Origin of the sequence: Acuticoccus sp. I52.16.1 (assembly GCF_022865125.1) — a bacterium.
Taxonomy (GTDB): Bacteria; Pseudomonadota; Alphaproteobacteria; order Rhizobiales; family Amorphaceae; genus Acuticoccus.
Genome location: NZ_CP094828.1, coordinates 2,385,733 through 2,501,075, shown reverse-complemented (window position 1 = coordinate 2,501,075; position 115,343 = coordinate 2,385,733). Strand labels below are relative to the sequence as shown.

At 65.2% G+C, this 115,343-nt stretch carries 96 protein-coding genes and 5 pseudogenes (2 of these 101 only partly in view); 29 read left to right on the top strand and 72 right to left on the bottom strand.

The features are described from left to right. Positions 1-128: the end of a BREX system Lon protease-like protein BrxL gene (brxL, locus tag MRB58_RS11360; RefSeq protein WP_244781811.1), read on the top strand. It extends 1,972 nt beyond the left edge of the window; only the last 128 of its 2,100 coding nucleotides appear in the window; the start codon falls outside the window, past its left edge; it ends in the stop codon at positions 126-128. Between the two features lie 649 nt (positions 129-777). Here brxL and MRB58_RS11355 read toward each other — a convergent pair. The 3 genes and pseudogenes from MRB58_RS11355 to MRB58_RS11345 form a co-directional block, all read right to left on the bottom strand. Next, positions 778-1,806 (bottom strand): annotated as a pseudogene (locus MRB58_RS11355) (IS110 family transposase). Between the two features lie 163 nt (positions 1,807-1,969). Further along, positions 1,970-2,932 (bottom strand): TAXI family TRAP transporter solute-binding subunit, encoded by a 963-nt coding sequence (locus MRB58_RS11350; protein ID WP_244781962.1) that lies wholly within the window; start codon positions 2,930-2,932, stop codon positions 1,970-1,972. Between the two features lie 48 nt (positions 2,933-2,980). Next, entirely contained in the window at positions 2,981-6,676 is a 3,696-nt protein-coding gene (locus tag MRB58_RS11345) for an ATP-binding protein (RefSeq protein ID WP_244781810.1), read from the bottom strand. A 132-nt stretch (positions 6,677-6,808) separates the two neighbouring features. Here MRB58_RS11345 and MRB58_RS11340 point away from each other — a divergent pair. Beyond that, positions 6,809-7,288 (top strand): annotated as a pseudogene (locus tag MRB58_RS11340) (IS110 family transposase); the annotation flags it as partial. Between the two features lie 181 nt (positions 7,289-7,469). On the opposite strand, the gene MRB58_RS11335 reads toward MRB58_RS11340, so the two are convergent. Then, positions 7,470-7,946, bottom strand: a complete 477-nt coding sequence (locus MRB58_RS11335) for a hypothetical protein (protein WP_244781809.1) — start codon at positions 7,944-7,946, stop codon at positions 7,470-7,472. Between the two features lie 349 nt (positions 7,947-8,295). On the opposite strand from MRB58_RS11335, the pseudogene MRB58_RS11330 reads away from it, so the two are divergent. Further along, a pseudogene (locus MRB58_RS11330) lies at positions 8,296-9,362 on the top strand (IS5 family transposase). A 184-nt stretch (positions 9,363-9,546) separates the two neighbouring features. Here the strand turns inward: MRB58_RS11330 and MRB58_RS11325 are convergent. From MRB58_RS11325 to MRB58_RS11310, 4 genes are all read right to left on the bottom strand, one after another. Beyond that, positions 9,547-10,992, bottom strand: coding sequence for a TRAFs-binding domain-containing protein (locus tag MRB58_RS11325; RefSeq protein ID WP_244781808.1), 1,446 nt, complete (start codon positions 10,990-10,992; stop codon positions 9,547-9,549). A 179-nt stretch (positions 10,993-11,171) separates the two neighbouring features. Continuing rightward, positions 11,172-11,399: a hypothetical protein gene (locus MRB58_RS11320; RefSeq protein ID WP_244781807.1), complete on the bottom strand. Its 228-nt coding sequence runs from the start codon at positions 11,397-11,399 to the stop codon at positions 11,172-11,174. Continuing rightward, positions 11,396-13,693: a toll/interleukin-1 receptor domain-containing protein gene (locus MRB58_RS11315; RefSeq protein ID WP_244781806.1), complete on the bottom strand. Its 2,298-nt coding sequence runs from the start codon at positions 13,691-13,693 to the stop codon at positions 11,396-11,398. Before MRB58_RS11315 ends, MRB58_RS11320 begins: the two co-directional genes overlap by 4 nt. Before the next feature lie 81 nt (positions 13,694-13,774). After that, positions 13,775-15,847 (bottom strand): hypothetical protein, encoded by a 2,073-nt coding sequence (locus tag MRB58_RS11310; RefSeq protein ID WP_244781805.1) that lies wholly within the window; start codon positions 15,845-15,847, stop codon positions 13,775-13,777. Between the two features lie 407 nt (positions 15,848-16,254). On the opposite strand from MRB58_RS11310, the gene MRB58_RS11305 reads away from it, so the two are divergent. Continuing rightward, on the top strand, positions 16,255-16,656 hold the full coding sequence (locus tag MRB58_RS11305; protein WP_244781804.1) for a toll/interleukin-1 receptor domain-containing protein: 402 nt from the start codon (positions 16,255-16,257) through the stop codon (positions 16,654-16,656). A 307-nt stretch (positions 16,657-16,963) separates the two neighbouring features. Here the strand turns inward: MRB58_RS11305 and MRB58_RS11300 are convergent, their stop codons facing one another. The 10 genes from MRB58_RS11300 to MRB58_RS24960 all read right to left on the bottom strand — a co-directional run bounded on the left by MRB58_RS11300 (position 16,964) and on the right by MRB58_RS24960 (position 28,399). After that, entirely contained in the window at positions 16,964-17,515 is a 552-nt protein-coding gene (locus MRB58_RS11300) for a transposase (protein WP_244781803.1), read from the bottom strand. 96 nt (positions 17,516-17,611) lie between these two features. Continuing rightward, complete coding sequence (locus tag MRB58_RS11295) at positions 17,612-21,187, bottom strand: TIR domain-containing protein (protein WP_244781802.1); 3,576 nt, start codon at positions 21,185-21,187, stop codon at positions 17,612-17,614. Positions 21,188-21,269: 82 nt separating this feature from the next. Next, complete coding sequence (locus tag MRB58_RS11290; RefSeq protein WP_244781801.1) at positions 21,270-22,190, bottom strand: tetratricopeptide repeat protein; 921 nt, start codon at positions 22,188-22,190, stop codon at positions 21,270-21,272. A gap of 432 nt (positions 22,191-22,622) precedes the next feature. Then, on the bottom strand, positions 22,623-22,838 hold the full coding sequence (locus MRB58_RS11285; RefSeq protein ID WP_244781800.1) for a hypothetical protein: 216 nt from the start codon (positions 22,836-22,838) through the stop codon (positions 22,623-22,625). Then, positions 22,804-25,272 (bottom strand): glycoside hydrolase TIM-barrel-like domain-containing protein, encoded by a 2,469-nt coding sequence (locus MRB58_RS11280; RefSeq protein ID WP_244781799.1) that lies wholly within the window; start codon positions 25,270-25,272, stop codon positions 22,804-22,806. Before MRB58_RS11280 ends, MRB58_RS11285 begins: the two co-directional genes overlap by 35 nt. Positions 25,273-25,511: 239 nt before the next feature. Further along, on the bottom strand, positions 25,512-25,958 hold the full coding sequence (locus MRB58_RS11275) for a peptidase (protein ID WP_244781798.1): 447 nt from the start codon (positions 25,956-25,958) through the stop codon (positions 25,512-25,514). After that, complete coding sequence (locus MRB58_RS11270) at positions 25,955-26,359, bottom strand: chromosomal replication initiator DnaA (protein WP_244781797.1); 405 nt, start codon at positions 26,357-26,359, stop codon at positions 25,955-25,957. The genes MRB58_RS11275 and MRB58_RS11270 overlap by 4 nt, the downstream gene beginning before the upstream one ends. Then, positions 26,356-27,240: a DUF2163 domain-containing protein gene (locus MRB58_RS11265; protein WP_244781796.1), complete on the bottom strand. Its 885-nt coding sequence runs from the start codon at positions 27,238-27,240 to the stop codon at positions 26,356-26,358. Before MRB58_RS11265 ends, MRB58_RS11270 begins: the two co-directional genes overlap by 4 nt. Continuing rightward, positions 27,237-27,848, bottom strand: coding sequence for a TIGR02217 family protein (locus MRB58_RS11260; RefSeq protein WP_371747266.1), 612 nt, complete (start codon positions 27,846-27,848; stop codon positions 27,237-27,239). Before MRB58_RS11260 ends, MRB58_RS11265 begins: the two co-directional genes overlap by 4 nt. 17 nt (positions 27,849-27,865) lie before the next feature. After that, entirely contained in the window at positions 27,866-28,399 is a 534-nt protein-coding gene (locus tag MRB58_RS24960; RefSeq protein WP_371747291.1) for a phage tail tape measure C-terminal domain-containing protein, read from the bottom strand. 604 nt (positions 28,400-29,003) lie between these two features. Here MRB58_RS24960 and MRB58_RS24955 point away from each other — a divergent pair. After that, positions 29,004-29,636, top strand: a complete 633-nt coding sequence (locus tag MRB58_RS24955; protein ID WP_371747265.1) for a hypothetical protein — start codon at positions 29,004-29,006, stop codon at positions 29,634-29,636. Here MRB58_RS24955 and MRB58_RS11250 read toward each other — a convergent pair. The 4 genes from MRB58_RS11250 to MRB58_RS11235 all read right to left on the bottom strand — a co-directional run bounded on the left by MRB58_RS11250 (position 29,545) and on the right by MRB58_RS11235 (position 31,817). Further along, complete coding sequence (locus tag MRB58_RS11250) at positions 29,545-29,742, bottom strand: hypothetical protein (RefSeq protein ID WP_244781793.1); 198 nt, start codon at positions 29,740-29,742, stop codon at positions 29,545-29,547. The two genes, MRB58_RS24955 and MRB58_RS11250, sit on opposite strands and share 92 nt — an antisense overlap. A 29-nt stretch (positions 29,743-29,771) precedes the next feature. Next, a complete protein-coding gene (locus MRB58_RS11245; protein WP_244781792.1) occupies positions 29,772-30,209 on the bottom strand; it encodes a hypothetical protein in 438 nt (145 codons plus the stop codon). Then, on the bottom strand, positions 30,209-30,901 hold the full coding sequence (locus MRB58_RS11240; protein ID WP_244781791.1) for a phage tail tube protein: 693 nt from the start codon (positions 30,899-30,901) through the stop codon (positions 30,209-30,211). Before MRB58_RS11240 ends, MRB58_RS11245 begins: the two co-directional genes overlap by 1 nt. A 175-nt stretch (positions 30,902-31,076) precedes the next feature. Further along, a complete protein-coding gene (locus MRB58_RS11235) occupies positions 31,077-31,817 on the bottom strand; it encodes a hypothetical protein (protein WP_244781790.1) in 741 nt (246 codons plus the stop codon). A 393-nt stretch (positions 31,818-32,210) separates the two neighbouring features. Here MRB58_RS11235 and MRB58_RS11230 point away from each other — a divergent pair, with 393 nt between their 5' ends. The 6 genes from MRB58_RS11230 to MRB58_RS11205 all read left to right on the top strand — a co-directional run bounded on the left by MRB58_RS11230 (position 32,211) and on the right by MRB58_RS11205 (position 39,639). Next, positions 32,211-32,483 carry a hypothetical protein gene (locus MRB58_RS11230; protein WP_244781789.1) on the top strand — a complete coding sequence of 91 codons (273 nt, stop codon included), beginning with the start codon at positions 32,211-32,213 and terminating at the stop codon, positions 32,481-32,483. Beyond that, on the top strand, positions 32,480-32,872 hold the full coding sequence (locus tag MRB58_RS11225; protein ID WP_244781788.1) for a hypothetical protein: 393 nt from the start codon (positions 32,480-32,482) through the stop codon (positions 32,870-32,872). The genes MRB58_RS11230 and MRB58_RS11225 overlap by 4 nt, the downstream gene beginning before the upstream one ends. 390 nt (positions 32,873-33,262) lie before the next feature. Beyond that, positions 33,263-34,423 (top strand): cysteine desulfurase family protein, encoded by a 1,161-nt coding sequence (locus MRB58_RS11220; protein WP_244781787.1) that lies wholly within the window; start codon positions 33,263-33,265, stop codon positions 34,421-34,423. Positions 34,424-34,502: 79 nt separating this feature from the next. After that, a complete protein-coding gene (locus MRB58_RS11215; protein WP_244781786.1) occupies positions 34,503-35,465 on the top strand; it encodes a DUF4007 family protein in 963 nt (320 codons plus the stop codon). Next, positions 35,462-38,803 (top strand): hypothetical protein, encoded by a 3,342-nt coding sequence (locus MRB58_RS11210; protein WP_244781785.1) that lies wholly within the window; start codon positions 35,462-35,464, stop codon positions 38,801-38,803. The genes MRB58_RS11215 and MRB58_RS11210 overlap by 4 nt, the downstream gene beginning before the upstream one ends. After that, positions 38,800-39,639, top strand: coding sequence for a phosphoadenosine phosphosulfate reductase family protein (locus MRB58_RS11205; protein ID WP_244781784.1), 840 nt, complete (start codon positions 38,800-38,802; stop codon positions 39,637-39,639). The genes MRB58_RS11210 and MRB58_RS11205 overlap by 4 nt, the downstream gene beginning before the upstream one ends. 370 nt (positions 39,640-40,009) lie before the next feature. Here MRB58_RS11205 and MRB58_RS11200 read toward each other — a convergent pair whose 3' ends face one another. Both MRB58_RS11200 and MRB58_RS11195 read right to left on the bottom strand, forming a co-directional pair. Then, entirely contained in the window at positions 40,010-42,304 is a 2,295-nt protein-coding gene (locus tag MRB58_RS11200; protein ID WP_244781783.1) for a DNA sulfur modification protein DndB, read from the bottom strand. 1 nt (position 42,305) lies between these two features. After that, a complete protein-coding gene (locus tag MRB58_RS11195; protein ID WP_244781782.1) occupies positions 42,306-42,950 on the bottom strand; it encodes a hypothetical protein in 645 nt (214 codons plus the stop codon). Positions 42,951-43,691: 741 nt separating this feature from the next. Here MRB58_RS11195 and MRB58_RS24950 point away from each other — a divergent pair. The 3 genes and pseudogenes from MRB58_RS24950 to MRB58_RS11175 all read left to right on the top strand — a co-directional run. Continuing rightward, a pseudogene (locus MRB58_RS24950) lies at positions 43,692-44,756 on the top strand (IS5 family transposase); the annotation flags it as partial. 309 nt (positions 44,757-45,065) lie between these two features. Next, a pseudogene (locus tag MRB58_RS11180) lies at positions 45,066-46,147 on the top strand (IS3 family transposase); the annotation flags it as partial. A gap of 137 nt (positions 46,148-46,284) precedes the next feature. After that, a protein-coding gene (locus tag MRB58_RS11175) for an IS5 family transposase (protein WP_244781961.1) occupies positions 46,285-47,057 on the top strand; the annotation gives its coding sequence in 2 pieces (ribosomal slippage) (positions 46,285-46,600 and positions 46,600-47,057; 774 coding nt in all). Between the two features lie 78 nt (positions 47,058-47,135). Here the strand turns inward: MRB58_RS11175 and MRB58_RS11170 are convergent. After that, a complete protein-coding gene (locus MRB58_RS11170) occupies positions 47,136-51,506 on the bottom strand; it encodes an AAA family ATPase (protein WP_244781780.1) in 4,371 nt (1,456 codons plus the stop codon). A gap of 330 nt (positions 51,507-51,836) precedes the next feature. On the opposite strand from MRB58_RS11170, the gene MRB58_RS11165 reads away from it, so the two are divergent. Beyond that, complete coding sequence (locus MRB58_RS11165; protein ID WP_244781779.1) at positions 51,837-53,255, top strand: TRAFs-binding domain-containing protein; 1,419 nt, start codon at positions 51,837-51,839, stop codon at positions 53,253-53,255. Positions 53,256-53,346: 91 nt separating this feature from the next. Here MRB58_RS11165 and MRB58_RS11160 read toward each other — a convergent pair whose 3' ends face one another. Beyond that, entirely contained in the window at positions 53,347-54,486 is a 1,140-nt protein-coding gene (locus tag MRB58_RS11160; protein WP_244781778.1) for a patatin-like phospholipase family protein, read from the bottom strand. A gap of 91 nt (positions 54,487-54,577) precedes the next feature. On the opposite strand from MRB58_RS11160, the gene MRB58_RS11155 reads away from it, so the two are divergent. Next, positions 54,578-56,518, top strand: coding sequence for a hypothetical protein (locus MRB58_RS11155; RefSeq protein ID WP_244781777.1), 1,941 nt, complete (start codon positions 54,578-54,580; stop codon positions 56,516-56,518). A 718-nt stretch (positions 56,519-57,236) separates the two neighbouring features. On the opposite strand, the gene MRB58_RS11150 is transcribed toward MRB58_RS11155, so the two are convergent. The 3 genes from MRB58_RS11150 to MRB58_RS11140 all read right to left on the bottom strand — a co-directional run bounded on the left by MRB58_RS11150 (position 57,237) and on the right by MRB58_RS11140 (position 61,579). Continuing rightward, positions 57,237-60,830 (bottom strand): toll/interleukin-1 receptor domain-containing protein, encoded by a 3,594-nt coding sequence (locus tag MRB58_RS11150; RefSeq protein WP_244781776.1) that lies wholly within the window; start codon positions 60,828-60,830, stop codon positions 57,237-57,239. 294 nt (positions 60,831-61,124) lie between these two features. Beyond that, complete coding sequence (locus tag MRB58_RS11145; protein ID WP_244781775.1) at positions 61,125-61,367, bottom strand: hypothetical protein; 243 nt, start codon at positions 61,365-61,367, stop codon at positions 61,125-61,127. Then, positions 61,367-61,579: a hypothetical protein gene (locus tag MRB58_RS11140; protein WP_244781774.1), complete on the bottom strand. Its 213-nt coding sequence runs from the start codon at positions 61,577-61,579 to the stop codon at positions 61,367-61,369. Before MRB58_RS11140 ends, MRB58_RS11145 begins: the two co-directional genes overlap by 1 nt. A gap of 498 nt (positions 61,580-62,077) precedes the next feature. Between MRB58_RS11140 and MRB58_RS11135 the strand changes: the two genes are divergently transcribed. The 4 genes from MRB58_RS11135 to MRB58_RS11120 all read left to right on the top strand — a co-directional run bounded on the left by MRB58_RS11135 (position 62,078) and on the right by MRB58_RS11120 (position 66,783). Further along, positions 62,078-62,878: a C1 family peptidase gene (locus tag MRB58_RS11135; protein WP_244781773.1), complete on the top strand. Its 801-nt coding sequence runs from the start codon at positions 62,078-62,080 to the stop codon at positions 62,876-62,878. Positions 62,879-62,890: 12 nt separating this feature from the next. Next, a complete protein-coding gene (locus MRB58_RS11130; protein ID WP_244781772.1) occupies positions 62,891-63,184 on the top strand; it encodes a protease inhibitor I42 family protein in 294 nt (97 codons plus the stop codon). A 139-nt stretch (positions 63,185-63,323) separates the two neighbouring features. Next, on the top strand, positions 63,324-64,307 hold the full coding sequence (locus MRB58_RS11125; RefSeq protein WP_244781771.1) for an AAA family ATPase: 984 nt from the start codon (positions 63,324-63,326) through the stop codon (positions 64,305-64,307). Between the two features lie 19 nt (positions 64,308-64,326). Continuing rightward, positions 64,327-66,783: a S8 family peptidase gene (locus MRB58_RS11120; RefSeq protein ID WP_244781770.1), complete on the top strand. Its 2,457-nt coding sequence runs from the start codon at positions 64,327-64,329 to the stop codon at positions 66,781-66,783. 509 nt (positions 66,784-67,292) lie between these two features. On the opposite strand, the gene MRB58_RS11115 is transcribed toward MRB58_RS11120, so the two are convergent. From MRB58_RS11115 to MRB58_RS11040, 16 genes are all read right to left on the bottom strand, one after another. Continuing rightward, entirely contained in the window at positions 67,293-68,333 is a 1,041-nt protein-coding gene (locus tag MRB58_RS11115) for an SDR family oxidoreductase (RefSeq protein ID WP_244781769.1), read from the bottom strand. A 58-nt stretch (positions 68,334-68,391) separates the two neighbouring features. Further along, positions 68,392-69,066, bottom strand: coding sequence for an energy-coupling factor ABC transporter permease (locus MRB58_RS11110; protein WP_244781768.1), 675 nt, complete (start codon positions 69,064-69,066; stop codon positions 68,392-68,394). Between the two features lie 51 nt (positions 69,067-69,117). After that, entirely contained in the window at positions 69,118-70,716 is a 1,599-nt protein-coding gene (gene mdlC, locus MRB58_RS11105; protein ID WP_244781767.1) for a benzoylformate decarboxylase, read from the bottom strand. Between the two features lie 10 nt (positions 70,717-70,726). Beyond that, on the bottom strand, positions 70,727-72,133 hold the full coding sequence (locus MRB58_RS11100) for an NAD-dependent succinate-semialdehyde dehydrogenase (RefSeq protein ID WP_244781766.1): 1,407 nt from the start codon (positions 72,131-72,133) through the stop codon (positions 70,727-70,729). Between the two features lie 22 nt (positions 72,134-72,155). Continuing rightward, complete coding sequence (locus tag MRB58_RS11095) at positions 72,156-73,274, bottom strand: enolase C-terminal domain-like protein (RefSeq protein WP_244781765.1); 1,119 nt, start codon at positions 73,272-73,274, stop codon at positions 72,156-72,158. A gap of 55 nt (positions 73,275-73,329) precedes the next feature. Further along, the gene (locus MRB58_RS11090) at positions 73,330-73,755 is read right to left on the bottom strand and encodes a DUF302 domain-containing protein (RefSeq protein ID WP_244781764.1); all 426 of its coding nucleotides are present in this window, start codon (positions 73,753-73,755) and stop codon (positions 73,330-73,332) included. Then, positions 73,752-74,450 (bottom strand): aquaporin, encoded by a 699-nt coding sequence (locus tag MRB58_RS11085; RefSeq protein ID WP_244781763.1) that lies wholly within the window; start codon positions 74,448-74,450, stop codon positions 73,752-73,754. Before MRB58_RS11085 ends, MRB58_RS11090 begins: the two co-directional genes overlap by 4 nt. Beyond that, positions 74,447-74,785, bottom strand: a complete 339-nt coding sequence (locus MRB58_RS11080) for an SH3-like domain-containing protein (RefSeq protein WP_244781762.1) — start codon at positions 74,783-74,785, stop codon at positions 74,447-74,449. Before MRB58_RS11080 ends, MRB58_RS11085 begins: the two co-directional genes overlap by 4 nt. After that, positions 74,782-75,426, bottom strand: a complete 645-nt coding sequence (nthA, locus tag MRB58_RS11075) for a nitrile hydratase subunit alpha (protein WP_244781761.1) — start codon at positions 75,424-75,426, stop codon at positions 74,782-74,784. The genes MRB58_RS11080 and nthA overlap by 4 nt, the downstream gene beginning before the upstream one ends. 2 nt (positions 75,427-75,428) lie before the next feature. Further along, a complete protein-coding gene (locus MRB58_RS11070) occupies positions 75,429-75,770 on the bottom strand; it encodes an SH3-like domain-containing protein (protein WP_244781760.1) in 342 nt (113 codons plus the stop codon). Between the two features lie 18 nt (positions 75,771-75,788). Further along, positions 75,789-76,742, bottom strand: coding sequence for an MBL fold metallo-hydrolase (locus MRB58_RS11065; RefSeq protein WP_244781674.1), 954 nt, complete (start codon positions 76,740-76,742; stop codon positions 75,789-75,791). Between the two features lie 14 nt (positions 76,743-76,756). Then, positions 76,757-77,140 (bottom strand): cytochrome c family protein, encoded by a 384-nt coding sequence (locus MRB58_RS11060; RefSeq protein ID WP_244781673.1) that lies wholly within the window; start codon positions 77,138-77,140, stop codon positions 76,757-76,759. Positions 77,141-77,209: 69 nt separating this feature from the next. Beyond that, positions 77,210-79,432, bottom strand: a complete 2,223-nt coding sequence (locus MRB58_RS11055) for a molybdopterin cofactor-binding domain-containing protein (RefSeq protein WP_244781759.1) — start codon at positions 79,430-79,432, stop codon at positions 77,210-77,212. Positions 79,433-79,440: 8 nt separating this feature from the next. After that, a complete protein-coding gene (locus MRB58_RS11050) occupies positions 79,441-79,890 on the bottom strand; it encodes a (2Fe-2S)-binding protein (RefSeq protein ID WP_244781758.1) in 450 nt (149 codons plus the stop codon). Between the two features lie 105 nt (positions 79,891-79,995). Next, a complete protein-coding gene (locus MRB58_RS11045; RefSeq protein WP_244781757.1) occupies positions 79,996-80,937 on the bottom strand; it encodes a GlxA family transcriptional regulator in 942 nt (313 codons plus the stop codon). A gap of 237 nt (positions 80,938-81,174) precedes the next feature. Continuing rightward, positions 81,175-81,555, bottom strand: coding sequence for a helix-turn-helix domain-containing protein (locus MRB58_RS11040; RefSeq protein WP_244781756.1), 381 nt, complete (start codon positions 81,553-81,555; stop codon positions 81,175-81,177). Positions 81,556-81,656: 101 nt separating this feature from the next. Here MRB58_RS11040 and MRB58_RS11035 point away from each other — a divergent pair, with 101 nt between their 5' ends. The 4 genes from MRB58_RS11035 (at position 81,657) to MRB58_RS11020 (ending at position 85,916) form a co-directional block, all read left to right on the top strand. Further along, entirely contained in the window at positions 81,657-82,673 is a 1,017-nt protein-coding gene (locus tag MRB58_RS11035; protein ID WP_244781755.1) for a zinc-binding alcohol dehydrogenase family protein, read from the top strand. A 59-nt stretch (positions 82,674-82,732) separates the two neighbouring features. Continuing rightward, positions 82,733-83,776: a major royal jelly family protein gene (locus tag MRB58_RS11030; protein WP_244781754.1), complete on the top strand. Its 1,044-nt coding sequence runs from the start codon at positions 82,733-82,735 to the stop codon at positions 83,774-83,776. A 104-nt stretch (positions 83,777-83,880) separates the two neighbouring features. After that, complete coding sequence (locus MRB58_RS11025) at positions 83,881-85,044, top strand: MFS transporter (protein ID WP_244781753.1); 1,164 nt, start codon at positions 83,881-83,883, stop codon at positions 85,042-85,044. A gap of 20 nt (positions 85,045-85,064) precedes the next feature. Continuing rightward, on the top strand, positions 85,065-85,916 hold the full coding sequence (locus MRB58_RS11020; RefSeq protein WP_244781752.1) for an N-acyl homoserine lactonase family protein: 852 nt from the start codon (positions 85,065-85,067) through the stop codon (positions 85,914-85,916). Between the two features lie 108 nt (positions 85,917-86,024). On the opposite strand, the gene MRB58_RS11015 is transcribed toward MRB58_RS11020, so the two are convergent. The 5 genes from MRB58_RS11015 to MRB58_RS10995 form a co-directional block, all read right to left on the bottom strand. Beyond that, positions 86,025-86,324: a putative quinol monooxygenase gene (locus MRB58_RS11015; RefSeq protein WP_244781751.1), complete on the bottom strand. Its 300-nt coding sequence runs from the start codon at positions 86,322-86,324 to the stop codon at positions 86,025-86,027. An 11-nt stretch (positions 86,325-86,335) separates the two neighbouring features. Then, positions 86,336-87,457 (bottom strand): major royal jelly family protein, encoded by a 1,122-nt coding sequence (locus MRB58_RS11010; protein ID WP_244781750.1) that lies wholly within the window; start codon positions 87,455-87,457, stop codon positions 86,336-86,338. 13 nt (positions 87,458-87,470) lie between these two features. Next, positions 87,471-88,010, bottom strand: a complete 540-nt coding sequence (locus tag MRB58_RS11005; RefSeq protein WP_244781749.1) for an ester cyclase — start codon at positions 88,008-88,010, stop codon at positions 87,471-87,473. A gap of 119 nt (positions 88,011-88,129) precedes the next feature. Beyond that, positions 88,130-88,861, bottom strand: coding sequence for a glycine betaine ABC transporter substrate-binding protein (locus MRB58_RS11000; protein WP_244781748.1), 732 nt, complete (start codon positions 88,859-88,861; stop codon positions 88,130-88,132). Continuing rightward, positions 88,858-89,205 carry a carboxymuconolactone decarboxylase family protein gene (locus tag MRB58_RS10995; RefSeq protein WP_244781960.1) on the bottom strand — a complete coding sequence of 116 codons (348 nt, stop codon included), beginning with the start codon at positions 89,203-89,205 and terminating at the stop codon, positions 88,858-88,860. The genes MRB58_RS11000 and MRB58_RS10995 overlap by 4 nt, the downstream gene beginning before the upstream one ends. A 144-nt stretch (positions 89,206-89,349) precedes the next feature. Between MRB58_RS10995 and MRB58_RS10990 the strand changes: the two genes are divergently transcribed. Further along, positions 89,350-90,153 carry an SDR family oxidoreductase gene (locus MRB58_RS10990; protein WP_244781747.1) on the top strand — a complete coding sequence of 268 codons (804 nt, stop codon included), beginning with the start codon at positions 89,350-89,352 and terminating at the stop codon, positions 90,151-90,153. Here the strand turns inward: MRB58_RS10990 and MRB58_RS10985 are convergent. Then, a complete protein-coding gene (locus MRB58_RS10985; protein ID WP_244781746.1) occupies positions 90,129-91,511 on the bottom strand; it encodes an MATE family efflux transporter in 1,383 nt (460 codons plus the stop codon). The two genes, MRB58_RS10990 and MRB58_RS10985, sit on opposite strands and share 25 nt — an antisense overlap. A 503-nt stretch (positions 91,512-92,014) precedes the next feature. On the opposite strand from MRB58_RS10985, the gene MRB58_RS10980 reads away from it, so the two are divergent. After that, positions 92,015-92,836: an alpha/beta fold hydrolase gene (locus MRB58_RS10980; RefSeq protein WP_244781959.1), complete on the top strand. Its 822-nt coding sequence runs from the start codon at positions 92,015-92,017 to the stop codon at positions 92,834-92,836. 99 nt (positions 92,837-92,935) lie between these two features. On the opposite strand, the gene MRB58_RS10975 is transcribed toward MRB58_RS10980, so the two are convergent. From MRB58_RS10975 to MRB58_RS10955, 5 genes are all read right to left on the bottom strand, one after another. Further along, complete coding sequence (locus MRB58_RS10975; RefSeq protein WP_256461724.1) at positions 92,936-93,307, bottom strand: response regulator transcription factor; 372 nt, start codon at positions 93,305-93,307, stop codon at positions 92,936-92,938. An 80-nt stretch (positions 93,308-93,387) separates the two neighbouring features. Next, entirely contained in the window at positions 93,388-94,020 is a 633-nt protein-coding gene (locus MRB58_RS10970) for a response regulator transcription factor (RefSeq protein WP_244781744.1), read from the bottom strand. Next, entirely contained in the window at positions 94,017-96,023 is a 2,007-nt protein-coding gene (locus MRB58_RS10965) for an ATP-binding protein (protein ID WP_244781743.1), read from the bottom strand. The genes MRB58_RS10970 and MRB58_RS10965 overlap by 4 nt, the downstream gene beginning before the upstream one ends. A gap of 430 nt (positions 96,024-96,453) precedes the next feature. Next, positions 96,454-96,696, bottom strand: a complete 243-nt coding sequence (locus tag MRB58_RS10960; RefSeq protein ID WP_244781742.1) for a hypothetical protein — start codon at positions 96,694-96,696, stop codon at positions 96,454-96,456. Further along, on the bottom strand, positions 96,696-97,382 hold the full coding sequence (locus MRB58_RS10955; protein ID WP_244781741.1) for a TIGR02594 family protein: 687 nt from the start codon (positions 97,380-97,382) through the stop codon (positions 96,696-96,698). Before MRB58_RS10955 ends, MRB58_RS10960 begins: the two co-directional genes overlap by 1 nt. Positions 97,383-97,636: 254 nt before the next feature. Here MRB58_RS10955 and MRB58_RS10950 point away from each other — a divergent pair, with 254 nt between their 5' ends. The 3 genes from MRB58_RS10950 to MRB58_RS10940 are packed head-to-tail and all read left to right on the top strand — an operon-like array spanning position 97,637 to position 101,009. Next, entirely contained in the window at positions 97,637-99,214 is a 1,578-nt protein-coding gene (locus MRB58_RS10950) for a recombinase family protein (protein WP_256461723.1), read from the top strand. Next, positions 99,208-100,110, top strand: coding sequence for a ParB/RepB/Spo0J family partition protein (locus MRB58_RS10945; RefSeq protein WP_244781739.1), 903 nt, complete (start codon positions 99,208-99,210; stop codon positions 100,108-100,110). The genes MRB58_RS10950 and MRB58_RS10945 overlap by 7 nt, the downstream gene beginning before the upstream one ends. Further along, a complete protein-coding gene (locus tag MRB58_RS10940; RefSeq protein ID WP_244781738.1) occupies positions 100,107-101,009 on the top strand; it encodes a plasmid partitioning protein RepB C-terminal domain-containing protein in 903 nt (300 codons plus the stop codon). Before MRB58_RS10945 ends, MRB58_RS10940 begins: the two co-directional genes overlap by 4 nt. A 9-nt stretch (positions 101,010-101,018) precedes the next feature. On the opposite strand, the gene MRB58_RS10935 is transcribed toward MRB58_RS10940, so the two are convergent. From MRB58_RS10935 to MRB58_RS10860, 16 genes are all read right to left on the bottom strand, one after another. Beyond that, positions 101,019-101,306 (bottom strand): DUF6127 family protein, encoded by a 288-nt coding sequence (locus MRB58_RS10935; protein WP_244781737.1) that lies wholly within the window; start codon positions 101,304-101,306, stop codon positions 101,019-101,021. An 18-nt stretch (positions 101,307-101,324) separates the two neighbouring features. Beyond that, complete coding sequence (locus MRB58_RS10930) at positions 101,325-102,401, bottom strand: DUF2793 domain-containing protein (protein WP_244781736.1); 1,077 nt, start codon at positions 102,399-102,401, stop codon at positions 101,325-101,327. Between the two features lie 6 nt (positions 102,402-102,407). Beyond that, on the bottom strand, positions 102,408-106,367 hold the full coding sequence (locus MRB58_RS10925; RefSeq protein ID WP_244781735.1) for a glycoside hydrolase TIM-barrel-like domain-containing protein: 3,960 nt from the start codon (positions 106,365-106,367) through the stop codon (positions 102,408-102,410). Then, entirely contained in the window at positions 106,367-106,813 is a 447-nt protein-coding gene (locus MRB58_RS10920; RefSeq protein WP_244781734.1) for a peptidase P60, read from the bottom strand. The genes MRB58_RS10925 and MRB58_RS10920 overlap by 1 nt, the downstream gene beginning before the upstream one ends. A 394-nt stretch (positions 106,814-107,207) precedes the next feature. Beyond that, positions 107,208-108,092: a DUF2163 domain-containing protein gene (locus MRB58_RS10915; protein ID WP_244781733.1), complete on the bottom strand. Its 885-nt coding sequence runs from the start codon at positions 108,090-108,092 to the stop codon at positions 107,208-107,210. Further along, positions 108,089-108,715: a DUF2460 domain-containing protein gene (locus tag MRB58_RS10910; protein ID WP_244781732.1), complete on the bottom strand. Its 627-nt coding sequence runs from the start codon at positions 108,713-108,715 to the stop codon at positions 108,089-108,091. Before MRB58_RS10910 ends, MRB58_RS10915 begins: the two co-directional genes overlap by 4 nt. Continuing rightward, a complete protein-coding gene (locus tag MRB58_RS10905) occupies positions 108,715-110,892 on the bottom strand; it encodes a phage tail tape measure C-terminal domain-containing protein (RefSeq protein WP_244781731.1) in 2,178 nt (725 codons plus the stop codon). Before MRB58_RS10905 ends, MRB58_RS10910 begins: the two co-directional genes overlap by 1 nt. Further along, entirely contained in the window at positions 110,885-111,082 is a 198-nt protein-coding gene (locus MRB58_RS10900; RefSeq protein ID WP_244781730.1) for a hypothetical protein, read from the bottom strand. Before MRB58_RS10900 ends, MRB58_RS10905 begins: the two co-directional genes overlap by 8 nt. A gap of 29 nt (positions 111,083-111,111) precedes the next feature. After that, complete coding sequence (locus MRB58_RS10895; protein WP_244781729.1) at positions 111,112-111,549, bottom strand: hypothetical protein; 438 nt, start codon at positions 111,547-111,549, stop codon at positions 111,112-111,114. Continuing rightward, the gene (locus MRB58_RS10890; protein WP_256461722.1) at positions 111,549-112,487 is read right to left on the bottom strand and encodes a phage tail tube protein; all 939 of its coding nucleotides are present in this window, start codon (positions 112,485-112,487) and stop codon (positions 111,549-111,551) included. The genes MRB58_RS10895 and MRB58_RS10890 overlap by 1 nt, the downstream gene beginning before the upstream one ends. A 25-nt stretch (positions 112,488-112,512) precedes the next feature. Then, the gene (locus MRB58_RS10885) at positions 112,513-112,944 is read right to left on the bottom strand and encodes a hypothetical protein (protein ID WP_244781727.1); all 432 of its coding nucleotides are present in this window, start codon (positions 112,942-112,944) and stop codon (positions 112,513-112,515) included. Between the two features lie 17 nt (positions 112,945-112,961). After that, positions 112,962-113,303, bottom strand: a complete 342-nt coding sequence (locus tag MRB58_RS10880) for a type II toxin-antitoxin system RelE/ParE family toxin (RefSeq protein ID WP_244781726.1) — start codon at positions 113,301-113,303, stop codon at positions 112,962-112,964. Continuing rightward, positions 113,300-113,557 (bottom strand): type II toxin-antitoxin system ParD family antitoxin, encoded by a 258-nt coding sequence (locus MRB58_RS10875; RefSeq protein ID WP_244781725.1) that lies wholly within the window; start codon positions 113,555-113,557, stop codon positions 113,300-113,302. The genes MRB58_RS10880 and MRB58_RS10875 overlap by 4 nt, the downstream gene beginning before the upstream one ends. A gap of 61 nt (positions 113,558-113,618) precedes the next feature. After that, positions 113,619-114,197, bottom strand: a complete 579-nt coding sequence (locus tag MRB58_RS10870; protein ID WP_244781724.1) for a DUF6441 family protein — start codon at positions 114,195-114,197, stop codon at positions 113,619-113,621. 81 nt (positions 114,198-114,278) lie between these two features. Continuing rightward, positions 114,279-114,590, bottom strand: coding sequence for a hypothetical protein (locus MRB58_RS10865; RefSeq protein ID WP_244781723.1), 312 nt, complete (start codon positions 114,588-114,590; stop codon positions 114,279-114,281). Then, positions 114,590-115,343: the 3' portion of a major capsid protein gene (locus tag MRB58_RS10860; protein WP_244781722.1), read on the bottom strand. 260 nt of this gene lie beyond the right edge of the window; only the last 754 of its 1,014 coding nucleotides appear in the window; its start codon lies off the right edge, out of view — the gene reads right to left on this strand; its stop codon occupies positions 114,590-114,592. Before MRB58_RS10860 ends, MRB58_RS10865 begins: the two co-directional genes overlap by 1 nt.

Here is a 115,343-nt window from a genome sequence, read left to right as displayed (position 1 = left end):
GAGGGCTCGATATTTTCCAGCAATATTCCATGAATGACGCCTTCAGTCTTGCCAACCGGATGCAGGAGCAGCGGGCTGTGAAGCAGTTTGAAGTGACTTACCTGCGTACGTCGAATGTCCGCCCGTGACGACAGCAGCGCGGCAATGCCGTGCTTGCCGAGTCCAGCCATTGCGTTTTGGCTGAAGCAAGAGAACTAAACGATCGGGCCTTCCCGACGGTTTGTTTTCTGTTCCACTTTCGCGCTCGGTGCCGTGGTCGAAGTGAATAGGTCTGGTCGCTCAAAATCGTCGAAGTTTCAATGCTTTCCGCCCCCTGCACCAAACCGGCGCAGTCATGAGGTCCGGAGAATATCGGCCCTGAGAGACCGCGTCCGAGCCTCCAGGCCCCGGGGCCAGTGCTCAGCCCTTCCCGCATAACCCTCGAAAACAACGGGAACTTCCGCTCGCAGCCGGATCGGGAGAACGCTTTCGCAACGGCAAGTGGCGGAGGGAGAGGCGCTGGGATCCAACATTCTCTTGTGGATGCCGCCCCCGTTTGCAAGGAATTCCTGAGCCTTGGACGTGTGATCGAGTGCGTACTCTTGTCAGGCCTTTGGGTGCGGACTGATGAGTGCCGCTGGCCGAGATGGTGATGCGCGGACCGGGACCAAATCTCCGACAGCGAGCTCGAGGCTCGGAGAATGTTTCTGGTTGCCCCATCCGGATCATGTCGATCATTTGCCCATTCAGCTCATGCCTTCCTCACAACTTCATCGCCCCGATGACACCGGCACCAGTTCAGGTGCCGATCATCTTCGGGCCGCGATAGTCTTCGCCTCGCGTCCGCATCGCCCAGATGCCCCGCGACATCTTGTTCGCCAGCGCGACCGCCGCCACCATCGGCGGCTTTCGCTCCAGCAGCCGCGACAGTTAGGATCCGCTCGGCGAACCTCGGCGTGATGCCCATCGTATCACCGCCATCGCGCCGGTAATCAGCAAGCGCCGGATATCGCGCTGGCCCATCTTCGAGGTCTTCCCCAGCTGCTGTTTGCCGCCGGTCGAGTGCTGCCGTGGTACCAGGCCGAGCCACGCGGCGAAGTCGCGCCCGCGCCGGAACTCTTCCATCGGCGGCGCAAAGGTCTCGACCGCGAGTGCGGTGATCGGCCCGACGCCCGGCATCGTCTGGAGGCGGCGCGGTGTCTCTGCTGTGTTCGACATCTCGGCGACCTTCGCCTTCAGCGCGTTGATCTGCCCCGTCAGGTGCGCGATCTGCTCCAGGAGCATACGGCAGATCGATCGCCCCAGATCTGGGATGCGAGCGCTGGGATCTTCGATCACCTCGGCCAGCCGCGAGATGTGGCCGATCCCCTCAGGCGCAACATAGCCGAACTCGTAGAGGTGCGATCGAAGCGCGGTTACGGCCTCGGTCCGCTGCTTCACCAGCTGCTCACGGGTTCGGAACGCAATGGCCCGCGCCTGCTGCTCTGCCGTCTTCTGCGCGACGAAGCGCATCGTCGGACGCTGCGCGGCCTCGACGATCGCCTCCGCGTCGGCCGCGTCATTCTTCTGCCGCTTGATGAAGGGCTTCACGTAGTGCGGCGCGATCAGCCGGACCCGATGACCATGTCCCGCCAGTTCCCGCGCCCAATGATACGCGCCAGCGCAAGCCTCCATCGCCACGGTGCACGGCCGATGCCCCGCCATGAACCGTGCGAACTGCATGCGCGACAGCTTCTTGCGGAACACGACCGATCCGTCAGCCGCAGCGCCATGCAGCTGGAACACGTTCTTCGCCAGATCGACGCCGATAATGGCCGCTTCATTCATGGATGCCGTCTCCCCTGAGCCCGTGCTTCGACACCGCATGCTTCGCAATTGCGATGCCGACGGAGGGTGAGAGCGGCATCCACCCCATCTCCGCTACCGCAAACAAGCGCCCCGCGCAGACCTTGGGAGTTACAGGCCCGCTTCGTCATCTGCATTTACGTCCTCAGTAACCGGAAATAATTGCCCGCGCACTCTCAAGGCGCTGCCAACCGGGGACCTCCAATCGGGGATCTACCTCGCCCCATTTCCTGTGGAAAGCGCTGTCGCGCTGTAGACGAGGCAGCGCTGCGACAAGACTCTCTACGAATACTTTTACCCGATCGTGCCGACTGCTAGTCGGCTTCCAATTGTAGGCAGCCATGACTGCACCAACTGCAATGGTTTCGATCGGAGCGTCAAGCAGGCCGCGATAATCCTGTGGCGTCAGCGATGCGCTAATGTAGCCCAGTGCTTCGAGGTTCCGATCGATCTCAAGTGGAAGGAATGTCACCTTACTGCTGGGTGGAATGTCACTGAAGTAATTCGCTGGCCTGCCCACGACGAAAAGGGCGCCGGCCAACTCGCCGCTTACCACTCCGGCAACAGCCTCCGTGTTAGGCAAATTGACAGTTTGGACATCGATATCCAAGCTATTAAAAAGGTTAACTGAAGTCATGTGAGTGCCGCTGCCGCTTGGGCCGAAGGCGACTGGCCTCCCATCATTCTCCAAGTCGCGGAGCGTATTGATTCCTTCAGCTGCGAGAAGATGGACTTCCTCGTTGTATAGTTTCATAACATAGCGAATTTTGTCACCTAGATTGACGTCACCCTGCTGTTGGCTCGCTATTGCCAGCACGTCTGATTGGACAATTGCGACATCCACGCCCTTCAGGTAAAGCAAGTCCAACAGATTCTGCTGCGAACCCCGACCCAAGATGGCAACGATTCTCAGTATGCCGTCCTCGTCGAGAGCGTCGGCCATATCCTGAGCGAAGCGAGCGTATGTGCCACCTACGCTTCCGGAGATCACCCCGACCGTCGGCTTGTTCGCCTCAATCCAGAGCCTGTTCTGGGCGACGGATTCGGGTGATGTTAATGCAATCCCAAAAAGCGCGAATACGACTGCGTAGACGGACCGAAAGCTCATCTTCACAATACTCTCCCCTCCAGGTTTTATAGCCGAATTACCACAAAATTAGTTGGCGCCTAACCACTGCGGCATTTTGTATCGACCTTCACTAGCCGCACTGCCGGTAGCCCGATCCCCAACGACGCGTTCTTTAGAGGGCAATTCCGGCGCGGGTCGGGAGGGATCACGCTGCGGATTAGAAGCAGGGGACGCCGAAGTTGAGGGCTCGTGGATCGTGGTCCGCCGCAATACATTGGGATCGCCGGCTGTCGCAGCATGCGGCGCGGCTGACGGAGCGGAGGTCTCCCCCGTTTTGGTTTGGGCGGCCCGCTCTGACAGGGCATCGTTCCACCAAGCATCAGGGTCGCCAAAGGGATTATTCAAGTCCAACTGGGCAATCATAGTCATGCCGTCCAGGAACCTTTTATGGATTTCCTCGTCCTTCTCCGGTGAGTTGATGACGTAGGTGAGATAGGCCTGACGGGCATCGTCCAGCCGGCCTGCCACAAGAAGGAGGTTCCCTTTGATGAACGCTGCCATGGCAGTGAGACCCAGGCGACCTCCTACATAATCTTGAATTTCCGAAACCGTTTCAAAATGATCTCTTTTGATATGCTGAAGCGAAAGGTCGATCATTATTGAAGAGAGGAAGCGATCTACCGTCGATTCATCGTAGCCGACTACCACCAAGTCTCTTCTAGCTGTATCAGCAGCCTTTAAAAGGCCAGGCACACCACCAGTCGCGTCGTATGCCTCGATATACGCCTTCACAAAAGACGCAAAATCCTCCCGCCTCGCCTGGCTTTCTTTTACTGCAGTATTGGCAACATTATAGAAATATTCTATCTCGCGGATGAGACCCTGACCTCTCGCAACGTCAAGCGTCGCGAGTTTTGTTCTTGATGATATTAGTTCGTTAAAGTATTGGCCGACCGTGTTAAAGTGCCGGGGCTCAACACCCCCCAAGAACTCGATCTCATCTTCAATTACATCGATCGCTCGCGAAGGAGCTTCAAGCATCAGCGCTATTTCTGCAATAGCTCCGTAAGCGGTCGCAATCGCGCAGGCGCAACCAATATTTTCTGGGTCAATTTCTAGAACGTTCTTCCGTATTGTTATTGATTTCCAGTATAATCTAGTAGCTTGCTCTAGATCTCCGGCCTTCATGAGATTAAATGCAGATATTTGGAGGTTATCTGCGAGGCGTAGTTTGGTTCGGGTTGCTTCACTGCCGCTTCGTTCACCGACTGCTTCGTACAGATCTACCGCGTTCTCAGCGTTGGAGATCAAAAGGAGCTTCGCATCATCGCGGCCAATCAGCGGTTGCCATTGCGCAAATGCGCGAGCTCTCCGGTCCGCGATCTCTTCCATCAGCGTCATCCGCTCGGCTGGGGCGAGGCCAAGCCCCTCGACCCGCCCCTCTGCGCTTGACAAGACCTCCACAACTTCGGCGAACGATTCAAGCCGTGTGTCAGTTGTCGTCTTTTGGTTGAACAGCAGGCTGTCCGCGTTCGAGATCGCCTCCCAAATGCTCGCTCGGTGCTCAGCGGCACGGAGTAGCTTTTCTGCCTTCATCCGCGAAAGCTGTTCTTGTGAACGCGCGGCGCGACTGTCAAAATACATGAGGCTTGTAATGGAGAGCAGCAGCGTAACGGCCACAAAGCCGGTTGCCACCATTCGCCGTCGCACCCTCCGCTGTCGATCCCTTTGGAGATGTTCCGCATCTCGCGCTAGCCGTGACTCGTCAATCAGCCGCCTTGCGCCCGGCGACAGGGTGAAGTCGACATCGTCTTGCATATCGAGTGCGTCGTCCAGCATACTACCCCGCAGGTAGTGTGCATTTTCACCGTCCTGCTCTGACATTTTGGCTCGTACATCCGCGTGACTAGCGGCGCGCAGCTCGATTTCACCTTGCAGGCTCAACATCCGCTCGTTTTCGAGTATAACCTCCTTAAGGGTAGGCCAGGTTTCTGTGAGCTTTTCGTGGGCTAGGCGCACCTTCGCCGTGCCGGACTGCTTGTCGGAGCCGACCAGGAGCCGTTGCTCGGAGAGGGTCTCGATGAGGCGGATCTGGATGGGGTCATTGTCGAACACTGCCCGGTCGACCCAGACGGCGGATGCTACCGTGCTGTTTGGCAGCTTGATGACGAGCCTGCGCAGCAGAGGGGAGAGAGCCTGGCGCAACTCGGTTGGCAGGTTGCGGGTCACGTCCGCGGCATGGCGCGCGAGTGCCCCTTCAAGCCCTCCGAAGCCGCGATAGGCGCTGATAAGCAGGAGCCCTTCGTCGCTGCGCTCACGGTAAAGGAGGTCAAGCGCAAACTGAAGGTGTGGCAACCCGTACTTGTCTCGGCTTGCCTCTTCCTCGACCTCATCCGCCAGACTGCGCTGCGTGTCGGGATCTCGCTCAAATACAAGCCCGGCGAGCTCAGCCGGCATGCGTATCATGCGAGCAATCTCCCGACGGCTGGGTGGATCAAGCGAGAACGTTTGCTCGCGGAATAGCTCCTTCAGCTCGCCGATCTCGTCGAGTAGATGCCAAAGGTCGGAACGCATCGTTGCGATGACAAATGCCCGGTCCGAGCGCGCCAATGCGCGGATCGCGGCGATGTAGGCATCGCGCCCAGTGCAATCGTGGGTGATGATTTCCTCAAGCTGGTCGACGAGCAGCGCTACTCGCACTGACTCCGATATGTTCTCCCGCAACATCTCGACGACGTCAGCGCCCGAGCCGCCCCGCAGCACGTCCTCCAAGTGCGGCGAGGCCGGGCCTGCCAAGGTAACCTCCGGGAGTGCTCTCGCGGCATTCAATGAGGCGGCAAGCGCGCGAACTAGGTCGCCGCTGGCGTCGCTTGGTCGCATCGTTGCAATACGAACATCGTGGATCTTGGGGAACCGACCAGACTGCTGCAGGCTTGCGAGGAGCCCAGCGCGCGCAAACGAACTCTTTCCTACTCCGCTCGCGCCTACAATGAGGAGCGCAGCCGCGCCGCGTTCCGCGCCCGCCGTCAGGCGCCGCTGTGCATCCTCCAAAGCGTTCCGTCGTCCAAAGAAGAGGTCGGCGTCAGAAACGTCAAACGATTCGAGGCCCCGAAATGGGGAACCGCGCGTCCAGGGGGCACGCACTTTGACAGCGTCCGCCGTTCCCGTCAGCGCACTTACGCGCTCCAACACTGCCCGCTCAATGTGCTCGGCAAAGAGCTGCTCGAATCTTGCGGCATCCTCGAAGCGCGTCAGCGCTCCGCCTAACCGCGGCGTGTCGCCATCGAACCACCGCTGCCAGAACTCCGCGAGGCTGGTCTTTTGTTGAATGAACTGCTGCAGCGCGACTAGTTCGACCGTGTTGGGCGGCTGGTCGGCGGTCTTCCGGTAGGTCAAGATCAGTGGCCGGTCTTCTCCGTCGGAGCGGCTGCGCGCCTGGTGCGCCCGGACAAACTCGTACTCCGTACCCGTCAGCGTGCGACCGTCTCCATCGCGAAAGCGGTCGTCGTCGGGGAGCGGCGTCCCGAGTCGTTGCCACAAGACGCACACAAAAATGTCGAACTCACCGGCATCCCTAATCTGCTCCTGGTAGCCGAGTGCCCCGTCCATTGGCTCGGCTTCCCAGAAATACGGCTCGATCCTGCAGCTCAGGCGGAGGCGATCGGCCATCCGCTTGATCACTGTCCGGGCGATCTGTCGTTCAAAGGCAGCATCGCTAGGAGATGAGACAAATATCGTCAGCGTCGGCAACTTTTCCATTGGCTGAAGCGCCTCCAGTGTCATCGACAGCGATCTCTTTCACGCGCCTATGCGACGCGTCGGGCCGATATATTCGGATCCTACGCGCCTTATCGCGCTGGTCGAGGAGAATCTAAAAATCTTGGACCGCCCGGCAGCTGTGATCTCGCCCGGTTCGAACGATGGCGCTCGCTCGACCACCGCATCGACGCGTTGAACGCCGAGTTCGTCGAACAGGCGCGGGCAGACGAGGCGGCCAGCCGCCTCATGTCGATCCCCGGCATCGGTGTGCTGAACGCGACGGCGCTCGTCGCCGCGGTGGGCAACGCGGACGGCTTCCGGCGGTCACGCGACCTCGGCGCCTGGCTCGGCCTCGTGCCGAAGCAGATGACGACCGGAGGCCAACCGAAGCTGCTCGGCATCACGAAGCGCGGCAACACCTACTTGCGGATGCTCTTCATCCACGGTGCGCGGGCGGCGATGCCCGGGCTCGCGAAGCAGGCCACACCGCTCGGGGCGTGGCTGCGCGGCCTCCTTGCGCGCACGCACCGCAACGTCGCGATCGTGGCGCTCGCCAACAAGCTGGCGCGCATAGCCTGGGCGACGCTGAGGCGCGGCGTCCGGTTCGAGCCTGGAAGGGCTCTCGCCGCGGCCTGAGGCATAACGAGATCGACGCAGCCTTACGGTCGCGTCGCCAGGGGTTTGCGAAGAGGGGGAAGATGGCCGAAGGGTCAAGCCCGCGCTTCGGACGCCTGGTTCAAAAAACGGCGCATCGACGCCCGGTCTTTTATGAGGACCGGGGCGCTCGGATCACCATCTTGGCGACGGCATCACGCCGCTATGCCGGATACATTTGCGCACGACCCACTCGCGCCAGCGACCAACTCCTTGCAAACGGGGCGGGCCATACGTTTTTGAAGGTCACGCCGCGCTTGTCGAAGAAGTACCAGACCAGTGCGCGGCTCACCTGGACGCCGCGGTCGGCCCGTAGCCGCTCGGCAATCTCGGTGAGGGTGATGTCCTTCCCGGCCTCCACGAGCGCCATGATGAAGGCCTCGTGCGCGTCGAGCTTGGAGCGAACGGGATGCCCTTGCCGGCCGGGCTCGACGCTGCCGGTCCGACGCCACAGGACCGCATAGTAGTCCGACCTTGAATACGAACAGAAAACACGAGTCTCTCTCAGAAATTTATGAAACACCTCTAGCTGCTGCTCCCAAGGATCACGAAGGTTGATCGTCGCCACTCGCTTGACCGAGAGGCTGGCAACAAATTTTTTTTCCTCTTGCACCCATAGCGGTTTGTCGCGCGTGGTCACGGTCACAGACCAGAAAGAAATTGCGCGAGTCGATTTCGCGTCGCAACAAGTGCCGAAGCTCTTCGTCTTGTTCGATCGCCGTCAGAAAAACAGAAGAGGCTGAGCGCCGCGTACCTCAAGAACATCTTTTATCCTTCTAACCGGGTTTCAAATCTCACGTCGAGTGCGATACGAATATCCACGCGGCGCTCCGTTGGGTGTAGCCACGTGCGTCTGTCATTGATGCTCGTCGTTTCCTGAATCAACTAGCTGGCAATTATGCATAGCGCGAAACCACACCTCAGCTGAACGCCTCGAAAAACCCGTTCGAATCGGATTCAGTTGAGGTGGGTATTCGGGGGTAGCGGCGATGCGCGGACAGCCGGGTTTCTTTGACGTCGAGGATCGTCTGCAGCGGCTGAGCGACCTCGGCGACCAGTTGGACGCGTTCGCGAGGGTCGTCGACTTCGAGATGTTCCGCCCCGAGCTCGAGGCGGCGCTGGACTACAGCGACCGGGCGAAGGGTGGCAGACCACCGTTTGATCCCGTGCTGATGTTCAAGATCCTGGTGATCCAGGCCAGCAACACCCTCTCCGACGATCGGGCCGAGTTCTTGATCAACGACCGCCTGTCGTTCATGCGCTTTCTCGGGCTCGGCCTTGCCGACAAGGCACCGGACGCCAAGACGATCTGATTCTTCCGGGAGCGGCTGACCAAGGCCGGCGCCATCGAAGGTCTGTTCACCCGCTTCGACGCCGCGGTGCGGGAGGCCGGTTACATCCCGATGTCCGGTCAGATCGTCGACGCCAGCCTCATCGCCGCGCCGAAGCAGCGCAACACCGACGGCGAGAAGGCCGACATCAAGGCCGGCCGCGTTCCTGAGGCGTGGCAGAGCCATCCCGCGAAACTGCGCCAGAAGGACCGCGACGCCCGCTGGACGCTGGTCTTCGGCAAGGCGCGCGAGCGCGATGACGGCACCCGCCACGCCGACATTGCGATCCCGGTGTTCGGCTATGAAAACCACATCTCGATCGACCGGCGGCACGGCTTTATCCGCCGCTGGGACGTCACCGACGCGGCCGGCCACGACGGCGCCGGCTCCTCGACCGCAGCACTACCGCCTCGACCGTGTGGGCCGACAGCGCTTACCGATCGAAGGCGAACGAGGCGTTCATGAACGCCCATGGCTTCAAGAGCGAGGTTCACCGCCGCAAGCCGAAGGGGCGGCCGATGGCCCCGAACATCCGCCGCGGCAATGCCACCCGCTCGGCCGTCCGTGCGGCTGTCGAGCCGGTCTTCTCTCATCAGAAGGGAGCGATGGCGCTGACGGTCCGAACCGTCGGGATCGCCCGTGCCAAGGCCAAGATCGGCCTCGCCAACCTCACCTACAACATCAGACGCCTCGTCTTCCACGAGCGCCGCGCCGGCCTCGCCTAACCGGCGGCCCGAAGAGCGGGCGGGCACCCGCCGCAGCCGCAACACCGAGACCACGCCCGGTTGCCGAAACAAGGCGGCAGACGCCTCGTCGCTCACCAACATCGCCCTCAGAGCCTGTTCTTCGAGGTGTTCAGCTCCGATGAGCCACGTACGGTGGCTTGAGTTCGGTTCGCGGCATCTCATCTCACGCTGATCTCGCCCGCGCCACGAGGTCGTCGCGGATGGGGACGGCGAAGGCGAGCGCGTCCGGGTCGGGTGCGTTGTCGAGGATTATGGTGAGGTTGTTGGCGGTCGTGCCGGGCTGGAAATCTTCCTTAATCAGCGGGACGGCCTTGATGTGTTGGCGCTGCGCCGCCTTGGCGTCGCGCGCGAGCACGGCGAGTTCCAGCAACGTCGCGTGTCCCCAGTAGTCCGCCGACGTGCCGATGTGGCGCGTTGCGGCGTAGCGCACCACGGGCACCGTCGCGTCGAGTTCGGCCTTGCCGTCCTCTCCGGTCGCGGCAAGCAAGGTGCATAGGTTGACGCCCGGGTAGTAATCCCGCGGATCGAGTTCGAAGCCTTGGCGGTAGGCGGCGATGGCCTCCTCCAGGTGAGCGGGCTCGGTGATGTCGCCGCTCTTTCGCGCGGCCTCCCAGCGGCGCTTGTGGATCCGGCCGATGAGGCCGCAGGTCTCCGCGTCGGCGCCGAAACGTTCCTTGACGTCCTCCAGCACCTTGAGCGCCTCGGCGACCAGCGCGGCATCCTTGGTCGTCTCACCCTGGCGGTTGAGCGCGAAGGCGTGCTGCTCGCGTGTGACGCGCTGGGCGCGCAGAACCTCGGGCATGCGTTCGTGCAGCGCCAGCATTTGCGGCCATGCGCTCACCGCGCGGTAGGTGATGAAGAGCTGGCTGAGGTTGACGAGGTTGGGCCACTGCGACGCGAGGAGGCGGTCGGCGAGGGCGTCGAGTTGTTCGACCGCGTCGTCTTTGGAAAGCTGTCCGGCGATGAATCGCTCGCGGATGGCGTCCATCTCCCGCTCCACCGCACTCTGACTGTTGGCCATGGCGATGAACGCGTCGGAGCGCAGGTGCGGCAGCTCGGGGATCTTGACGTTGTAGCCTTGCATAAGGCGGAAGAGCGGGCTGTCGGTCTCGCGCCACGGCTCAGGATCGAAGCGGCTGTCTCCCAGGTGCGCGCGTTGCTTCAACGCGGTGGCGAGCGCTTCGATGAAGGCCTCCAGCGGCTCTCCGCGCACGAGGTTGCCCATGGCATCGAGGGGGTAGGCCACGGCTTGCAGATAGCTCACGTCGAACGGGATGGCCTTGTCGTTGCCGGTGATGCCCACCGTGGTGCGCGGCTTGACGGCGTGACGGACGCCGAACTCGTAAAACACGTTGGCGTTGGCCGTCGTAAGGTCCGCGACGGCAAATGGCGACATGACGATCTGCTGCAAGAACTGATCGTGGATGATCCCAATGGGGAGCTGCTCGCCGCCCCGCATGGGGTTCATCCCGGCCCGCTCCACCCCGGGCCGGATGGCATCGCGGTAGACGACGTCGAAGTCGATGCTGCGGCCGGTGGCGGGCTCGGTCTTCACCTGGAACGGCATGATGACGAAGCACGCGGGGCGGTCGTCGTGGGTTTCGCTCATCGGGTCCTCCTCATGCGCCGCGAAGCCCCACCAGCGCCTTTGCGCCGTTGGTGTTCATTTCATCCATCAGCTCTTGCGCCGGTCGCGCCTCTTCCTGGCGTTCTGACGTTCCTCTACGCACATCACATCGCCAAGCCACGGAAGCAAGGTGAAGTGGGAGGAGTATCCGCGCGGACCCCTCAGCCAAGCTGCTGCGCCACTTCTTCGAACCGTCGTATGGGATCACCCGCACACTCGCTGCGCGCGATCCGGACAACACCGGATGGCCGCGTGATGTCTCCGCGAGCCTCGAGCGGTCCGCGATGTCCGGATGCGGGCGGGCAATGCGCCCGGTGCGCTTGCCGCCTGAGTTGGTCGGTGATGATGGTGATGTCGAGGTAGACTTGGTCTATGAAGAGGGCTTTCATAGATTTTTATTCTCACCGGAATTTACGTCACGGTCGTTCGCCCGCGCGTATTGGCCAATCAGTTGACGCAGTTCCGTATAGACGCCCCAAGCGATGTCCTCATACATTCCTGAATAGCCATAGAGTGAACCTCGCAAGTGTGCAAATGTACTCAGTGGGCGAATATGTGCACTCATTGCCTCCAGGCATAGGTGCATTATGCCAGCGTCCGATTTGGCATCCCGGCGCTGCAGAACCCTTCGCGATATATTTCCAACCACAGCAATGGCTTCCGCGGCATGTGCAGCGTGAGGAGCGGAAATTCTAGCTCCCTCCATTTCTGAATCATCATTGGCGCATAAGTCTGGTTGCGCTGATGCATCTCGAATACCAAAAACACCGCTGTCTCTCCAATTCAAATGCGCGACTCGACCCAAGAATCTGAGGATCGAACGCAAAGCTGTAATGTCATTATTATCGATACAATAATTAATGTAGGGATCGAGATTTGGAAGAGTTTGCGCGGTGTCTGGCCAGTGATGCATGCGCGTCACTTCACGTATCTGCTCGAACGACCAGTCTGCCAATGCATCCGCGAGACGTAAGGACACCCCTTGACGCGCGGTCGCAGCGTGACGCCACGAGTAAAGGGTCAGGTAAAACTTGGATTCCGTCGAAAGTTGAGCGCCGTCGTCGGACCAATCGCGCACGAACTCGGCCAATAAAACGGCTCCTTCCTTGCCATCGACTGAGTATGGATGTTCATCCGCCGAAAGCCACTCATGTAAAGTGCTGTGAAAAAACGAAAGAGTATTTCCTCTTATGACATAAGGCGCTATCGGATCTAGCGTTGATCGGAGCAATGCAATATTCTCGAATTCTAAAACTTGTGATGCTAGCTCGAGGGGAAGTTCGGCCTGCGCTGCAAGCATCACGCTTAAGGTCCGTCGGATCGGGAGGAAGAACGCAGATTGGGGGAAAAGCCGCCGAAAAGTCAGGGCGTATACACGCCCAACGCTCGTGGGGCTCGCTCCTAAATCGCATACCCCCTTGCGCTCGATCTGATCCGCAATCAGACGAGCAACCATAAAATTGCCCTCTGCCATACGCGCGATGTCAGGCAGCAAATTTGGAATGTTGCTGACGTGTGATAAACGAGTATCTATATAGCTCCGAACATCTTCGCGATTTTCGACGCCGTGCGCATCGATTACCACGGTCGCCTCGCCAAGAAATAGCGCCATCACCGATGGATCCCGCCGCGTCGTGCAGACCAACCGCACGCCCGCCGGCATCAGCGCCAACGCATCCGCTAAGGTCACCGCCATGGTGCGTCCGGTGCCCCACTCACCCTCGTCCAGCGAATCGATCGCCAGAACCAGCGTCACCCCATCGGCCGCTTCCTCGACCAACGGCCACAGTCCATCCTCAATTGCGCGCTGGGGGTTTGCCTCCGCCTCGCCGCGGGCGAGGGGGCCGCGGGAGCCCGAGAGGCGGTCGAACGTGGTTCGCGCCGCTGGCGTTCGGCGGGCGAGCATCAACGCCATGGAGCGGATCGCGCGGCCGACCTCCAGCGTGTCGGGGCGAACGGCGCGGCAGATGTGGTAGGCGCCGATGAGGGGGTCCTTGGCGATGCGGTCGGCAAGGAACGTCGATTTGCCGATGCCAGGGTCACCGGTGATCAAGAGCAGCGGCGCGGGGCCGGCGAGCCAGGCGTCCACCTTCTCGTGGAGCCAGCGGCGGCCGACGACCTTGCCGCGGGGGATGAGGGTGTCGAGGTCGAACATGTCGGCCTCTTCATCCAGCATCTGCGCCGCGCCGGTGCGCACGACGCTGTCGATGACGTCGGTGAGCTCGGAGAGCCGCGCGCCAAACGTCTCGTCAGTCTGCGCGGTCAGGAAGTCGATATATTGCTGGCGGATGAGGAGCAGCGGCGGCGTAGTCTCCACCGCCATGACGGGGACGATGGGCACCGGCTTGGGCCCGAAGCGGGCGTAGGCGATCTCGTCGAGGCAAACCGAGTCCACCATCGAGCCTGACCCATCGCCGGTGCGGCGTGTGGCGTGGGGGGAGAGGACGGCCACCATGGCGTCGCTGTCGCCGATTGCAATCTCGATCTGGCTGTCCCAACCCCGGGTGCCCTGGAGCCGCTCGCGGTCGCGCCATACAGTATGGCCGCGAGCTGTTAGGCTTTCGGCGAGCCGCGCGGCAAAATCGGCAGCGTCCGCCGTGCCGTAGCTCAGGAACAAGTTGGCCATCTCATCACCGCTCCAAGACAAGCTTTTTATGGCCCGCGCGGCGACGGTGTCGCCCACCCCCGGTCAATGTGTTTGAGGTGTTTGCACGCCGCAGCGATGCGATGCGCCGAGGATGCGGCGACGCCAACCGTAACCGGGTCACGCCGGGAGTGCGAGCGGGCGAGCCCGCGACAGGGCAAGCCAGCCGGACAGATCGGTCTGCATGACGTCCACCGCCCGCTCGATCCGGTCTGACAGCAGCGCGAGGTTCGGCTCGTCCTTCTCCGCGTCCATAGCGGCCTTGACCAGCGCGAGTGCCTCCATCGTGCGCTGCGACTGCGCTTGAAGGGCCGCGAACTCCGCCTGCGCTCGAACCGCGGACAAGGTTGCGCCGAGCGCTGGCAGCCCCGCCATGAAGAACGTCGTCAGCGCCTTGACCCAATAGCCGATCGTGCCCGGGTCCTTCATCTCCGTCGCCCAACCGTCGCCAAGCGCGGCGTACCCGACGAAGGCGGCGAGATACACAAGACCGACGTAGAAGGTCAGCTTGAACGATACGTCGCCCCAATGGTGGAGCTTTCTGTCCATTATGCCGAGCCGTCCCACCGTTCGTTGGTGGTAGTCGATCTGATCCTCGATCTCCGACACCGGCCGCCGTTCGGTCCGGCAATCCGAGGCGGCACGACGAACAGCGTCGAGGTAGGCGGAATCGGCCACCGCGTTCGGCACGGGGATCATCCGGCGGATCGCGCGCGCGTACCAGAGGATGAAGCCCTCGTCCGGGTCCCGGCCGCGCGGCCGGCCGACCGGACCGAGCGCCCCGACGAGGGCCAGGATGCGCATCGGCCGCAACAGTTCCGCGAGGCGGCGATAGGCGAGCCAGCGCTCGTGCCACCCACCGGCGCTGCCCTGGACGATGATCCAGAGGATGTATCCGATGATGAAAAGCTCGGCGAGGACCAGGACTGCCTTCACCACCGGGATGTTGAAGCACAAAGGGATGACAGCGAGCAGCGCCAGGAGCACAGCGAGGAAGGCAAGGAAGTAGCCGGCGACGAACGCGCCGCGATAGCGCAGCGAATAGTAGACGCCGAGCCGGTCGGCGAAGGCAAAGGCGCGCAGGAGTTCGCTCTCGATGGCGCCGCGGCAGGCGTCGGCGGGCGGACAGGTGCTGCAGAACGCCTTCCACTCGTCCCGCGTGGTCTTCTCGTAGGGCTCGATCTGGCGGTCGCCTTCGCCGAAGTCGCGGGCGCCGTACCAGGCAAGAAGGTGTGGGTAGCGACGTTCAAGCCAGTCGAACTGAAGTCGCTCTCGCTCACCAAGGTATTCCGACAGCGCGACGTCCGGGTCGCCGGCACCGTGATGCGCGTGCTCACCCGGGGTGAAGAGCGACTTCACGAAGCGTCGGAGCTTTCCCGCCAGGTCCATGTGCCGCCGGTGCCTCTCCGGCTCGGGCGGCGGCGCCAGAAGTGCCTCGACGACCTCGCCGAGGAGGTCGAGCGGCTGTGGCTCGAGATGTTCGACGCGTGCCGCTTGTGGGGGAAGCGTGGAGAAGCCCGTCCAGAGGAGGGACGGCTCATTCGGCGTTTGCGGCGGAATGAGCACGACCGGCATGCCGTCTGCGATCGCGCGAGCGACGATTTGTGCGGTTCCGCCGGTCCCCGCCGCCTCCTCGCCGTCCCAGATGGCGATGAGGATGTCGGCGTTTGCGAGCATGACGATGCCTGCCGCTTCGTAGGCGCGCTTCGCCATGGCCTTCTCCTCGCCGTCACCGGCCGTGCGCCGTCCGTCGAGGTAGAAGCGCGCCCGGGCCCGGTCCAGGAGCGCGTGGAGCGCGGCGCGATCTTCGGGATCGGGGAAGTCGCGGTCGTTCTCCTCCGGCGGGAACGGGAGCACAGCGTCGAGCGCCCAGCCCCGATCGAGCCCGAGGCGAGCCACGATCTGATCCGCCCCTTGCGCGAGCGAGGAGATGATGACGCCCTCCGCCGGCAAGGGTTCGGCTCTCGAAGTGGCGCGCTCCGCCAGCCTGGCGTGCGGCGCCGTCGCGAAGGCGTAAGCGTGCGCTCGCTGGACCGCCTCGGCCGCCGACATCACCGCGTCCAGCACTCGCACGGACGTCTCCTCGACGGTCGGCACCGCACTGGCAGGCAGCTTGGGTGGCACGCGATGGCCGGTCACGCCGATGCGGATCACGGCCCGCGGCTTCGGCGGCCTGGTCGTCTCGTCCGTCATTCCTGGTCGTCTCCCGCTGCGTCCGCCCGGCCCGCTCCCGCCTTATCGAGGTTGGCCTTCAGCTCACCCATCCATGCACGGTGCACTTCCGCAAACTTCTGACACATCAACAGGATGACTCCTTCGACCACCGCAGCGCAATGTAGCAATTGAGGCCTCGCGTGAGATCGCTCCTGGTGACAAGGCACCATGTCAAGTCAGGCTCGACGGCGTCGGAGCGCAACTTCCCAGGGTCATACCAATGGCGACGGCCTACAAGTCCATGCAAGCCGCCGCCGGCTCTTCGAATATACGACGGTGCGCCTTCCGCCGGCTGGTCAGCGCTGCCACCGGGAAAGAGGTGGCAGCTTTGCGGCACGAGAATGGTCCCCTACCCTCCGGACGGAGCGCTTGGGGAGGGGTGGGCGTTGCCGCAGATATTAATCAGCCATTCGAGCCTCGATAATGCGGCGGCCATCGCGTTACGCGACTGGCTGGTCGCCGAAGGGCGGGACAAGCTCTTTCTCGACCTCGACCCCGATCGGCGCATTGCCGCCGGGGAGCGATGGGAGCGCGCCCTGCAGGAAGCCGCGCGCCGCTCCGAGGCTGTGATCTTTCTGGTCAGCCACAACTGGCTCGGCTCGGACTGGTGCAGCAACGAGCTCACGCGCGCCCGACGGCTGAACAAGCGGCTCTTCGGTGTCCTCATCGAGGAGGACCTTCCGATCGAGCGGCTGCCGCGGGACGTCACCAGCACGTGGCAGCTGGTCCACCTCGCTGCCGGTCGCGACCATCGGCAAACTCGGGTTACGCTTCCCGTGGACTGGTGAGGAGGTTCACCTCACCAGTCCACGGGAAGAATTGTCGCGCCTCAAGATCGGGGTTCAGCGCGCGGGACTGCACGCCAGCTACTTCGCTTGGCCTCCGGAGACTGACCCGAAGCGCGCGCCCTATCGCGGACTAAACCCTTTGGAGGCCGAGGACGCGGGTATCGTCTTCGGCCGGGAAGCACCGCTCGCCCAAGCCATCGACGATCTCCGCGGCCTGAGATACGCGGCGCCATTGGTGGCATGCTTCAGCGCCGCATGACACACTGAGGCCATTCTCAAACTGCCTTTTAGAGCCCGACTCAAAAGGTCATCCGAGGCGTGCGAGGCGCTTGAGCGCGAGGCGAATGGAGGCGATGGCGACGAACGCCGCGAGGGTGTCGGCGAGGTTCTCGTAGTCTTTGGCGAGACGACGGTTGCGGCCGAACCAGGAGAAGCAGCGCTCGACCACCCAGCGCCGCGGCTGGACGACGAAGCCCCTGGTGTCGTCGCTGCGGCGGACGATCTCCATCGAGAGGAACGCGCGGGGGCTCGCCTCCCGCCCGAGGCGCTCGCGCAGCGCCAAGTGGAGCTCTGCCCAGATCGCCTCCCAGGTGCCCTCGCGCTGAAACTTGCGGAAGATGTTGTACACGGTCGACAGAGGTGGAAAGCCATCGCGGGGCAGGTAGCGCCACGGGCAGCCCGTGCGCAGCAGATAGAGTATGGCGTTCATCGCCGCCCGCATGTCGGTCTTGCGCGGCCGTCCGCCCGGCGATGCCGCAGGGACGAGCGGCGCCAACCTCTCCCGTTCCGCATCCGTCAGATCGCTCGGAAAGCCGTTCCCGCACTGCCGATGCCGCTCGCGATGCTCCTGCGTCCACATCCTCGATCCCCTCCGAATCAGCCGAGAGGATCATCCCAAGCTCGCCTTAACCGGCCTTTTGGGTCAGGTTCTTAGACTGCGTGTAGATCCGCCAGGCTACGGCTGTTTCCGCCTCGCAAGACACCAAGTCAAAGCACTCTCCGCATCCCTTGCTGCCGCGGCGGCGGCGTCGAGGTGAGCTGCGGGGATCCTTTCGCATATCGCCGCGATGGTTTCCTGCATTGATTGCGGCAACTCGTAGTAAACTGCGAAATTGTCGGCTGTCGTTACCAGGATAGTGCCGCTTCGATCTGCGTCGGCGCCAGTAGAGCGGCTTTCGGGGCTATCGGAATCGTTTGCGTAGAGGACCACACCGGTTGCTAAATCGAAGACGCGGATCTTGTCGCTGCCGAGGGCGATGACACGCTCGCCGCCTTCGCTGACCTCAAGCCGACTCGCTTGAAACCCGAAGAGCGGAATGGTTTTGGCAACCTCACCCGTCTCCACGTTCACGATAAACATCCTGTAGTCCGACGTTGCCGCGATGAGCGTCTGACTGTCGTTCGAGAATGCCAGAGCAGTGACCATGCTCCCCGGACCGGGCAACGCGATTTCGCGTGGCGTCTCTTCGACCGAGGTGGATTCGAGGGAGTGGAGGATCACTGCGGGGTTTGGGGTGGCGCGCTCGAGGTCCACCCGCGAGGGCAACGCAATCAGTCCCGACGGAGCCACCGCGAAGAACATCTCATCGGGGGCGACGACTCGATCGATGGAACGCCGCAAAGTCGGAATCCCGTTTTCATAGCGCGTAAGGCTCTCTTCGTCGCGGTCGGCAACCAGAAAGCTGCGCGGCCCGCGGAGGGCCCGCACCGCGACCGAGCGGCGGCGCGTTTCGGGGTCCACAGCGGTCGTGCCTTTCGCAGCCGTCGTCGACGTGACGGTCTCGGTCGCGCCCGTCCCGGCATCAATGAAGACGAGCGTACCGTCTTCAGCGATGGCGACTGCGGTCTCTCCCTCGAGCCGCCTCAACGCAAGGATCGGCTGGCCAGCGTCGTGAAGCGTGTCGCGCTCGATTGTGATCCGCACCTGCTCCCTGCGGATGGCGACGCGGTCAATCGTCCCCGACACCGTGGCCGCCAGACCGACGTCGTCACCGGTCCACTGCCAGTGCACGATCTGCTCCGGATCGGTGAGCTGGACCCCGATCTGCCCGATCCACTCGCCTTCTTCCGCGACCGTGCGGGGAGCGATGATGACCGTTCGCTCCGCGCCGTCTCGCAGCAGCGTGAACGTGGTGGACTCCCCGGGGCGCCCGCGCACCGTGCGGACAACGTCGATCGCATTGTACGTATCGACGTCCTCGACCTTCACCAAGACGTCACCCGCCTTCAGGATGCCTTCGGCGACGCTGCCGGGAAGCACCGACTCGATGCGCACGCCCAATTCACCCACCTGCATCGTCATGAAGCTGACCGACAACGAGAGCACCAACATGTTTTGGCCGCGTCCGGTGGCGACGAAGCCGGCGCTCGCATCGTCGTTGACGTCGATCCGCGCGATCCAGTCGTCGTTGCCGACTCCGACGACAATGGAGCTCACCTGTCGTGATTCGTTATTTTCGAGATAGTCGAGCGCCAGCCCACCGGTGACGTCGGCAGATGCGATCCAACGGTCGGTCGAGTCGAGCGCAATGATCGTCACCGGGGCGAGGTGGCTGTGAATCGAGACCGGCTGGTCAAGGCTCCCACCAACGTTGAGATAGACGATGTTCCGCGGCGCGACTCGAGCACCGAGCGCCGCCTCATCCGCGGGAACGATGTCGCCGATCGCGCTGACCGCGATCGGATCGCCTGTCGCCGTACGCATCATGTTCGCGCGATTCTCGACAAGCGGGGGAAAGCGAGCCAATTCTCCAGAGGAGGCGTTCCACAACGCCAGGATGGTCGAACGCCCCTTACCCTCGATGCGCCCGAACAACCCCAATCCATCCCCGGTGAAGCCGAGATCGACGACGGCCTGGTTCGCCGGAACGGTGCTGCCGGTCGGCATCTGCATGTCGCCCCGCCATTGCAGGTCGTGGTCGAAAACGGCGACGCGTCCGGCCATGCCAAGCATCATGATGCCCAACCTGTTCGAATACTCGAAGCTTGCGAAAGAGAGGATCGGTTCTTCGCCCGCGGTGTACTCCCCGATCTGCTGGCCGTCTTTCGACCAGCGCACCAGACGGCCGTCCTCGCCAGCCGTAACGATTTCGCCGGTCTTCGCAAATCGGGCAATACCGGTGACACCGAGGCCGAGATTGTGGTCCTGTATCGAGCGCCACGGAGCGGCGAACGCCGAATGGGCGGCCCCGTCCGCTCCGGACCGGCGGATGCCCTCCGCTGTCGGGAGTGGCACCGCGTCCAGGTGCTTCAGCAGCGGGGTCGTTGGCCCCTCCGCACCGTGCAACTGAGCCGTGCCATCGGTCGCAGTCGATCCCAGGATCGTGTACCCTTGCTGAGACTTGTCGAGATGAACGAGACTGGAGACGGCCCCCGCGTGCTCGCGAACGGTCCTGATGAGCCGCAGGTCCGGCATGCTGAAGGTCTGTACCGCTCCGGTGTCCGTACCGACGACGAGGTGGGTGTCGTTGCGCAGGATCGCCAGCGCCGTGGCGGTGCCTTCGACGCCCTCGAGCATGCGTGGCGCAGGGTCGACCGGCTCCAGCGTATGGACCGCTACGCCGGCCGCGCTTGCACTGGCGAGGTAGCCCTGGTGCGGCGCGAGGGCGAGCGCGGTGACCGGCCCGTCGTGTGGTGACGTTATTTGCGGGCCGAGATGGCTCTTGGCGAGCGTGCTGGTCAACTGAGCGGTCAGTTCGGGCGCAGTGAAATCGGTGCCGCGGGCATCCGGACTCGGGATCGCGGCAAGCGCCTCCGCCATCAGCTGCACCGGATCGTCGTTCGGGCCGGGAACCCGGAGACGCTGCGCCATCTCGTAGGAATGCGCGACCCGACGCAGCTGCGCTTCCTGCGTGGCCTGGGTGCGCAGCAGGAGAATGAATGCCATTGCAGCGAGAACGACGACAAGCGCCACGGAAGCCACCGATGCGAAGAGGCGGCGGCGCCGCCGCAGTCCCTGCCTGGAGAAGCGCAAGTACTCGAGCACCTGTGACGAGGGCGCAGGGGTGTGCGGCGGCTGGCGGTCGCGCCACGCCTCGGCATCGCGGACGTCGAGCCCCTTCAGTAGCCTATCATCGCGGCGACCGCCGTCGTCCCAGTTGCGAGCCCGACCGAGATAAAAGGTCCCGAGCGTCAACCAGTCCACGTCCTTGAGAAGCGTCGCGACGAGCAAATCGCGGTCGCGCGCCAGGTCGAACACTCCGACGCTGGGGAAGGCCTGCCGCTCACCGAGCTCCAGCGGAAGCAAGGCGAGGTCCAGCGGCTCCATGACGACCGGGATCACCTTCTTGCGCTGGGCGGTGAGATGATCGAGCTCCCAGCGGCAGTAGACGGAGCGTATGGACCGCTCGGTCAGGAGCCACAGGGCGACGTCGGCCGACAGAATCAGCGACACGATCTGTTCGCGCCACTTCTCGCCGTGGTCGAGGCTTTCACGGTCGACTAGCCACTCGAACGGCTCGTCAGCAAGTGCAGCGGTGATCGCATCAACCATCGCCATGTCGCTCCGTGAATAGGAGACGAACACGCGCATCGCTAGCAGCCCCAGCCGCTCGGGGAAGGCCGTTGAAGGCGATCAAGGTTCCGGGGCGCCGGCTCACCGGCCGTCACCAGCCTCACCGCGGGCGCGCCTCCCCGGGGTCGAACAGACGCGGGCGCGCCGGGGGCGCCCTACCCTTAGCGGCCGGCACGTCGATGAGCCGCCCGGCCTGGCGCACGAGCTTGCCATGCTCCTCGCGCGCCAGCCGCGTCAGCCTGTTGTCGGGACCGAGTGCTCGATTGAAGGCCTCGACTGAGCGGGCGAGAATATCGATCGCCTCGTCAAGGCGACCAGCCGACGCGAGCGACCCCGCCTCGTTGTAGAGATCGACCGCATCGGCCGCCAGAAGGCCGTCGGCGTGGTTCTGCCAGCGCTGTACGTACTCGGTCTCCGGACCCTGAATGGTCAACGCCAGCGCGACCACCTTTTGGGCCGCCTCGAGTTCCAGCGTGCGGTTCCCGATCTGTTGAGCTGCGAACGCCACCATCCCCATGGCCTTGGCGGCGATGTCGTTCTCCCCTTCGGCTGCGGCGTGATCGGCGAGGTTCTGCGCCATATCGATCGCGGCTTCGAAGTCGCCGGCCATATAAATGTCGGAAGCCAGCGGTCCTTGCGCATCGAGCGTGGACCGGTGCAATGGGCCTAGCCGGGCATCGAAAACCTCGTATGCCCTCTGCTGAAATCTTCGCGCTGCGACGAGATCACCAGCGCTGCGCGCCCCCATCGCAAGCCACAGGTACGTGTTGGCGGTCTCCGGATGCGAAGGACCATAGGTCAGCGTCTCGATCGCCAGCGCCTCGCGCGCAAGCGGGGTGATGTCCTCGCGGGCGGCGCCGGCGAGCCGATCGGCGACGTCCGCCAACGCACGTGCCTCGTCGGCGGACGGCATCCGGATATCGGGAGGAATCGCCGGGAAGGCCCGCACCGGCTCGGTTGGGCCGGGATCCTGTGCCTCGGCCAAGCCCGGCGCGAGCGTGAGCAAGAGGCCAATGGCCATACTGACAAAAAACGTTCTCATCGAAACCGGCCGCAGTGAAAAAGTCCCCAGCTAACCATCGCGCGCTACTTCCCTTAGAGTCAAAGGGATCACCTTACGGAGTCTGGAGAATGGCTGAGTAAGTAGAACGCATCGTACTGACCGCCGCAACAGCGCTTTGGCGTCAGCCGCCAGGGCATCAGCGATCCTGAAACGGTCGGGTTCGGGATACGCGTTGCCAGCGCTTCGATGTCGGTCGACATTGTCGGCGCAGCCTTGGATGCCGTTCTGGCCAAGCGTGGGGCCGCCTTCTTGCGGTCTGACGTTGCCCTCGGTGTCGCCACTCGTAGCTGAACTCTATTCGTGTTGTGGAGTGCTCCCCGAACGTGCCCCGCGGGAGGGTAGAGTTTTCCGGCTCTCCTCGGCAGACCGGAGCTGGATGAGCCAGCCCTCTCATCCTATTTTGGTGCCCCAGAAGGTGGTGTGTTCGGCGGCGAAGTAGCCGTCGGCTCCGCGGAAGTAGCCCTGCAGCTCGACGGTATCGCCGGCGGACAGCGGCACCATCGTCTGCAGCCAGATCGCGGTGGCGTTCGAGACATGGGTCCCGGAGATCTCGCCCAGCGAGCCCCGGATTTCAGTCGCTCCGTTGAGGACGAGACGCCCGCGCATCCGCGACGAGAGACTGCCGTTGACTTTGTACAGCAGCGAGGCGCCGAGGAGATAAGTGCCGTCCGCGGGCGCGGTGAAGAGGTTGGCGCCGGCATCGAAGACGTTCTGGTCGTTCGCCTCGATGGCGTTGATGGCGATCGCCCGGCGCGATGGTCGCGAACGCGTGCCGGCCACGCATGAGGAAGCGAACGACGCCCTCGCTCTCGACCGCATCGAAGCCGAAATGCCGGGCGAGCATCGCGATCGACGCGCGCGGGCTCTCCAGGGCGGTGATCGTGTAGCCTTCGAGCGAGCCCCAGAGGCCGGACACGTCGATGCTGTCCTCCGGCATGCCGGCGCGCAGGCATAGGTGCCGCGCCAGCGCCGCCAGCGAGACGGAGCCGAGGCGTCCCGTCAGCCAGTGCCCAAGCCGCCAGTTGGCGCCGTCGGTCCAGACGTCCGTCAGCTCCGGGAAGAACGGGTACGGCCGCGCATCCCATGTCCACGCGGCGCACTCCGGAAGGTCCACCATGGGTTCGGCATAGACTGGCGACAGCGGATTGTTGGCGGGATCGCGCCAGTAGAGGACGGTCGCTTCGAGGTAGGCCCGCTGGATCGCGTCGTCTCGCCAGCCGCGTGAGAAGTACGGCAAGAAGCTCTCGGACGATTTCGGATCGAAGAAGACGTTCGGCTGATTGGTCCCGCGGTCGATCGCCGGGCAACCGAACTCGGTGAAGCGGATCGGCTTCGATCGCGGGATCCACGCTGTTGGAGAAGCGGCTTCGGTCCCGCCCGGGCGTTCGAAGTGCTCGTTGGACCACCACGCCTCGAGGTCCTTGGTGCGGAAGACCCACGGCTTGCCGGCACCGTCGGTAATCGGCGTGCGGATCTGCGCCGCCCGGTCCGCCGCACCCGCATAGTACCAGTCGAAGCCCTCTCCACCCGCGATGTTCGACTGGAGGTACGAGCGGTCGTAGATCGCCGGTGCGACCCCAGCGTCCGCATGCTCGAAGCCGTCGCGCCAATCGGAGAGCGGGACGTAGTTGTCGATCCCGACAAAGTCGATGTTGGCGTCCGCCCAGAGCGGATCGAGGTGGAAGAGGACGTCCCCGGAACCGTCGACCGGCTGGTGGCCAAAATACTCGGACCAGTCGGCCGCGTAGCTCACCTTCGTGCCGGAGCCGACGATTGAGCGGACGTCCGCCGCCAGCTGCCGGTAAGCATCGACCGCCGGGAAGCTCGAGACCGCGTCCCGGATGGTCGTGAGCCCACGCATCTCCGAGCCAATCAGGAACGCGTCGACACCGCCCGACACCGTGCAGAGATGCGCGTAGTGCAGCACCATGCGGCGCAGGCCCCAGTCGCTCGCGCTCCCGGTCCAGCTGACGGTGTCGCCCGAGACCGCGAAGTCGCCGACCGCCGCGGTGCCGAACATCGACGCCACCTGGTCGCCGGCCGCGGCAGTTTGATCAACGCTGCCGATATGCCCTGCTGCAGGCGAACAGGTGATCCGCCCGCGCCAGGGAAAGGTTGGCTGTCCGATCTCGGCGGCGTTGTCGCTGTACGGGTTCGGCAGTCCGTTGCCGGGCGGGACATCCATCAGGATGAACGGATAGAACGTCACCCGTAGCCCGCGGGCCTTCATCTCGCGGATCGCTTCGACGACGGCGAAGTCGGCTGGCGTGCCACCGTAGACCGGCCGGTCCTGAACGTCTCGGCTTACGATATGTGCGTCCGCCCGCGCCAAACCGTTCACTGACCATTCGACTGGCGTCGTCTGCTTCGCCGGCACCTCGACGCCCGGGCGCACCTGGCACTCGCTCGCCCGCAGGTCGTTGCCGAACCACGCGACGACGAGCGAGACGCTTTTCACCGCCGGGACCATCGCCTGCAGCCGGTCGAGCGCAACGACGATGTCGGTGGTGTCCGTCAGCGCATTCAGGTTCTCGGCGACGGTCTCGCCGTCGCCACCCTTGCGGATCGGCTGCGTGGCATAGGTGAACTCGCCCGAGGCCGGGATGAGAGTGACCGCCTCGACGCAGCCCTCGGCTGTATCGGGATCGGCGATGGGCCGGAACACCTCGAACGAGAGCTGCGGCAGGCGGTTGCCATAGCGGGCCAGTGCCAGCTCCTCGAACACGACATAGGCCGTGCCGCGGTAGGCCGGTGTCGGCTCGGTGCCCATCGTGTTGGCGATGAACGGATCCGCGTCCTGCGCCTCATCGCCGGGGTACCAGCGCAAAGTGACACCGGCGAGGTCTAACAGCTTGCCGTCGATCCAGATGCGGCCGACGCCGGTGATGGGTCCCTCGCACAAGGCGACCGCGAACGAGGCGTAGTACAGGTACTCGGTCGTCTTGACCTTCGGCCCTCCACCCTTGCCGCCGCCCTGGGAGGACGTCTCGACCTCCTCGCGGAAGTCGGTGGCCCAGATGATGTTGCCGCCGATCCGCATTCGCCCGTAGAGCCGTGGAAGGACCGCGCCTTCGGTGGAGGACGTGATCCGGAGGCTGTCGAGCCGCGCGCCTTCGATGCGCTGCGTCGGTGCGAGCTGCGAGACGAGCCAGCTGTCGATGACCGAGCCGACCGTCGAGCCAACGATGCCGCCGATGGCGGCGCCGGAGAGGCCAAGGGCGGTCCCGCCGACGGCGCCGCCGATCGCGGTGCCGACCGCGCCGAGAACGAGGGTTGCCATCAGTCGGGATCCCCAGCGGGGAAGAGGAATGCGAACGCGATGCGGCGTCGCCAGACAGGGGTCAGTGCCTGCTCAATCACGCCGAGGCGCTCATAGCCGTGCACGAAGCGATCGGGGGTGGTGTGGATCCCGACATGCTTTGCGATCGCCCGCGGGCGCATGCGGAACAGCAGCAGCGCGCCCGGTTCGGCGTATACCGGATCGATCTCGGGCATCACCCGGCGAGCCCCCTCCGCCAAGACCTCGACAGGACCGGTCTCGCCCCAATCGCGGCTGTAGGGCGGGATCGGGAAGGGCTCCGGCCCCACCACCTCGCGCCAGACACCGCGCGCCAGGCCGAGGCAGTCGCACCCGACACCCTTGCGGCTGGCCTGATCATGGTACGGCGTGCCGAGCCAGGACCGTGCCGCATCGACGATGCGGGTGGGATCGACGGTGTGGGTCATCGGCCGGCCGGTCCCGTCAGGAGAACGGGTGTTCGCGACGCCCTCCGCGCCACGACCGGGAGACCCGGAACGCTATCAGCAACGCCGGCCAACCCAGCCGCCGCCAGCGCGGCTCCCTCAAGGCGTTCGACCATGGCGTCGAACTGCGGGCAGTCCCGCCGATCTTCGATCAAGCCGAGCGCATGGCTCACCGAAGTTCTGTCGCGACCGCAGATCCGCGCCGCATCGCTCGCCGTCCAGCCCAACGTCGTGACCGCGAGATAGTAGGCGAGCTGCCGGGCGAGTGCCGCGCGTGCCGGACCGCGGGTTGGTCCGCCCACCTCGGCGGTGGGAACGTCCAGCGCGGTGGCCGCCAGAGCGACGAGCGCGTCCCAGACCGTGCGGCTCGGCGGGATCGTCACAGAACGCCGCCCTCGTGGCCGCCGTCGCTCGTCGCGTAGCGAATCACCGTGTCCTGGCCTGGGATGTGCGGGAAGCCGCGAAAATTCGCGATATTGGCGAACTTCGCCGCGCAGGTCGCAACGTGCTTGTCGCAACCGGCGCGGATCACGAACGCATCGCCCTCGGCGATGCCCCGCACCGGGGCTTCGAGCAGCGTGATCGTCACGAGCCCTCCGGTCACGTCATGCGCAATGACCTCGGCTCGGCGGCTGGTGTTGGGCCCGCTCGTCCAATGGACGGTACCGTGGAGGAACCAGCCCGCCTCGAACGCGCCGATCCCGGATGCGGTGAAGGCTCGGTCGCGCAGGCGATCGACCACAGCACCCGATCCGCGGTAGGCGGCCGCGTCGAGATCGACCATGCAACGAGCGTCGCCGAGCACAGCGTCGCACGTGGCTTGGTACGTCCGACCGACGGTCTGGCCCAGCACGTGCGCGAGCGAACGCACCTCGGCGACGAACGCGAGCCGGCCGCGCCGGATCTGGCCGATCGAGCCGCGCCGCATCAGGACGCGCTGGCTGACCTCCGTCCAGTTGACGCGCCAGACCTCAACGGCGGCGTTGTCCCAGCGTCCGTCGAGGATGTCCGTCTCGGTGATCCGGTCCGATGTCAGCACGCCCTCGGCGTCTTGCGCATCGACGGAAAGGTCGGAGCCGGAGCGGATCTCCGACGCGGTTAGGCCGCTCTCCGGCTCGAAATCCGTGCCGTCGAAGGTCAGCGTGCGATCGTGGTCGGTGAAGCCGAACGACTCACCGTCGGATCGGACGATCCGCCAGCACCAGGCGAGCGTCGTCGTGCCCTCGTCGAGATGGGCCTGCAATTCAGGTGAGAGCGCCTTCATCGGCGGAGCTCCACGAGCGGGATGGAAGTGATCGAGCCGAGCCGCTCGATGTCGAGGGTGACGTCGAGGGCGTCGGTGTCGAAGCGGACGGGTACGTCAAACTCGAAGCCCGCGCGGACGGCAACGCCATCGGCAGGCGCGGTGGCGAACGTGACGATCCCGGTGGTGGCATCGATGGCCCAACCGGACATCTGCTCGGTGCCGTCGACAGCGACGCGAACCGTCCCGGTGACCGGCTTGGTGATCGCGCGGATCCAGTTGTGGCCGCCCGACGCGTACGCCTTCGTCAGCTGGAACTCGGTCTGATCGCCGTCGCCGGTGCCGATTAGCTGATCGGCGGACGTTGGCGCCCCGGACGGCGTGCACGACTTGTAGTCGGCCCAGTCCTTGAACCGGAAGCCGTAGAGCCGTCCGTTCCGCGCCTCGAAGAAGGCGACGACCGCCGCGAGGTCGTCGACGCGTCGTATACCGTAGGCGACATCGTAGCGGCGGCGCGAGTTGGCCCAGCTGGCGTTGCGTTCCTCGACACCGGATGCCAGCTCGACGATCTGCGTGCGCCGCTGCGGTCCGCCACGCGCGCCGCGGCTGATGTTCTCGGGGAAGCGCACCTCGTGGAAAGCCACCATCAGAGCCCCCGCCGTCCGAGCGACACCGCGCGAGCGACATCTGCCGCGACCTGCGTGCGCGACTGGCGGAAGCTCTCCGCGTCTTTGGCGACGATGGTGACGCTTACACCGCCCGTTGCGCGATCCCGGTCGAGCACCGCCGTCTCACGACGGGACAGAACGCGTTTTTTGCGCTGCAGGATCGCCGGCACCTCGTCGGGCCGCAGTCCCGCCACGCCGCCCGCATGATACCGATGCGCTCCAGCGAACGCCGCGGCCGGCGCGAGACGCATCGGCGCCCGCTGCCCCACGACACCGCCGTCGTGGAAGACGCTGGCGAACACCGAACCGAGGCGACCGATACCGGCCGACAGCGCGTTTGAGAGCGGCCCGAAGATGAACCGCTGCGCCGCCACCTTGGCCATATCGACGAGCATCGAGCTGACCAGGCTGCGGAAGTCGATCTTGCCCGTCCGCACGAACTCGGCGAACGCCTCCTCGGCGCTGCGGAACGCGCTGACCAGCGTGTCGCCGATGTTCTTGCCGAGCGCCATCGCCTGCTTGGCGTAGTCGGTCACCGGATTTGATCCGCTCCCAGACCTCGGTCGCCACATCGGCGAGCAATGACAGCGCCTTGCCGAAACCGCCGGTGCTGCTGACGAGGCGGCCGAACTGGTAGATCAGCTCACCCGCGCCGACGATGAGCGCGCCGATGCCGGTCCGGATGAGCGCGCCACGGAGCACGACGAGGGCGGTGCCCAGGCCGCGGACCGAGACCGCAGCCGCCACCATTCCAGCGACCCAGCGTCCGACGAAGAACGCCGCAGCCGTCGCCGCATACGTCGCGACACGGCCGAGGTTGCCGATCACCATATCGATAGCCGTGCGGACGATGCCGCCGGCGGACGCGAGCGTGACGAAGGCCGAAGCGAGTGCTTCGACGGCCGGCGCCGCCGCGACCGCAATCCGATTGCGTAGCTCCTCCATCACGAGCGACATCGTGTCGAGCGCAACCTCGGTCCGCTGCAGCGCCTTGAGCGCGTCGGCATCGAGCACGGCGCCAAGGTCCGCCGCGCGATCGCCAAGGCGCTGCATCTCCGCGCCCCCGCCGCGCAGAAGCGGCAGGAGGCGCGTCGCGTCGGAGGCCATCGCCTCGAGGTGGAACGTCATCTCCTGCTGCGACAGCCCGGCACGCTGCAAGGTGTCGACGTAGAGCTGCAGCGCCTCGGGACCGGAGAGGCGAGCGAACTGATCGGCGGTGACGCCCACCCGCGGCGCGACCTTCTCGAAGAAGTCCGCCATGGGGCCGCCGCCGGTCTGGAGGAAGTCGCCGACGCGATCGTTCACGTCCTTCAGGATGTCGGCGAGCTTCTCCTGCTCGATACCTACCGTCCGGGCGGCGCCCGACCAGCGCTGGAAGCCCTCGGGCGTGGCGTTGGCGACCTGCACGAACTGCCGGAGCTGCGCGCCGCTCTCCGCCGCGGAGCGGACGATGAGGCCAAGCGATGCCGTCGCGCCGGCCGCGGCTGCGGTGAGCCCGGCGCGTGCCGCTCGGGCGAACGATGCCATTCGCGCATTCGCCGCTTCCATTTCGCGCGAGAGTCGGGCGAACGCTTTACCGCCGGTGTCGCCGACGCCCTGCAGCTCGGCTTTGACCTGACGTCCGCCGACCGCGGCAAGGCGGACGCTGACGCGTTTCTCAGACATGCTCCGATCCGATCTGCTTGTTTATGGCGGTTACCGCCGCCGCTTCGAGCGCAGGGAGCATCTCGGCGGCGGCGAGCGTGCTGACGCTCAGCGCGTCAGCCATGGCGAGCGCCGCGGTCATGTCCCAGCCGACGATGCCGCCAGGCACGACACGGACTTGTCCGCCCATGCGCTGGGCGAGGTCCCACACCTGCCAGCCCTCGACGGTCTGCGGCAGGTTCAGGCGGCCCGGGCACTCCGGGCACGGCGACGGGCAGGCGTCACAGTATCCTTGGCCCCCGCCGAAGTGCCATTCGGCGAGGTCGCCGAGCCGTTTTTTTCCGCGTCGAGCAGCAGCCCCTTGTTCACGTACTTCAGCTGGAAGGCCTCGAAGACGGGATAGAGGTCGAGCAGCGCGTCGATGCCGTCGAAGGTCGGGTCGACAGGCTCGCCATCGGCATCGCCGACGCCTTCCCACCCGAGCAGCGCACGGCGGGCGATGGCCTTGGCGTACGCCAGCGCGCGATCCTCGTCGGGCGCGTCGTCCGGCATCTCGTGGACCACCGGATCGTTGCGCGCCGAGACCATCAGCGCGGTTGTAAGCGGGGCGAGGCAAACGCGCACGCCGGCGGCGAGATCGAGCCAGACCGGCTCGCGATGAAGATCGAGTCGAAGCATCAGTATTCCTCGATGTCGTTGACGAGGGTTGCGGTGCACATGCGGCCGACGACGGGGTCGCGCGCCGCCTGCCAGTCGAAGCTCGCCTGCACGCCCTGCGGCCCAGAGATCTCCAGCCGCGGGCGTGGCAGGTAGACGGCGTGGGCGACAAGCTCGAAGCTTTCACCGGATGGCAGCGTGTAGGCGAAGGTCAGCTCGGCGGAGGTGCCGTTGATCGCCTGGTTGAGCAGGGTCTGGTCGGCGAACCGGACGTCGATCCGGCCCGTGAGGGCGGCGATGGACGGGTCGGCGCCGTCGATGCGGCCGTCGGCGCGGATGGTCTCGATGCGGTCGAGGTTGTTGGCGTACGTCACCTCGGCGGAGACGACGTTGCCGAGTGCTGAACCGTCGCGGCTGATCGAGCCGGCGAAGTGGCCGAACCGCTTCAGCGACCAATCCGACGGTGTGCCGGCGGCGGTGCTCGAAGCGACTGTCTCGCCCTGCGCGATCAGGCCAACGGTGGCGGTGAGCAAGCCGGACCGCTGCATCTGCCACGTCAGCCGATCGACGACGCAGCCGGTGGCCATCGCGAAGTGCGGGACGTCCGGCATCGCCGTCTCGATCGCCATCGAGGGCAGCGTCCATGATCCCGAGTGGAACTCGTGAGTGTACGGGCCGGTGCCCGTCGTGGTCGGGCTGAGATGCCTGGTCACTACAGTCTCCTTCCCGGTCTGTGCGGGAGGGAGACTGCAAATCATGGCTGGGGGATTTCCACCCACACTGGAGGGGGATGAGATCCCCCTGTGAATACTCGCAGCATGTCTGCGGTTTCGAACACGGTGGGGGATAGCATCCCCCACCCATCCCCCGGAGCGGGATCAGCTCCGATCAATCGGAGACGATCCGGTACTTACCTCGACCATCTGACAGGATCAGTTCGCGCCACCCGGGCTTGGACTTGAAGACGTCCGACATGCGCAGACTCCTCGAACCGGCGCCCTTCAACAGTTCCTTGCCATCCCGCCAAGGATGACCCGACTGGGCTGCAGCGCGAAGGTGGCGGACCACCCTCGCCTGAATTTTGCCCAACCGCAGTTCGATGCCGCCAATCCGCACCTCGGTGCAGTTATCGGAAACGATGGTCGCTGGCTTCGCCGACGATGGCGCGGCATTCTCCAGCATGGCCGCAGCGACACATGTCCGGCATCGTGATGTGTCCATTTGAGCGCCGCTCAGCCCCAGCTCCGCTTCAGCCCGGTCGCGTTCCGAGCGGCGCACGACAACACCGGAGATCTTCACCATCACGGGCGGCGCCGACGGGATCAGCCGGATGAACTCGTCCTGGTGGTAGAAACTATTGACCGCCACCCAGCCTTCCTGGAACAGCGTGACGACGTCCCGTTCGAGGAGGTCCATTAGGCCGCTGTACCGGGTCTTTTCGTAGGGCACGTCGAACCAGCCTCCGTCAGGCGACTGTTCGAGGTAGGCCCGTTCGATCGCGATCCCGAACAGGCGAACACTGAGACGAAGCTGGCTGTTCTCGGCGAGGTAGGCGAGATCTCGACGCGGCATAGACCAGCGCTCTTCGATCTCGCCAAGCGTAAAATATTCCTTTTCGATGAGAGACATCGTCTGCATTTTCCTGATGCGGAGGATACGAAGGCGGGCAGGGATATCCGCTCATCACCGCCATTCAAGATTGATTCATGCAACAATCCACACGCTCAAGTGGGACCGAAAGGACGTTTCGCGGAGGCGCCGAAAGGTGGATCGGAACTGTCGCGAAAGGAGCGTTCGCGTGCGAATCGCGTCGCGCGCTATTGAGCGGAGAGGGAACGGGCCACGCCGCTCTCGTCCGGTGCGGGGGAGGACAAAGCCGAGGCGCGTCCACATTCGCCGGCCTTCGCACCTTTTCCTTCTTCGCCGCAGCGCTGCGATAGCCGGCCAATTTTGCTTACTCTTCCAGCATCGGCATGGTCCGTTCGGCCAATCGAATCAGATTGGTCCTCGGCCCGGATGCAAATGCCCAATCCCATTCACCCGCAACATCTCAGCCCGCGCGAGCGGCGGCGCCAAGTCTGCGCGATCCTGGCGCACGGCGTCATCCACACCGCGCTGCACCAGCTGAACCCGACTTGGGATGAGCTATTCCCGGCGGAGAAGGCGCGCATCGTGGCGCTGCTGGTCGAGCGGATCGACATTGGCACCGATGGGCTGAACGTTCAGCTTCGGGTCGATGGCTTGGTCGGACTCGCGCGCGAAACGCTGGCGGACAATTTGGACCGCGCCGCATGACCCGCGCTACGCCGATTCCCGACACCGTGACGGTTCATGTCCCATTTCGGACCGTAAAGCGTGGCGGGCGAAAGGAAATCCGGCTGCCGGACGGCGCACCATCGCGGCCGGAGCTGGACAACGCGTTGGTAAAAGCGCTGGCGCGCGCATTCCGGTGGGAGCGCATGTTGCGGTCAGGAGAGATCGCGACGATCGCGGAGCTGGCTGAGCGGGAAAAGATCGCGCCGTCATACATGACACGCATCCTGCGTCTGACGCTGCTGGCACCGGACCTCGTCGAGGCGATCCTGGACGGCAGGCAGAGGCCGGAAGTGACGCTGGCGAGGGTGCTGGAGCCGTTTCCGGTGGAGTGGATGGCGCAAGAGTTTCGAGATAAAGCGCTTTCTTAGCAGGACATTACGCCTGCTCCTGCGGCCGTCGGACACCTCGGGACGAAAGCGGCGCACAAGCGAGATAGGGAGGAGAACGTTGCAAGAACAAGGGTCCTCACTTAGCATATCGCCATCTCATAGGATCCGAACCTGGACGACTCCTCCAGGTGGGTTGAGTTTGATGCTGACATGGTGAAAGGTGGTCACCGACCAAGAGGCAGAAAGGACACTGTCCGCTTCACGGTGAGTTTGACCCTCAGCTCCACTCGACGCTGCTGCGCATCGCCAAGAGCAACGATCTGTCGCTCTCATGGGCCGTGCGTCGCGCGGTGGCAGAGTTCGTTGAACGCCAACATGCAAGCCAACAGCCCGAGCTGCCCTTCTCGCAGCCGGCATCCGAGGAATGAGATGAGCCGATCCGCGCCGATATACCTGGATTACCAAGCGACCACTCCGCTTGATCCGGATGTGCGTGCGGCCATGCTGCCGTTCCTTGAAGACCGGTTCGGCAATCCGCATTCGGAGCATGCACTTGGCTGGGATGCGGCTGAGGCCGTGGAGGATGCGCGCCGAGCGGTTGCTGAGCTGATTGGTGCGGCGCCCGGCGAGATTATCGTGACCGGCGGCGCAACCGAGGCCAACAATCTGAGCCTGCTCGGGGCGGCAAAGCGCACGAAGCGGCGTCATATTTTGGTCTCTGCCATCGAGCACAAGAGCGTGCTTGCGCCGGCACAAGCGCTCGCCGAGCTCGGCCTTAAAGTCGAGACCATCCCCGTGCAGGCCGACGGCATCGTCGATCTGGAGCGACTACCGCAGTTAATAGGGCCTGATACGGCTTTGGTCTCGGTGATGGCGGCAAATAACGAGATCGGCACGCTGCAGCCGCTGCAGGAAATTGGCGCCCTATGTGCTGAGGCCGGGGCACTATTCCATACGGATGCCGCGCAGCTTGTCGGCAAGCTTCCGATCGATGTTGCCGCCACCGGCATTGATCTGCTCAGCCTGTCAGCGCACAAATTCTACGGTCCGAAGGGGATTGGAGCGCTTTACCTCGCCGCTGACGTGCGACCTCAGATTGCACCCATTATCCATGGTGGCGGTCAGCAGCACGGGATGCGCGCCGGGACACTCGCCCCGATGCTCTGTGCCGGAATTGCTGCAGCTGCGGGGAAGGCACTCGTACAGCAAGCCAAGGATGCGGCGCACACGGAATTTCTCAAATCTCGCCTGTTGAGCCGGCTGAAAGAGGGGCTGCCTGCGCTCAAGGTCAATGGCTCAGAGACTCGCAGCCTCAGCGGCTGCTTAAATATCTGCATTCCGGGCATTGATGCACATGCCCTGCTGATGACGCTGCAGACGGAGCTTGCGGCCTCGGTGGGTTCTGCCTGCAATGCCGGCCTGATCGAGCCCTCTTATGTGCTCGGCTCGATCGGCCTCACGCCTGCCGAGGCAAGCGCTTCCCTGCGCCTCGGCTTTGGGCGTTTTACCACCATTGACGACATCGATAAGGCGACAACGCTGATCTGTGAGAAGGCGGATCGCCTGTCCCACATCCGCGCTGCGGCCTGAGGACAGTCATGCGGCAACCAACGCGAGGATATATCTCTCTGCCACAGAGACTGGATGCTCCATCCAGGAGGACCGTTTCATGATTAGAGGCCCCCTCGCCGACCCGACATTCCGCGCGCAATTCTCAGGTCACGAGACCTTCCCGCTGCGCCATCTCTGGCTCAAGAAGGCATATGATCAGGTGGCCGCGGGAAAGGACGGCGCGGCGCCAAGGTCAATCTTTACAGATCCGGAGGCGATCGTCACCTTCGGGGTGGGCAAGAATATGGTTGCCGCCATTCGCCATTGGGCACTGACGTGCGGCGTGCTCACAGAAGACGGTGATTTCTTCCGCACTACACCGATCGGCGATTATCTGTTTGGCGATGAGCGCGGCGTCGATCCATTCTTGGAAGCACCGGCGACGCTTTGGCTGCTGCATTGGATGATGGCCGGTGCGCCGGAGCGCAGCACCACATGGTTCTATGCCTTCAATCATCTCACGGTGCAGACCTTCGATCATGAAGCGATCGCAGCGCCGCTGCGCGATTATCGCGACCAGCAGAATGCGGTGCTCAAGAACCGCATTCGCGCGTCGGACGCGACTATCAAGCGGGATGTAGAGTGCTTCATACGAAGCTATGTCCCCACACGGCACGGAAAGTTCAGTGACGACCTATTCGAGCCGGCCTTGGTACCGCTTGGACTGATTCGGGCTGTTAGTAGCAAGGCCTTCCAGTTTCGCAGGGGCGCCAAGCCCACTTTGCCTGACGGCATCTTTCTCTTTGCCCTGAATGATTTCTGGTCGCGCTATGCGCCTGAACAGAAGACTCTCTCGGTCGAAGCGCTGACATTCGAGCCCGGCTCACCAGGCCGCGTCTTCAAGCTCGATGAAGATGCTTTGGTGGAGCGATTGGCGCGCATCGAAGAGAGCTCAACTCGGGCCTTTATCTGGTCCGACACGGCCGGCGTGCGCAACGTCGCTCGCCGCAGCGAAAACCCCGACCGCATAGGATTTTTGGCTTCTGCCTATGAGTCCGCAGCGCAGAGGAGTGCCGCATGAGCATGCTGTCCGATATCGTCGCCGTCTCCCGCCGGTTTCAGCGTTCCGTACGGCTCGACACGGATCACGCTACCAATGGTGCCCTGCAGGGCTATGTCTGCCATGGCTCTGGCCGCCAGGCCATCGAGACCATGGCGCGCCTCTACCAGGAGACGGGCCAGCGCGCCTTCACTTGGACCGGCCCCTATGGGGGCGGCAAGTCGAGCCTTGCGCTTCTGCTTTGCCAAACCATTGGCGGCAGCGCAAAACAAAAGCAGGCTGGGCTGCAGCTGCTTGGCGACGTGCCCGGTTTCCGCGATGCCTTCCCGCAAGAGGCAGAACCATGGCTGGTTGTGCCGCTTGTTGGGCGCCGCGCCGACCCCGTCTCAGATCTGCGCGAGGCCGTGGCGGATGCAGTCGCCCGCGAGGCGAAGCCAGCGCGCACCAAGCGCCGTCAGATTGATCCTGCCGGCCGTGACGTAATCGATCGCCTCTTGAGGGAGGCTTCTGCGCGACCAGAGGCCGGCGTGCTGCTTGTCATAGATGAGCTCGGGAAATACCTGGAGGCCGCTGCTGATGGCAGTGCCGATATCCACTTCTTTCAGGAACTCGCCGAGGCCGCCGCCCGCTGTGAAGGCCGGCTGCTGATCGTTGGTGTTCTGCATCAATCCTTCGATCAGTATGCGCGGCGTTTCGGCGCCGACATGCAGGACGATTGGGCCAAGATTCAGGGCCGTTTTGTCGATATCCCAATCGTCACGGCGATCGATGAAGTTCTCGATCTCATTGGCCGAGCTCTCACGCGTGCTAACCAGGCGCTCATCCCTACCGAGATAATCGGAACGGCTGCCGACGCCATCCGCCGGCGTCGACCTGGCAGCCCACATGACCTGGCAGAGCGCCTTGCGGCCTGTTGGCCGCTTCATCCGGTCAGCGCAGCCCTGATTGGTCCCCTGTCGCGCCGGCGTTTCGGCCAGAATGAGCGCAGCGTCTTCGGGTTCCTCAATTCTGCCGAGCCCGGTGGGTTTCAGGAATATCTCAAGACGCATGAGGCGGGCTCAGCCCCCTATGATCCTGCCCAGCTGTGGGACTATCTGCGAGCCAATCTGGAACCCGCCATCCTTGCGTCTCCCGACTCTCATCGCTGGTCCGAAGCGGTGGATGCCGTGCAGCGCTGCGAGCGCAATGGCGAAGCGCTGCACCTGAAGCTTGCCAAGAGCATCGCCGTAATTGAGCTGTTCCATGGCGGAAGCGGGGTACTGCCCGAGCGCAGCATCTTGGCTACCTGCGTGCCTGATGCAGCACCGGAGGCAGTCGACCACGCCTTGCAGCAGCTGCAGGATTGGTCAGTGACGGTCTACAGAGGGCATCTTAATGCCTTCGCCCTTTTCGCCGGCAGCGATTTCGATATTGAAGCCGCGCTTGTCGAAGTGAAAACCCAGCTCGGTGAGCTGGACCTAAATCGCCTGTCCACCTTCGCCGATCTGCAGCCCGTCTTGGCAAAGAAGCACTATTTCACCACGGGAACGCTGCGCTGGTTCACAGCGGGATTGGCGTCACCGCAGGGGTTGGCCAAAACTGTCGAGCGCTACAGCCCTACCAATGGAGCCGCAGGACAGTTCCTGCTGGTTATCCCGGATGATGACTGGCCGGCCTCGAAGCCGGCGGCTCGCTGCCGCGAGGTGTCAACCAAGACCGGTGCGTATCCCGTCGCGCTAGGGGTGCCGCCCAATGCGCAGCATATCCGCAAGTCCGGCTCAGCGCTGCTCGCGTTGGAGCGCATTCGCCAGGGGCACCCGGCCCTCGAAGGCGATGCTGTTGCCCGCCGGGAGCTTGAGGCGCGATTGGCCGTGGTTAGGGCCGAACTTGAAGAGGCGCTGCGCCAAGGCTTTGTTCTGGCGACCTGGTATGTCCATGGCACCGCGCATAAGGCGGGGAGTAGCCAGGCCATAGCGCAGATTGCCTCAACCCTAGCTGATGCGACCTTCCCCGAGACGCCGCATATTCGCAGCGAGCTGGTCAACCGTGAGCAGCCCTCCAGCAACAGCCAGGCGGCGGTGCGCGCCCTGCTGCATGCCATGGTCAATAGCCCTGATCTGGATGATCTGGGAATGGAAGGCTTCCCTGCGGAGATGGGGCTCTATCGCACCGTGCTCAAAGCCACTGGCCTACATCGGAGTTCCAAGGGCGGATTTGGCTTTCAGCTGCCCACGACCAAGGCCGGCACAAGCCTGCGCCCCATGTGGCAGCAGGCCGAGCAGCTCGCATTTGAGAAGGCTGGAGAGTTTCCCCTTCTGGATATTTATGGGCTGTGGCAGCAGCCGCCCTTCGGTGTGCGCTCCGGATTGCTGCCGCTATTGGCTGCTTCCTTTATCCTCGCGCACCGCTCCACCATGGCCGTCTATGTCGACGGCGTCTTCCAGCCTGAGATCAATGACTATGTGGTCGATCGCCTGCTCCAAGACCCGCGGGATCTGTCCCTGCGCCACGTTGATCCGAAAACTGAGGGCGAAGCCCTTCTCAAGGCGCTGAGCGTCGAGATCGACACCGTTATGGCGCGCGCGCCTGAGCTCAAGCCTCTGCATGTCGCCCAAGCTCTGGTTGAATTCGTGATGCGCCTTCCGGAATGGACGCGCCGCACATCCTCCGTTTCAAAGGAAGCTCAGGAGCTTTGCCGGATCATGCGGGCAGCCAGTGATCCGCACCGAACAATCTTTGTCGATTTGGTACAGCTTAGCGGAAGCGAGGCTCCCGCGTCAGTCGCTCCCCATATTGGTGGCCTTCTACGCGAGCTGAATGAAGCCTACGACACCATGCTTGGCCGATTGCGGGACAAGATGCTTGATGCTCTCGGCCATAAGGAAGGCCCGCTAGCGGCGCTGCAGCGCCGTGCAGAGACCATCAAGGGCATTTCCGGCGATTTGCGGCTTGATGCCTTTGCGGCGCGTCTGCAGAACTTTTCGGGAAGCCTTGTTGATATGGAATCCCTAGCCGGTCTGCTAGCCAACAAGCCCCCGCGCAATTGGAGCGATCTCGAGCCTAACCGCGCTGCCTTGGAGGCGGGCAAGCTTGCTCTTGGGTTTCGCCAGGCCGAGATGCTGGCGCAGGTGCAAGGGCGCGCCCCAAGCCGCCATGCGCTTGGCGTAGTTGTCGGCACGGGTGCGCGGGGCGCCACTGCCCATCAGGCCGTGGAGCTGTCACCGGCAGAGCAGGAGGCCGCCAAGGCGCTAGCCGCAAGCCTTCAAGGTATTCTCGCCAAAGCTGGAGTCAGCGATGCCGTGGCATTGGCCGCCCTCGCCGAGGCGGGCATGCAGCGCATGGGCGCGCATGATGATGCGATGAGGAGCCTGACAGGATGAGTACGCGCCACGTTCTCGGCCTGTCCGGAGGGCGCGACAGCGCTGCCTTGGCTGTGTTCATGCGCCAGACCTACCCAGACCTGCCGATCGAGTATTTTTTCACCGACACGGGCAAGGAGCTACCCGAGGTTTATGAATTCCTGGGCCGCTTGGAAGGCTTTCTAGGGCGCCCTATCGCCTATCTCAATCCCGACCGCGACTTCGATTTCTGGCTCAAGGAGTATGGCAATTTTCTGCCCTCCCCACGTACCCGATGGTGCACGCGCCAGCTCAAGTTACGCCCGTTCGAGAAATGGGTGAAGAGTGATCTGGAGAGTGGCAGCGAGATTATCAGCTACGTCGCGATTCGCGCCGATGAGCCGGCTCGCACAGGCATGCAGGCGACCCATCCCAATCTGAAGATCACCTTCCCGTTGCGCAAGCATGGTCTCGATAAGTCCGCTGTGGTCGAACTTCTGGAATCCTCCGGACTTGGCCTGCCTACCTACTATGATTGGCGTTCACGCAGCGGCTGCACATTCTGCTTCTACCAACAGAAGATCGAGTGGGTGCGCCTCAAACGAACCCACCCGGAAGCCTTCGAAGAGGCCAAGGCGTACGAGAAGTCGGCCCTTGAGCACGGCTCGCCGTTCACCTGGAGTGACCGAGAGTCGCTCACTGAGTTGGAGCGACCAGAGCGCATCAAGCAGATAGAGGATGATTATCAGCAGCGCTTTGAGCGGGCCAAAGCGCGCCGGCCTAAAAACCCGCTGCGTGCTAATCTGACTGACATCGAAATCGACGACGCATACGGCACGGCTGAAGTCGCGGCCTCCTGCGTCATCTGCCACAAATGAGGGCCAGCAGCGCAATGCCAGAGATGCCAAAAGCCACCCACATCGGCCCAACAGAATGACACCAGGCTAACCGGGGAGATGCAGTATGACGGTCAGGCCAAGGGCGGTCTCAACTGACGGCGCGCGAGAGGTCGCAGCCGATGATGGTGCGTGGCATGGTGGAGGTCCTGTCCATGTCGTGCGGGATCGGCAGTCCCAAGCAACTGTTCAGGGTTCAAGAGCGATGCGGAAGGGACCCATGCTCCCTAACGGGCTCCGGGGCCCTTGGGTGGGACGGGCTCCCTTCCCCAACTCCTAAGCTACCACCTCGGCAACAGACACGGGGCGAGAAGACTTTTGAGGTAGAGCGGCTGCCCGGTTACTCCGTGAACTAGTCTGGTTCGACAGATTCCCACGTCTCATCAGCTGGTGGCGCTTCAGTCGCGTCCTCAGCCTTTGGCGGTTTCAGCAGCGCCGCCTTGGCCGGGACATCTTGATATCGCCAGCCCACGTTCTTCAAAAAGTTGCGGAATGATTCGTAGGCGCTATCGGCGATCTCTGCACGATCCTGTGGAGTCAGGTTTTCCTCGCGCATCAATTTTCTCTCCAGAAAATCCTTCCGATACTCGTCGAGAAGTGAGTTGAAAATTTGGTTTCTGCACTTAACGCGTTCCTGACGCAGCGAATCGGCCAGCTCACTTCCCTCGGCACGCCAAATTTCCAGCAGAAGATACTTGTATTTCGGCCATTGGTCGGGCTGCATCTCGCCACGATAGACGACCCGTCGGAACGTAGAGGCGGACGGCCCAACCTTCCAATCTCTGATCTCGCCCTCAGGCGTGCCGACGAACACCTCGATCAGACGGCGAACGTCGCTGGCTTTCGAGGGCGAGAAGAACGCGTTGAGCTCCGAGATGTAGCGATCAAATTCCGCTGTTACGTCGAGCGGAGCGGCATTGTCTTTCGTCCGGCTGAGATTGCACCTCTCGATCTCGCCGAAGAAGCCCGCGACGAGCGCGGACTGAAACGCAACGGTCGTCAAGACGTTATCATATAAATCGTTGATGAATTCGAGCACCTTGGGTTGGTAGGACCCATCCTCTAGTCGCAGCGCTCGCTTATCAGCGACGCTGGCCAGGACGCGCTCGGCGCGCTGATGCCGGAGCTTCTGAATGAAGTCCTGCACGAGCTTCTGGGTCGCTTTCAGCCGGTCGGCTACCTCCTGGATCTTGGTTGCTTCTGACCCAAACTCCCCGGCCCCCAACTTCTCTGCGAGGTTCTCCTGATGTGCGGCGAACGTTCGTCCAATTCCCTGGCCCTCGAAGAGGATCGGACGGAGCTTGGTGTTCGACTGGCTCAGCAGTTGCTGCTCGAGCCAAAGGACAGCTCCGGCATGGGCTTCAAACGGAAGAAAACGCTCAAACGCGGCAACGATGTGTCTGCCGAAGCGCTCATGGAACTGCGCGGTCAGCTTCCCGCCAGCGTCAGGCGTGTAGAAGTTGCGGCTTGTGGCGTCTGCCACATCAGCGCCGAGGACGTTGCGGCCATCAAGGCGTTCGAGTGCACCGGCGCTCTGCAGCTCGGTGCGCTTGTAGAACTTGCCCGAGCGTGGTTTAGCACCATTCACGTCCTCATCCCGCTTATTTAGGAGGATGTGCTCTATAAAGTAATAAATATGATTTACGCTCGTCATAGCTATTGGGCTGTCGATCTTGACCCGGTCATGCGCCTGATCAAGTTCGACATTGCTAATTCGAAGCGACGCGCTGGACCGCGCGTCCTTTCTCTTAATCGTCGAAAGTGTATCGCGTAGGAAGAGCGCGATCAGATCGTTATCGTCGAGCAACCGGTTGCGCGACGCCGAAACCTGGCGCGCGGTCTTATTGAGCGTCAGGAAGATCGATCGTGCGGCCATCTTCACGTTGTACCCACCGCCGTAGGTCTCATCGAGCGCTGGAAAGGTGCAGAACATCACGGGTAGGCTGATATTCTTGAGGGAGAATTGCTGGATGTAGCTGGGGGTCCACTCCTCATAGTAGTCTTTGTAGGGCGCACGCATTGCATCGGACCAATCCTGCTTGAGATTGCGATAGATTGCGAGCAGGGCCATGGCACGGTGTTGACCATCAACAATCACGAGCTTTGATTTATTTGTGTTGAGCCGCAACTTAACGAGGTCGTGTTCGAATAAGACATTTCCCTGCCGGGGCTGTTGGAACTCAAAGAGTTCCTGGCCGATCGGACCCGATCGCAGAATTTCTAGGTCGTGGTCCGACATTTGGCGCGTCTCTGTCTCCACCTTTGGGTAGTAGTCGGCTGGCCGGTTATCGAGCTCCTTTACCGGCATCACCACCACAATGATCGGTGGAAAAAGCTTCACCAGATCCTTGGACCGATGGTCGAGCAAGTAGGGCACAAGTTCAGAAGACACGCGCGCATCGTCAATATCGCGCTGCATGATTTCATCAAACTCAAGCTCAGTCGTTGGGAAAATCTCTCGGACGGGCGCGAGGTGCTTAAGCACTTCCTCGTTCGCGCTACTTGCAAAATTCAGGCCGACATGAGTAAGGAAGTATTTCACGTCGACGGTCTTCTGATCGGCTTTCCCGGTTCCAACGCTGAACGTGCCGATCGAGCCTGACAGAGTGAGGTTGAGGGCCGACGATATGCTTAGACCGAGACTCATGTTAGTTTCTTCCCAAGATCGGATAGCAGATGCGGTTAAGGATATTCTCGATGTCGACAGCCGCTCCATCGTCACTCGAGATTAAGCATGTAAAAACCAGGAGGCGTTCGGGCGGTATCTTACGCTTCGCGACCTGCCATGCAAACCCCGCGTCCGAACTTTGGCTTGTATGTCCGTCACGTGGTACGATAGACCTGAAGCGTTCGATGAGTTCCTTGTGGCGCGCAAGGCGGGATCGCAGTACCGAGGCCATTCCAATATAGAGTGGGCTGGAGAACATCGGCGCGGAAAGCGTTAAGGCGTCACGGATGGTCCGCAGCCGCTCTGGTTCCGACGCCAAGCGACTAACTAGGCTAGCGGATGCCGCTGTCTCATGCGCGAGAGAGCCGACGTAAGCGGGCTTCAGTGGTCCGCTGATCGCCGCGGTATACGGTTCCTCCTCAAAGTAGTGGAAGAGCCGCCCGTCTAGCACGGCCCTGATCACCCGTTCGGCCTCAGAGCGTTCGGTCGCGGACTGCACCGCCTCGATCGTGCGCTCGAGATCGAAGTCGGTAATCTCCGGACTGTAATACCACGCGTAGATGCCCGATGCCGCAGGAGCGTTGCCAAGGTCGGCCCAAAGATGCTTTTGTATCGCGTTGGTCATTCTACTCCGAGCGTCACCTGCTTGGTTTCTCGAGCCGTTCTGGTATCATCCTTAGCGGTTCGCCCTCGGTGGGCCAAGGCAGGTCCTTACCGCACCTCCGGCGGGGCGTCTCACGCGCGCGTGAAGGCTCCATTAGCGCCCGGTCCTCCAGCTCAGGCACGACCGACAAGCTGCGAGAAGGAGCTTCCATGACTTGGCAGCCCATCGCGTCTGCGGTCTGCCAGAGGCGTTCGAAAGCTCCGTCCGTCGTCTGATTTCTGTTCCAATTGGTCGAGCGCCACTGACGTCGAAGTGATTAGCGTCGCTGGAAGAGAAACCCTTGGTTTTTAATGCCCTGGAGGCCATTCACCAAATTGGTGCAGTCATGAGGTCCGGAGAATATCGGCTCGAAGAGACCGCTTGCAGACCTCCTACGGCCGGGCAGGTGAACAGCTTCTCTCGCATAACCCTCTAAAACAACGGGAATTTCCGGCCGCAGCCGCATCGGGAGAACGCTTTCTCTGAGGCGACTGGCGGAGGGAGAGGGTCTAGGACCCAACATTCTCCGCTCCGCCTCTCGCTGAGAACGCCAGCGTTTCAGCGCTTTCCGTCGGCGCGGCTCACCTCGATAGCGGCGCTGATGGCGGCGCCGAGTTCCTCGTCGGAGACGGTTTCGGGAAGCTGGACGCCTCCGGAAACCACCCCGCAGTACGAGGGCCGGCATAATCGGCCGACGCAAGGGTTGATTCGTCGGGGTGCGAGATGTCGGCAGGTCAGCGCGGTTTCTGGGACGTCGAGGATCGGCTGAAGGCTCTGTCCGAGCAGGGTGACCCGCTGGAGAGGCTCGGCGCGACGGTGGACTTTGAGATGTTCCGGGCGGACCTCGACCTGGCGCTGGGCCGACCCGACCGGTCGAAGGGTGGCCGCCCGCCGTTCGACCCTGTGCTGAAGTTCCGCATGCTGGTGCTACAAGCAATGCACGGGCTGTCGCTGGCGCAGACGCAGTACCTCGTGGCCGACCGGCTGAGCTGGATGCGGTTCTGCCGGCTCGGCCCCGGCGATGCGGTCCCCGATGCCAACACGCTGTGGGATTTCCGCGAGGCGCTGATCGCCGCCAGTGCGCTCGAGGCGCTGTTCGCGCGGCTCGACCGCGCGATCACCGAGCCGGCTATCTGCCGATGTCGGGGCAGATCGTCGACGCCACGCTGGTGGCGGCGCCGCGCCAGCGCCTCACCGGCGGCGAGAAGGCGGCGATCAAGGAAGGCCGAACGGCGCACGAGATCTGGCCGGAGACGCCGGCCAAGGCGCGCCAGAAGGACACCGACGCCCGCTGGACGATGAAGTTCGCCGAGGCGAAGCCCGCCGCGGACGGCTCAGCGCAGATCGACATCGCGGTGCCGACGTACGGCTCCAAGAGCCACATCTCGGTCGACCGGCGACACGGGATCATCCGCCGGCAGACGGTCATCGACGCGGCGGCCCATGACGGCGCACAGCTGCGCGAAGGATTGATCGATCCGATGAACACGGCCGCGGACGTGTGGGCCGACACGGCCTACCGCTCGACGGCGAACGAGCGCTACCTCGAGGACGTCGGTCGGGTCAGACGGATCCACCGCCGCAAGCCGCGCGGCAAGATGATGCCGAAGCACCACGCCAGGGCCAACGCGAAAGTCGGCCGTGCGAGCCCGCGTCGAGCACTGCTTCGGCCACCAGAAGAGCGTGATGGGGCTCGCGGTGCGCACCATCGGCCGCGTCCGCGCCGAGACCGGCATCACGCTCGCCAACATGGCCTACAACATGAAGCGCTGGTGCTGGCTCGACGGGCGAGGTGCGCCCGGGTCCCTCAAGACCCTGCCGCCGCTCGAAAAAGACAGCCATCGACCTTCCGCAGCGCTCGAACGGCCGAACGGCCTCGCTCCTCGATCTGATGCGGCATCCGACCCCGTTACCGGCGGTGTCCACCTGTTGATTGGGGTCTAGGTCGTGAACTCATGGTCCGGGATTCTCAAATGGTCGCGCCCATGATTCAATCTCCTGTCAGTCAGGAGTTGGGGCGTGGCACGTTACTGACCTGCCCCGGTAATTTCGGACCAACAATTCCTTGAGAGGCTGCCCTCCGGCATGGAGGGAAGGATGCGCAAGTCGAGATTCACGAACGAGCAGATGGTGTCGATCGTGCGGGAGGCGGATCGCGATACGACGCCGACGGTGGCGAAGCGGCACGGTGTCAGCGAGCAGACCATCTATACTTGGCGCAAGCGTTTCGGCGCGTTCGAGGCCGACGACGTGCGGCGGCTGAAGCAGCTGGAGGCGGAGAACACGAGGCTGAAGAAATTGGTGGTCGAGCGGGACCTCGAGATCGAGGTGATGAAGGAGATCGCTGCAAAAAAATGGTGAGCGTGCCGGAGCGTCGCGCGGCCGTGGCCTATGCGGTGAGCCGGGGCCTGTCGCAGCGGCGCGCCTGCACGCTGATCGGAGTAGCACGGTCGGCGCTCACCTATCGCTCGCGGCAGGCGCAGAAGGACGCGCCGGTGCTGAGGCGCATGGTCGAGCTCTCGGCCCAGTATCCGCGCTACGGGTACCGTCGGATCGCGGTCTTCCTCGGTCGCGACGGTCACGCCATGAGCTTCGAGCGGGCGTACCGTCTGTGGCGGCGAGCCGGGCTGCTGGTGCCGCGCAAACGGCCGCGCAAGCGCATCGCCGCCGGCCGGCCGCGTCCGATGGCACCGACCGGAGCGAACCAGGTTTGGAGCTACGATTTCGTGTTCGACTGGTGCGCCAACGGCCAGAAGCTGAAGTGCCTGACGATCACCGACGAGTGGACCAGGGAGGGCCTGGCGATCGAGGTCGATGGCCGCATCCGCTCCTCGCGAGTCATCGAGGTGCTGTCGCGCCTTGTGTCCGAGCGCGGCGCGCCGCTCTACCTGCGGTCCGACAACGGGCCGGAGTTCGTCTCCCGCGCGCTGCTGGCGTGGATCGTCGATCAGGGCGCCGACACGGCGTTGATCGATCCGGGCAAACCCTGGCAAAATGGCACCGGAGAGAGCTTCAACGGCAAGTTCCGCGACGAGTGCCTGAGCCTGGAATGGTTTCGCTCGCGCGCCGAGGCCAAGATGACGATCGAAGCCTGGCGCCGGCACTACAACGAGGTGCGACCTCACTCGAGCCTCGGCTATCTGACGCCGGCCGCCTTCGCGGCGAAGACCAGCACCGAACACCCAGCGGCCACGACGGGGCGGACCGCTGCGGTATGTGGGGCCTCCACGGCCCGCCCCGTCGTCAAACCGCCCCACACGGGGCTCAACGAGGCAGACACAGGGGCAGCGTTCTCAAGCTAAGCGTGGTCCGAAGAATCCAGGCAGGTCATTACGATCTGAGCGAAGTGGAATGGTCGATCATCGAGCCGCTGTTGCCGCCGGCGCCGCCCGGAAAGCAGCGTGTGGACGACCGGCGTGTCCTCAACGGCATCTTCTGGGTGTTGCGGACCGGGTCACCGTGGCGCGACTTGCCGGCGCGCTATGGCCCATCGACGACGGTCTACAATCGCTTCAACAGATGGGCCAAGCGCGGCGTATGGCTGGCGGTGTTCGAGGCACTTGCTCAAGAAGAGCCGGCCGCGCTCCAGCTCATCGACAGCTCCATCGTGAAGGCTCACCAGCACGCAGCCGGCGGAAAAAAGGGGGCCCGGATCACGCCATTGGCCGTTCTCGTGGAGGACTGACGACCAAACTCCACGCCGTCGTCAACGAGCGGGGCCTGCCGATCCGCTTCGTAATCACGGCTGGTCAGGCCTCCGACAAGACAACAGCGCCGATCCTCCTCGACGGGCTCCCACTCGCACCGGACATCGTGGCCGACCGCGGCTACAGCGCCAAGGCGCTGATCGAATGGTGTGCGGCCAGAGGCGCCACCGCCCACATCCCGAGTCAGCGCAACGTTCGTGTTATGCGCACCGTTGCGCCACCGCTCTATCGGCTGCGCAACCTCGTCGAGCGGTACTTCAACAAGCTGAAGCACTTCCGCCGCATTGCCACCCGATTCGACAAACTCGCCCGAAACTTCATGGCCGCCGTCGCCTTGGCATCGACCCGCCTATGGCTACGACACCATGAGTCCACGACCTAGAGCCCGCCTCTCAAAAACCTTGGGGGAATGCATGTTTTCGACCCAATCAAAACGGCAACAAGACGCTGAAGAGATGTTTCAGTTTCTAAAAATCATTGGAGCGAACTGCTCGCAGTTGGCCATCACTTCAACCGAGGGCGGGGAAAGTCCTTCCAATGTTGTTGACACAGAAGCGTCCATCACGCCACCGTCGGGCCGAATGTAACCGCAAGCAACCTGCGGCGCAGCCCCAGTTATGTCGCGCCATTTCCAAATTCTTAGTAAACCAGCCGACCCAGGTCGGGCAGGGCCGTTTACAGATTTGAATTGACCAACGATAGCAAACCGCGAGCCATCTGCAGAGACCGCTACATCATCTACTGTATCTACCGTTTTCATCGATAACAATTCAGCGCCGGTCTGCAAATCCCAGATCCGAGCGGTGCCATCCGCGGAACCGGACAAAATACGTTCACCGCCTGGATGAAAAACAGCGCGTCGTACTTCCGATGTGTGCCCATTTAGGACCATTAGTTGCTCTCTTGAGTCAACACTCCATACTCGAACCGAGTTATCGCTAGACGTCGAAACCACATATTTTCCATCTGGGCTAAATGAAACGCTGAGTACCCGCTTTTCGTGCCCTTCCAGTACCGCAAGCTCAGTACCGGTAGATGAGTCCCAAATCCTCACAGTATTGTCCCCGGAAGCTGAAGCGACTTTGGTTCCATCAAAGCTAAATGCGACGCCGTAGACAAAGCTTTCGTGACCTGCGAGCTGTAGAATTTCGGCTCCGGTGCGTGAGTTTAGAAGCCGCACGAGCCTATCGTCCGAACCGATTGCAACTCTACTCCCATCCGGATCAACTGCAACTTGACGAACAATTGTTCTTTCATTCTCCCATAACACTCCCTGCGGGTCACCTGTCGAGCTCCAAACCCGTACCTGGCCGCCGCTTGCGGTGAATATTCGACGCCCGTCAGGGCTAAATACGACGCTGTGGATAAGGGGGCCGCCAATACCACCAGGGGTAACAGTGTCAATTCGCCCCATGATTTGACCATTCTCAATATCAATTATTTCCGGACTGTGGTACTTGCTCGGAACTATCAAACGTCCATCCGGGCTAAAAGTTACACTGTCGGACCAGCCCACATCACGTACCTCGGAAGCAGGATATGATCCTTGTACATTCCAAATCCGAATGGTTCGATCGAATGAACTGGATAAAATTTCGTTTCCATCAGGGGTAAATTTTACCGTCCGGACTTCTCCATCGTGACCTAGGAGTTTTCGGATTTCGCTACCTGTTCTCACATCCCAAATTCGAATAGTCCCGTCGCTAGATGCTGAAGCCAGAGCGAGACCATTTGGGCTGAAAGCAACGGAATTTACTCCATCATCATGGCCCTTCAAGATGGTACCGGTTTCGCCACTACTGGCATCCCAAATGCGAACTGTGTGGTCTCCAGAGGCTGTAGCGATCAGCGTTCCATCCGGACTGAACTCTGCTGAACGGACCTCTCCTTCATGTCCCAGGAGAATGAATTTAGGGCTTTCAGAACTGAGATCCCAGACGATTGCAGAATCGTCACCGGAGCCGGAGACAAGATGCTGACTGTCCGGGCTGAATCCTACGCTACGAACGTATTCCGAGTGTCCACGCAAAACCGCTCTAATTTCACCTGTATCGGTATTCCAAATGCGGACTGTTCGATCTTGGCCGGCAGTAGCAAGCATCGAACCCGTTGGGTTTATTTCCACCTGCCACACGCGATCTTCGTTGCCTGGAAATTCGGCAATCTTCTCTCCGGTTGAAGCAACCCAAGCAAACACTGAGCCGTCATCTGCGCCGGTATAGACGTGCCGGCCATCATACGAAAATGCGCGCGCAAGCGAGTAATCAGTATGTTCAGAAAACTTTAGAACCTCGCTTTTCGTGGCTACGCCCCACAGCGTCACATTTCCGTCAAAGTCACTAGAAAGGACCATCGATCTATCTGGGCTAAGATCATCAACTGATGACAATCCCCAAGGACCAGAAATCACATTTTGAGGAAGCGTCCCTTTTAGAGCTATCGAAATCGCTTGCAAGGCCAAAGCTTGGAACTCTTTTGTCGGCTGTTCGCTAACCGGCCAGTTGACAACGGCCAATCTAAGCGAGGATTGGGGGTCGTCCTCGGCAAGTAACTGGGCCAGCAGAGCCATTGCTCTTCGCCGAGACTCGTCCGCAAGGCCTTGCGACAATTCGGCCCGATCACGCTCTGTTTCCGCTTGAATTTGAGCCTTTTCAGCCCGCATGCTGTCTTGGTAGCTCCTGTACGCGAGTGATACCGCCGTTACGGTGAGAGCAGCCAAAACAACCGCGGCAACTTGAGTAAGGCGTTGTCGGCGACGGGCGCGACGGCCCGAGTTCTGCACATAATCACGCAGGCGAGGGGCTTGCCGGTCCAGTTCTGGGCCAAAGTCGCGGAAAGCTTCTTCGGCTTCGGCAAGACGGATTCCTGATGGTAACAACAGGTCAGGCTTTCGGCCCGCTTGCCGCCAACGAGCCTCGGCCCGGATAAGGTCGGCCCGGACACGGAGGAAGCCGGCCGCCGCCTGCACCGCAACCCTAGCCCGATCCCAGGCCGTCAGTACGCGCTCGTGGCTGAAGCGCAGAGTTGTCACTGCGCCTCCGGAATCGCCATCGCGATCGCTGCCCTGAACGATAATCCGCGCGGCGATTAGAGCTTCAGCCAATTCCCGGGTTTCGGGGTCGGGCGCCGCCTGAGCGGCCGGTACTCGGGCCAACACGAACGCACCCGACCCGGCTTCGGTCAATGATCGCACCAGTGGAGCGAGCCGGCTTTGGACGGCGTCGGGAAGCTCCTTCAGCGCTGTCTCGGCCTGGTGACCGATCGCGCCTGAGAGCCCGCCAAGCGCATGATAATCCCCATGCGTCAACGTCAAGACCGGCGAGCTTTCCGGGATGTCGCCCAGTCTGGCACCGCCATTGACCACCCGCCTGGCCGCGCTCTCGTACAGTTTTTCCAGCGCGAATTGCAGGAGCGGCAGCGCGTCAGGGTCCTTTTCCACCTCGCGAAGCAGAACTTCGTCGAGCCCCACACCTTCGCCGTTGCGTTCGAAGTCTAGTGCCGCCGCCTCGGCGGGGCCGCGGATGATCTCGGCTACAGCGTCCGGACCCGGGGGCTCAAGGCTTAGCCCCATCTGGCCGTTTACTAGCTGACCGAGTGCAGGAAGGAGAAGTGCAGCCTCACGGGCGTTGGCGCGAAGCGTCGCGACTAGCCGGATACAGCCCGAGGCGACGAACTCGGCGAGTAAGTTGGCGTATACGGTGCGCATCTCGGTCGGCACACGATTGGTGAAGAGCGCCTCCAACTGGTCGACCACCACGACGAGTCGCAAATCGGTAGGGCTGTCGCGCCGTTCCGCTTGGATGAGCGCCTTGGCTGCCCGGTCAAGCGCGCGAAGCACCGGGGACGCGTCGCCTCCGCCGGCGAAATGCCGCGCCAGCGCGACAGAATCGGGGTAGTCGCTTCGCGCCAGTTCGGGCAAGGCGTCTTTGTCGAAGAGCGCTTGGGCCAGCGCGGTAAGCGGATCTGCGGTCTCGGGAACAGTAATGGCGACACGCAAGTCGGGGTTGAGATCGCGGAGCCGCGGCAGAAGTCCTGCGCGAACCAGCGAGGACTTGCCGGTGCCGCTCGCCCCGTCGATCATTAGGAAGCCATTGCCGGCCTCGAGCCGTTCGCGCGCTCGCTCAATGTCAGCGCGACGGCCAAAGAACACATCGCGATGCTTCGGACCGAATGCATTCAGGCCGACGAATGGACAACCTCGTTCTGGATCCTCTATCCGCCAGCGCCGCTGCCGACCTAGACCGCCGGCATCGCGCAGCCAGGCGATCAGGTCAGCCTCGAAACGGGATTCAAATCGGTCGAGATCCTCAAACGTCTGGAAGGCTCCCTTGAAGCCTTCGGTTTCGTTGGCGAAGAAGTCTCGAAAAAACCCGTTCACGGCCCGCCGTTGAGCCAGGAGCTCTTCCTGAGCCATGTCGTCATCCGCCTTGGCCGATGGAGTGGGCGCAAGCTTGCGGTAGACGAGGATCTCCGGTGGTGGAGCGTCCCGCTCGTTCCGCAGGCGGATAGCCTCCAGAATCTCGAACGCAGTGCCGGAGGGATAGGGCTGTCCTTCACGGGGCGGAGGCATTCCGGGCCCAAAGCCAGGTGGGAGCGGCGTGCCGAGACGAGACCACAGAATGCCGACGACGAGGTGAAAGCGCCCGATCTCCTCAATCTGCTCCTGAAAACCGGTGTGGGCGGAGTAGTAGCGACCGCTCTCCCACCGAGTCACCTTGATCTCAAGGCCCTCGAATTGCGCCGCGACACGAGTTGCCACTCGCTCCACGGCGATCCGCTCTGCTGGAACGTCTGACGGCGAGGAAACAAAGATGCGGACATCTGAAGTCATGCCAGCTCCACCAAAGACACGTCGTCTTGCTTGCTCACTCTCTTTCCGCTCTCAGCCTCTAAGCGGATGATACTTGTTCATCTTACAATCCTCTGAAGGGCGCAGTTCCAAGCACAAAGATCAACCTCCAGTGGCGTCAACGCACGTTGTTGCGCGAGGCCGATCTTGAACTCGCGAGCGCACCTCCGGCCGCCTGTCGGCGCAGCGCTTCGACCGATAGAACTCGCCGCACGACTGGATCGTCATGGCGCTATCCGGCTTTGTCAAATAGCCTGCGAAAATTCGGACCGACGATTGGCGTGCTGAAATGCCATCAGAAGGAGTCGTTGCGTGGAGCCGCCCCTCTGCTTCATCCTCATGCCGTTTGGCCGAAAGCCGGACCCGGCGGCGAACCGTACGATCGACTTTGACGACGTCTTCGAGCGCGCCATTCGGAAGGGCATTGAGGCAGCCGGAATGTCCCCGCTACGCGGCGACCTCGAAGCTCGGGGCGGCCTGATCCACAAGCAGTTCTTCGAGCGATTGATCCTCTGCGACTTCGCCGTGGCCGACCTCACGACCAACAATGCCAACGTCTACTACGAGTTCGGTGCCCGCCACGCCATCCGGCCCCGGACCACCGTTGCGATAACGGCCCATCCCGAGCGCATGCCCTTCGACGTCGCGCCGCTACGCGCCATCCCGTACGCGCTTGATTCAGAGGGACGGCTCGACGAAAGCCAGCTACCGCGCTTCATCGAAGCACTCACCACCACTCTGAAGGCCGCGCACGAGCGCGAACGCCGTTATCGCCATGATCGGCGTCACGAGAGCGACAGCCCCCTTTTCGACCTGATCAACGGCTTCACCCCGCCAGAAATTGAGCACCTCCGGGCTGATCTCTTTCCCGACCGCATCCGCAGCGAGCAGGAGATCAGCGCTAGGATCGCCGACGTTCGCGCTGGAGTGGACTTCAAGAGCAAGGAGAGCGTCGCAGCGGCAGTTGCGTCGCTTGACGGGATACGAGAGGAGCTCGGTGCGATCGAGGAAGCGGAGGCGACGCCAGTCCTTGAACTGCTCCTCGCATATCGCGCCGTCTCCGCGTGGGATCGCATCGTGGCCGTTTACGACGCGATGCCGGAACTATTGAAGCGCCAGGCCCTGCCACGCGAGCAACTCGGCATGGCGTTGAACCGGCTCACCGAGAAGACCGGATCGCCGACGTATGCGGAGCGAGCTCTCACCGTTCTTGAGAAACTCGAGGAGGAGCGCGGCGCCAATCCGGAGACCTCCTCCCTGATCGGCCGGGTTCACAAAGCCCGGTGGAAGGCCGCCCGGGATAGCGGCGATCTCCTCGCAGCTGGGCATCTTCGGAAAGCGATCGCAGCTTACCGCCGAGGCTTCGAGGCCAATTGGTGTGACTTCTATCCTGGCGTGAATCTAGCGACTCTGCTCTTCATCAAAGGCGATGCTGACGCCAAGGCGGAGCTCGCGAAGGTCCTGCCGGTGGTGCGCTACAGCGCGGAGCACATCCGCATCGACGACTATTGGAAGCACGCGACGCTGCTCGAGATCGCCGTGCTGGCCGGCAACGCCGAGGCAGCGGAGGAGCATCTCTCCGACGCTGTGACGCGGATCAAAGAGGGGTTCCAGCCGACGACCACGGCGGACAATCTCGACATGATCCTCTCGGCGACCGCCGAGCAGGACGCGCTTCAGTTCGTCGCCCAGATTGTCCAAACCCTACGCGCTAGAAGTATGAGCGCTTAGCCCATCTCGGCGGCGAATCCCAACGCGGCCACAGGCGCCGTCAAGTTTTGTTCCTCACAATGGCAACATGGCAACTGGATCAGTCGTGTGTTCACCCCCTCGACGCGACGGATAGCAAAGGCTCGAGATGGCGTGGCTCGACGAATTTCTCGGCGGCGCGTCCGGCGATCTCGTAAGCGAGCGGGATCATCGAGGCGTTGTCGATCTGGCGAAGGCCTTCGATTTCGCGATGCGTGAGCCGCATGCCGAGCTCGTCCTCGAGCCACGGCGCCTCGAGGCGAACGTCGTACCGCGTGAATGAGAAGAGCGGATCCGGACGGGGCGCATCGGTGAGGTCGCCGATCTCGGAGTTGATCGGCCACACGGTCTCGGCGCGTCCCAGCCACTGCAGCAGCGTCAGCGTCGCCACCTCCGCGTCGGTGATCAGGCCTGCGAGCGCTTTCACCGCCAGGCCGGCCGAGGACATGCGTGCCGCCTTCGCCGGGTCGAGCGTGGCGCGATAAGCCCCCGTGCCGACCGAGAAGATCGTCAGTCGGTCGGCGCCCCAGGGCCAGCCGAAGCCGTAGGCCGGTATCGTCGCGACCATCGCGAGAAGGAGCGACGGATTGTTGTACGGCGTCACGCCGCCATCGACGAAGAGACCGGGCGGCTGGTTGGACAGGATCGGGATCGGTTCCGGCGCGAAATAGTGCGGCGCTGCGGTGGACGCGCGGATCAGCGCCTTCAGCATGTAACGCCGATTGCCGACGTAACTGCCGTCGGCGGGATCGTCCCAGTACGGAGCGCGCGGATTGTTGGTCACTACCCAGGCCGAGCCGGTGTCTATCCGCTTCATGACGATCGCGAGGTGCGTGCGGAGGTCAGGGCTCTCCAGGGTCCGGTCGCCGACGACGGCGGCAATTTCGCGGGTTAGCGGCGCCGGGTCGAACACTGACTGCAGCCCAGGCAATCGGCGCCACGAGCGCCGGAACACCTGCGGCGCGAGCTTAAGATAGAAGTCGCGGATGTCGGTGGCGCTGTACCCGAGCGTCAACGCGCCGGCGATGATCGCACCGGTCGAAGTGCCGCCGATAAGATCGAAATGATCGGCAAGCCGGCCGCCGCCCCGCTCGGCGAGCAACGCCTCGATCCGCTCGAGAAAAGCGATCGAGATCGCTCCGCGAACTCCACCGCCGTCCAGCGCGAGGATGTTGCGCCGAACTGCAGCGCTGCTCATTTTGGCGTCGTTCATCGCGAATGCGTCGAGCCCCGGTCAGTTGCGGTGGCGGTTTACCGGCGAGCGTGCCACGATTGGACGTTGCCACAGACCAGTCCAATTCCGAATGAACCAGCTTGCCACCTCTTCGTCCGAAGGCCTTGCCGCGCGTACACCGGCAACGCCGCCAAAGCCCGGAGCTGTGTTGCGTATAGGCGTGACCGGGCATCGCGTCGCGCCGAAACTCCCTGAGGCGGCTCTCGCTCGTGTCGCGGAGGTTGTCGGCAATGTGCTGGACAAGATCGAGGCCGCCGCTTGCCCGGTCGCTGCCGAGAACCAGAGCGTGTTTGCCCTGCGTCCGGATGGTGCCGCAGCTTGCGAGACCGTCGTGGTTTCATCGCTCGCTGAAGGAGCTGACCAGATCGTCGCGGAGGAAGCCGTCCGTCGCGGGTTCACGCTCGATGCGGTTCTGCCGTTTGAGGCAGATGAGTACGCGAAGGATTTTGATGGAGCTGCCGCTGAGCGGTTCGAGCGACTTCAGGCCAAAGCACGGGCCGTCTTCGCCCTCGACGGCAGACGTGAGAAGGTTCACCGCGCGTATCAAGCGGCCGGCCTGTTGATGCTCGCGAACGCGGACATCCTGATCGCGGTATGGAACGAGCGGGCGGGTGAAGAGGGCGGCACGGCAGACATCGTCAGCCGCGCTGTGGCCGAAGGGATCCCGATCGTCCTCATCAATCCAGCGGACGATGTGATCTCTCCAACGGTGGTTTGGGCTGGGCTTGAGGACATGCCGCCGGCGGCTGCACGGATCGAAGACCTAACCCATTGCGACCTGAGCGCGCTGGACGAGGTGGTCAGCGCGGTTCTTTCGCCGCCAGCAGAGGGCGAGACGGGCGGCACACCGATACGGATCGAGGAGTATCTGCGGGAGCGCGAGCGGATCGGATGGCGCATGCTCCCTTACGCGCTCTTCCGCTGGGTGTACCCGACATTCGTCTCCCTCGTGCGACTACGCCTGCCGGGTCGCGCTGCATTCCTCGCGGATCCCTTCGTCGCCAAGACTGAGCAGGACTGGACGTCGTGCCGCGCGTCTGGACCGCAGACCGTCGGGCCGCTGAAAGAGGCCATCGACACCGACCTATTGGTCGCGCATGCCTTCGCTGATCGTCTCGCTGTTCGGTACGCGTTGCGCTACCGCGGCGCGTTCGTTTCGGCATATTTGCTTGCGGCGGCCGCCTCCGCGCTTGCGCTGGTTGGCGTCTTCGGGATTTCACCTGTCACGAAGGCTTGGCTCGTCGGCATCGAGCTCGTTCTGATCATCGCCATCCTGCTCCTCGTCCGAACCGGGAAGTCGAGCAAGTGGCACGAGAAGTGGCTCGCCTATCGCCGGCTTGCCGAGCTCGTCCGGCCTATTAGGGTTCTCGCCTATCTCGGAGCATCAGGTCCGCTCGGGCGCCCCGGCATCGGCGACCGACCAGCGGGGTTCGTACTGTGGTACGCTCGCGCCGTCCGCCGGATGCTACCGTTCCCATCAGCAGTGGTCGATGCATCCTATCTCCGGAAGGTTTGCGCGGCTACGATCGACTGCGAACTCGCGGAGCAACTTGGCTACAACGAGGGAACGGCGACAACCATGCACAAGGTAGCCCACCGCTTGCACACGGTCGGCTGGGTCCTATTCATCTCGACCGGGATCGTAGGCACGTTCTATCTCGCAGTCTTTGGGTGGCATTCGCACGCGGATAGTCTGGACCTTTTCAAGGAGCATGGGCTCGCGTACTGGACAAAGTACCTGTCTACGTTTCTGATGGCGCTTCTGCCGACGGTGGGCGCTGCGCTCGCAGCGATCAACGCGCACGCCGAATTTGAGGCGATAGGGGAGCGCTCGCATGAGACCGCTGAGGCTTTGGGCCGGATCCGCGAGCGTATTGAAGGGGAGGCCGAGGCGATGGCGTCGCTCGCCCTGCTCTCTGACCGCGTCGAACGAGCGGTGGATGCGATGCAAAGTGATCTCACTGAATGGCACGCACTATCGCGGACAAGGCCGCTCGCCCTCCCCGCGTAAAACTGTCAACTCGCTGTTCGAAAGGACACCGCAATGCAGGCCATGCTTTTTTTATGGCTTTGCTTCGCATTACTTTTAGTAAACGAAGCGAACGCCGAGAATTCATTTGGAACCGACCGAATATTTAATCAATTGGAACGCTCGATACTCGACCTTGACCCTCCATTTGAGTTGGACGTCGCGTCAGGCGCACAGGGGAGAGCGAGAGACGTATTTCGCAGTGGCCAGGACGCAAATCGCGTCATAGGTCGGAGTGGTGTATGCTTCAACTGCGGAGGCGGAACCGAGTCGCTTTATTGTGAATTCGAAACAAACGCTGATTTCAATAAAATCTATGCTGCTGCCGAGTTAATCTACAGTGGGGATCTTTGTGAAAGATCGATCAGCCTCGTGTACGACAACGGAGTCATAGTGAGATCATGTGCATCGAAGGCTTTTCCGAGCAGTAGAGACGGCGTCGTTGTTTTTTCGAGCGCCCATATTGCCCGATACGCAGAAGGCGGGACTACCTACGGATCGCAACTTTGGGTTACTTCAACAATAGCCCGAATATTGGATGGCGCGTTAGTTGAAAGCAATTCTGCAGAGGCCGGTTGGGCGCAGTATGACGCCGGCTTTGAAATCAGCGGCATTGTAAACCGCGCAATTGAGGAACGAGCAAATTCAATAATGCGCCAAATTTACCCTGGTGTGGATTGTTATTGCGATTCGTGTCCCCTCAAGGAGTAGCTGAAAATTTAATTAAAGGTAAGTCGAAGCAAGTCGATTCGAATATTTTATAAACTGATTTGCGATTCTGCTGAGAGAATGTTGCTACCGCGTTACCAATAGCCGCAACTCTTTCGTTGCAACTACCGCCTTTCGGAGGAGCTCTATCTAAAACTTCACGAATAAGTAATAGATAATCAATATTCCAGTCTGCATGATAGACAACCGGCTCTGATGCGCTGAGGGCTCTTTGAATAAGGGAATCTTTAGTTTGATCATTTTCGGCAGCCGTTACAGCATCCAGTGCCAGAGAGACCAAGAACGCTGCAGTCTCCGGGAGTTGGCGCTGCTTTTCAGGTAGATCACCCCATGATTCAATTAATCTTTCGTAAGAAACTTGCTCACTTTCGGATACACTTACACTCGGGCTTAGACGACTGTAAACTGCTTGAAGGCGCAGCAGCGCGATTCGGACTTCTGCATTCTTAGGGTCGTGGCCGCGTGCTTCAGAAAGCAATCTGATTGCTCTATACAATGAATGCCATTCGGGAAGGGGAACACCTTCGCCATCGTATCCATCCAGTCGGTACAGGCTTTCAAGAGCAAATGATAAATCTAAGAGGGGCGTAATACGGCCATCAGCGCTCAGAATTTGTCTCTCTGCCAATTCAACTGCATTCACCAAGCCAGAAAGAGCTTCGTTCTGCTGGCCTTTCAGCGCAGAGGTATTTGCCAATCGTACCAACGCCCTAATTTTTACACTGATCAGCCGTTGATCAGATTGTAATGCGTTCGTCTCCAATGACGCTATTGCGCCGCTGAAAAGCGACTCAGCAACCACGAGTTCGCGGCGTGCGTAGTAGTAGTCTCCCAATCGATTTTGTATACGAGCCTGCGCTATTTCGCCGTCGAACGTGCCGCTGGCGTGTGCCAATTTGAGCCCATCCTTGAGGGTATCGACCCCCACAGAAATGCGATGATTTGCAAACAACAAATCGGCATACAGAAGAGCAACTTCGCTGCCGATGGCACATACCGACGAATCATTAAATTCGTGGCAGGATGTTACTGCGAGTTGAAGTGCATCAGAGAGGGCGGTATCAGCAGTCTCGATGTCTCCGATTTCAATGAATGCCAGGGCAAGACTTTTTCCGGAATTGAGCCGGGCCCTCACTGAAGCGGCGTTTCTGCGAGAATAATTAGCTGCCTGCTCGGCCAAAGCGGACGCGCTGCGAAGCAGGCCGATCAACTGACCTCTCGGCATTCCAATTAAATCGGAGTGGCTGTCGGCGAGATTTGAAACGACGCCCTGCACGAAGCCGAAAGTCACATCATGCGCATTTCTGGCCTCCAGCCATTTGCTCGCGGCAATACCAGCCGCCACCGTGGTAAGTACAAGCGCCCCCGCCGCAACGTAGCTCAGCCGAAGCGCCCGTTTTTTTCCACGTCGCTCAGCTGCGGCTCGTTGGTTGGCCTCTTCGGCTTTCTCATGCTCCGCTTTTGCGTGCGCGCTTTCGGCGGCTGCGCGTAACTCGGCTTCTTCCTTGAGCTGTCGCGTAATCGACAGCTCACGATCGCGCTGGGCGTTGTACGCAATTCGGCACGCGGCCAGATAATTGCGTTCCGATGAACCAAGCTTCTTGCCAATCTCTCCTCGTCGACCGCCACCGTCAGCCATGGCACCATCAGCAAGATCTGGTCGGATTAGTAGACGCTCGGCATCGTCCAGGCGTCCTGCCGAATGGATCAACCATTCGGAACGTCCTTCGTTGGCCTCCCACTCACGTGTGGCTTGGAGAACCCCTTCCAACGTAGAAAGGAGATCAGCGTCATCGTTCAGCCACCCCCTCATCGTCGACCACCGCCGAAGGAGTGCTTCGTGTGCAGGCTCGAGGGTGGCTTCATCGGCACCGGGTGTGCGATCGGATGTGATAAGCCGCGCACTTACAAGGTGGCCGATCAATGGACGCGCATTTTCCGGGATTTCCGATAGCCGAGCGACTCTCCTTCGCGGCTCTTTCGTCACTGGATCGATGCCAGCAAGCCATGGAATAAGCCCAAGACGCATGTTCTCCAGCCGCGCAACCGGATCTTTCGGCACACGCGGATCCAAATCGGCCGCTTCAAAGGCTTGAGTAACCGCGGCTTCGATGGCACCCGGAAGCCGCCCAAGCGTCTGGTAGTTCGCCAAGGAGAGCGAAGTCGTGCCACTGAGGTTCTGAAATTGGCGAAACAGGCGCTCAAGTGTGAACGCAAGGAGTGGTAGCGTGTCCCGGCCGCCGCCATTCTCCACATCGGCGAGAAGCGCTTCAGTCAGTGTAGGCTCGATTATCAGCGGCTTTCTGGTCTCAGCGGTGCGGCGGCGCGCGGGCCCCTCGATCACCGTTTCGAACGCACCTTTCGGCATCGGGCCGAGGCTGAATACGGTCTGCTTCAGACCGTCCAGTGCGGTCGCCGTTTGAAGTGCGCTGTACGCCTCGGTGCGGATAGTGAACAGCGCTAGAACCCGCAGAGGAACTCGTTCGCCACCCACGTTATGCACGGTGTCCGACTCCGTGAGCTCGCGGATCAGCGTGAGAAAGCGGGCTGCTTCGCCAGCGCCCTCAGACTGAGAGAGCTCTTCGGCCTGATCTACGGGAATGATGATTACCGGAGCGCGTATCGGTGCCTCGCCGGGCATCGGTGGAACACGGGCCCTAAACGCCAGTTCCGCGAGACGTTGCCCGAGGCTGATTGGGTCTGCGAATAGAGGCTCCACGTCGGCACGCGACGAAGCCATCCCAGCTCGTCCGAAGCTCGCCTGAAGCGAAGCAACAAAGCTACCCTTTTCGCCAGTCAGGACTGCTCGGAACGGGCGGATCGGAAGGAGCGGTCGAAAGACGCGGTCGTCGCGGGCCAGCCGTGGCAAAAGGCCGGCACGCAGGAACGACGACTTACCGGCTCCGGACGCACCCTGAACGACGAAAAGCCTGGGCGCGCCGCGGCCGGCAAGATCCCGGAGCGCGTCAATGGCGACAACAAGGGGGGCTTCCCTGCCGTAGAATATCCCAGCGTCCGCGGCTTCGAGCGGCAAAAGACCGCGATAAGGCGCTCTATCGGGGTCATCGGCCGGCGGCCAGGCGAAGAAGCGCGCATCGAGCCCGGCGCGCATGAGTCCCTGCCGCAATCGGATCAAGCCCTTCTTCGAGAACGTGACGTGGAGCTCGATGTCTGACGGCGGGACGAGGGCGCGAAATAGCTCGTGATCTTCCCCGGACTGCAGATCAGTGAATTGCCAAGTCGCCGTGAAGCGCGGGGGGATCTCCGGAATCGTCAGATCGTCGATAAGTACGCCAAAGAGACGCTTGGACAGTTTCTGCGCAAGATCGTATTCACGCCCACACCAATCGGACGCGATCCAGTTGCGACTGACGAGAAAAATGACGGCTTCACATCGGTCCGCCGCATCATGGAGAGCTCGCTCCCAGCGCTCCCCCGCCGCAATGCCTCGCTCCGGATCGAGATCGAGGAAAAGGTCGTTCCATCCGTTGCGCGTGAGCCAATCGGCAAGCGCGACGGCACCGGCATTGTCTTTGCTCGAATGGCTTATGAATATGCGAGACATGGGATGACCTTCGCGCAGGCTCAGTCGGACGGAGCGAACACGGACCCGCATTAGCCTCCGCACAGCCGAAGGATGGAAGGCCAGATGTGACGACGCAAGATTCGCTTGTTTCAGGGACGGACTGTTAGATTGCCTCGTGTCTCGGCGCAAACCCGCCCCTGCGCCCGCATCACCGCGTAGTCCTCAAGCATATCCAGGACCGGCGAGCCGTCGGGCAGCCGATCAACCTCACCCGCGGCCTGGTCGAGCAACTCTTGCCGGTACTCCGGCACCGGCACGCACGCGACGCCGTGCTCAGAACTCGCCGTCGCGCATGCGCCGAGCGAGATCATCACGCCCGCGAGGACGATCGCGCGACGCATCGAGCATCCGCTGACGCGCATCGGACACCTCCCGTTCCTGTTCGAGTTGCTCTTGGAGACGCCCGCTGCGCTCGCCCGATTGACGGATCGCGGCCAGCGCCGCAAGGAAGGCGCCGGCAGCGGCGGCGTACATCCCAAGCCGCCGCACCCACGGCAGAGCGAGGAGCCAGCTCATCACGCAGCCTCCTCGCCGAGCTGCCGAGCAGCCTTGATCCGCCGCCAAAGCGCATATCCGCCTCCGGCAACGATCAGCACGCCGATGACAATGCCGAAGATCGTCCCCGCCTGGATGTGCCGATCGGCGCGCTCGAGTTCAGTGACCAGCGCGGGTAGGCTCTCGGCGACGATCGCTCCGCCGCTAGCGACGGCGATGCTTGTGCCCTGCACGACGCCGGACTTTGCCAGCGGCTCAATATCGGGCGGCAGTGCTACATCGCTCGGCCAGCGGTAACGGGTTCGGCAACCCTCGGGGGGGACGGGCTTCCTTCCGCAACTCTGATGCTACCACCTTGGCAACAGACAGGGGGGGGGCACTCACAACCATAGATCGCGGTTCACGATCTTGAAGGCGCCAGGAGCAGCCGCTTGCCTTGACCGAAGTGGGGCGCATGCAACCCCCGGCTTCGCTTGCCAGAGCGCTAGAATCTGACCGTCGTTTCAGTCACCTAGTCACGTTAATTCTGAACCCCGTTGATGGCCAGTTGCCGGGCCCCAGCATCCTTTTCAGGGTTTGAGCACTGGCCAAAGGTCGGTCCACCTGCGGAACAATCGCCTAGGGGAGAGTCGCAACTTGTCCGTCCCTGATGCCTTGTTCCGCATCGGCGGAACGTCTGATAGGCATGCTCCGCCTGGGCCGTCGAGCTGCAACAGGGACACGAATGAGCAATGGAACTGGTGGACGTCGAGAATGCGATCTCTGCTCGTAAACTAAAATGGCTTGCCGGAGACACACCAATTTCAGCCACCGTCGCCACGCCGGGCCGGTTCGGCCTGCGCCCTTCCAACCTCGATGCGCCGGCGCTCCAGGTCGCTACCATGGTCCCGGAAGCGTTCAGGGGATCACGACCGACCAAGGTCGACTGGCGCGACGCAAGCCGCGTCACGGCAGCGCGATATCAAGATATCTGTGGGTCCTGTGTCGCCTTCGCGACCTGCGCCGCCATGGAGAGCGCGCTGGCAATCCTGGAAGACGAGGAGGCCGACCTTGATCTCGCGGAAGCCGATCTTTTCTATTGCGGCTGCGGTCCCTGCTGCGATGACGGTTGGGACTTCATTCCCGCGCTGGTGCGGGCTAGCCAGGGTGTCGGCCTCGAAGCCGACTTCCCGTATGTCGTCCACGCCAAGTGCAAGCGGATCCCGCCCGTCCTCAGGGTCGTCTCCTGGCAGACTGCGCACAGTGCCGAAGACCGCCGCTGGGCTGTGGTTCGCGGTCCGGTGATCGCGGGGATGCGCGTGTTTGACGATTTCCGCTTCTATAAAGGCGGGGTTTACGAACATGCCGCGGGAGACGAAGTCGGTCTCCATGCGGTCTGCATAGTCGGCTATGATGACGGGGCTTCCTGCTGGATCGTAAAGAACAGCTGGTCTCGGGGGTGGGGGGAGGACGGCTTTTGCCGTATCGCCTATGGCCAGTGCGGGTTGGACGAGGAACTACCGTTCATCGGAATCGAGGTCGAGCGGGTTTGACATGACACGCTGATGGAAGAGGTCTCCGAAGGCTCCAGCGTGATCGATGCCCACGTCGGCCAAGCGGTCAAGCTCGCCTTGCCGGGGGCTGGTACTACGGGGTTCCGGTGGGAAGCCGGCAACTGCGAGGGGCTGACCGTCGAACGGCTGCCGGCTCTGCCCGCCACCACCTTTGGCGGGCGCGGGCGCGACGTCTTCCTCGTGACGCCCCGGCGCAGCGGTGACATAAGATTGGAGTTGTTTCTCCGCGCGCCGTGGCGCCACGAGCCGGCTGGAGTGCGGGAAATCCGATTCAGGGTTCGCTGAGAGGCGGCGATCCAGTCGTCAGGTGGCAGCTGTTGGAAGTAGTAAAACCAGCTTGTAACATGATCCGCTTCGGCGCAAATTCGTTGAAGAGTGACGCCGTGTCACGCGGCGATCACTCGCTGTCGCGTCGAGGGAAATAGTGGCCAGCGCTGCCCAAATCATTTCGCTCGTGCGGAGCCACACCAAGGGCGATCGCAGCCGGTTCGAACAAGTTGCTCTGCAGCTCGCTGCGGACGCTGCTAAGCGTGGGCATTCCCGAGTCGCGGATGAGCTGCGCGACCTGATCGAGGAAGCCCGCGGTCAGGCGACCACGATCGAGCATACGCGCGACCCGATCCCGGTGGTGCGCCCGAAAGGCGAACTCGCCGGCCTGCTTAGTGCCAGCTTTCCCTCGATCAGGCTGTCGTCGCTGGTGCTGCCCGGTCGATTGTCGGAAGCCCTCAAGCGGGTCGTGAAGGAGCAGCGCGAGCGCGACAAGCTTGACGAATATGGGCTGAGCCCTCGCCGCAAGCTCTTGCTGAGCGGCCCCCCCGGTACGGGCAAAACAAGCACTGCCGCAGCACTGTCGGGCGAGCTGTCCTTACCCCTTTTTACGATCGAGCTCGACGGTGTCATAACCAAATACATGGGCGAAAGCGCCGCCAAGCTTCGCTTGGTGTTCGAGTCGATCGCCAACAATCGGGGCGTCTATTTTTTCGACGAGCTGGACGCTCTGGGCGCCGAGCGGTCGATACCCAACGATGTGGGTGAGGCGCGCCGTATTGCGACGGCCTTTCTAAAGTTTCTAGAGGAAGATCGCAGTACCAGCTTGATCCTGGCCGCGACCAATCATGCCAAACTGCTCGACAAGGCGTTGTTCCGTCGCTTCGATGCGATCTTCAGCTATGAGCTGCCGGACGAAACCCAGGCGCGCGCCGTCCTGGAGAATAGCCTCACCACCTTCGATCTGAGCCAGCTCGATTGGGACACGCTGATGCCCGAGGCTAAGGGCATGTCTCACTGCGATATTGCTCGCGCCGCCATCGACGCTGCCCGCGTGGCCGTGCTCGAGCATAATGGCCAGCTGGACTCAGACCTTCTAACTGCCGCCCTTAAAGACCGGCGAACCGGACACGCCATTTAAGGTCGAGATCGATTTAGGCATGGCCAAGCTTCCGCACCTTTTTGTCCGCCGCAAAGGCCGAGCGCTCCGATTCCAGGGTATCCCCCCATTCGTCCGCGAAGAGCGGGTACCCCGGACCAATCGCCGCCAGCACGTCGAGGCGCTTGTCGCTGCGGTCGACGCGGCGGCTGCTCGGAGTGCCGCGCGGGTCGCTGAGCAGGTGCTGCTCCCTGAGACGGATCGCGGCTTCTACATGAGCTTCGAGGCGCCGAGCGAAACGCCTATGCCGCTCACCTTCTTTGAATCGTCGCGCAGGGGCATCGATCTACTCTCCGTTAAGGTCGATCATGGACGTCAAACCGCGAACGTTTTCATGCGCGCGGCCAAGGTCGACCGCTTCAAGAGCGCGACGGAGGCTTATGCCGAGAGTGAGCCGGGGGTCGGGCAGCGGCCCGACAATGAGCAATTCTTCGACCGGGTCGACAGGATCCGGCCAGGGCGCTTAGAGGATCTTTGGACCGATCCGGGTAATATACCGGAGCGCGACGAACCTTTCGCTTGGGAGCTGTGGCTCCGGCCGCGTACCGAGGACTGGATCCGCGACACGGCGCCCGAAGTCGATATTCGCATAGAGAGAGGCAATCTCCAATTTCCGGAAGCGGTCGTTGTGCGTGCGCACGGCACACGCCGGCAGATAAGGCGGCTGGTCCGGCGCGTACCCGTGGTCGCCGAGCTGCGCGCGGCTTCCTCCTTCATGGCTCACCTGCTTGAACTCGCGCCAAGCCGGCAGGCGGCCACCGCCAGTGCCCTTCTACAGCGCATTGTCGCACCGGGAGGGGACGCGCCACGAGTCTGTGTGCTCGACAGTGGCGTCCGGCGTGCCCACCCCTTGCTCGCGCCGTTTATCGAGGCCGAACGGTGCCTGACCGTTAACCCGGCCTGGAACGCAAACGACCATCATGGCCATGGCACGGGCATGGCAGGTGTCGCGCTCTACGAGAACCTCGCGCCACTGCTCGCCAGCACCGATCCCGTGGTTCTGACTTACCGGCTGGAGTCGGTCACCGTCCTGCCACCGGCCGTGCCGGGGGTCGCGCAGCCGCTCCCTGGCACCTCTGTACGCGAAGCCGTCCGACTGATTGAGCGCACGGCGCGCGCCAATCGTGTGTATTCCCTTTCAATGAGCGCGCCGCGCGAGCGATCGGACGGCCGACCGTCAAGCCTGTCGACGGTCATAGACCAACTCGCCTTTGGCCGTCCGGGCAAGCAGCGTCTTTTCGTCGTTCCGGCCGGCAATATCGACGAGCAGCCTTACCAAGTTGACGACCATATCGCGCTCAACGATGCTTCGCCTATGCGATCGCCCTCACAGGCGCTAAATGCGGTTACGGTCGGGGCTTGCACGCACTTGGTGCATGGAGAGTGGCCGGCGGAGCATGTCGCTCCCGAAGGTGACTTGTCGCCGACGTCGCGGACGGGCATCGCTTGGCACCGTCCGGCACTCTGCAACAAGCCTGATATCGTCATGGAGGGTGGCAACCGAGTCGCCGACGTGGACGGTATCCAAACGCTGCACGCTCCCCATCTCAGCATCGTCACGACAGCCCGCGATTTCGGCGCCCACCGCTTCAGCTGCACTGGCGAGACGAGCGCTGCCACCGCGGCGGCAAGCGGGCTCGCGGCCTCCATCATGGCAGCCTATCCAGCCGCGACGCCCCAAACCGTTCGTGCGTTGATGGTTCACTCCGCGCGCTGGACGCCGGCAATGCGGCAGCGACTTCCCGCGCGACCGTCCCGTGGCGACTATGCGCTCCTCCTGCAGCGCTACGGTTTCGGCAAACCCGCCCGCGATCGCGCGCTCAACAGCCTCGACAACGCGATGACCATGATCATTCAAGACGACATCCAGGTTTATCGCCGCGGTTCGAGCAACAGCGTAGCCCTCGGCGAGATGAAGTGGCACGAGCTGCCTTGGCCCCGCGAGGTGTTGGAGGAACTCGGTGCGGATGAGGTCCGCTTGCGGGTGACCCTCTCCTACTTCGTCGAGCCTAATCCGTCGCGATCGACGCGGCAGCAGGCGAACCGCTATGCATCGGCGAAGCTGCGGTTCGTCGTCAAAGGAATCGATGACGAGGTGGACGATGCGATCGCCCGCGTCAACCGGCTCGCGCGCGATGGCGGTTATGAGCCTGAAGATCTCGATGAGGACGACCGTTTCGAGATCGGCCCCGCCAACGCTCGCCGCGGCTCGCTCCATCATGATGTCTGGCGAGGCCCAGCTTCCGACCTTCTACACAAAGGCGGAATCGGCGTGCTCCCGATCAAGGGCTGGTGGGGCGACCGTAAACGCGGCGATCGATGGCTACGCAAGCTGCCCTATTCCCTCGTTATTTCGATCGAGACCGTAGATGCGGAAACCGCCGCTCATATCTATCAGGAGGTCGAGTCACTCATCGCAGCAGACATCTTGACCGAGATCGAGACCCCGACCGCCTAACCAACGGACGGTGCCTCCGGCTCGGAAGGCTCTTGCAGCCAAGGTCTATCGATGAGTGTCAGCCCCGGCGCTGGTTTAGTCCGGCGGATATGGCCCTCGTCAGTGCGGATCTGACGCATCGTGTGAGGCTACTGAGTCATGAGGCGTCGTCGGCCCTCTGACTACTTGTCAGTTTAGTTCCCGTGTTCCAAGGCCAGTTGAGCGTTGCAACCTAGCTGACAAGGGTGGTCGAGAAACGCAGGCCATCCGCGCCGATCAGAGCTGTTGACCAAACGGCGTAGTCAACAGGTTGAGAGAACGGCGCGGCGTAGAGACCGGATCTCTCCCCATCTGGTGATCCCGCGGTCAACAGCTTCGGCGCAACATCGCCCGGCCCGTGGCGTCTTTGTGGCTGGCTAAAAAGCAGAGAACGCTTTCGCAAGGGCCGATGGCGGAGCGAGAGGGTCCGGGAGCGAACATTCTCCGTCCCATAAATTGTTGTTTTGATTGACTTATTTCATGCATGGCAACTAGGGCAGGATCCCGCGCCGTCTGAACTCGTCGAGCTGGGTCAGGAGACTTCGCGGCGATGATACACGCTCGGTGAAGCCGTATTCATGCAGCTTGCCGACGTCCGAGATCACGTCGGATTCGGTACGGAAGACGAAATCGCCGAAGGACCAGCCGACCAGCCGGCCCAGACAGGCTTCCGTAAGTCCTTCCCGCTTGGCAATGCCTCGCCACAGCGGGCCCTTGTCGGCCATGTGACGCGCGAGCGTCAGCGGCACTGGTGAGGCGATGTCCATCCCGTAGTGCCTCGCTACGTCCTCCCACATTCGCTCCCAGCGGAAGACGTCGCCGTTCGTGACGTTGAAGGCCTCGCCGCCCGCCTTGTCTGTGACCGCGGCCCAGGCGCTGGCTCGCGCGAGAAGTCCGGCGTCGGTGAACTGCGCGAGTTGTCGGTAGGCCGTTTCGGTGCCGGGGAAGCGGAGTGGCAGGCCGAGTTCATGAGAGATTGCGGCGAACGCGCCGATTACCATGGCGATATTCATCGGATTGCCGAACGTGGAGCCCACCACCACGTCGGGGCGCAAGGCAACGTAGTCCCAGGTGCTGCCCGCGGAGCGGCTGCGCAGCGCGTCCTCCTGGGCGATGTAGATGTTGGGCGGCATGTGCGGCGGGTCGCTCTCGCGCGCCGGCGTGCGGACCTTCGCGCCGAAGTGGATGCCGTAGATCTTGAAGCCCTGATAGATCACCACGCGCCTTAATGGGGCGCGAACCGCCTCCAGCCCGTCGATGAGGCCCGCGAGCATGGCCGCGTTTCGTTCCGCCTCGACGGCAAGATCTGGATCTGGACTCAGCGCGGCGTAGAACAGGTGGGTGGTATCCGCGGCGGCCGCCAGTGCGGCCTCCGTCGCGGCGTGATCCGACAGATCGGCCCGCACGGTCTCGATCCCGTCGACCGGCCGCCGGCCGAGGGCGCGAACGCTCCATCCGTCCGCGACGAGATGGGCGGCGACGGCGTTGCCGATGATGCCGCCGGCGCCTGCCATAAGGGCCACGTTGGTCATTGTCGTCTCTCCTCGAAGACCGGGTTGCTCGGGACCCTTCGAAGGGTCCCGCATGTCTTCACGCAGCAAGGACCCGCGGGGCGACAATTCCGCTGCGGCGTGGTTCGCCCGTCGCCTTGACCGCAAAGAGGACCGCGAGGTCCACGAGCGGTTCCAGCGCGACGACGGCGACGTACGCCGTGCCGAACGAAGCGATGCCGGTCATCGTATCGGCGGTGAAGCCGTGACCGTAGAGAGCCCAAAACGCCACCCACGCGACGACACCGCCCTGGTAGACGAGCGCGAGCGCGAGGACGTCGCGGTACTCCAGCTGCGCGTAGGGAGTGTTCGCCGGGATGATCCGATCCGCGACCGCGGCCATTGCGAACAGCGGCAACAGGAGTGTGGTCACGTTCATGCCGTACTGCGGCAGGTCGAACGGGGCGAAGACGAGGCCCTGGACGAGAAGTCCGGCGGCCAGCCCGATCGCTGCCGGCGCGCGGCCGAGGATCAGGAACAGCGTGGAGCCGAGGATGAGGTGCACCTCGGACACGCCGACCGGCCAATGTGGCAACACCTCGAAGAACGCGAACACCGCGATTGTCGCCACCACGCTGCGCGCGAGGAGCAACGCGGCGCCCTCGTGACGGATCTGGCGCAGGGTCGCCGCGGCGAGGGCGCCGCCGGCGACGGCCGCGGTGGCGCAGGACAGGATGAGCTTGGCGCCAGTCACGACGCCGGGTTCGATGTGCATGGATGCGTTTCCTGAAGAGGTTCGGGGATATCGGCGGGACCCGCGAGCGGGTCAGATCAGGGCGGGAACCGTGGCGTCGACGCCCACCTCGAGGACGAACAGTCCCGGTCGGCCTATGGCGGTCGCCAGCGCGTCGTCGAGGTCGGCCGGTTTCGTCACGCGGGCGGCCGCGCAGCCGTAACCGGTGGCGAGAGAGACGAAGTCGAGGTCCGGCAGGTCCAGGCCGGGGACGCCGGGCGTCTCGAGCAGGTTCGCGAACGCCTTCAAGATGTTGTAGGCGCCGTTCCGGACGATGACGTAGAGGATGTCGAGCTTCTGCTGCCGCGCCGTCCACAGGGCCTGGATGACGTAGTTCGCGGCACCGTCGCCGATGATCGCGATCACCTTGCGGTGGGTGCCGTTGTCACGCTCTGCGAGCGCCGCGCCAACCGCGGCGGGTAGGCCGTAGCCGAGCACGCCGCTCGACATCGAGTAGAACGACCCCGGCGTTTCGATGGGAATGCGCCGGCGCAGCGCCTTCAGGCTCGACATCGATTCCTGCACGATCACCGAGTCCCTCGGCCGCGCCTTCTGGATGCGGTCGTAGAGTGCGTCTGGCGTCATCGCGCCGTGGCAGTACTCCGGCGCGGGCGCGGCAGGACGCGGCGCGGGGAGCGGGCGGGTCGTCGGCGCGAGGTCCGCGGCGAGGACCGCGCAGGCCCGCGCCGGGTCGGCGAGGATGGCGGTGCCCACCGGCGCACGGGCCGTCTCGGCCGGGTCGTCGCTGATGTGAAAGAGGCGCGTCCCCGCAGGTAGGAACGCGCCGGGGACGTAGGGATAGTACCGGAACACCGGCGCTCCGATGACGACGACCACGTCGTAGGGCGCGAGCTGCTCGGCGAGCGGGCCGATGGCGCCGATGGCGGGGCCCATGAACAGCGGGTGCGTCTCGGGAAAGCCGGGGCGGCCCTCGTAAGGCGCGGCGAGGACCGGGGCGTGTGCCGCCTCGGCGAGGCGGACGGCGTCGTCCCAGCCGCCGCCCTGGTCCACCGCGCCGCCGATGATGAGCACCGGGTTCCTCGCCGTCGCCAGCGCCTCGGCGACGGGCGCGAGGAGATCGCTGTCCGCCCCCAGCCGCCGGCTCACCGTGCGGATTTCGGGCGGGCGCTCGCAGTCGGCCTCGAAGTCGTCCATCGGGATCGACAGGAACACCGGGCCGGCCGGCGGCTGGATCGCGGCGGCGAAGGCGCGCATCAGCGCGGCCGGCACGTCGGCCGCGCGCGCCGGCTCATAGGCCCACTTCACGAACGGCGCCGCGATCTGGTGCGGCGCGGTGTTGGTGAGATACGGCTCCAAGAGCAGCATCTCGCGGGTCTGCTGGCCGGCGGTGATGACGAGCGGCACCTTATTGAGGAACGCGGACTCGATGTTGCCCAGCGCGTTCCCCATGCCGGCGGCGGTATGCAGGTTGACGAGCGCCGGGCGGCGGGTCGCCTGCGCGTAGGCGTCGGCCATCGCGACCGCAGGCGCCTCCTGCAGCGCCAGCACGTAGCGGAAGTCGGCCGGGAAGTCGGCCAGCATCGTCTCTTCGGTCGAACCGGGGTTGCCGAAGATCGTGGTCATGCCGAGCTCGCGGCAGACGGTATAGAAGGCCTCGCGAACGGTGGTCATCGCCGCGCCCTCAACCGGCCTGCGCCACGCCGGGGGGCGGCGCGCCCACCGGGGAGACGGCGATCAGCTTGGCGTTGACGAACTCGCCGAAGCCGAGTTCCGACAGCTCGCGGCCGTAGCCGGAGTTCTTGGTGCCGCCGAAGGGCAGCTCGGGCGCCGTCCAGGTCGGGTTGTTGACGAAGGCCATGCCGCTCTCGATGGCGAGCGCCACCTGTTCGCCCCGCTCCAGATCCGCGGTGAAGACCGAGCCGCCGAGGCCGAACGGGACGGCGTTGGCGATCTTCAGCGCCTCGGCCTCGTCCGATGCGGCGTAGAACGCGATGACCGGGCCGAACAGCTCCTCGCGATACATCGGGTTCGCGTCGTCGATGTCGGTCAGCACCGTCGCTTCAACGTAGAAGCCCGGCCGGTTGAGCCGGTGGCCGCCGAGATGGACGACCGCGCCGGCCGCCTCCGCGCGGCGGATCTGGTCGAGGATGTGCTCCACCGCGTCCTCGGACGACAGGGGGCCAAGCGTCGTCGCGGCGTCCATCGGGTCGCCGGGGACGAGTGCGGCCATCCGCTCAATAATTGCGTCGAGGAAGGCGGCCGCCCGCTCCGCGCCCACCACGATGATGCGCTTGGAGGCGACGCAGCTCTGGCCGGTGTTGTTCATCCGGCCCCATATGATGTTGTCGAGCGTCGCCTCGAACGGCGCGTCCGGCAGGACGATCAGGGGATCGGATCCGCCCAGCTCCATGACGGACTTCTTGAGGTTCTTTCCGGCCTGCGCGGCAACGGCAGCCCCGGCGCGCTCCGATCCGGTGACGGTCACGCCCGCGATGCGCGGATCCTCGATCAGCCGGGCGACCTGGTCGGTGGAGGCGTAGATGTTGGTGTAGACGCCGTCCGGCGCTCCGGCCCGGCGCATCACGTCCTCGAACGCGGCGGCGCACTGTGGCACCGACCCGGCGTGCTTCACCATCAGCACGTTGCCGACCATGAGCTGCGGGCCGGCGACACGGGCGAGCTGGTAGTACGGAAAATTCCACGGCTCGACGCCAAGGATGACGCCGATCGGCAGGCGGTGGACGCTCGCGCCCTCGCGCTCGGCGATCCGCTCGGGCTTCAGGTAGTGCGCGGCATGATCGGCGTAGTAGTCGAGGATCGAGGCCGACAGCGCGACCTCCCCTTCCGCTTGCGCCAAAAGCTTGCCCATCTCGCGCACCACCAGCGCGGCGAGGCGGGGCGCCTCCTCTCGCATCAGCGCGGCGGCGCGGCGCACGATCGTCGCGCGTTCGTCGATGGAGCGGTGGCGCCAGTCGTCCGCGAACGTCGCGCGGGCGGTGGCGACGGCGTCCTCGAGGGCGGAATTTGAGATCGTGTCGAAGCGCATCTCCACTGCCCCGGTGGCGGGGTTGATGGTCTGGTAGGCCATGGCGAAATCCTTGGATGTGCGGTCAGACGCGAACCGCGAAGCGAGTGATCGCGGCCTCGTCCCAGACAAGGCCGATGCCGGGGCGGTCCGGCGCGGTGAGGTGGCCGTCCACGGGCAGCGCCGGGTCGGCGAGGATGGGGAGCGCCCAGTCGACCCACTCGAGCCAGTGGGCCGAAGGGGTGACGCGCAGGAGGTGCGCGGCGATTTCGGGATAGAGGTGGTTGGAGAACTGCACGCCGGCCGCACCTGCAACGACGGCGGTACGCAGCCAGCCGGTCACGCCGCCGATGCGCATGAGGTCGCCCATCGCGTAGGCGATGCCGCCGCCGGCGACGACGGTCGCGAGGTCACGCGGGCCGTAGAAGTTTTCGCCAAGCTGGAGCGGTGTACGGAGCTTGCCAGCAAGCAGCGCGTATCCGGCGAGGTTGTCGTAGGCGATGGGCTCCTCGAACCAGTAGAGCCCGAGATCGTCGAGGGCGTGGCAGCGGCGGATAGCATCGCCGAGGCCGAGCGCCTGGTTGAAGTCGACCATCAAGTCGATGTCGCCGACCTCGTTGCGCACGGCGTCGATGGCGGCGAGGTCGTCTGCGAGGCGCGCGTTGCCAAGGCGCAGCTTGAGCGTATCGAAGCCGCCCTCCGCCAGGAGATCCCGCGCTTCAGCACCCAAAGTTGCCGCTTCGTGCCGCCACAGGCCGTTGGAGTTGTAGGCGCGGACCGGGCCGACCGAGCCGCCGAGAAGGACTGCCAGCGGCACCCCGGCCGCCTTGGCCCGCGCGTCCCACAGCGCCATGTCGAGTGCGGCGATAGCATCCATGGTGACGCCCGCCGTACCTGCGACGTTCAGCGTCTTCGCGGCCCCGGCGGCGAAGTTGACCGGGGCGAGCGGGGCGCCGGTCACGTCCTCGCCAAGATCGCGGATGGTCGCGACCAGGGCGGGAACGGACCGGCTGCGGTAGGGGGAGACGTAAGCGTTGCCGACGGCATCGTCGGTCTCGACGTCGACGAGGACGAGCGGCCACTCGTCGAACCGGCCGATCTCCGCAATCACCGGTCGGCGGAGCGGGACGGAGACGGCGCGGACGGTGACCGATCGGACGGTCGTGTCGTGAGCGGGCGGAGTGGATCGAGAGGTCTGAAGCATGTCTCTTCTCGCTTTCGGCGCGACGAAGATTGCAGCGTATGGCAAAATTGGAAATCTATACTTTGATTTTACTTTGCTCCATCGAAGCGAACCGACCGCCCGCATCCGCCATGACGGCTTCGATCACCGTTGTCATCCGCGCCAACGCCGGGTCGAGCGCCGCGGGCGTGCCGTGCCGGGCCGCAGCCGCGGCAGGATCCTCCGCGACGAGCGTCGTCGTCCCATCGTCCCGCTCGAGAACAAGGATGCGCAGCGGAAGCTCCAGCGCGAGGGTCGGTGCCGCTTGCATCAGCGGCGTCCCTGCGCGCGGGTCGCCGAACACCACGACCTCCGTCGGGCGCAGGGAGAGGCCCGCCGTGCGGGCCGCAGCCGCGTGGTCGAACCGGGCGAACACCGTCATTCCTCGCGCCGCCACAGCCGCAAGGAGGCGCCGGACGGTCTCCTGCTGCCCGAACGCGCTCGTCGACGACAGGAGCGTCATGGCTGCACCATTGCGGGCCGCACGCCCAGCGACGCGATAACGCCCAGCGCGGCGAGGGCGCCGAGCGCCTCTGCCGCGACCGCGGCAAGGGCAGCGCCCGACGTCAGCGCCAGAGGGCCGGACGCCGCCATGGCCGCGATGGCGACGGCCGGGTTGGCGAGCGATCCGGACGGGAAGGCCAGGATCGCCGCGAAAAGCCAGGCCCCGACGGCGAACGGACCGGTCGAACGGGGCGCTCCGCGCGCAACCGCGAACACGACCAGCATCAGTGCGAACGCCGCCAGCGCCTCACTGGCGCCGAACGGCAGGGACCCTGCGGTCGCCGACCTCGTCGCGGCCGGCGCCAGCTCCCCGGCGAGCACGGCGCCGACGAGCGCACCGACCACCTGCGCCGCAACGTAGGCTGCCGCGCAGCGCCCGGTCCGCTCGCCCGCCAGCCACTGCAGCGCCGAGATGAGCGGGTTGAAGTGCCCGCCCGACACCGGCCCCAATGCCACGATGAGCCCGACCAGCGCGCCCGAGATGGACGCCGCGATCATCAGCGCCGCGATGGCGGGTGCGGCCCCGCTTCGCTCGGCGGCGAGGCCTCCGCCGACGGCCGCCGCCAGCAGGAGAGCGGTGCCGAGGCCCTCCGCCCCCGCGCGCCGCCAGAGGGCGCGGCTAGGGTCGTTCTCGAAGAAGCAGGCCGGTGTCACGCCCCGCCCGCGCGAGCATGCCGCGCCTCCACCTCGTCCATCTTGCGGGCGAGCTCCTCGGGGGTGATGATGCCCTTCTGGAACAGGATGTTGCCGAAGGCGACGATCCACCGCTCGTAGTAGGAGAGGTTGCCGATCACCGTCGCGCCGAGGGCCTCGACGCCGCGGCGCTTCTCCTCGGTGTTGATGATTTTCTTGAAGTCGAGCACGTCGGCGAGCGCGTGGCAGCGCTTCTCCCATGGCAGCAGCGTGTGCTCCGCCATGACGATCGGCCCGGCCTCGGCGCCGCCGATGTCGTTGGGGAGCTTGGCGATAAGATGGGCGCTATCGGTCATTGCACAGTCTCCGGGAGGGTGGCGGGAACGACGCCGATCATCGCGTCACGGGTGACGAGAGCGGCGAGCGCCTCTTCGCTCCACCCCTCGGTGCCGTCCGGCCGGCGGGGCAGGACGAGGTAGCGGACCATGGCGGTGGAATCCGACACGCGGATCTCCACGTCGTCCGGGATGGTGGTGCCGAACTCGGCGAGCACGGCGCGTGGCTCGATCACGGCTCGGGCGCGGTAGGGCTTTTCCTTGTACCAGTCCGGCGGCAGGCCCAGCACCGGGCGCGGGTAGCAGGAGCACAGCGTGCAGACGATGAGGTTGTGAACCTCTTGCGTGTTCTCCAGCACGATGAGCTGCGTGTCGTCATAGAAGGAGATGCCGAGCTCCTCGCAACCGGCACGTCCGTCGGCGAGGAGCCGCGCGCGGAAGCCGGAGTCGACCCAGGCGCGCGCCACCACTTTGGCGCCGAGAGCGGGGGTACGGGAGTCCAGCACCTCGATCTGCCGGCGGATCTCGGCCGGGCCGATCAGCCCCTTCTCGGCCAGGAGCTCGCGCACGGCGGTTTCCATGATCTCGTAGTATCCGGCCGGCTCGGCGGTGATCTCGGCGTGCGGGTGATCGTGCTCGTGTTCGTGCTCGTGGGCGGACATCCTCAGATCCTTTCCAGCCATGTCTCGAAGACTTCGATCCGGAGCCCGTCGCGCGGCGAGCCGACATAGTCGGGCCAGATCTCGGTAAGCGGGATGGCGATGCGGTAGTAGTGGCGCTTGGATCCGGCGTTGCGGCCGAACCCCTCCTGCTCGTTGTCGAGCCCGGCCGGCTCGATCACCGATTCGACAGTGCCGGACTTGCCGCGCAGGTACGTCGGCACGCGGTAGTGGCCGATGGGCGTGCGCGTCAGGATGCGCACCGCCTCGCCTGGCGCGAACGCCGGGGCTTCATTCAGCGCCCAGACGACGCCCTCGAACGTCCCGGCGGCTGAAGTGACGGACATGGCGGGTTCCTCCATGGCTCAGACGCCCTCGAAGACAAGGCGCGTGAAGAAGTCGGGGGTGATGACGAACTGGCCCCACTTCGCGTCGAAGGGGGCGGTCGGCCGCGCCGCGATGGTCTCGGCGAGAGAGCGGCCCTCGGCCTTCAGCGCCGCGACAGCCTCGCGGGTGGCGACCAGCATCTCGCGGAAGACGGCGAGCTCGGCGCGGTTCGACACCGGGTTGCCGTGGCCGGGGATGACGATGGTCGCCTCGCTCGTGGTGGCGAGGTTGGCATCGGCGGCGGCGATCATTCCGTCGATGCTGCCGCCGGTGGAATAGTCGATGAACGGGTAGATGCCGTTCCAGTAGGTGTCGCCGGTGTGGAGGATGTCCGGCTCCACGAAGCGCACGGCGATGTCGCTGTCGGTGTGCGCCGGGGCGTAGGACGTCAGCGCCAGGATGGTGCCGTTCAGGGCGCGGGAGGTGTCGCCGGTGAAGGTTTCCGAAGGGATCGCGGCCGGCGGGGCGGGCGGGAAGTCGAAGTTCCAGTCCTCCACCCGCTGGGCCGAGGCGAGGTGTTTCGCCGTGTTGGCGTGGGCGAGGATCGCCGCGCCCTCTCCGGCGAGCCACTCGTTGCCGTCGGCATGATCGAAGTGCCAATGGGTGTTGACGAGGTGGGTGATGGGCTCCGGCCCGAGCCCGTCCGCCGCCGCCTGAATGCGCGGCCGCGTGGCGGTAATGCCCGCGTCGACAAAGACCTTGCCGTCCGCCCCGGTAAGCACCGCGATGTTCCCGCCGGAGCCTTCCAGCACCGCCACGTTGCCGCGGAGGCGATGGACGGTGATCTCGGCGTCCGCGGCGGCGGCGCGCATCCTATCGACGATGCTCGCCGCTTCGGCCCACGCCTCAGCCGGGGAAAGCCAGCCGCGGCCGGCGACGGCGGCGGCCGTGCAGCACAGGCAGAAGCCGCGCCGCGTGAGATGGTGGTGCATGACGGGTTCTCCTGTCACTGCGCCGCGCCGCCGTCGGCGGCGAACGTCGCGAGGTAGGCGATGAGGTTGTCGACGTCGGCCGGCTTCAGCGGCGGGGCCGGCGGCATCCGCGTGCCCTTCGCGACGGCCTGTGGTTTCGCCACGAACGCTGCGATCGTGTCATGGTCCCATGTGATCGCCGCATCCTTGAGGGCCGGCGAATAGGCATAACCGGCGACCGTCCCGCTGGTGCGGCCGATGACGCCGTTCAGCTCCGGGCCGACGAGGTTGCGGGCCTTCTCGCCGACCTGGTGGCAGCTCTGGCAGCGAGCGAAGACGCGCTTGCCCGCGGCAGGATCGCCGTCGGCATGTGCCGCCCCGGCCGAGAGGACCGTCGCCAAGACCGGAGCCAGACACACGGCCGCACGCCATCCTTCGCGCGACCGCCGCCGCGCGCCGTTCCGTTCATTCGTCATGAGTCTGTTCCCTTATGCGCCCGAAAGCTGCGTGTTGGCGAGCGGCAGGCTGCGCGCCCGGACGCCGGTCAGCGCCGCGACGGCGTTGACCACCGCGCCCGGTACGCCGGGCAGCCCAGGCTCGCCGACGCCGCCCATCGGCGCGCCGCTCTCGACGATGGAGACGGTGACCTGCGGCATCATCTCGCGCCGCAGCACCTGATACGTGTCGTAGTTGGCGTCGCGCCGGAGGCCGTTCTCGTAGACCGCCTGCTCGACGAGCGTCTCCGAGAGGCCCAGCGCGACGGCCGATTCGACCTGCGCCTTGACGATGGCGGGGTTCACCACGCTCCCCGGATCGAACGCGACCCAGACGTGGTGGACCTTCACGCTGCCGTCCTCGAGCGACACCTCGGCGATGGTCGCGGTCTCCGAGCCGAACGGCGAGGCCATGGCGAGACCGCGCGCGCGCCGGTTGCCGTCCACCTCGTAGGGCCCGCGCTTCCAGCCGCCGGAGATGTTCGCGACCTCGTCCAGCAACGTCAGGTGACGGGGGGAGTGCGCCAGCAACGCCTTGCGCAATTCGAACGGGTCTCTGCCGCCCGCCTCGGCGATTTCGTCGAGAAAGCCCTCGTAGAAGAAGTCGTTCATGGAGTGGCCGACGGAGCGCCAGAAGGCGATGTTCACCGGATGCGGAAGCTTCACGTATTCCATCGAACGGTTCGGGACGGCGTAGGGCTTCTCGGTAATGCCCTCCACCGCCGACGAGTCGGGGGTAAGACCGAAGTAGCGCCCCAGCGGTCCTTCGCCGACCGTGCGGGTGGTGATCGCCGTGGGCATGCCGTCCGCGCCGATCGCGGCCTTCAGCCGAGTGAAGGAGAGCGGGCGCATGGCGTCCATCCTGAACTCCTCCTCCCGCGACCAGACGAGTTTGACCGGCCGGCCCGTCGCCTTCGCGAGCGCGATCGCCTGCGGGAAGGGGTTACCGGACCCGTAGGTGAAATGCCGGCCGAAGAAGCCGCCGAGGATGGGCGAGTGGATGCGCACCTTGTCCGGCCCGACATCACCCGCATCCGCGCACAGCTTCTGGAACGCCTCGGGCATCTGGTTGGGTAGCCAAACCTCCAGCGTGCCGTCGTCGTTGAAGCGGGCGATGGCGGAGGGCGGCTCGAGCTGGGCGTGGTTGAGGTACGGTGCGTGGTACTCGGCTTCGACCGTGTTTGCCGCAGCGGCGAAGGCGGCGTCGGTGTTGCCCTCCGCCTCGACGGAGACGCCGGCCTCGGTGGAGCCTTTGAGCGCGGCGAGCATGCCGTCCGAAGAGAAGTCCGCCGCGACGGTGGCGATGCCGGTCGGCTCAGGATCGGTCCAGGTGACGTCAAGCGCCTCGACCGCCTTGCGGGCACGCCACCACGAATCCGCCGTCACCGCCACCGCGCCGGGCAGCGTATGGACCGAGTGGACGCCGGGCATCGCCTTCACGTCGACCTCATTGGCGAGGGACTTCGGCTCTGTCGCATAGTGCGGGGCGTGAACGACTGCGGCGAACAGCATCCCGTCCACGGCGAGGTCGATCGTGTACTTCGCAAGGCCCCGCGACTTGTCGGCGACGTCGATCCGGCCGATCGGCTTGCCGATCCAGCGGAAGGTCGCCGGATCACGCAGGGCCACGTCCTCGCGCGGCGTCAGCGCCAGCGCCTCCTCGGCGAGGGCGCCGTAGGTCAGCGTGCGGCCCGACGGGGCGTGGACGACCGTACCGTCGTGTGTGGTGAGGCTGCCCGCGTCGACCTCGAGCCGGGCTGCGGCGGCGCGCAGCAGCATGTCGCGCGCGGTCGCGCCGAGGCGACGCATGACGGGGAAGGACGAGCGAGTGGAGAAGCTGCCGCCGGTGAGGCGCATGCCGTTCACCACCATGTAGTCGGGCCCAGGCGGGGCGCACTCCACGGCGATGCGGGCGGGGTCGACGTCGAGCTCTTCGCCCACGGTCTGAGCCATGCCGGTGGCGATCCCCTGCCCGCCCTCCACGAACGGCGACAGGAAGCGCACCGAATTGTCAGCGCCGATCTCGATGAAGGCGGCAACGCGGGTGCCGGGCGCGGGAGCGATGGCGGCGGCGCCCTCGCCGGCGCCGGCAACCTCGGCGAGGACGCGGGTGGGAAGCGCGGCGCCGAGCACGAAGGCGCCGGAACGGAGAATGAAGGCGCGGCGGGAGAGGCCGCCAGCAGCAAGTTCGAGGGCGGACGCGGGGGCGAGGATCATGGCAGACCTCACGCCTTGGCGGCCTGCCGCACGGCGGCGGCGATGGCGTTGTAGGTGCCGCAGCGGCAGATGTTGGACATGCCGTAGAGAATGTCGTCGTCGCTCGGCTCGGGCGTCTCTTTCAGCAGCGCGGTCGCGGCCATCACCTGGCCCGACTGGCAGTAGCCGCACTGCGGCACCTGCCCCTCGATCCACGCTGCCACCACACGTTTGCCGACCGCGTCGGTTTCCACCGCCTCGATCGTCGTGATCTCCGAAGTGCCGACGGACTCCACCGGGAGCTGGCACGAGCGCATCGCCGAGCCGTCCATCAGCACGGTGCAGGCGCCGCACTGGGCGATGCCGCACCCGTACTTGGTGCCGGTCATCCCCAGCGTATCGCGCAGGACGAACAGAAGCGGCGTGCCCTCGTCGACGTCGACGTCGCGGGCCTCGCCGTTGATGGTCAGGGTGAACATGGCGGGTTGCCTCCAGGGGTTGGGCAAAGAGGGGGGTTGGGCAAAAGGGTTCTGTCGGCGCGCGCGGCGCCGGTCCGGAAAGTCCGTCGATGACGTGGGGAAGGGTTAGGCGGCGGCGAGCTCGCGCGACGTCCGCCTGAGATCCTGTGGCGGCCGTCCGTGGACGCGCAGGAAAGCCCGGCGCATCCGCTCGCGGTCAGCGAAGCCGGTCTCTGCGGCGATGGTGTCGAGCGAGTGGCGCGAGGCAATGATCATCGCGTGCGCCGCCTCCACCCGCAGCCGCTCGATCACCTTGGCGGGGGACTGGCCGGTGGCGGCGTTGAAGGCCCGGCTGAACTGGCGCGGCGACAGACGCGCCACCTCGGCGAGCTGCCCGACCGTCAGCGGCGCCTTGAGGTTCTTCTTCGCGAAGGCGAGGACGGTTTCGATCCGGTCCGTCTTCGGCTGCAGCGTCAAAAGGTCGGAGACCTGCATCCCGCCGCCGGGCCGCCGCCGCTCCATGACCATGCGTTCCGCGACCGCCCGCGCCGTCCCCTCGCCGAGGTCGGCCTCGACGAGAGCGAGCATCATATCGATGCCGGCAGTCATGCCCGCGGCCGTCCAGAACTTGCCATCGCTGACGTAGAGCCGGTCGCGCAACAGCCGGACCCTGGGGTACGCGCGCTCCAACATCGGAAGATGGCGCCAGTGCGTCGTGGCGCGGCGCCCATCGAGGAGCCCCGCCGCTGCCAGCACGAACGCGCCGGTGCAGAAGGATCCCACGCGCCGCGCATCACGAGCCAAGTTGCCGACCGTCGCGGCAAGAGACGCCGGGACCGCCTTTCCGGCAAACGCACCGACCAGGAGGGTGTCGAATTGGGCGTCACCGAGTGGCCGAGTGTCTACCCCGAAGCCGGCCGAGGTTTCGACAAGCCCACCCGCCTCGGACAAAATCTCGACGCGATAGGTCGGCCGGTCGGCGAGTGAGTTTGCCGTCTGCAGGACGGTGATGGCTGCAAGCGACATCAGCTGCATCGGCGGGACGGCGATGAGACCCACGGTGATCATGGCAACCTCGATCCGTTGGCGACGCCACGAACAAAGCCGAAAACCTCAGCCCAGGCTGCTTATCTGCTTGTATAGACCATCTCTACGTTGCGGACAGGTGATGTCCTGAAACGCGGTGCAAATGACCTTCGGGCCGTCGATGCCGCGAGGTTAAGATCGCCGCGACACCATCCGGACAGCAATATGACAACGCGACATCGCAGGGTGGCGCTGGGCGCCGCGCAGGCCGCGCCGCAATCAGGCGACCTCGTCTGCCATCCGGGAGCGCTCGCCTCCGCTCAGCGTCACGCCGGAGTGCTCCTTGCCCCATGCCCTCAGCGCCAGAAGGACCGGCTCCAGCGAGCGGCCGCGCTCGGTGAGGCTGTACTCCACCTTCGGCGGCACCTCGGCATAGACGGTGCGTTCGATAAGCTCGTCCGCCTCCAGCTCGCGCAGCTGGTTGGTGAGCATGCGCTGGGTCACGCTGGGGATCGCCCGGCGGATCTCGTTGAAGCGCATCGTCCCGTCGAGGAGGTGGTAAAGGATCACCCCCTTCCACTTCCCGTCGATGAATTGCAGCGCCGCCTCGACGGCGCATCCGGGCGAGCAGTCGAACCGCTCGTGCCGAGCCTTGGCCATAACAGTATCCTTTTCGACACTATGAGCGTGAAATGTGCGTTCTTGCTGACTCGATAAGTAGTCTTCATTTCGGCTGGCAGCAAACCGCAATGGAGACCATCATGCGCGCTGTCGGCTATCAGACCTCCCTGCCGATCGAGGACGACCGCTCCCTCCAGGACATCACGCTGCCCCAGCCGACGCCGGAGGGCCGCGACCTCCTCGTCGCCGTGCAGGCTGTGTCGGTGAACCCTGTGGACACGAAGGTTCGCGTCCGCGCCACGCCCGCCGCCGGCGAGTGGAAGGTGCTCGGCTGGGACGCGGTCGGCGTGGTCGAGGCCGTGGGACCCGAGGCGACCTTGTTCGCACCCGGTGACGCGGTCTTCTACGCCGGCGCCATCGGCCGTCAGGGCACCAACGCCGAGTACCACCTCGTCGACGAGCGCATCGTCGGCGCGAAGCCGGCGAGCCTTTCGGCTCCCGAGGCGGCCGCCCTGCCGCTCACGACGATCACGGCCTGGGAGGCACTGTTCGACCGGCTCGACGTGCGTCGTCCGGTGCCCGGCGCGGCGAACGCGATCCTGATCGTCGGCGGTGCGGGCGGCGTCGGCTCGATGGCGACGCAGCTCGCCGCCAAGCTGACCGACCTCACCGTCATCACCACTGCCTCGCGCGGCGAGACGACGGCATGGTCGAAGGACCTCGGGGCCACGCACGTCATCGACCACACGCAGCCGCTGGCCGCGCAGATCGAGGCGCTCGGCATCGGCGCGCCCGCTTTCGTGTTCTCCACGACCCACACCGACGAGCACCTCCCCGAGATCGCGAAGCTGATCGCACCGCAGGGCCGGTTCGCGTTGATCGACGATCCCGAGACGCTCGACATCTCGCCCTTCAAGCAGAAGAGCGTGTCGACGCACTGGGAGTTCATGTTCACCCGCTCGATGTTCGGCACCGCCGACATCGAGAAGCAGGGCGACCTCCTGAACGAGGTCTCGCGCCTGATCGACGACGGCACACTGAAGACGACGCTCGGCGAGAGCTACGGCGCGATCAACGCGGCCAACCTGAAGCGCGCCCACGCTCTGCTGGAGAGCCACCGTGCGAAGGGCAAGATCGTCCTGGAGGGCTGGGAGTGAGGCGCGCCGTAGCCGCGGCCACGCTGGCGGCTGCCGTCGGCGCAGCCCCCAGTGGGGCGATGGCGGACGGAGCGACGACGCGCGGGCTCGAGGTCGCACTGACCCTGCCGGATGTGGCATCCACCGGCATCGCCACCACGCCGGGAGGGCGCCTGTTCGTGCTGATTGCGCGGATCGACGGCAGCCCCGGACCGCGTGTGGTGGAGTGGCGGGACGACGGCCCCGCTCCCTACCCTGACGCCACCATCAACGACTGGCACGTGGGGGCCGACCCGCGGACGATGCTGGTGCGCGTCAATTCCATGCGCATCGGCCCGGACGGAGACCTGTGGCTGGTCGACACAGGATCGCCCGCGATCGGCGAACCAGTCTTACCGGGCGGCGCGAAACTGGTCGTGGTCGATCTCGCGGACAACCGGGTGCGCCGCACCATCCCGCTCGATGGTGTCATCGGCCCCAACGGCTTCGTGGACGACATCCGCTTCAACGGCGGCACGGCGTATCTTACGGACGCCGGCAATCCGGGCCTCATCGTCCTCGACATCGCTTCCGGGGCGGGGCGTCGGGTGCTGGACGGCGATCCTTCCGTAACGGCGGATCGGCCGATCTCCGCCGAAGGGCGTATCGTACACGGCGCGGACGGTGCACCGGTCTATGTTCACGCCGACCAGATCGAGGTCTCGCCGGACGGCGCGTGGCTTTACTTCCAGCCGGTCACGGGACCGCTCCGGCGCGTGCCGACGGCACTGCTCGACGACCCGGATGCGGCTGCGAGCCTCGCCGACCACGTTGAGACCGTCGCGGACTTGCCGCCCACCGGCGGCACCGCCATCGCCGCGGACGGCGCCATCTACGCCAGCGACGTGCAGTCCCGGCGCATCATGCGCGTGGCTCCGGACGGGACCGTTTCGACGCTGATCGAGGATCCGCGCCTTCTGTGGGTCGATGCCATGTGGATCGACTCGGCCGGGTACCTGTGGATGCCCGCGGCGCAGCTCGACCGTGCGGCGATTTTCCAGGGTGGTACGTCCGCGGTGCGCTTCCCGACCGAGGTGTTCCGCCTTCCGATCGGCACCGGTCCCGCCCCCAACGACCACGACTGACCCCCGCCGGCCCGGCGGCCGGCGCGTCTCACTCCCATTCCGGCCACGCCTCTGCGTGGCTCCCGAACATCGGCCGCGCAAACGCGTCGCCGAAGGAGTACGCCATGCGCAGCTCCCCGCTTCCCATGCGCCTGTGGGTCGCGTCGGGCGTCGTCGCGCACACGCTCTGGACGAGCGCGGCGCCAGCGATGACCTATCCCCTCTACATCCGCGAATGGGGCCTCTCGACGACCCATACGACGCTCGTCTTCGCCGTCTACCCGGCTGTGGTCGTCCTCGTCATGCTCTTCGCGGGCGACCTCGCGGACCATGTCGGCCGGCGCAAGGCCATGCTCTGGGGCCTTGCCGCTTCGGGGGCCGGGGTCGCTCTGTTTGCCGTTGCGACCGGCCTCGACACGTTGATCGCGGGGCGTGTCCTCATGGGCGTAGGCGTCGGCCTTTCGGCAGGCCCCTCCGCCGCGGCCGTCGCCGAGAGCGCGCCCGACCGGCGCACTGGCGCGGCGATCACCGTCGCGGCCCAGGCCGCCGGCCTCATTGCGGCTCTGGCTATCGATGGCGTCATGGTCGAGTACGCACCGTTCCCGCTGCATCTCCCGTTCGTCGTGCTCTTGACGGTCATCGCCCTCCTGTTCGCCCTGACGCTGCGGCTCGAGACGACGAGGGCGCGGCCCGGTCGCTGGCGACCTCACCTGCCGGACCTTTCCGGCATCGGCGGCGCCGGTCTTGGCGTCGCCACCATCGCCCTCGTCACCGCCTATGCTCACGGCGTGATGGTGGCGGCCCTGGGGGCGCAGATCGCCGGATCGCTGGTGGGTTCGACGAGCTCGACGGTCAACGGATTGGCGCTCGCGCTGTTTCCGCTCGCCTTCGGCCTCGTCGGCCTATGGCTCCGGGTCCGCGATCCGCGGCGCGGCATATTCGGCGGAGCCCTCTCGACCGCGACGGCGATGGCACTTCTCACGGCGTCGATCCTCACACGCGAGCTGGTGTTTTTCGTCGCCGCGACGTTTGTTTCGGGCGTCGGCTACGCACTTCTGGTGGCGGCCGGGTTTCAGATCATCGACGCCGGTTCCACCGCCACGAACCGTGCCGGGCGCATCTCGTTCGCCCTCCTGTTCGCCTATCTGGTCTCCGGCGCGCTCGCCCTCGCGCTCGGGTGGTTCGCCACGCTGACCGGGCTGTCCATTTCCGTCTTCATCGGCGCCGGCCTCATGGCCGCCCTGGCCGCCGCCTCGGTCGCAGGTGCGTGGCGACAGCGGCCCGCCTGAGCGCGGCGCAAGGAGCCTTCATGTCCGCTACCATCCACGCTCTCACCTTCGGCCGCCTGACCATGGACTCCAGCGGCCTCGTCCTGTTCCGCCGCCCCGGCACTCGGGAGACGATCCCGTTCGTCGGCTACCTCATCCTGGGCGCCGGCGAGCCGATCCTCGTCGACACCGGCGCCAGCGACGTCGTCGACTGGGCCGGCTGGGGCATGGAGTTCGAAAAGACACCCGACATGACGGTCGAGGCGCAGCTCGCCCGCTTCGGCGTTCGTCCGGACGAGGTGCGCACGGTCGTTCACACTCACGCCCACCTCGACCATGTCGGTCAGGACGACCTTTTCCCAATGACCACCACGGTCGCCATGGCGCGCGCCGAGCTCGAGTTCATGGTGTCAGGCGTCATGGGACCGGGCATGTACACCGCGCACGATACGCATCATCTCGTCGACCGGCTGCACACCCCCGGCGCGCTGCGCTTTTTCGACGTCGACGGGACGTTCGAGGAGGAGATCGCGCCCGGTGTGGCGGTGCGCCTGTCGGGCGGCCACACGCCGGGGTCGATCTCGGTGCTGGTGGAGACGGACGAGGGGATCGCCAACATCGCCGGCGACATCGTCTACCACATCGACGACCAGATCGCCGCGCCGCTCAACGACGTTGTCGCGCACGAGCCGACCATTTCCGGCAACCGCGCGATGCGCTCGCTGGAAGAGAAGCGGGCGGTGAAGAAGGCGCTGGCGACGAGCCGTTTCCTCCTCGTCGGCCACGATCTGCCCGCGCTGGTCGAAGGCGGGCGGGTCGTCGGCCGCCACCGCACCGCGTTCGACATTGCTGCCGCCAGCCTCACCAGTGCCGCCGAGTACGACCGCCCCTAACCGGACCAAACCGAGCGGACCGGAATGCAATGGTCCGGCGGACGCAGACTGGAACGCAAACAGCCGCCCGGAGCGATCCGAGCGGCTGTTTCGTGCGTGAGCGTCGCGTCAGGCGATCCGGCGCAGGGGCGTGAGGCCGAGCGGCTCGGCGAGGAGCTCGTCGAACCGCGCGGCGAGCGACGAGAGCGCGGGTGCCTTGGCGTGGGTGTCGAGCGCGCCCTGGTCGGCCCACACCTCGTACATCACGATGGTGCCCGGCTCCTCCCGGCTGACGTGCGCGGTGTAGCCGAGGCATCCCGGCTCCGCCCGCACAAGCGGGACGATGGCGGTCACGGCCTCAGCGAGTGCCGCCTCCTTGCCGGGCTTGGCCTTCAGGCGGGCGACGAGGCAGATTTCATCATCGGGCATGGGTTGTCCTTTCAGTCGAGATGAACCGGGCCGGCGCCGATCGGCACCCGCAGCACGCGATAGGGTTGTTCGCGCCTGTCGATGCCACCGTGGAACGGGGCCTGACGTTCAAGCTGGTTGGCGGTGACGTAGAGGTAGCCGTCGGGGCCGACCGAGAGCGTGTCCGGCCAGTCTAGCAGCGGATCCTGCGCGATCGTCGTCCACCGCCGGCCGTCCCAGCGGCGGAGCGCGTCGTTCTCGTAGTCGCCGGCGTAGATGCGGCCGAGATCGTCCTCGGCCAGACCGTCGGACGCGCCCTTCTCGCCCAGATCGCGGACGGCGGCGGCGATCTGCGCGTCCGAAGCGTCGGGGTCGCGCAGGAGCGCGGTGGGCACCGCGTGGAGGCGGCGGCTCGACAGGGCGCAGTAGTACAGCGTCTCGCCGTCGGGGGAGATGGCGATGCCGTCGCTCGCGACGCGCCACGGGCTCGCCGGTCCCTCCGGGGGGCGGACCATCAGCGGCTCGCCGTCGATGACCGGGACGAAGTCCGGGTCGGGCATGGTCGAAGCGTGCCCCGAGAGGCGGCGCCTGGCCTCGCCCGTGGCAAGGTCCACGACGATGATCGCGCCGGGGCCGGAGAGCGAGGAGTCGGTGATGTAGGCGACGCCGGCCTCGCCGACCGTGAAATCGAGCCGCACGTCGTTCAAGTAGGTGCTCGGCAGCACGACGTCCGGCCTGAACGTGATGGTGCGAACCACATCGCCGGTGCCGAGGTCGACGGCGACGAGCTTGGCGCCTCCGGGGACGGGTGGTGCGAAGCCCGGCGCCCCGGTGTCGAGGATCCACAGCCGGTCGGCCCCGTCGGCGACGACGCTCTGGACGCTGAGAAGGTGCGTCACCGGATCGTCGCCACCGGAGCGATTGAACGGCGTGTCCGGGAACGGGACGAGGCGCCCACCGATCAGTTCGGCGACCGCGAACGGGCTCCCGTCTCCCCACTGAGGGAAGTTGAGGAAGACGCGGCCGCCTGGCGTGACGGTGATCCCGGTCGGCATGGCGCCACGGATCTCGGCGACGACCTCGACGGGTTCCGCGATGGCCGGAAGGGGGACGAGCGCGCTCAGCCCGAGCGCGAAGAGGGCAATGCGTGTCATGGCGCGCTCCCGGTCAGTCGATGGCGCCGATCTGGCGCAGGAAGGTGAGGTTGTCCTCGAGGTGCCAGTTGTCGGTGATCCGGCCGTCCTCGATGCGCAGGATGTCGGTCGCGATGAAGTCGACCGGTTGACCCTCGCCCTGCCGGCCCGCGAACGTACCGGTGAAATGCCCCGTGAACCTCAGGTGCGACACGACACGGTCGCCGACGACGAGCCGCTGCACGACCGTGACGGTGAGGTCCGGCACGGCGGCAAGGAAGGCCGCGGAGGCGGCCGCCGGTCCCTGCGGCCCCTGCGGGCGGCCGGGCGGGAGCGTCCGGTCGGTGAACGTCGGTGCGATGGCGGCCTCGAGGAGAGCCGGGCTGCCGTTGGTCCAGAAGCCGTAGAAAGCGTCGGCGGCAGCGGTCATCGCGGCGCGCTCATCGGCAGGGACGGCGGGCGACACGATCTCCTCCTGCGGTCCGACCATGCGCACGGCTTCGGCGTCGTCGACCGTCGCGGCCATCGCCGGCCCGGGCAGCAGCGCGAGAACAAGAAGGGCGAGTTTTTTCATTTGAGCCTCCAGCGACGCTGCGATGTCTGTCCGGGACGGGACATCGCCGAGCGTCAGCGGTCGAAGGGAGAGTTCGGGGGATTGCAGGGCGGCGAGGCGCCTGTGTGTGCGGCGCCGCGTCATGGCGGCGTCCGACGAAGCGCGTCGTCGAGCGCGCTGACCCTGGCGTTGCCGAGGGTCAAGCCGGAGAGGCGGGCAAGGGCCGGCTCGCCGATCAGCGCTTCGGCATCCCTGCGCACGACGAGCGTGGCTTCATCGCGCCCGCCGAGGAGGCCGCGCGGCTCCTCCAGCTCGCGGATCCGGTAGCGGTGGTTCAGCCACTGGGGATGCCACAGCGGGACCACCACCCAGCGACGTTCGGCGACCGCCCGCTCGTAGCGGCCGAAGCAGTCCGCCTCCGTGCCAGTTTCGAAGTGGTAGCCCACGGCGTCCAGCTCGTAAGCGGCTACGATCGCCTTGGAGAACCGGCTGATGCCGGCACCGGGGTTGATCCCCTGGATGAGCCGCTCCATGCGCCGGAGCGCCATCGGGCCGAGGAGATCGGCCACGCTCGTGATCGCGTCCGGCACGTAGTGTGGGACGCCCCAGAAGCAGTAGGGCTCGTAGAGGATGCCGAGCTTGCGCACATCGGCCTCGAACGGGGCGAGGTAGGCGCCATGACTGGCGGGCAGCCAGGCCGAGACGAGGACATCCACCTCGCCGCGCCCGAGCCGGGCGAACATCTCCTCGTGCGGCGCGCTCGAGCGTTCGACCGTGTGACCATCCCCCACCAGGATGGCCTCGACCTCGCGGGCCGAGGCGTCGTGGAAGGAAAGGTCGATGTGGCCGACGCGGATCGGCCGGGCGCTCATGCCTCGATCGTGTTATAGGCGGCGACGGCGTCCATCACCCGCGTCGAGTAGACGAGCGAGGCGCCGGCACCGAGCGCGACCGCGACCCCGAGCGCCTCGGCGATCTCGTCTTCGCTCGCGCCGTGTTTCAGCGCCTGCTCGGTGTGGATCGTAATGCAGCCGTCACAGCGCTGGGCGACGGCGACCGCCAGAGCGATCAGCTCGCGCGTCTTGGCGCCGAGGACGTCCTTCTTCGCACCGGCAGAGGACAGCCCGACATAGCTGCGCACCGTTTCGGGGCTCAGCCGCCCGAACGCGCCGACGCCGGCCTTGAGTTCGTCGCGGTAAGTATTCCAATTCAGCATCATGATGGGATCTCCTTCAGCTCCAGAGGTAACCGAAGATCCCGAACGTGATTATCCATCCATAGATATAGTAATCGGCGCCCGATACGGGATGTACGCTCCGGCCATGGTTTTCCCGGATGATCCGGGCTTCAAGGAGTCAGCATGAACACGAACTATGGCACCGCGCTCGTGACGGGCGCCTCGTCCGGCATCGGCAAGGCCTTCGCGCAGGAACTCGCGCGTCGCGGGAACGACCTCATCATCGTCGCGCGCGACGCGGACCGGCTCGACGCTGTGGCGGCGCGACTGCGGGACGAACACGGCGTCGCCGTCGAGGTCTGCCGCGCGGATCTCGCCGATGCCGGTGACGTCGCGCGGGTCGCGGAGCGGATCGACTCGGACCCGCGGATCGACCGCGTCGTGAATTGTGCCGGCCTCTGGGTCGCCGGGCCGGCACTCGGCGGCGAAGCCAAGCGTTACGCGCCGCTGATGGCGGTCAACGTCGTCGCACTGCAGGAGCTGACTCTGGCGGCGGCCGCGGCCTTCGCGGCACGCGGTCGGGGCGGCATCACCAACATCTCGTCGGCGGTGGTGATGGCACCAGACCAGTTTCACGCGGTCTACGTGGCCGGCAAGGCCTATGTTCTGGCTCTGACCGAAGCGCTGCAGACCGAGGTGGCCGGGACCGGAGTGCGCCTGCAAGCCGTCTTGCCCGGGTTCACGAAGACCGAGCTGTTCGACCGCGCCAAGGCCGACGTCTCGGCCGTCCCCGACGCGATGAAGATGGATCCCGGCCTCCTCGTCGAGGCCGCACTCGCCGGCTTCGACGCGGGCGAGACGGTGACCATCCCTTCGCTGCCCAACCTTGCCGACTGGGACGCCTTTCTCGCCGCCCGAGCGGCGCTGGGGCCGAACCTGTCCCACGACCATCCGGCATCTCGCTACCGCTTGGCGGAAGCGGCATAGCCGACCGAAAGGACGAGGCCGGTGAGGCCGAACGCGGCGAAGACGACCATGCCGATCCCGACGGCGAGGAACGTCCCGCCCAGCTGGACCGCGAGTGCGCCGCCCGTCGCTGCGACGGTGGTGCGCGCAAAGGCACCGGCGACCGGGAGCATCATGCGCCCGGTTCCCTGCGCCGCGCAGTAGAGGACGAAGGCCGCGCCGAAGAATCCATAGAACGGACCGACGGTGGTCAGGTACTCCGTGCCGACGGCGAGGGCCTCGGGATCCTCCGTGAAGAGGCCGAGCCAGACGCCGGGCAGCAGCGCGGCGGCGAGACCGACGACCTCGGCCACCACGAATCCCGCAGTGGTGGCCACCCAGGCGGCGACCTTCGCGCGTGCGATTTGTCCGGCACCGAGATTCGTGCCGACAATGACGCCGGCCGGAATCCCGATGCCCGCCGACAAGGGCACGAGCAGAATCTCGAGGCGTGCGCTGGCACCGTAGCCCGCCAGCGCCTCAACACCCGCCGTGCCTACCAAATTGGTGACAATCGCGATCGTCAGGTTAGTGGAGGCTGCGACGAGCGCCGACATGAGCCCGACGCGCAGGATTTCCGCAACAAGCGGCAGGGATAGGCGCGGCGGCCACGGCGGGCGAACGAGGCTTCGCCCGCCGAAGATCACGCCCGCGAAGACGATGGCTCCAGAAACATAGTAGACTAGGAGCGCGATCGCCCCGCCCGCGATGCCGAAGCCGGGAATCGGACCCGCTCCGAAGATGATGAGCGGCGACAGCGGCACCATAAGGACTGCACCGCAGCAGACCACCGTCGTGGCGAGTCGGATGCTGCCTTGTCCCCGGACAAGCGCGAGCAGAGCGTTGAAGACCCAGATCACCGGCGCGCCCGCGAACAGCACCGACGAGTAGCGGACCGCCATCGCGAGGCCGTCGCCCTCGCCACCCATCACCGCGTAGATCCGAGGTCCGAAGGTCAGCATCACCGCCGTCGTGAGGATGCCGAAGCCGATCGCCACGAGGACGGCGCACCACCCGATGAGCCCGGCATCTCTGAGCCGCCCCCGCCCGAGCGCGCGGGCGAGCGCGACCGCGATGCCGCCGCCGATCGCCCCCTGGGACACCGCAACGGTCAGCGCTAGAAACGGAAAGACCAGCGAGGCCCCCGCGAGGGCGCCAAGCCCGAGGCGGGCGAGGAAGACGATCTCGAGGATTCCGACCGCGGCCTGAACGAGTTGCAGCACCGCGTTGGCCGCACCTAGGCCGAGGACCAAAGGCACAATCGGTGCTTCGAGCAGCGCGCGTGTCCGCACGCTCTGACCAGGAGCGGGCGTTGGCTTCGGCACCAGCGGCCCGTTCACGAAAGAACTTCCGACGGCACGGAGCCTCCCGCGGGCTGGCACCCGCGATCTCCGCAGGCCGATGGAGCATGCATGGACATTCGACAATTTCTCCACGGCCAGCATGACCGCGAGACCGAATTAGATCCGCTGGTGCAGTTTCACGACTGGACCAGGCGCGTTTGTCCCGAATTGTCGGCAAAAAGTCCGGCCCCCAACGACCGCGGGCTGCAAGGTATAGATTGGTCTATACTTTGAAATAATCGAGAATACGCGTGAGGCCTGCCAAGTTTGCTGAGGCCAAGGGCGAAAGCGGGCAGCGTTCGCGCTCGGCTCGCAGCCGCTACCCGCAAGATCGACCTAGCACGGAGTCTCCGATGCCCTTCCGCGATGCATTGCTCCTGACCCGCCGCGACACCCTCAAGGCCGCCGGCGCGGGCGCTGCCGTCCTGGCGCTGTCTGCACCGGCCGGCGCGGCCGGCGGGGCGCTCCTTCCCAATCCTCTCAGCGACGAAAGACGCACCATGTCCACCTTCACCACCAAGGACGGCACCGAGATCTTCTACAACGACTGGGGCACCGGGCAGCCAGTCGTCTTCAGCCACGGCTGGCCGCTGTCGGCCGATGCGTTCGAGGACCAGATGTTCTTCCTGGCGCAGAACGGCTTCCGCGCGATCGCGCATGACCGTCGCGGCCATGGGCGCTCCAGCCAGCCCTGGACCGGCAACGACATGGACACCTACGCGTCCGACCTCGCCGAGCTGATGACCCACCTCGACATCCGCGATGCAGTCCACGTCGGCCATTCCACTGGCGGCGGCGAGGCGGCGCGCTACGTGGCGAAACACGGCAAAGGCCGCGTGGCGGGGCTCGTGCTGATCGCCGCTGTCCCGCCGATCATGGTGAAGACCGAGGCCAATCCGGGCGGCACGCCTATGGCCGTGTTCGACCAGATCCGCGCCGGGGTGCTCGCCGACCGGTCGCAGTTCTTCAAGGACCTGACGATGCCGTTCTACGGCTACAACCGTCCCGGCGCGGCCGTCTCGGAAGGGGTGCGCGAAGCCTTCTGGCGGCAGGGGATGCAGGCGGGCCTGCCGGCCGCCTACTTCTGCGTGAAGGCGTTCTCGGAGACCGACCAGACCGCGGACCTCAAGGCCATCGACGTGCCGACGCTGATCCTCCAGGGCGACGACGACCAGATCGTGCCCTACCAGGACGCGAGCAAGATGCAGCACGAGCTGATCGCCGGCTCCACCATCAAGATCTACGAAGGTGCCGCGCACGGCATGTGCACGACCGAGAAGAACCGAGTGAACCAGGACCTCCTCGCGTTCCTTCACGGCTGAAGGCGGCGGCAGGGCCACGCCATCTCGCAGTAATCCGTGCGTGCCGAACAAAAAGGCGCCGGTCATCCGACCGGCGCCGTTTTGCGCGTCGCGCCGCGCTCAGCGCTTGCCGAGCGCGGTGTCCAGCGCGCCGATGATCGCGCTCTCCTGCACCGGCTTTTCAAGGACGGCGACCGCGCCGTTGCGCGTGGCGCGTCGGCGCACCGTATCGTCGCCGTAGGAGGTCACGAAGACGATCGGCGGCGCACCATTCGTCTCCACCAGGTGAGACTGAAGGTCGAGGCCGTTCATCCCCGGCATCTGGACGTCGAGGATCATGCATCGCACGCCCTCGCGCTCCGGCGAGGCGAGGTAGTCGTCGGCCGACCCGAACGTGAGGGCGCGATAGCCGAGCGACCCGACGAGATCCTCGAGCGCTTCACGCATGGAAGGATCGTCGTCTACGATTGCAACGAGAGGGGGTACTGACACCAGTTCAAAGCTTTCGATCGTGGAGAGACGTGGGATGTGGCAGGCCGCCCATCCGAAAACCATTGATATGTCCGTATAGGCTAAGACCCAGAGGCGACCCCGTCCTTCGCCTTCACCACCTCGACCTTGCGCACGAGCTCGGCCACGGACGAGACCCCCATTTTCTGCATGACGTTGCGGCGGTGGATCTTCACCGTAATTTCGGCGATCCCCAGCTCATAGGCGATCTGCTTGTTCATCAGCCCACGCCATACGCAGTCCATCACCTCCCGCTCGCGCGGCGTGAGCGAGGCGGCGAGACGCAGCACTTCGTCGCTCGCGCCATGGCTGAGGCGCATCTCAGCATCCTTGCGGAGCGCTTCGTTCACGGCGTCGATGAATTCCTGGTTGCGGAACGGCTTGGTGAGGAAATCCACCGCACCGCCCTTCATCGCCCTGACGCCCATGGGGATATCGCCGAAGCCGGTCACAAAGACGATCGGCACGACGATTCCCATGCGATGCAGCCGGTCCTGAAGCTCAAGGCCGCTCTGGCCGGGGAGCCGCACGTCGAGCACAAGGCAGTTGGCGCCATCGAGACCGGCCTCGAAGAGCGCGTCGACGCTCGAATGAGTCGCCACCTCCATGCCGATGGAACGCACGAGGTCGGCGATGGCCTCGCGCATCCCCGGATCGTCGTCCACCACGACGACCAGCGGCGCGGCCCCGGTCATCGCGCGTCACCCTCATGCGCCGGCAGGGTGAAGCTGAAGGTCGCCCCCGCCGTCTCGTTGTTGCGCACCTCGAGCGTACCGCCGAACGACTCGATCGTCGCGCGGCAGATCTGGAGGCCCATGCCCATCCCTCCCGGCTTGGTGGTGAAGAACGCGTCGAACAGCCGGCCGATATGCTCCGGGTCGATTCCCGAACCCCGGTCCTGGATCTCGACGGTGACGCCTCTCTCGCCGCCCGCGACATCGACGGTGACGACGCGCTCCCCGACGGGCGTGTCACGCATCGCCTGAACGGCATTGACCACGAGGTTGAGGATGACCTGTTGCAGCTCAATCCGGTCCGCCTCCACCGACGGAAGGCCGGGCGCGACCCGCACCTCGGCCCGTGTGCGCCCCCCCTTCAGCTCCCGGTCCACGAGGGCCACGGCGGAACGGACGACCTCGCCGAGATCGAGCGGGGCCACGGCGCGGCGCCCCTTCACGAGCTGTTCGCGGGTGCGGCGCAGGATGCCGCTCGCCCGCTCGGCGTTGCCGGCCACCCTCGCCAGCGCACGCTTGGCCGAGCCGAGATCGGGCGGGTCCCGCTCGAGCCAGCGCGCCGCGGTCTGCGCGTCCATCATGACCGCGCCGATCGGCTGGTTCAGCTCGTGCGCGATTGAGGCGGACAGGGCGCCCAGCGTCGCCGCGCGGTTCGCACGCGCAAGCTCCTCCTGCGCGGCGAGAAGAAGCTCCTGCGCCCGGTCCCGCGCGGTGACGTCGACCATGCCGACGAGGACGTGGCAGCGCCCGTCCGGCGCCGCGATCTGCGAGACGCCGAAGAGCACCTTGACGACGCGGCCGTCCATGACCGGCAGCTCCGCCTCGGCCTCTATCGTCTCCCGCCGCTCCACGAGCGCATAGTAGCGGTCGATGTCCTCAGGGGTACGGCTGCGCATAAGCCGGCCCTCGCGCGCCAGCAGTGCTTGGCGGTCCTTTGCGCCGAAGAGCTGGACCGCTGCGCGGTTCGCGTCGAGCATCCGAAGCGCACCGACACAGCGGTCGAACTCCTCCGGATGTGTCATGAGATAGCCCGTCCCGTCCCCGTTGCCGGCCACCCTCGCATCGGCCAGCGCCTCGGCGACCCCAGTGATGTCGAGCTCGAGCATCGCGACGTGGGACTGCTCGAACGCGGAGCGGTAGCGCCGCTCGCTGCGGGCGAGCTCGGCGGTGCGCTCTGCGACACGGGCCTCGAGCGTCTGGTTCGTCGCGCGGACTGCGAGTTGCGCCCGCATCTCCTCGTCGATGTCTGTCGCGACGCCGGCCCACTTCACGATCTCGCCCGTCTCGGCGCGCAGGGGCGAGGCGCTCAGTTGCAGCCAGCGGTAGCTCCCGTCGGCGACCCGGAGCCGGCGGTAGAACTCGAACGGCTCGCCTTCGCGAATGAGCTCCGTCCATTGTTCGACACCGGTCGACCGCTCCTCGGGGTGGAACCAGTCGAGGAAGGCGAGACCGTCGGCCGCCAGACCGTCGGCGATCGGCGCCCCGGTCATCTGCGTCCATCGCCGGCTCAGATAGACGATGCGCCCGTCGGGCAACGCCTGCCACAGGATCTGCGGCACGGTGTCGGCCATGATCCTGAGGTTCTGCTCGCTATCAGCGAGCGCCGAGCGCGTCTGGTGCAGGCTGAGCCGGCTGAGAAGCAGCGCTGCCGTCAACGCGATCGCGACCAGTGCGACGAGGAGACGACCGGTGTTGCCGGCATCGATCGCGCCGACGTGCGTGGCGAGAAACGACACGATGGCGAGGCTGCCGCAGACGATCGCCGCCGCCAGAACGAACAGCCGGCCGCCGGCAACAGCGCCAAGAACGAGGACCAGCGCGTAGAGGACTGCGATCGCGCTCTCATACCCACTGAAGGTGTCGAACGCGAACACCGCTGCGGCGAGCGCGAAAGCGGCGCCCGCCGAGATGAAACGCGCGAAGCGGCCGCGCGACACTGCCGTCGGCCCTTCAGCTCGTGGCACCGGATCCGCCTGCTTCAACACCGGCCGCCTATCCCCTTTTTGGCTTCGCAGTCGACACGCATCTCAGTTATCTGATCGGAGTCGGCAAATGCCCACATCGTCATCGGTCCATCCGCCGCCACGGGCGACCCGCAGGACGTCGAGGCCGCGCCCCCAAGCCACAAGGCGCATCAACATCGTGACCATCCAACCTATACATAGGTTCGACTTGAAGGAGGCCGAGCAATGCCGCCGGCTGGGAAGGCCGCGCCAATTCCTTTAAGCCGTGCCAGATCAGCGGCAAGCATCCGCCTGCGCCCGCATCAATGCGTAGTCCCCAAGCATTTGGACGACTGTCGAGCCCTCATCCAGGCGCTCGACCTCACCTGCAGCGCGATCCAAGAAATCCTGCTGGTAAGCCGGCACCGGCACGCATGCGATTCCAGCCCGCTTAGAATTCGCCGTCACGCATGCGCCGAGCGAGATGATCACGCCTGCGAGGACGATCGCGCGACGCATCGAGCATCCGCTTACGCGCATCGGACACCTCCCGTTCCTGTTCGAGTTCTTCCTTGAGACGTCCGCTGCGCTCGCCGGAGCGACGGAGCGCGGCAAGCGCCGCGAGGAATGCGCCGGCAGCGGCGGCGTACATCCCGAGCCGCCGCAACCACGGCATTGCGAGAAGCCATCCCATCACGTGACCTCCTCGCCGAGCTGCCGAGCCGCCTTCACCCTCCGCCACAGGGCATACCCGCCACCGGCGACGATCAGCGCACCGATGGCGATGCCGAAGATGGTCACCGCCTGGATGTGGCGATCCGCCCGCTCGAGTTCGGTGACCAGCGCGGGAAGGTTCTCGGCGACGATCGCCCCGCCGCTGGCGACGGCGATGCTCGTGCCCTGCACGACCCCGGACTTTGCCAGCGGCTCGATGTCGGGCGGCAGTGCGACGTCGCTCGGCCAGCGGTAGCCGAGAAGCTGGCTCGCCGAGTATGGACGGATGCTGACCGCGTCGCCCTGGTTGCCGCCGAGGACGAGAATGTCGCCGTTCTTCGCGCGCCCGGCGTAGAAGCCGACATGGCCCTGCCAGCCGTCGCGTTTGCCGCGCCAGAAGACGACGACGCACCCGATGGTCGGCTTGTCCAGCTTGCGCCCCCAGCTCAACCAGGAGCGCGCCGCGGCGGCACGGGCAACGTCGTAGCGAACACCGGCTTCGCGGAGACACCACGCGACGAACGACCCGCACCAGGCGGTCTCGTCGTCGGTCGCGCGCAGTCCCGTCGCCTGCTGGTAGCTGACGATCCGCGGGTTGTGCTTCGCGCCACGAATCTCCTGTTGGCCCAGCTCCGCGGTGGCGAGCTGATACCACTTGGGCGTCATGGGAACCTCCAAAACGAAAAGAGCCCGCACAAGGCGGGCTCGGTTGAACGGTGGTTTTCTGCGGATGGCCGAAGCGAATGGCATCTACGCAATAATATTATCTGAGGAAGCGTAAGCCATTATCGCCGATAACCTCGCGCGAACGATGTAATCACAATGTATTCGAGTTGACTTCCGGCGAGCGCCTCTCCAACGTCACGTCCGAACAGCGGACTGCCGCAAGCGCCGCCAAGCGAAACAAGGAGAACGATTGCGTGTCGACGGCGGATGCCTTCGGAGACGAGACTGTTGCTTCAGCCAGCCCGCAGCGGCGGGCCGCCCAGTATGTCCGCATGTCGACCGAACACCAGCGATACTCCACAGAGAACCAGGCCGAGGCCATAGGCGCCTACGCCGAGACGCATGGCATGAGGATCGTCCGCACCTACGAGGACGCCGGGAAGAGCGGTCTCAGGATCGAGGGTCGCGATGGCCTTGGCCGTCTGATCCGAGACGTCGAGGCCGGGACCGCCGACTTCGAGGTCATCCTCGTCTACGATGTCAGCCGTTGGGGCCGGTTCCAGGACGCGGACGAGTCGGCCTACTACGAATACATCTGCCGCCGGGCAAACATCGAAGTCCAATACTGCGCCGAGCAGTTCGCGAACGACGGGAGCCCCGTCGCCACCATCGTCAAGGGCGTGAAGCGCGCCATGGCGGGCGAGTACAGCCGCGAACTCTCGGCGAAGGTGTTCGCCGGACAGTGCCGGCTGATCGAGAAGGGTTTTCGTCAAGGTGGCACGGCCGGCTATGGCCTGCGCCGGCTGCTTCTCGCGGAGGATGGCACCCTCAAGGGAACGCTCAGCCTCGGCGAGCACAAGAGCCTTCAGACGGACCGAGTGGTCCTTGCTCCAGGCCCTGACGACGAGGTCGCCACCGTCCGCGAGATCTATCGCCGTTTCGTGGAGGACGGCGAGAGCGAGAGCCGGATCGCGGCTTGGCTCAACACGAAGGGCCTTCTCACCGACCTCGGCCGCCCCTTCACGCGCGGTGTCGTCCACGGCATCCTCACGAACGAGAAGTACATCGGCAACAACGTCTACAACCGCGTCTCCTTCAAACTGAAGAAGACGCGGGTGGTAAACGCGTCCGACATGTGGATCCGCGCCGATGGTGCCTTCGATCCCGTCGTCGATGCCAGAACCTTCTTCACGGCGCAGGGGATCATCGCCGAGCGCAACCGCCGCTTCTCGGACGCCGAAATGATCGACCGCCTGCGCCAGCTCTTTGCGCGTCACGGCTATCTCTCCGGCGTCGTCATCGACGAGAGCGAAGGGATGCCCTCGGCCGGGGCCTACCGCCATCGCTTCGGGAGCCTTTTGCGGGCCTACGGTCTCGTCGGCTTCACGCCGGACCGCGACTTCCGCTACGTGGAGATCAACCGCGCGCTCCGCGTCTTCCATCACGACGCGGTGGCGGGAACCATCGCCGGCATCGAAGCCCTCGGCGGACACGTCGCCCGCGACCCGGCGACAGATCTCCTCACCATCAACGGCGAGTTCAAGGCGTCGGTGGTGGTGGCGCGGTGTACCACCACGAACGCCGGACGCCGCCGCTGGAAGTTGCGCTTCGACACCGGTCTCGCCCCCGACATCACCGTCGCCGTTCGCATGACCGCCGGCAACGACGCCGCCCTCGACTACTATCTCCTCCCGCTTCCCGAGCTGAACCACACGTCCCTCAAGCTCGCCGAACACAACGGCCTTGCGCTCGACGCCTATCGGTTCGACACGCTCGACACGTTCTTCGCCATGGCGGAGCGGGCCAAGCTCGCCGAGGTCGCACCGTGGTGACGACCGACGGCGAGGGCGAGACGGTCCGGATCGAGCGTATTCCCATTGCCGCCATCGCCGTCGAAAACCCGCGCGAGCGCTCGAAGGCGAGCTTCGAGCAACTCGTCGACTCCATCGCGAAAGTCGGCCTCAAGCGTCCAGTCACCGTCACCCGAGCCGCGGGTCGCTCGGACGGCAAGGCCTATGAACTCGTCTGCGGCCAGGGCCGGATTGAGGCCTTTCTGGCGCTCGGCGAGCGCGACATCCCCGCTCTCATCGAAGATGTCGGCGAGGAGGATCGGATGCTTCGCTCGGTGGTCGAGAACATCGCGCGGCGCCAGCACCGCCCGCTGGAACTGCTGCGCGAGATCGGCGCCCTGCGCGAGCGCGGCTACGCCGACGGCGAGATCGCCTCGAAGACCGGACTCTCGCCCACGTACGTCCAGATGATCGGCACTTTGCTGACGGCCGGCGAGGACCGGCTGATCGTCGCGGTCGAGACCGGGCAGATCCCGCTCAACGTCGCCGTCACCATCGCCGGCGTCAATCACGAGGGGGCGCAGGCCGCGCTCGCACAGGCCTACGAGACGGGCACGCTGCGCGGCCGCAAGCTGCTCGCGGCAAAGCGCCTCCTCGAACGCCGGCAGCGCCACGGCAAAGCCTACCGCAACTTCGACCCCGAGCCGACACGCCGACGGGTGACGCCCGACGCCCTCGTGCGCGCCTACGAGGCGGAGGCCGACCGGCAGCGCCTCATCGTCAAGCGCGCCGAGGTCACCCGCAACCGCCTCCTGTTCCTCGTGACGGCGCTGAGGACGCTTTATGTGGACGCTCACTTCGTCACGCTGCTGAGGGCCGAGTCGCTCGACACACTGCCGCGCCCCCTGGCGGCACTCGTCTCCGGCGAAGAGACGTGAGCGCGCAGACGCCCGGTGTCAGGACCGCCTTCGAAGGCGAGGTCCAGTCGATTGAGCTCGCCCGGATCCTCCCGACGAAGCAGATCTCGCCGACCACCCGCGCCAGCCGCAAGTTCCGCCAGATCGCCGTCTCCATCCGCGAGATTGGGCTTATCGAGCCGTTGGTCGTCTCCCGGCAGGGTGCGAATGGGTTCCTGCTCCTCGACGGACACGTGCGGCGGGAAGCCCTTCTCGCGAGCGGATTGCCCGAAGCCCCTTGCCTGATCGCGACCGACGACGAAGCCTTTACCTACAACAAGAGGATCAGCCGGCTCGCCACCGTGCAGGAGCACCGGATGATCCTGAAGGCCATCGAGCGCGGCGTGCCTGAGGAACGCATCGCCCGGGCACTCGACGTCGACATCAGCCGCATCCGCGAGCGGCGCAAGCTTCTCGACGGCATCGCGCCGGAGGTCACCGATCTTCTGAAGGACCGGCAATGCCCGCTCGCGACGTTCCGGATCCTGAAGAAGATGAAGCCGCTGCGCCAGATCGAGGTCGCCGAACTTATGGTGGCGATGAACACCTTTTCGTCGGCCTACGCGAAGGCGCTGCTGGCGGCGACGCCGAAGGCCCAGCTCATCGACGCGTCGAAGCCCGTGACCAAGGCCCTCAGCCCGGAGCAGACCGCACGCATGGAGGCAGAGCTCGAGCGCCTGCAGCGGGAGATCCGATCGGTGGAAGCCTCCTACGGCCCCGACCACCTCAACCTCGTGATCGCCCGCGGGTACATCGCCGCTCTCCTGCGCAACGGCGCGGTTCAGCGCCATCTCGAGCGTCACCATCCCGAAATCCTCGCCGAGTTCCGCCGCATCGCGAAGGACGCCTCCATCGCGAACGCCGCAGACGACGACGCATAGGGCGCCTTCTCATGATCCGTCGCCGAACAGCTTCAGCTTGATGGCAGCGCCGAGGACCATGAGGAGAAGGATCGCGGTGACGATCAAATGCACCGCAGTCTGAAGGGCGGTGCTGCGGACGACCTTGATCGCGTCGAGGAGCGAGCGGAGATCTCGAACGTCCGCCGCGGCTGTCTCGCCTTCGAGACCAACATCAGCGAGCGCTTTTCGTGCGCCCTTCTCCGCGGCGGTTTCGAGAAGCTGCTCGAACTCAGGTTTCGGCAGCGTGACGTGGTCGGGTGTGCGTGTCGTCGGCATGGTCGTGAGCCTGCCCTCTCATCCGATCTTGGTGCCCCAGAAGGTGGTGTGGTCGGCGGCGACGTAGCCGTCGGCGCCGCGGAAGTAGGCCTGCAGCTCGGCGGTATCGCCGGCGGACAGCAGCGCCATCGTCTGCAGCCAGATCGCGGTCGCGTTCGAGACGTGCGTCCCCGAGATCTCGCCCAGCGAGCCGCGGATTTCGGTCGCTCCGTTAAGGACGAGACGCCCGCGCATCCGCGACGAGAGGCTGCCATTGACCTTGTAGAGCAACGAAGCGCCGAGGAGATAAGTGCCGTCCGTGGGTACGGTGAACACGTTGGTGCCTGCATCGAAGACGTTCTGGTCGTTCGCCTCGGTGGTGTTGATCGCAATCTTCGTCCACGTCGTGAGCGGGACGTAGTTGTCGTAGTTCGTGTACGCCTTGAACCGCGGGCGGTTCGGCTCGCTGACGCTCCCCGAGGTTCGGTCGACGGCAAGCGCCTCGTGCCAGCTGCTGCCGTCCGCGCTGACCTTGAGTGTGAGGTCGTCGGAACCGACGAGACCGAGTTCGGCGCGGCCGGAGAAGCCGGACTGCAGGAGCAGCGCGAGACTGTCGGCTGCGCTCTCCTTGTTGAGCGTGATCCGAAGGGTCCCGTCGCCACCCTCGGCGTCCGTCAGTGCCGCCCAGAGCGCCGCGTTCAGCTTCGCCGAGAAGGGGTTCGTCGCGTCCGCGGTGGTGCCAAGGCCGAGCCGTGTGAGCGCCTGTAGTTCAGTCGGCGCGGAGGAGATCCAGACGGATCCGTCGAACACCAGCAGCACGCCCTCGTCCTCGACCCACGCGCGCCAGCCCGCACGCGGCACGAGCCGCATCCACGCTCCGTCGACGTAGTACGCCACGTTGGCGTCCCACCCGCTCCATGCACCGGCGCCGCCACTCGCGACGATGTAACGGTCACCATCACTTGGGCTGCCGGGAGGATCGGCAAGATCCCGATCGAGAACGGAGAGCTGCACGAGTCCGTCGAGCAGCCGCAGCGCCTCATTGTGGGTGACGTGTTTCTGCGCCTGCGACGCCAGAAGGTAGGGCAGCAGGAGGTGGGTCGAGCTATCGGACATGGGCCTTCAGAGGAACAGCGTGACGGACTGGGGCGCGCCGCGGCCGACCACGGCCGACAGCTGGAAAATGCGGACGTGGAGGCTGTCGCCGGGACCGAGCAGAGCACCCCAGTCGGCGGTCTGCTGCGCAGCCGAGTAAAGGATGCTGGTCGAGCCAGTCGTCAGCGTCCGCTTCATCTCGGTGCCGTCGAGGATCTCGACCTCGTATCGTTCGGTCTCCTCGGCGAGCGGAACATCGACGCCGTTCCAGCTGTCGGCGGCGAGCGCCCGCGATCGGGGCGTCCATCGGATCGTCAGGTCGCCGGGCGTCCGCGCCGTCCGCCATGGCTGCTCGACGTGGCAAACGGAGAACGGTCGTAGCCCAGCGCCGGAGGGCGCGAACGAGCGGGCGACGTAGGTGTCGTCGCTGGGCGGGCGGCTCGCCGGGCCGACGCGCCAGTTCCAAGGGAGGCCGATGTCGGCCTCGCCGAGCGGCAGCGGGGCCAGATTGGCGTCGAGCACTACGACGCGTGACCCGGCCAGCGCAGGCGATCCCATCGCTGCCTCGGTGCCACGCTGGCCGCGCAACAGCCGGGTCAACCGGTAGCGTCTGGGTGCGATCAGCTCAGCGTCCGCCGCCTGGACGATCTCCCAGACACCAGGCGACGCCTCGACGGCGAGCGCGTTGGCACCGCCGAACAGCGCGACGTTGGTCACGCCCTCGAGCGAGCCGAGGCGGAGATCGACCACGAGCGCGTTGCCGAGGTCGAACCGCGAGGTCGGACCCGGATAGAGGTCGTCGACAAGGACGCCCAGGCGCGCACGCCGTCCGAACATCGTGACGAGTTCGAACCCGTCCGAGGCCGGACTGCGCCAGACGGCCATCTGGCCTGGCCAGGGTTTCGCGTACGCCGCGACGAGCGGATGGTGCGCGACGTGGTCATCGGTGAGTTGCGGAAGATCCAGGAACACGATGTCAGGCGCACCGAACTTGGGAAGCTGGCTCGGCGCCGCAGGTCGGGGTTCACCCGGTGGGAGATCGTAGTTCGTGCGGTCCTGCACAACAGCTTCGACGCCACGCGCCTCGGCATCGGCAATGGACGCGATCCGGAAGTCCATGCGCCGGCCGTCGTGTTCGAGCGCGATGACGTCCGCCGGATCGAGCGCCAGACGCGACGGCGGCAGCCGCAGCACGATGCCTTCGCGCCCGGTCCATGCCTCCATCAGCGCGCGCCGGCAACGCCGCTCAGCCTCCTCAGGCGGCACCGCCATCGGGAACGCTTCAGACGCGATGCGCGCGGACTCGACAGTGACGCGTCGCGCCTCGACGAGCGCGCCATCATAGTCCTCGTCCGCCCGTGCGACCTGCCACTTCAGCGCCTGCGGCAGCTCGGTCTCCTGGCCGCGCGTCAGCTCGAACACGTCCGACGCCTCCGCGGGCGCGACGAGATCATCGGGCGCGACGGTCGCGGACGCCTGCCGGCCGCGCATGAGGAAGCGGACGACGCCCTCACTCTCGTTCGCGTCGAAGCCGAAGTGCCGAGCGAGCATGCCAATCGACGCCCGCGGGCTCTCCAGCGCCGTGATCGTGTAGCCTTCGAGCGAACCCCAGAGGCCGGACACGTCGATGCGCTCCTCCGGCATGCCGGCGCGCAGGCAAAGGTGCCGCACCAGCGCAGCGAGCGAAACGGAGCCGAGACGTCCGGTCAGCCAGTGCCCGAGCCGCCAGTTGGCGCCGTCGGTCCAGACGTCCGCGAGTTCCGGGAAGAAGGGGTACGGCCGGGCATCCCACGTCCATGCGGCGCTCTCCGGCACGTCGACCATCGGGCCGGCGTAGACCGGCGACGACGGATTGTTGGCCGGATCCAGCCAGTAGAGGACGGTCGCTTCGAGGTAGGCGCGCTGGATCGCATCGTCCCGCCAACCACGCGAGAAGTACGGCAGGAAGCTCTCCGACGACTTCGGGTCGAAGAAGACGTTCGGCTGGTTGGTTCCGCGGTCGATCGCCGGGCAGCCGAACTCGGTGAAGCGGATCGGCTTCGATCGCGGGATCCAATCCGTCGGGGAAGCGGCTTCGGTCCCGTCCGGGCGATCGAAGTGCTCGTTGGACCACCACGCCTCGAGATCCTTGGTGCGGAAGACCCACGGCTTGCCTGCGCCGTCGGTGATCGGCGTGCGGATCTGCGCCGCGCGGTCGGCAGCGTTGGCGTAGTACCAATCGAAGCCCTCGCCGCCGGCGATGTTGGCCTGCAGGTACGCGCGATCGTAGATCGCCGGGGCGGAGTTGGCGTCGGCGTGCTCGAAGCCATCGCGCCAGTCCGAAAGCGGGACGTAGTTGTCGATCCCAACGAAGTCGATGTTGCCGTCCGCCCAAAGTCGATCGAGGTGGAAGAAGACGTCCCCGGATCCGTCGGGGGGCTGATGGCCGAAGTACTCGGACCAGTCGGCGGCGTAGCTCACCTTTGTGCCCGCGCCGACGATCGATCGCACATCAGATGCTAGCTGTCGGTAGGCATCGACGGAGGGGAAGCTCGCTGCCCCATCCCGGATGGTGGTGAGCCCGCGCATCTCCGAGCCGATCAGGAAGGTGTCGACACCGCCGGCGACCGCGCAGAGGTGCGCGTAGTGCAGCACCATGCGACGAAGCCCCCAATCGCCCGCGCTTCCGGTCCAGCTGACCGTGTCGCCCGAAATCGCAAAGTCGCTGACTGCCGCGCTGCCGAACATCGCCGCCACCTGAGCGCCCGCTGCCGCGGTCTGATCGACGCTGCCGACATGTCCGGTCGCGGGCGAGCAGGTGATCCGCCCGCGCCAGGGGAACGCCGGCTGCCCCACCTCGCTGGCGTTGTCGCTGTAGGGGTTCGGCAGTGTGTTGCCCCGCAGGACGTCCATCAGGATGAACGGGTAGAACGTCACCCGAAGGCCGCGGGCCTTCATCTCTCGTATCGCTTCGACGACGGCGAAGTCGGCCGGCGTGCCGCCGTAAACCGGCCGATCCTGATCGTCCCGGCTGACGAGGTGCGCCTCGGGGCGCGAGATGCCATTCACCGACCAAGCGAGCGGCGTCGTTTCCTTCGCCGGGACTTCAACACCGGGCCGCACCTGACACTCGCCCGCCCGCAGGTCGTTGCCGAACCACGCGACGACGAGCGACACGCTCTTCACCGCCGGGACCATTGCCTGCAGCCGATCCAGCGCGACGACGATGTCGGTCGTGTCGGTGAGCGCGTTCAGGTTCTCGGCGACGGTCTCTCCGTTGCCGCCCTTGCGGATCGGCTCGGTCGCGTAGGTGAACTCACCGGACGCCGGGATGAGCGTGACGGCCTCGACGCAGCCCTCTGCGGTGTCGGGATCGGCGATGGGCCTGAACACCTCGAACGAGAGCTGCGGCAGGCGGTTGCCATATCGGTCCAGCGCCAGCTCCTCGAAGACCACGTAGGCGGTGCCGCGGTAGGCCGGCGTCGGCTCGGCGCCCATCGTGGTGGCGATGAACGGATCCGCCTCCTGCGTCTCGTCGCCCGGGTACCAGCGCCAGGTGACGTCAGCGAGATCCATCAGCTTGCCGTCGGCCCATACCCGGCCGATGCCGGTGATCGGTCCCTCGCACAGCGCCACGGCGAACGATGCGTAGTACAGGTACTCGGTTGTCTTGACCTTCGGCCCTCCACCCTTGCCGCCGCCCTGGATGGACGTCTCCGTGTCCTCGCGGAAGTCGGTTGCCCAGATGATGTTGCCACCGATCCGCATGCGGCCGTAGAGTCGCGGGATGACGGCGCCTTCGGTGGACGAGGTGATGCGCAGGCTGTCGAGCCGCGCCCCTTCGATGCGCTGCGTCGGTGCCAGCTGCGAGACGAGCCAGCTGTCGATGACAGAGCCGACCGTCGACCCAACGATGCCGCCGATGGCCGCGCCGGAAAGGCCGAGGACGGTCCCGCCGACGGCGCCGCCGATGGCGGTGCCGACAGCGCCGAGAACGAGTGTCGCCATCAGCCAGAATCCCGAGCCGGGAAGTGGAATGCGAACGCGATGCGGCGCCGCCAGACAGGGGTCAGCGCCTGCTCGATCACACCGAGCCGCTCATAGCCGTGCACGAAGCGGTCGGGCGCCGTCATGATGCCGACGTGCTTCGCGATCGCGCACGAGCGCATGCGGAACAGAAGCAGCGCACCCGGTTCGGCGAATGCCGGATCGATCTCGGGCATCATCCGGCGGGCGCCCTCCGCCAGGACCTCGACCGGGCCGGTCTCGCCCCAGTCTCGGCTGTACGGCGGGATTGGGAACGGCTCCGACCCCACGACTTCCCGCCAGACGCCGCGCGCGAGGCCGAGGCAGTCACACCCGACGCCCTTCAGGCTGGCCTGATCGTGATATGGCGTGCCGAGCCACGACCGCGCCGCTGCTACGACGCACATGGAGTCTGTGGCGGCCGTCATCGGCTGACCGTGCCCGTAGGGATAGCGGACGCTCGCGAGGTCCTCGCGCCGATGACCGGCAGACCTGGCACGCTGTCAGCAACCCCAGCCAAGCCTCCGACCGCGAGCGCCGCCTCTTCGAGGCGTTCGACCATGGCATCGAACCGCGGGCAGTCGCGCCGATCCTCCACGAGCGCCAGCGCATGCCTCACGGAGGCACGGTCGCGCTCGCCGACACGTGCGGCAACTGACGCGGTCCACCCGAGTGTCGTGACGGCGAGGTAGAATGCGAGCTGCCGGGCGAGCGCAGCGCGCGCCGGACCCCGCGTTGGTCCACCCACCTCAGCGACCGGAACGTCAAGCGCTGTCGCTGCGAGAGCGACGAGCGCATCCCAGATCGTCCGGCTCGGTGCTGTCACAGAACGCCGCCCTCGTGGCCGCCGTCGGTGGTGGCGTAGCGGACCACGGTGTCCTGCCCAGGGATGTAGGGGAAGCCGCGGAAGTTCGCGACGTTGGCGAACTTCGCCGCGCAGGTGGCGATGTGCTTGTCGCAGCCGGCGCGGATCTCGAACGCGTCGCCTTCGGCGATGCCGCGCACCGGCGCCTCGAGCATCGTGATCGTCACGAGCCCTTCGGTCACATCGTGGGCGATGATCTCCGCTAGGCGCCCTGCGTTCGCACCGCTGGTCCATCGGACCGTGCCGTGGACGAACCAGCCCACCTCGAACGCGCCGATTCCCGAGGCCGTGAAGGCTCGGTCGCGCAGGCGATCAACCACGGCCCCCGATCCGCGGTAGGCGGCCTCGTCGAGATCCACGCGGCACCGCGCGTCGCCGAGCGCAGCGTCGCAGGTAGCCTGGTACGTCCGGCCGACGGTCTGGCCAAGGACGTGGGCGAGCGAGCGCACCTCGGCGACGAACGCGAGACGGCCGCGCCGGATCTGGCCGACGGAGCCGCGACGCATCAGGACGCGCTGGCTGACATCCGCCCAGTTCACCCGCCAGACCTCGACGGCCGCGTTGTCCCAGTGTCCGTCCAGAATGTCGGTCTCGGTGATCCGGTCGGACGTCAGCACACCCTCGGCGTCCTGCGCATCGACCGACAGGTCGGAGCCGGATCGGATCTCAGATGCGGTCAGACCGCTCTCTGGCTCGAAGGCCGTGCCGTCGAAGGTCAGTGTGCGATCGTGGTCGGTGAAGCCGAACGTCTCGCCGTCGGACCGGACGATGCACCAGCACCAAGCGAGCGTCGTCGTGCCCTCGTCGAGATGGGCCTGCAGTTCAGGTGAGATCGCCTTCATCGGCGGAGCTCCACGAGCGGGATGGAGGTGATCGAGCCGAGCCGCTCGATGTCGAGGGTCACGTCGAAAGTGTCAGTGTCGAAACGGACGGGTACGTCGAACTCGAAGCCGGCGCGGATGGCGACGCCGTCGGCTGGCGCGGGGGCGAATGTGACGATCCCGGTGCCGGCATCCACGGACCAGCCGTTCATCTGCTCGGCGCCATTGAGGGCAATGCGGACCGTCCCGGACACTGGCTTGGTGATCGCACGGACCCAGCTGTGGCCGCCGGACGCGTACGCCTTCGTCAGCTGCAACTCGGTCTGCTCGCCGTCGCCGATGCCGATCAGCTGATCGGTGGGCCCGGGTGTCCCAGACGGCGTGCAGGACTTGTGGTCCGCCCAGTCCTTGAACCGGAAGCCATAGAGCCGTCCGTTGCGTGCCTCGAAGAACGCGACGACAGCAGCGAGGTCGTCGACGCGGCGGATGCCGTAGGCGACGTCATAGCGCCTCCGCGAGTTGGCCCAGCTGGCATTGCGCTCCTCGGCGCCAGAAGCCAGCTCGACGATCTGCGTGCGCCGCTGCGGTCCGCCGCGCGCGCCGCGGCTGATGTCCTCGGGGAAGCGGACCTCGTGGAACGCCATCAAAGCCCCCGCCGTCCAAGCGCCACCGCGCGAGCGACGTCCGCGGCGACCTGCGTGCGCGACTGGCGGAAGCTCTCCGCGTCTTTGGCGACAATGGTGACGTTCACGCCGCCCGCTCCACGCTCCCGATCGAGCGCCGCCGTCTCGCGACGCGAAAGCACTCGCTCTCCGCGCTGCAAGATCGCCGGCATCTCGTCGGGCCGCAGCCCGGCGACACCGCCGGCGTGATACCGATGCGCTCCAGCGAACGCAGCGGACGGCGCGAGTCGCATCGGTCCCGGACGTCCAACGATACCACCGTCGTGGAAAACGCCGGCGAACACCGAACCGAGGCGACCGATACCGGCCGAGAGCGCATTCGAGAGCGGCCCGAAGATGAACCGCTGCGCCGCCACCTTCGCCATGTCGACGAGCATCGAGCTGACGAGGCTGCGGAAGTCGATCTTGCCCGTCCGAACGAACTCGGCGAACGCCTCCTCGGCGCTACGGAACGCGCTGACCAGCGTATCGCCGACTTGTCTGCCTAGCGCCATGGCCTGCTTGGCGTAGTCGGTCAGCGCGTCCCGCGCTTGGCTCCAGCCGGTCTTCGCCACCTCGGCGGTTTCGGCGACCTCGCGCTTTGCGGTCTTCGCCGCTTTGGCGGTCTGTGCCACGCCATCCTTCAGGTTCTCCGCTGCCTTCGCCGCGCGCTCCAGCGACGCCTCGCTGTCGGCGCCGGCCGCCTCGGCGGTCTGTCCGAGTGCTGCCAGGGACGTCAGCGGCGCGGTGGCGGCCTTGGCGGCTTCCGACGCGGATGCTGCCAAGTCCTTTGCGCGCTTGTCTGCCTCGCCGACGGCGAGCTCGAGCTCGTAGAAGCCCGACGTCGCCATGACTGCGGCGCCATGGACCCGCAGCGTCGTCTCGTCGAACCCGGGGAGCCCGTCGAGCCCGCGGGCCAGGCGGTGCAGCAGCTCGGCCCAGCTCTTCTGGATCCGCTCCATGACGGAGAGCCAGCCCGCCTCGATCCACGCCCAGACCGACTGAAGCGCGAGCGCCAGCGCGCGGCCACCCGCCTTGATGCGCTCCCACACCTCGGTCGCCACATCGCCGAGCAGCGATAGCGCGTTGCCGAAGCCGCCCGTGCTGCTGACGAGGCGCCCGAAATGGTAGATCAGCTCGCCAGCCCCGACGATCAGCGCGCCGATGCCGGTCCGGATCAGCGCGCCACTGAGGACGACCAGTGCCGTAGCCAAGCCGCGCACTGATACCGCAGCCGCCACCATTCCCGCGACCCAGCGTCCGGCGAAGAACGCTGCAGCCGTGGCGGCGTACGTCGCGAGCCGGCCGAGGTTGCCGATGATGGTCTCGATGGCGGTGCGAACGATGCCGCCAGCCGACGCCAGCGAGACGAAGGCCGAAGCGAGCGCTTCGACCGCCGGGGCCGCCACGACGGCGATCCGGTTGCGCAGCCCCTCCATCACCAGCGACATCGTGTCGAGTACGACCTCGGTCCGCTGCAATGCCTTGAGCGCGTCGGCATCGAGCACGGCTCCCAGATCGGTTGCGCGATCGCCGAGCCGCTGCATCTCCGCACCGCCGTCGCGCAGCAGCGGCAGAAGGCGCGTCGCGTCCGAGGCCATCGCCTCGAGGTGGAACGTCATCTCCTGCTGCGACAGGCCGGCACGCTTCAAGGTGTCGACGTAGAGCTGCAGCGCCTCGGGACCGGACAGGCGCGCGAACTGATCGGCGGTGACGCCCACCTTCGGCGCGACCTTCTCGAAGAAGTCGGCCATCGGCCCACCGCCAGTCTGGAGGAAGTCGCCGACGCGGTCGTTCACGTCCTTCAGGATGTCGGCGAGCTTCTCCTGCTCGATGCCGACCGTCCGTGCGGCACCCGACCAACGCTGGAAGCCCTCGGGCGTGGTGTTAGCGACCTGCACGAACTGGCGAAGCTGCGCGCCGCTTTCAGCGGCGGACCGCACGATGAGCCCGAGCGAGGCCGTCGCCCCTGCCGCGGCTGCGGTGAGACCGACTTTGGCCGCCCGGGCGAACGACGCCATTCGCGCATTCGCCGCCTCCATCTCGCGCGAGAGCCGGCCGAATGCCTTGCCGCCAGTGTCGCCGATGCCCTGCAGCTCGGCCTTCACCTGGCGTCCGCCGACGGCAGCGAGGCGGACGCTGACGCGCTTTTCAGCCATTCTCCGATCCGATCTGCTTGGTGATGGCGGTCACCGCTGCGGCCTCCAGCGCCGGCAGCATCTCAGCGGCGGCAAGCGCGCTGACGCCGAGCGCTTCAGCCATGGCGAGCGCCGCGGTCATGTCCCAGCCGACGACGCCGCGGGGTACGACACGAACCTGCCCGCCCATGCGCTGGGCCAGATCCCACACCTGCCAGCCCTCGATCGTCTGCGGCAGGTTCAGGCGGCCCGGGCACTCTTGGCACGGCGACGGGCAGGCGTCGCAGTATTCTTGCCCGCCGCCGAAGTGCCATTCGGCGAGGGCTGCGAGCCGTTTTTTTCCGCGTCGAGCAGGAGCCCCTTGTTGACGTACTTCAGCTGGAAGGCCTCGAAGACGGGATAGAGATCGAGCAGCGCATCGATGCCGTCGAAGGTCGGGTCGACCGGCTCGCCATCGGCATCGCCGACGCCCTCCCAGCCGAGAAGCGCGCGGCGCGCGATGGCCTTGGCGTAAGCCAGCGCGCGGTCCTCGTCGGGCGCGTCGTCCGGCATCTCGTGGACGGCCGGGTCGTTGCGCGCAGAGACCATCAGCGCGGTGGTGAGCGGTGCGAGGCAGACACGGACGCCGGCGGCGAGGTCGAGCCAGAACGGCTCGCGATGAAGATCGAGACGAAGCATCAGTATTCCTCAATGTCGTTGACGAGGGTTGCGGTGCACATGCGGCCGGCGACGGGGTCGCGCGCGGCCTGCCAGTCGAAGCTCGCCTGGATGCCCTGCGGCCCGGAGATCTCCAGCCGCGGGCGCGGCAGGTAGACGGCGTGGGCGACGAGCTCGAAGCTCTCTCCGGATGGGAGCGTGTAGGCGAAGGTCAGCTCGGCGGCGGTGCCGTTGATCGCCTGGTTGAGCAGGGTCTGGTCGGCGAAACGGACATCGAGCCGGCCCGTGAGCGCGGCGATGGACGGGTCGGCTCCGTCGATGCGACCGTCCGCGCGGATGGTCTCGATGCGGTCGATGTTGTTGGCGTATGTGACCTCCGCCGAGACGACGTTGCCGAGGGCAGAACCGTCACGGCTGATCGAGCCGGCGAAGTGGCCAAAGCGCTTCAGCGACCAATCCGACGGCGCGCCTGCGCCGGTGCTCGATGCGACCGCCTCGCCCTGCGCAATCAGGCCTACGGTGGCGGTGAGCAGGCCGGAGCGCTGCATCTGCCACGTGAGGCGATCGACGACACAGCCGGTCGCCATGGCGAAATGCGGCACGTCCGGCATCGCCGTCTCGATCGCCATCGAGGGCAGCGTCCAGGAGCCGGACCGGAACTCATGCGTGTAGGGGCCGGTGCCGGTTGTGGTTGGGCTGCCGAACGCGCCTTTCAGCCAGACGCCCCAGGCTTCGGCATCGATCGGGACGACGACATCGCCGTCAGCCGTGACCGCGTCTTTCACCGGCGGGAGTGGATCGCGGCCGTAGCCGAGAAGCTCGGAGTTGAGCAGCGGCTGCTCCGACCCGATCGTCGAGCTCGCGAACGGCATGCGGTGGAAGCCGCTCGCGGGCGCGGTGCCGTAGACGCTCTCGAACGCGAGCGCCATCTGCGCCCGCGCTCCAATCGCGCGTGCCATAGGGTTTGTCCTTGTGCGAAAGGGTTCAGCCGAGCGGGTCGGCCGTGGAGTAGGTCAGCGTGATCGGGACGATCGCCGCCTTCATCGTCGGCGCGCCTTCGACCGGGAGATCGACCGGCCGCGGCGCGCTCGCCTCGATCCAGTCGCAGAGGCCGCCGAGGGTACGGTCCGCCGCGATCGCGGTGCCGAGGGCGGTGAGAAGATCGTCGAGCGCTTCGTCCCGGTCGGTCGGCTGGCGCGGCGCGACGATAGCCTCGACCTCCGCCCGGTGCTCGTAGTGGTAGGTCCGCGGCGAAAGCGTCACGTCGGGGTCGCCCGGATCGCCATCTCGGAGGATCAGCAGCCCGTCGTCCGGCGGCACCCGCTCTGGCAGGACTTCGCCGCGGAGCGCGGCGGCGGACGAGATCGTTTGCAGGGCGCCGAGCAGCGCCTGCAGGATGTGTTCACGGGCCGACACGAGGTTCCTTGAAGGGATCAGCGCTCGCTGGAGCGAGTGTTCAAGCGCTCCAGCCTCGCGGGAAGGTCACTGCGGGCGTGGAGGAAATCGAGGATGATCACCTGCTCGGGGTCCTCGACGAAGACGATGAAGTGTTGGCCGGCGCGTGCGAAGCGCAGGTCTTCGGGCAGGTTAAGATCGATCAGCGCCCTGCAGCTCTGTGACACCGCCAAGCCGTTCGCGATCGCGGTGCAGCGGTCGATGAGATCGGCCTCGTACGCGTCGGCCTGGCGGGTTCCGAAGGTGTCGATCGTCCACCGAGCAATGTCGGTCAGCGAGGCCTCCGCCTGCCGCGTCAGCCGCCACGGCTTCGTGGTCACGCCTCGGAGCGGGCGCGGGCGAACGCTCTGCGGACCGCATCTTCGCCAGAGCCTTCGGCGAGATCGCCGCGGCGCGCCTCGTCGAGACCGCGCTCGACTCGGGCTCGCAACTCACCCATTTCGGCTTCCTCGCGCTCGAGGAGACGCAAACCTGCCCGCATCGCCTCGCTCGCGTTCTGGTACCGCCCCTCATCAATCAACCTGTCGAGAAGGGCGGACTGCGTTTCGGTCAGCACGACGTTGCGGGTCACCATGGGAAGCCTCCAACTTGGATGGCAATATATGCCAACGAGACTGAGGTGGCCATAGTGATCGTCAGCTGAGCCGCCCCTCGACCCAGTTGGAGACAATCGCGCCCGGCAGCGCCGCCTCGGCCGCTCGCGCGTCGCGATCAAGATCCAACCGCTTTCGCAGGCGAACCTGCGGCACCAACAGGAAGATCGGGGCGGACGATCGGCCGGCGAGCCGGCTGTAGGTCGTGCCGTCCTTCCGCCGGGTGACGTTCGACCGGATCCGTCCCGACTTCGTCACCCGGACATTATCCGCGACGAGCAAGCTCGGCCCATATCGACGCCGCACAATGCGCAGGCTGGTCCCCGTCTTGCGTTCCCAGATGGACGGTGTCAGAGGCCCACGCCGAATGCGCTCCCGCGCGACGGGCAACGGTATGGCGAGCCAAAGGCCCGACCTCGGCCGGATCGTCGCGCCCCGGTCGTGGGCACCGACGATGACAGGCGCCTTCGACCAGACGAGCGCGGCGGCTCGGATGCTCGTGCCCTGCTTCGGATACCGCTCGCTGCGGATCGTGTTGCCAAGCCGCGGGCCGAGACCCGCCCCGACGACTTGCGCCCGCCAGTTGCCCTTCAGCCGAACGCCGACCTCTCTCTCCCACACCGGTGGTGACCGCGCGTTCGGCCGCTTCGATCTCCTCCGCCATCAGCGTCGCGAGATCGGGGACGACCTTGAGATCGAGTTTCATGCCGGCCGCAGCTCAATTGTCCAGACCAACCGCTCGCGATCGCGGACCGGCTCGCCCTGGACGACGAAGGCCTCGCCATCGATCTCGAAGCCGTCGCCAGGACGCGGCTCGGCGACTGCGCTGACGCGGACGTCGAGGCGGACCGTCTCCGACCACACCCGCGCCTCGCCGAACTCGCTGATCGTGTCGGCTCGGCGGGGCACGATCCGCACCGGGACAGGCTCGCTGCCCGCGGGCGTGTAGACAGCGTCCCGCCCAACGTTGGGGTCGGCGAACATCGCGTCGAACGCGGCGGCGAGCGCGCTCATCAGGTCCGCTTGCCGGTCCGGAGCGCCTGCGGCCGGGTGCAGATCGGGAGCGGGTTGCTCTCGATCTCGAGCCGCACCCACTCGTCGCGGTCTCGATCGGGGATGGCTCGGGCGTAGAGCGGCAGGCCGAGCGTGTTGACGGTCTCGAACGTGTCGGCTGGGGCGTAGTAGATCTCGAACAGGCCCTCGACGCCCTCGGGATAGAAGAACGCCTTGTCCGCCGGCACGCCGAAAGCAGCGTTGCCCCGGTAGCGCCGGAAGGTGATCCCGCCGAAGCTGACCTCGTCCGCAACACGGCTCCGCAGATCGGCAGCCGCCGCCGTGTTGAGGTAGGTCTCGCGCACCTCCTTGTGCGCCACGAGATCCGCAAAGAAGGACGAGCCGCACTCGGCGCGCAGCATGACGGAGCCGGTGGCGAGCCCGCCGAGACCCTCCTCGACGCTCTCGATCAGCGACTGGCACTTTTTGCGGAGCGCACCGGAGGCAGGCGTCGCGTTGTCGAGATCGAAGTCGACCTCGGCCGACGGCGTGATCGCGAACTCGGTGAAGTAGTTGACGACCGTCGACGCGTCCTTCGGATCCTTCACCAGACCCTGGATGCCGTTCAGGAGGTGGTACTCGAAAGTCGCTTCGGCGTCGGACCGGAGGCGGCGAAGGCGGCGTGCGACCTCGCCCTGGACCTGCTGGGTCTCGCTGTCGGAGCCAAAGGCGCGGATGCCCTGGATCTCCGACGCCCAAATGACGTCCTGCTTC

What these genes read in the sequence shown, in the direction of transcription:
- MRB58_RS11350 (WP_244781962.1), bottom strand. Translation starts at nt 2,932, where the DNA reads ATGAGCTTTCGGTCCGTCTACGCAGTCGTATTCGCGCTTTTTGGGATT.
- MRB58_RS11345 (WP_244781810.1), bottom strand. Translation starts at nt 6,676, where the DNA reads ATGACACTGGAGGCGCTTCAGCCAATGGAAAAGTTGCCGACGCTGACG.
- MRB58_RS11325 (WP_244781808.1), bottom strand. Translation starts at nt 10,992, where the DNA reads ATGAGCGAAACCCACGACGACCGCCCCGCGTGCTTCGTCATCATGCCG.
- MRB58_RS11320 (WP_244781807.1), bottom strand. Translation starts at nt 11,399, where the DNA reads ATGAAAGCCCTCTTCATAGACCAAGTCTACCTCGACATCACCATCATC.
- MRB58_RS11310 (WP_244781805.1), bottom strand. Translation starts at nt 15,847, where the DNA reads ATGACGGACGAGACGACCAGGCCGCCGAAGCCGCGGGCCGTGATCCGC.
- MRB58_RS11300 (WP_244781803.1), bottom strand. Translation starts at nt 17,515, where the DNA reads ATGTGGACGCAGGAGCATCGCGAGCGGCATCGGCAGTGCGGGAACGGC.
- MRB58_RS11295 (WP_244781802.1), bottom strand. Translation starts at nt 21,187, where the DNA reads ATGCGCGTGTTCGTCTCCTATTCACGGAGCGACATGGCGATGGTTGAT.
- MRB58_RS11290 (WP_244781801.1), bottom strand. Translation starts at nt 22,190, where the DNA reads ATGGCCATTGGCCTCTTGCTCACGCTCGCGCCGGGCTTGGCCGAGGCA.
- MRB58_RS11285 (WP_244781800.1), bottom strand. Translation starts at nt 22,838, where the DNA reads ATGCGCGGGCGTCTCGTCCTCAACGGAGCGACTGAAATCCGGGGCTCG.
- MRB58_RS11280 (WP_244781799.1), bottom strand. Translation starts at nt 25,272, where the DNA reads ATGCGGATCGGCGGCAACATCATCTGGGCCACCGACTTCCGCGAGGAG.
- MRB58_RS11275 (WP_244781798.1), bottom strand. Translation starts at nt 25,958, where the DNA reads ATGACCCACACCGTCGATCCCACCCGCATCGTCGATGCGGCACGGTCC.
- MRB58_RS11265 (WP_244781796.1), bottom strand. Translation starts at nt 27,240, where the DNA reads ATGAAGGCGCTCTCACCTGAATTGCAGGCCCATCTCGACGAGGGCACG.
- MRB58_RS24960 (WP_371747291.1), bottom strand. Translation starts at nt 28,399, where the DNA reads ATGGCGCTCGGCAAGAACATCGGCGACACGCTGGTCAGCGCGTTCCGC.
- MRB58_RS11245 (WP_244781792.1), bottom strand. Translation starts at nt 30,209, where the DNA reads ATGCTTCGACTCGATCTTCATCGCGAGCCGGTCTGGCTCGATCTCGCC.
- MRB58_RS11235 (WP_244781790.1), bottom strand. Translation starts at nt 31,817, where the DNA reads ATGTCTCTCATCGAAAAGGAATATTTTACGCTTGGCGAGATCGAAGAG.
- MRB58_RS11230 (WP_244781789.1), top strand. Translation starts at nt 32,211, where the DNA reads ATGCCCAATCCCATTCACCCGCAACATCTCAGCCCGCGCGAGCGGCGG.
- MRB58_RS11225 (WP_244781788.1), top strand. Translation starts at nt 32,480, where the DNA reads ATGACCCGCGCTACGCCGATTCCCGACACCGTGACGGTTCATGTCCCA.
- MRB58_RS11220 (WP_244781787.1), top strand. Translation starts at nt 33,263, where the DNA reads ATGAGCCGATCCGCGCCGATATACCTGGATTACCAAGCGACCACTCCG.
- MRB58_RS11215 (WP_244781786.1), top strand. Translation starts at nt 34,503, where the DNA reads ATGATTAGAGGCCCCCTCGCCGACCCGACATTCCGCGCGCAATTCTCA.
- MRB58_RS11210 (WP_244781785.1), top strand. Translation starts at nt 35,462, where the DNA reads ATGAGCATGCTGTCCGATATCGTCGCCGTCTCCCGCCGGTTTCAGCGT.
- MRB58_RS11205 (WP_244781784.1), top strand. Translation starts at nt 38,800, where the DNA reads ATGAGTACGCGCCACGTTCTCGGCCTGTCCGGAGGGCGCGACAGCGCT.
- MRB58_RS11200 (WP_244781783.1), bottom strand. Translation starts at nt 42,304, where the DNA reads ATGAGTCTCGGTCTAAGCATATCGTCGGCCCTCAACCTCACTCTGTCA.
- MRB58_RS11195 (WP_244781782.1), bottom strand. Translation starts at nt 42,950, where the DNA reads ATGACCAACGCGATACAAAAGCATCTTTGGGCCGACCTTGGCAACGCT.
- MRB58_RS11170 (WP_244781780.1), bottom strand. Translation starts at nt 51,506, where the DNA reads ATGACTTCAGATGTCCGCATCTTTGTTTCCTCGCCGTCAGACGTTCCA.
- MRB58_RS11160 (WP_244781778.1), bottom strand. Translation starts at nt 54,486, where the DNA reads ATGAACGACGCCAAAATGAGCAGCGCTGCAGTTCGGCGCAACATCCTC.
- MRB58_RS11155 (WP_244781777.1), top strand. Translation starts at nt 54,578, where the DNA reads ATGAACCAGCTTGCCACCTCTTCGTCCGAAGGCCTTGCCGCGCGTACA.
- MRB58_RS11150 (WP_244781776.1), bottom strand. Translation starts at nt 60,830, where the DNA reads ATGTCTCGCATATTCATAAGCCATTCGAGCAAAGACAATGCCGGTGCC.
- MRB58_RS11145 (WP_244781775.1), bottom strand. Translation starts at nt 61,367, where the DNA reads ATGAGCTGGCTCCTCGCTCTGCCGTGGGTGCGGCGGCTTGGGATGTAC.
- MRB58_RS11135 (WP_244781773.1), top strand. Translation starts at nt 62,078, where the DNA reads ATGGAACTGGTGGACGTCGAGAATGCGATCTCTGCTCGTAAACTAAAA.
- MRB58_RS11130 (WP_244781772.1), top strand. Translation starts at nt 62,891, where the DNA reads ATGGAAGAGGTCTCCGAAGGCTCCAGCGTGATCGATGCCCACGTCGGC.
- MRB58_RS11120 (WP_244781770.1), top strand. Translation starts at nt 64,327, where the DNA reads ATGGCCAAGCTTCCGCACCTTTTTGTCCGCCGCAAAGGCCGAGCGCTC.
- MRB58_RS11115 (WP_244781769.1), bottom strand. Translation starts at nt 68,333, where the DNA reads ATGACCAACGTGGCCCTTATGGCAGGCGCCGGCGGCATCATCGGCAAC.
- MRB58_RS11110 (WP_244781768.1), bottom strand. Translation starts at nt 69,066, where the DNA reads ATGCACATCGAACCCGGCGTCGTGACTGGCGCCAAGCTCATCCTGTCC.
- mdlC (WP_244781767.1), bottom strand. Translation starts at nt 70,716, where the DNA reads ATGACCACCGTTCGCGAGGCCTTCTATACCGTCTGCCGCGAGCTCGGC.
- MRB58_RS11100 (WP_244781766.1), bottom strand. Translation starts at nt 72,133, where the DNA reads ATGGCCTACCAGACCATCAACCCCGCCACCGGGGCAGTGGAGATGCGC.
- MRB58_RS11095 (WP_244781765.1), bottom strand. Translation starts at nt 73,274, where the DNA reads ATGCTTCAGACCTCTCGATCCACTCCGCCCGCTCACGACACGACCGTC.
- MRB58_RS11090 (WP_244781764.1), bottom strand. Translation starts at nt 73,755, where the DNA reads ATGACGCTCCTGTCGTCGACGAGCGCGTTCGGGCAGCAGGAGACCGTC.
- MRB58_RS11080 (WP_244781762.1), bottom strand. Translation starts at nt 74,785, where the DNA reads ATGACCGATAGCGCCCATCTTATCGCCAAGCTCCCCAACGACATCGGC.
- nthA (WP_244781761.1), bottom strand. Translation starts at nt 75,426, where the DNA reads ATGTCCGCCCACGAGCACGAACACGAGCACGATCACCCGCACGCCGAG.
- MRB58_RS11070 (WP_244781760.1), bottom strand. Translation starts at nt 75,770, where the DNA reads ATGTCCGTCACTTCAGCCGCCGGGACGTTCGAGGGCGTCGTCTGGGCG.
- MRB58_RS11065 (WP_244781674.1), bottom strand. Translation starts at nt 76,742, where the DNA reads ATGCACCACCATCTCACGCGGCGCGGCTTCTGCCTGTGCTGCACGGCC.
- MRB58_RS11055 (WP_244781759.1), bottom strand. Translation starts at nt 79,432, where the DNA reads ATGATCCTCGCCCCCGCGTCCGCCCTCGAACTTGCTGCTGGCGGCCTC.
- MRB58_RS11050 (WP_244781758.1), bottom strand. Translation starts at nt 79,890, where the DNA reads ATGTTCACCCTGACCATCAACGGCGAGGCCCGCGACGTCGACGTCGAC.
- MRB58_RS11045 (WP_244781757.1), bottom strand. Translation starts at nt 80,937, where the DNA reads ATGATCACCGTGGGTCTCATCGCCGTCCCGCCGATGCAGCTGATGTCG.
- MRB58_RS11040 (WP_244781756.1), bottom strand. Translation starts at nt 81,555, where the DNA reads ATGGCCAAGGCTCGGCACGAGCGGTTCGACTGCTCGCCCGGATGCGCC.
- MRB58_RS11035 (WP_244781755.1), top strand. Translation starts at nt 81,657, where the DNA reads ATGCGCGCTGTCGGCTATCAGACCTCCCTGCCGATCGAGGACGACCGC.
- MRB58_RS11030 (WP_244781754.1), top strand. Translation starts at nt 82,733, where the DNA reads ATGGCGGACGGAGCGACGACGCGCGGGCTCGAGGTCGCACTGACCCTG.
- MRB58_RS11025 (WP_244781753.1), top strand. Translation starts at nt 83,881, where the DNA reads ATGCGCAGCTCCCCGCTTCCCATGCGCCTGTGGGTCGCGTCGGGCGTC.
- MRB58_RS11020 (WP_244781752.1), top strand. Translation starts at nt 85,065, where the DNA reads ATGTCCGCTACCATCCACGCTCTCACCTTCGGCCGCCTGACCATGGAC.
- MRB58_RS11015 (WP_244781751.1), bottom strand. Translation starts at nt 86,324, where the DNA reads ATGCCCGATGATGAAATCTGCCTCGTCGCCCGCCTGAAGGCCAAGCCC.
- MRB58_RS11010 (WP_244781750.1), bottom strand. Translation starts at nt 87,457, where the DNA reads ATGACACGCATTGCCCTCTTCGCGCTCGGGCTGAGCGCGCTCGTCCCC.
- MRB58_RS11005 (WP_244781749.1), bottom strand. Translation starts at nt 88,010, where the DNA reads ATGAAAAAACTCGCCCTTCTTGTTCTCGCGCTGCTGCCCGGGCCGGCG.
- MRB58_RS11000 (WP_244781748.1), bottom strand. Translation starts at nt 88,861, where the DNA reads ATGAGCGCCCGGCCGATCCGCGTCGGCCACATCGACCTTTCCTTCCAC.
- MRB58_RS10995 (WP_244781960.1), bottom strand. Translation starts at nt 89,205, where the DNA reads ATGCTGAATTGGAATACTTACCGCGACGAACTCAAGGCCGGCGTCGGC.
- MRB58_RS10990 (WP_244781747.1), top strand. Translation starts at nt 89,350, where the DNA reads ATGAACACGAACTATGGCACCGCGCTCGTGACGGGCGCCTCGTCCGGC.
- MRB58_RS10980 (WP_244781959.1), top strand. Translation starts at nt 92,015, where the DNA reads ATGTCCACCTTCACCACCAAGGACGGCACCGAGATCTTCTACAACGAC.
- MRB58_RS10970 (WP_244781744.1), bottom strand. Translation starts at nt 94,020, where the DNA reads ATGACCGGGGCCGCGCCGCTGGTCGTCGTGGTGGACGACGATCCGGGG.
- MRB58_RS10960 (WP_244781742.1), bottom strand. Translation starts at nt 96,696, where the DNA reads ATGGGATGGCTTCTCGCAATGCCGTGGTTGCGGCGGCTCGGGATGTAC.
- MRB58_RS10955 (WP_244781741.1), bottom strand. Translation starts at nt 97,382, where the DNA reads ATGACGCCCAAGTGGTATCAGCTCGCCACCGCGGAGCTGGGCCAACAG.
- MRB58_RS10935 (WP_244781737.1), bottom strand. Translation starts at nt 101,306, where the DNA reads ATGCCGACGACACGCACACCCGACCACGTCACGCTGCCGAAACCTGAG.
- MRB58_RS10930 (WP_244781736.1), bottom strand. Translation starts at nt 102,401, where the DNA reads ATGTCCGATAGCTCGACCCACCTCCTGCTGCCCTACCTTCTGGCGTCG.
- MRB58_RS10925 (WP_244781735.1), bottom strand. Translation starts at nt 106,367, where the DNA reads ATGGCGACACTCGTTCTCGGCGCTGTCGGCACCGCCATCGGCGGCGCC.
- MRB58_RS10920 (WP_244781734.1), bottom strand. Translation starts at nt 106,813, where the DNA reads ATGACGGCCGCCACAGACTCCATGTGCGTCGTAGCAGCGGCGCGGTCG.
- MRB58_RS10915 (WP_244781733.1), bottom strand. Translation starts at nt 108,092, where the DNA reads ATGAAGGCGATCTCACCTGAACTGCAGGCCCATCTCGACGAGGGCACG.
- MRB58_RS10910 (WP_244781732.1), bottom strand. Translation starts at nt 108,715, where the DNA reads ATGGCGTTCCACGAGGTCCGCTTCCCCGAGGACATCAGCCGCGGCGCG.
- MRB58_RS10905 (WP_244781731.1), bottom strand. Translation starts at nt 110,892, where the DNA reads ATGGCTGAAAAGCGCGTCAGCGTCCGCCTCGCTGCCGTCGGCGGACGC.
- MRB58_RS10895 (WP_244781729.1), bottom strand. Translation starts at nt 111,549, where the DNA reads ATGCTTCGTCTCGATCTTCATCGCGAGCCGTTCTGGCTCGACCTCGCC.
- MRB58_RS10890 (WP_256461722.1), bottom strand. Translation starts at nt 112,487, where the DNA reads ATGGCACGCGCGATTGGAGCGCGGGCGCAGATGGCGCTCGCGTTCGAG.
- MRB58_RS10875 (WP_244781725.1), bottom strand. Translation starts at nt 113,557, where the DNA reads ATGGTGACCCGCAACGTCGTGCTGACCGAAACGCAGTCCGCCCTTCTC.
- MRB58_RS10865 (WP_244781723.1), bottom strand. Translation starts at nt 114,590, where the DNA reads ATGAGCGCGCTCGCCGCCGCGTTCGACGCGATGTTCGCCGACCCCAAC.